The sequence below is a fragment of the Paracoccus aestuariivivens genome (assembly GCF_009711225.1).
GTDB lineage: Bacteria > Pseudomonadota > Alphaproteobacteria > Rhodobacterales > Rhodobacteraceae > Paracoccus > Paracoccus aestuariivivens.
Window position 1 is genome coordinate 615011 of the sequence record NZ_WMIE01000001.1, and the last position, 111149, is coordinate 726159.

The following is a 111149-nucleotide window of genomic DNA, read 5'->3' on the forward strand; positions in this document are numbered from 1 at the left end:
CGCACGATGCATGATCGTCGACAGCGCGTAGGTCAGGTAGCGCTCGCCAATGGCGCGCGAGAGCGGTTCGGACGTGGTCTGATCCTGCGACGGATCGGGAATGTTCGGATCGTCTGACATGACAGGTTGAATATTCCTGCGCGCGGCTTCGGTCCAGCCGGAAATGCGCGTATTGCGCGATCAGCAGCCATGGCGCAGAACCATGCCACACCAAGCGGAGGGCACATGAAGACCGTTCTGATCACCGGCTGCTCCTCGGGCATCGGACTGGATGCCGCGCGGCACATGAAAGCGCGGGGCTGGCGCGTCATCGCGACCTGCCGCAAGGACGAGGATCTGACCGCCCGCCGCGACGAGGGTTTCGACGTCATCCATCTGGAGCTGGGCGATGAGGACAGCGTCGCACGCGCGGCGGAATCGGCTTTGGCCTTGGGGCAGATCAACGCCTTGGTGAACAATGCGGCCTTCGCCATCCCCGGTGCCGCCGAGGATCTGCCACGCGGGGCGCTGCGCGAAATTTTCGAAACCAACCTGTTCGGCACGCATGACCTGACCCGCCGTCTACTGCCGCATTTCCGCGAACATGGCGGGCGAGTGGTGAATATCAGTTCGGTCCTTGGACTGGTCGGCATCCCTTGGCGCGGCGCATATGTCGCAACGAAATTCGCGCTCGAGGGGCTGACCGATGTCCTGCGCGTCGAAATGGCGGACAGCCCGGTCAAATTCGTCCTGATCGAACCCGGTCCCATCGGCACGAAGATCCGCGAGAACTCGATCCCGCATTTTGAGCGCTGGATCGACTGGCAATCCAGCCATCGGGTCGATCAATACCGCCGCACCCTGCTGAAACGCCTGTATGAACCCGCCGCGAAAAAGGACCGGTACGAACTGCCCCCCTCGGCGGTCAGCGCCAAGATCCAGATGGCGCTGGAAAGCCCGAACCCCCGACCACGCTATTACGTTACTACCCCCACGCATATCTCGGGGATCGGGCGTAGACTGTTATCCACACGCGCTCTGGACTGGTTCGCCCGGCGCAGCTAGGCTCCTGCCGCGAAAGGCCAAGTGATGCACGACAAACCGCTTCTTATCCTGCTGGCGATCTGCTGTCTGGCTGTCGTGGCAATCCTTGCAACCGGCATTGGCGGGTTCGCCCGTGGCGGCGAATTCAACCGCAAACACGGCAACCGTCTGATGCGCTGGCGCCTGATCGCACAGGCAATCGCGATTGCTGTCTTCCTGATCTATCTTTGGGCACGAGGCTGATGGTCGTCCTGAACAAAATCTACACCCGCACCGGCGACGGCGGTGAAACCGCCCTGTCGAACGGCGAGCGCGTGCCGAAACACGCCATTCGGGTCGAGGCCTATGGCTCGGTCGATGAACTGAACGCGACATTGGGGCTGGCGCGCCTGCATGCCGAGGGCATGATCGCCAGCCGCATCGCTGTCATCCAGAACGATCTGTTCGACCTGGGCGCCGATCTGTCGCGCCCGCGAATGGAGGAAGACGCCGAGGCGCCCTATCGGGTCCTGCGCATCATCGATTCGCAAGTGGCGCGGCTGGAAACCGAAATCGACGAAATGAATTCCGATCTGTCGCCGCTGCGCAGTTTTATTCTGCCCGGAGGTAGTGCATTGGCCGCCCACCTGCATCTATGCCGAACAGTCGCGCGGCGGGCGGAACGCGCCGCGACTGCCCTTGCGGCAACCGAGAGCGCCAATCCCGCAGCGGTGAAATATCTCAATCGGTTGTCCGATTGGCTGTTCGTCGCGGGCCGGATTGCCAATGAAAACGGCGAACGTGACATCCTGTGGGTGCCCGGTGCCAGCCGCTAGCGACATCGGGACGGGATTGTTGCGTTACGACTAAGAGGTGTCGCTTTTTTCCTGTCATTGCCCCGACCAGCCCGCTAACAAATCCACCGAACAGGTGACGCAACTATAAGGGAGAGAGAACGATGAAAGTTCTCGTGCCAGTGAAACGCGTGATCGACTACAACGTCAAAGCCCGAGTGAAGGCTGACGGAAGTGGTGTTGATCTTGCGAACGTCAAGATGTCGATGAACCCCTTCGACGAGATCGCGGTCGAGGAAGCGATCCGCCTGAAAGAGGCCGGAAAGGTCGAAGAAGTCATCGCCGTCTCGATCGGCGTGAAGCAGGCTCAGGAAACGCTGCGCACCGCGCTGGCCATGGGTGCGGACCGCGCCATTCTGGTCGTCGCCGCCGAGGATGTCTCGACCGATATCGAGCCACTGGCCGTCGCCAAGATCATCGCCGCTGTCGCCAAGGCCGAGGGCACCGAGCTGGTCATCGCCGGCAAGCAGGCGATCGACAATGACATGAACGCGACCGGCCAGATGGTCTCGGCGCTGCTGGGTTGGGGTCAGGCGGCCTTCGCCTCGAAAGTCGAAATCGACGGAGGCAAGGCCAAAGTCACGCGTGAGGTCGATGGCGGTCTGCAGACCATCGAAGTCACGCTACCGGCGGTCATCACCGCAGACCTGCGCCTGAACGAGCCGCGCTATGCGAGCCTCCCGAACATCATGAAGGCCAAGAAAAAGCCGCTGGATGAGAAGACGCCCGCCGAATACGGCGTCGATGTCAGCCCGCGCCTTGAAATCGTCTCGACCCGCGAGCCCGAGGGCCGCAAGGCCGGGATCAAGGTCGGCTCGGTCGATGAGCTTGTGTCGAAACTGAAAGAAGCGGGGGTGATCTGATGGCCGTTCTTCTGCTGGGTGAAGTCACCAATGGCGAACTGAACCGCGACGCGACGGCGAAGGCCGTCAATGCGGTCAAGGCTCTGGGCGATGTGACCGTGCTTTGCGCGGGCGCTTCCGCCAAATCCGCCGCCGAAGCGGCCTCGAAAATCACGGGCGTCGCCAAGGTTCTGGTCGCCGAGAACGCGCTTTACGGCCACCGTCTGGCCGAGCCGACCGCCGCGCTGATCGTCAGCCTTGCGGGCGATTATTCCCACATCGCCGCCCCCGCGACGACAGACGCCAAGAACATCATGCCCCGCGTTGCGGCGCTGTTGGATGTCATGGTGCTGTCTGATGTCTCGGCAGTGATCGATGCCGACACGTTCGAGCGTCCGGTCTATGCAGGCAACGCCATCCAGACCGTGAAATCGCGCGATGCGAAAAAGGTCTTCACCATCCGCACCGCGTCGTTCGATGCGGCGGGCGAAGGTGGCGCGGCCTCGGTCTCGGATGCCGCCGCTGCTACCGATCCGGCTCTGTCGGTCTGGGTCTCGGACGAGGTTGCTGCCAGCGACCGCCCCGAACTCACCTCGGCCAAGCGCGTCGTCTCGGGCGGGCGTGGCGTCGGCTCCAAGGAAAGCTTCGAGATCATCGAGAAACTCGCGGACAAACTCGGTGCCGCCGTTGGTGCCTCGCGCGCAGCGGTGGATTCGGGCTATGCCCCGAACGATTGGCAGGTCGGTCAGACCGGCAAGGTCGTTGCGCCTGAACTATATGTCGCCGTTGGTATCTCGGGCGCGATCCAGCACCTTGCAGGCATGAAGGACTCGAAAGTCATCGTCGCCATCAACAAGGACGAAGAAGCCCCGATCTTCCAGATCGCCGACTTCGGACTTGTGGGCGATCTGTTCAGCACCGTTCCGGAACTAACCGAAAAGCTCTGAGGCAAAACTGTCCCCCGAATATCGCGGGGGCAGCTTGCCGGAAACAGGGGCAGCGCTCCCTGAACATACAAACCGGAAACCGCCCGACATCCGGGCGGTTTTTCAATTGAACCCCGCAGCATCTAGCCCCTATCGTCCAGCAGTCATTCAAAAGGTGGAACATGGCGATTCAATCGGTGGGCGTGATCGGAGCCGGTCAGATGGGGAACGGCATCGCGCATGTCTTTGCGCTTGCCGGATATGATGTAGTGATGACCGACATCTCGGCGGACGCGCTGGAAAAGGCCCTTGCGCTGATTGCCAAGAATCTGGACCGCCAGATCAGCCGCGAGAAGATCACCGTCGCCGACAAGGAAGCGACCCTTGGCCGTATCCGCACCACCAGCCTGTTGTCCGACCTTGGCCTAGCCGATCTGGTCATCGAGGCCGCGACCGAAAAGGAAAGCGTCAAGCACGCGATCTTCGCCGATCTTGTGCCGCATCTGAAACCCGAAACGATCCTAGCCTCGAATACGTCGTCGATCTCGATCACGCGACTGGCCAGCCGCACCGGTCGCCCCGAGCGCTTCATGGGCGTTCACTTCATGAACCCCGTTCCGGTCATGCAACTGGTCGAATTGATCCGCGGGATCGCTACCAGCGAAGAAACCTTCGGCGAACTGGTCGCGGTGGTGGAAAAGATCGGCAAGACCGCCACCCGCGCCGAGGACTTCCCCGCCTTCATCGTCAACCGCATCCTGATCCCGATGATCAACGAGGCGGTCTATACGTTGTACGAGGGCGTCGGCTCGGTCAAATCTATCGACGAATCGATGAAGCTGGGGGCGAACCATCCGATGGGGCCGCTGGAACTGGCCGATTTCATCGGTCTGGATACCTGCCTTGCGATTATGAATGTCCTGCATGACGGTCTGGCCGATACCAAATACCGGCCCTGTCCGCTGCTGGTGAAATATGTCGAGGCAGGCTGGCTGGGTCGCAAGACAGGTCGGGGTTTCTACGACCATGCGGGTCCAGAACCGGTACCGACCCGATAGTTTTGACGCCGGCGACCGCAGCGCTGTCTCGGTCGCCGGAATGTATTGCGCAGCAGGAATATCAGGATTTCTTGCCGATTTTCGGCTCGGTTCCGGCAAGAATCCGGCTGATATTGGCGTGATGCCGGATGAAGATCAGCACAGCCATGAAAGCCGTCACCGCCGCCATGCGCGGCCCATCCAGCGCATACGCGATGACCGGAGTCAGCGCCGCCGCGATCAGCGCGGACAGCGACGAGATCCGCCCGATCAGCGCCGCGACCAGCCAAAGCGCGCAGGCTGCCAGACCAAGCCGCCAGTCCAGCGCGATCAACGTCCCAAGAAAGGTTGCGACGCCTTTTCCGCCCTTGAAACCCAGCCAGACTGGAAAAAGGTGACCCAGAAAAGCCGCAGCACCAGCCAGCATCGCGGCATCGGGTCCGGCCAGCCATCGCGCAAGCAGGACCGCAATCGCGCCTTTGCCGGAATCCAGCAGCAGGGTGGCAAGCGCCGCCGGTTTGTTCCCGGTGCGCAGGACATTCGTCGCACCGATATTGCCCGAGCCGATCTGGCGCAGATCGCCCAGTCCCAAAGCGCGCGTGATCACGATCCCGAAGGGGATTGAGCCAAGAAGATAACCGATGATCGCCCAAAGGATCAGGCTCATGCGGGATCACCGAAAACGCGGCGGCCCGCGACCCATGTGCCCAGAACCCGTCCCTGCATCCGCGCTCCGTCGAACGGCGTGTTCTTGGATTTAGACAGCAGCGTGAAACGGTCCATGATGAACGGCGCGTTGGGATTGAACAGCACCAGATCGGCAGGCGCACCGATGCCAACACGTCCGGCCTCCAGACCAAGACGTTTGGCCGGATTCAGCGACATTGCCCGCCAAAGCTGCGACAGGCTCAGGCCACCCGAATGGTAAAGCCGCATCGCTGCGGGCAGCAGGGTCTGAAGCCCGACCGCCCCCGGTGCCGCCTCGGCAAAGGGCAAACGCTTGGATTCCTCGTCTTGCGGCGTGTGGAAGCTGGCGATCACGTCGATCACACCCTCGGCTACCGCCTCGATGATCGCAAGGCGGTCATCCTCGGACCGTAGTGGCGGGGTGAAGCGGAAGAAGGTCCGGTAATCACCCACATCGAATTCATTCAGCGTCAGATGATGGATCGAGGTTCCGGCAGTCACATCCAGCCCCGCCTCACGCGCGCGCTTCAGCGCGGGCAGGCTGGCGGCAACGGTGATCTGGTCAGCGTGGTAGCGCGAGCCGGTCATTGCGACCAGCGACAGATCGCGGTCCAGCCCCATGACCTCGGCCATGGGCGAAACGGCAGGCAGCCCGTAAAGCGATGCAAACTTGCCGCTGGTCGCCGCAGCGCCTTTGGACAGCAGAGGTTCCTGCGGGTGGCCGACGATCAACGCGTTCAGGCCCCGCGCATAGGTCATGCAGCGCGACATCAGCCGCGTATCCGCAACGACCCGCACCCCATCGGTAAAGGCGACGGCCCCTGCATCCTGCAGGAACGACATTTCGACCATCTCGCGCCCCTCGCGGGCACGGGTCAGCGAGGCCATGTGACGGATGTTCACCGGCGCATCCGCGGCGCGGCGGGTGGCGAATTCCAGCGATTCCGGCGTGTCGATCGGCGGCATCGTATCGGGGCGCGCGATCACGGTCGTGACGCCGCCAGCGGCAGCCGCCAACCCGGCGCTGCGGAAGCTTTCCTTGTGACGCTCGCCCGGCTCGCCGATCTTGACGCCCCAATCGACCAGACCGGGGGCCAGATATTTGCCGTTGCAATCGATCAACTCGGCCCCTTCCGGGGCTTCAGCACCCACCGCGTCAATGCGGCCATCGCGGATCGTCAGGGTCGTTTCTTCGACCGCCTGCGCCTCGGGGTCGATCAGGCGGGCATTCTGGAAGTGCAGGATCATGCCATCATCTCCGAGGCTTTGGCGCCGCGTTCAGCACGCAGATTGCGCGCCAGCAGGTCCATGGCGGCCATGCGCACGGCCACGCCCATCTCGACCTGATCCTGAATGACGCTGCGGTTGATATCGTCGGCGATGGTGCCGTCGATCTCGACGCCGCGATTCATCGGGCCGGGATGCATGACAATCGCATCCGGCGCGGCCAGTGCCAGCTTTTCGGCATCCAAGCCCCAGCGGTGGTAATATTCGCGCTCGGACGGGATAAAGCCGCCATCCATGCGTTCCTTTTGCAGACGCAGCATCATCACGACATCCGCGCCTTTCAGGCCCTCGCGCATGTCCTCATAGACCTCGCAGCCCCAGTCGCGGGCCCCGGCAGGCATCAAGGTTGCCGGACCGACAAGGCGCAGACGGTTCTCCATCTTGCCCAGCAGGAACAGGTTCGAGCGCGCGACGCGGCTATGGGCGATGTCGCCGCAAATCGCCACGGTCAGGCGGTGAAGACGCCCCTTGGCGCGGCGGATGGTCAGACCGTCCAGCAGCGCCTGCGTCGGGTGTTCGTGCCGCCCGTCCCCCGCGTTCAGCACGGCGCAATTCACTTTCTGCGCCAGCAAATCGACCGCGCCCGATTGCGGGTGGCGCACGACCAGAAGGTCCGGGTGCATGGCGTTCAGCGTCATCGCGGTATCGATAAGCGTCTCGCCCTTTTTCACCGAACTGTTCTGCATCGACATGTTCATCACATCGGCCCCAAGCCGCTTGCCCGCCAGCTCGAAGCTGGACTGGGTGCGGGTCGAGTTCTCGAAGAACATGTTGATCTGCGTCATGCCCGCCAAAGCATCGGAATGCTTCACGGTGCGTCGGTTCAGATCGACATAGGTTTCGGCTAGGTCAAGAAGCGTGGTGATCTCGGCCGGGGCGAGAGGCTCGATCCCCAGAAGATGACGGGCTCGGAACATGGATGGGATCCCCAGTGTCGCGGTTGGCCGCTATATGGCAAATGTGCAAGCTTGCGGCAAGCAGACTATAGGTCGCGACTTGCCTCTTGCCTTGATCCGAATTTTGCCGCATCGCGAAATGATGAAAGATCCGAAGGGCATCGTCAGTTTCGTTTCCTCGGGGCCGGGCGACCCCGATCTTTTGACGTTGCGCGCAGTTCGCTGCCTGCAACAGGCCGATATCGTGCTTTTCGACGATCTCGCGTCCGGTCCGGTGCTTGATCAGGCCGGTCCGCAGGCCGTGCGCATCGCCGTCGGCAAACGCGCCGGTCGCCCATCGGCCAAGCAGGAACATGTCAACGCGCTCCTTGTCGAACATGCAAATGCGGGCCGCCGCGTCGTCCGCCTCAAATCCGGCGACTCTGGCGTCTTTGGCCGTCTCGAGGAAGAAATCACCGCCCTTCGCGCCAAGAATATCCCGTTCGAGATCGTTCCGGGCGTTCCCTCGGCCATGGCGGCTGCCGCTGCGGCGGGTCTGCCGCTGACCCGCCGCCTGACCGCGCGCCGCTTGCAATTCGTGACCGGAGCCGATGTGACGGGCGGACTTCCCGGCGATCAGAACTGGGCTGCGCTTGCCGATGCTCACGCCACGACAGTCGTCTTCATGGGCCAGCGGACGTTTCCGGCCATGACCATCCAGCTGATCGCACATGGCCTGCCTGCCGACACCCCTGCTTTGCTGGCCGAAGCGGTCGGCCATCCCCACCAGCGCTTTGTTCGTACAACCGTAACCGGACTGGCCTCTCTGCTGGCATCCGAAGGCCCAAGTTCCCATCCGGCCCTGATCCTGTACGGCCCTTTGGCCGACATGAGCTAAGGCTGTTCCGGTTTTCTGATCTCCCAATGTTGCGCCCGCCGCAGCGGGTACTATTCTGAACGCCTCATTAGGGGGCTCCGATGCTCGGCTTCGTTACCATCGACGGCACAGCCGGTCATGCAGACCGGCTTTTGGCCGAAACAGCGCGCAGTTTGTCTGCGCAGGGCCTGCGGCTGGCGGGAGCGGTTCAGGAAAATCTTGATCACGGCCCGGATTCAGCCTGCGATATGGACCTGCGCATCCTTGGCGACGGCGCTGTCATCCGCATCTCGCAGTCGCTGGGGACGTGCTCTGAGGGCTGCCGCCTGGATACAGGCGCACTTGCGCTTGCGGTGGGACGCGCCGAGGCCGTGCTTGCCAAGGGGGCCGATCTGGTCATCGTCAACAAGTTCGGCAAGCAAGAGGCCTTTGGCCGTGGCTTCCGCGACTTCATCGCGACGGCTCTGGCTCAGAGCATTCCCGTGCTGCTATCCGTCCCGACCGAGCAATTATCCGACTTCCACAGCTTCGCAGGCGACATGGCCGAACCAATTGATCCCCCGTCCCTGTTGTCATGGTGCCAGGCACGGACGACGCCCGCAGCATGACCGAGACAATCGATGCGCGCGGACTGATCTGCCCGTTGCCGGTGCTGCGGCTGCGCAAGCGTCTGATCGCTCTTGAGGCTGGGTCGCAAGTCATCCTGCTGGCCACCGACCGCGCCGCCGTCATTGATGTCCCCCATTTCTGCCATGAGGCCGGACATCGGCTGATCGCCGCGACTGCCCTGCCGGACGGTGCAACCGAATACCTAGTCGAACGCGGACCAGATGCTTGAAATCTTTCTCAAGACCCTGCCCTTTTTCCTGCTGATCGGGACCGGATGGCTGGCCGGTCATACGCGCTTCTTTCCGGAACAGGCGACGGCGTGGCTGACGAAATTCGTCTTCTACTTCGCGCTTTCGGCCATGCTTTTCCGGTTTGCCGCCAGCGTCGATATCCAGCGCCTTTTCGACCCGTCCTTTGTCATGGCCTATCTGACAGGCTCGTTGGCCGTTTGGGCCTTGGCGATAGGCGTCGCGTTCTGGCGTGGCTTGCCACTGGCCGAAGCCGCGATGGAGGCCCACACCGCCATGATCGGCAATACCGGCTTTCTGGGCGTTCCGATGCTGGTGGTCTTGCTGGGCGATAACGCCATCGGTCCGGTCCTGATGGTGCTGACAATTGATCTGGTGGTGTTCTCGACGCTGATCACGTTGCTGGTCACAGGCGCAAGGCAGGGGCGGATCACGGCGGCAACGATAGGGCCGCTGGCGCGGGGCATCGTGGCCAATCCGATGATCGTCTCGATGCTTGCGGGCCTTTTGTGGTCGCGACTGCATCTGCCAATGCCCGCGGCGCTGGACGAATACCTGTCGCTGCTGGGCGCCGCAGCGACCCCCGGCGCGCTTTTCGCTATCGGCGCAAGCCTTGCCGGACGTTCGGCCGAACGGCTTGGTCCCGCGATCTGGCTCAGTTCGGCCAAGCTGGTTCTGCATCCATTGGCCGTCACTATCGCCGCGCTGTTTATTTTCCATGTCGAGCCATTCGCGGCAGGCGTTATGATCGCCGCCGCCAGCCTGCCGGTCGCGGGCAATGTTTATATATTGGCGCAACATTTCGGTGTGGCGGCGCATCGGGTTTCGACGGCTATCCTGATCTCGACAGCGGTCAGCATCGCCACGCTTCCGGTCGTCATTCACTGGATCACGAAAGGCTAGATCATGCTTGGTATTTCGGAATTGCGGCTGACCAATCTGCTGTTCGACATGGACGAGGACGGCATCGCCACCGTCACACTGAACCGACCGACCAAACGCAACGCGCTGAACGCCCAGACCATCGAGGAACTGATCGGCGTGTTCACCGCCCTGCCCTCGACCGGGGCGCGTGCCGTCGTGCTGAAAGCCTCGGGACCGCATTTCTGCGCAGGGCTCGATCTGGTCGAACACGGTCGCGAAGAGCGCAGCCCCGCCGAGTTCATGCGTATCTGCCTGCGCTGGCACGAGGCCTTCAACAAGATCGAATATGCCGGACTGCCGGTCATTGCGGCGCTGAAAGGCGCGGTTGTGGGCGGCGGTCTGGAACTCGCCTCGTCGGTCCATATCCGCGTGATGGACGAAACCACCTATTTCGGGCTGCCCGAGGGCCAACGCGGTCTTTTCACCGGTGGCGGCGCGACTATCCGCGTGCCCGCGTTGATCGGCAAGGCGCGCATGGTGGACATGATGCTGACCGGGCGGTTGTATTCAGGGGATGAGGCGGTGAATGTCGGCCTTGCCCAATACCGTGTCGCCGATAGCGAGGCGAAAGCCTACGAACTTGCCCGCACCGCCGCGCAGAACACGCCCTTGTCGAATTTTGCCGTCTGCTCGGCGATTTCCCACATGCAGAACATGTCTGGTTTCGATGCAGCCTATGCCGAGGCGATGGTCGCTGGCATCGTCAACACGCAAGAAGCGGCGAAGGGACGGCTCAGTTCGTTCGCGCGTGGCACGGCCAACAAGATCAAACCGGACTGATCAATCGACCGGACGGATCAGCTTTTTCTCGAGCACCCGCAGAACGTTCGCCAGATCGTGCCCGCGCTTGAGAATGCGTCCGTCCATCCCGATTACCGAATACTGTCCCTGCGCATTGCGCATCTTCGGACGCTTCTCGATGCTGTAGAGTGGATGTTCTGCGGCGCGGCGAAAGACCGAGAACACCGCGACCTCTCGCAAGAACGACATGCCATAATCCCGCCATTCACCCGCGGCGACCATGCGTCCATAGACGGAAAGGATCAGGCCAAGCTCGCTTCGGTCGAAGGCGACACGGTCATTTGGCTGGGACGTCCCGAAGGCTGCATTCATCATGAAGAAATGGTGACACCGGATCGTTTGGCGATCAACGAAAAACAATCATCGTAGTCAGCCTCGGCGTCGCCCTGCCATCCGCTCGAGCGTGCCATCACGCCACATCGCCTTATGCAGCCCGACCATCACGATATGTCCGGCGATCAACGCCAGCATCAGCCAACCCAATTCGCCATGCAGCGCATCGCCCACCGCGACCATCCACGTGATCGGAGTTTCCCGCGCGGCGAAGATCTCGAACCCGAACGGGGAGAAGGCGCGCTCGGAGCCATAAGACCGCAAGATCGCCGCTGCAGGAACGGTGAACATCACGACATAAAGCGCCAGATGACCCATTCGCGCGCCGAGCCCCAGCACCCCCTCGCCATGTGCAGGACGATTGCCGCGATTGGCAAACGCCCAGATTAGACGCATCACAGTAAGCAGGAACAGCACTGTCCCGACCATCTGATGGGACCCCGTGAAGAACGACACAAGCGGCGTTCGTCCCAAGATTTCACGCAGCACCATACCGATGAACTGCCACAGCAGCAGCGCCGCCATGCCCCAATGCAGAAAGCGCGTGACGCGGCCATACCGGTCTGGCGTATCGCGAAGCGGCAGTGGCGGAACGGCGGGGGAGGACATCGGATACTCCTGAAGGGCAATCGGTTTCGGAATTGGCTGTGCCAGAACTAGGTTCAGCCATCCCGACCCGAAAGCCCCCGATTGTCGCACTCACACGGATGTGCGCTGACTTGCCTGCTTAGTTGGCGCGCTGGCGTGATCGGAACGGCAAAGGGGCAACCGGTATTCCGTCTTCAAGCAATTTGCGGGCGTCTTCCAGTTTCGCCTCGCCATGGATCGCGCGGGTCGGGGCGCTGCCGTCATGCATCGCGCGGGCCTCGGCGGCAAAGGACATACCGACGTAATCCGAGTTTTCCTCGACTTGCCGACGCAGGTCTTCGAGCGCCTTTTCCTGCGGGTTGCGGGGCGTGTGCAGATCGCGCTTGGCCTCGGATGTCGCGACACCGGGGGCCATCAGAGCCTTTTCGACCGAAACCGATCCGCATTGCGTGCAAGTCACCTGCCCCGCCTTCTTCAGGGTGTCGAACCCCTCGGATGAGCGGAACCAGCCATCGAAGTGATGGTCGTTCTCGCAGCGTAGGTTATAGCGGATCATGGCAGGCTCCTTTCCCTGTAGATATCAGGGTTCGCGCCGGCTTATACAAGCCTGCCACGCGCAAGGTCGAGGATGCGTTGCACCAGCGCCGTGGGATCGCCCGCGCGGGCAAGCAGTTGATCCCTAGCCATATTACCCATGGATTTCTGCCGTGCCGGATCGGCCACCAGTGCGGTCAGATCATGCGGCAGGTCGGCGGCCAGACTTTCCGCCGCCGCCCCCGCAGCCCCCAGATCGGCATAGTCGGCAGCGTGATTTTCGACATGCGGGCCATGCAGGATGGCGCAGCGCCAGGCGGCCGGTTCCCACGGGGTATGCCCGCCACGGTCGTTATAGGAACCGCAGGTGACGCATATTCCGGCAGCGGCATACCATTGTGCCATCTCGCCCAAAGTATCGGCCAGCAACACCCCCGCATCCAGCCCTCCACCACGGCTGCGACGGACAAACTCTACCCCGCGGGCGGCCAGAAGATCCGCCACCGCATCACCACGTTCAGGGTGACGCGGAGCAAGGATCAGACGCAAGGCGGGTGCGGATTGGCGCGCGGCCAGATAGGCGTCCAGTACGATCTCGTCCTCACCTTCATGGGTCGAGGCCGCAAGCACGGTCAGCGCGCGGGCAGGGCTGTCGGGAACAGGCTCGACGCGCGACGGCCCGACCAGCTTCAGGTTCAGGCGCGAGCAGACCGCTTCGGGCCGAAGTCCAAGCCGCAAAAGTCGCTCCTCGCTGCCGGTATCCTGCGCCGAAAGGGCGGCAAGCCGCGCCAGCATCGGGCGGATCAGCCCCGGAACCTTGCCCCAACGCGCAGCGGACCGCGCCGAGATCCGCGCACCGACAACGACCTGCGCCACGCCGCGCGCGTCAGCCTGCGCCGAGCGGTTGGGCCACAACTCGTTCTCGACCGTCACCAGAACCGAAGGCTCGATCCTTTGCAGGAACCGTTCGAGCACCTGAGGCACATCCAAAGGCGCAAGCACGGCCGTATAGCCCAATTTGCGCGCCAAGGCCCGTCCGGTGCGGCTGTTCGTGGTCACGGTCAGGGGCAAATCCCCCGCCAGCGCCTCGATCAGGACGCGGGCCGAATTCAGTTCACCGACGCTGGCCGCGTGCAGCCAAATGCCTCCCGGAACGATATCCGGGCCGGTCAACGCCAGACGCTCGCGCAGATCCGCGCCGGAAAACGGCGCAGCAAGGCGCAGGGCGAAGCCCGCAAGGGCTGTCGCGCTACGCCAAATCACGTCCGGTGTTCCTTCCAGCGGGTCAGGATGTCGGCCTCCGTTCAGGACAGGGAAAGCCTAGCCCCCCATCCCGACAGGATCAACGCAGCGCGGACTGTGCCGCAGCGCGAATGGCGCGGATGTTCTCGCCATATGGATTGCTGTTCGAGACAGAGCCGCCCTTGAACACCGCCGAACCGGCGACCAGCACATCAGCCCCCGCCTCGGCGACCAGCGGCGCGGTGGTCGGATCGACACCGCCGTCGATCTCGATATGGACCGGACGGTCACCGATCATGGCGCGCAGGGTGCGAACCTTTTCGACCTGGCTGCGGATGAATTTCTGCCCGCCGAATCCGGGGTTGACGGTCATGATGCAGACAAGATCCACATCGTCCAGCAGACCCTTGGCCGCCTCGACCGGAGTGCCGGGGTTCAGCGCAAGGCCCGCTTTCGCACCGGTAGCGCGGATCGCCTGCAAGGTGCGGTGGATATGCGGACCTGCCTCAAGATGGGCGGTGATGAAATCGGCACCCGATTCCGCGAAGGCGTCGATGTACTGATCCACCGGCGAGATCATCAGGTGGACGTCCATCACGCCCTTGATATGCGGGCGGATCGCCTTGCAGGTCGAGGGACCGAAAGTGATGTTCGGCACGAAATGCCCGTCCATCACATCGACATGGATCCAGTCGGCACCTTCGGCCTCGACGGCTTGGATCTCTTGGCCGAAATTCGCGAAATCAGCGGAGAGGATCGAGGGGGCGATCTTGATGCTGCGGTCGAAGCTCATGGCACGTCCTTCCTGCGGCTGCCGTCAATGTCGAGCCCGCCGGAAAAGACGCGGCTGGCGCGGATGTCGGCCTCCGTTATCGTGGAAAGCGATTTGGCGTCAACCACACCTGCTGCGGAAAACAGCCGGTTTGCCTGACGTAATCGTGCGCGGTCGAGCGCGTTCCGGATGCTGCGGGCATTGGCGAAATGCGGCTGTTCGCGACGCAGGCGGATATATTCCCGCATCGCAGCCCCCCCCGCTTCGTCGAAGCCGTACCCCTGCGCATCCAGCATCGCGCCCGATATGCGCCCCAGTTCCTCGTCTGAGTAATCGGGAAACTCGATGTGATGCGCGATGCGCGAACGGAACCCCGGATTGGCCGAAAAGAAGCGGTCCATCCGGTCGGCATAGCCCGCCATGATCACGACCAGATCGTCGCGGTTATTCTCCATGACCTGCAACAGGATCTCGATCGCCTCCTGCCCGTAGTCACGTTCATTGTCGGGTTTATACAGGTAATAGGCCTCGTCGATGAACAGGACGCCGCCCATCGCCTTCTTCAGCACTTCCTTGGTTTTGGGGGCGGTGTGGCCGATATATTGTCCGACCAGATCGTCCCGGGTGACGCTGACCAGATGCCCCTTGCGGACATAGCCCAGCCGATGCAGCAGACCGGCCATTTTCAACGCGACGGTGGTCTTGCCGGTCCCCGGATTGCCGGTGAAGGACATGTGCAAAGTCGGGGTTTCATGGGCCAGGCCAAGCTGACGCCTTGCCCGATCCACCAGCAGCAGCGCCGCAGTTTCGCGGATACGCTCCTTGACCGGAGCCAGCCCGATCAATTCGCGGTCCAACTCGTCCAGAATCTCGCGCACGCCCGAGGATTCGTATTCCGCCCTCAGATCGACTGTCGTCGCTGCATTCCCGTCCATCGGCCTATTCTCCGTTGCAGACGCCCATTCGGAGCGGCGGGGGCCGGCTGCCCCCGCCTTCGATCAAGGAACCATCTCATGCGTGTAGCGCATCGAGCGGCCATCAACCTCTTGCCGCCACGTCCGGAACGACGGCTCACGCGCGGGGCGGTTCACGATGAAGGACATCATCACCGTTTCCCATCCGCGCGAACTGTCGAAGGCGTTGATTCGGATATAGGCGTCGCCCTGCTCCTTGCGGCAATCATCCAGTTCGATCATCACGCCCTTGGCATCCTTGAGGTCGAACATCGGATGGCCCCACATCTCCCAATAGGTGTTCCGGGGGTGCGGCTCGTCGGTATATTCGATCCCGACCGCCCAGCCCCGCGACAGGATATATTCGACCTGATCGCGGATCTGGTTGTCGTCGAGATCGGGCAGGAACGAAAAACAGCCCTGAGTGATACGCATATTCCCCTCCCTTAGCTGACGGATGCGGTCGGAACGAAGTCCGAGGTGTCGGTGGGCGTGTAGTTGAAGGTGATGTTCCCCCAGGTGTCCAAGGCAGCCTCCAGCGGCTTGCACCATTTCGCGGCCTTGCGCAGTACTTCGAGACCTTCATTCGCGATATCAATGCCCTCGTTGCGGGCCAGAACCATGGCCTCCAGCGCCACGCGGTTCGCGGTCGCCCCGGCCTGAATGCCCATCGGATGCCCGATGGTGCCGCCGCCGAATTGCAGGACCACATCGTCGCCGAACAGGTCGATCAGCTGATGCATCTGCCCGGCATGGATGCCGCCCGAGGCGACCGGCAGCACCCGTTTCAGGTTCGCCCAATCCTGCTCGAAGAAGATGCCGCGCGGCAGATCGACGGGGTTATGCATCTCGCGGCAGACATTGTAATAGCCCTGCACGGTCATCGGGTCGCCCTCCAGCTTGCCGACGGCGGTGCCGCAATGCAGGTGATCGACCCCCGCCATGCGCAGCCATTTCGCGATCACGCGGAAGCTGATGCCGTGGTTCTTCTGGCGCGTATAGGTGCCATGCCCGGCGCGGTGCATATGCAGGATCATGTCATTCTGCCGCGCCCAGTTGGATATGGACTGCGTCGCCGTCCAGCCGATGATCAGATCGACCATGATGATGACCGAGCCAAGTTCTTTGGCGAATTCGGCGCGGCGGTACATCTCCTCCATCGTGCCGGCGGTAACGTTCAGGTAATGGCCTTTGACCTCGCCGGTGACGGCGGTGGCCTTGTTCACCGCCTCCATGCAGTAAAGGAACCGGTCGCGCCAATGCATGAAGGGCTGCGAGTTGATGTTCTCGTCATCCTTCATGAAGTCGAGGCCGCCCTTCAGCCCCTCATAGACGACGCGGCCATAGTTCTTGCCCGAGAGGCCCAGCTTGGGCTTGGTCGTCGCGCCCAGCAGCGGGCGGCCGAACTTGTCCAACCGCTCGCGCTCGACCACGATGCCGGTGGGCGGGCCGGAGAAGGTTTTCAGATAGGCGACGGGGAAGCGCATGTCCTCGAGCCGCGCGGCCTTCAGCGGCTTGAAGCTGAAGACATTGCCGATGATCGAGGCGGTCACATTGGCGATCGAGCCTTCCTCGAACAGGATCAGGTCATAGGCGACGTAGCAGAAATATTGCCCCGGCGTTCCCGGCACCGGCTCGACCTTGTAGGCTTTCGCGCGATATTGGTCGCAGGCGGTCAGCCGATCGGTCCAGACCACCGTCCATGTCGCAGTCGAGCTTTCTCCGGCAACGGCAGCTGCCGCCTCGATGGGGTCCACGCCCTCCTGCGGCGTGATGCGAAAAAGCGCGAGGATATCGGTATCCTTCGGCTCGTAATCGCCGTCCCAATAGCCCATCTGGGCGTATTTCAACACGCCCGCCGCGTAGCGCTTTTTGGCGTCGGTAATCTGGGTCTTGGACATCTCGTTCATCAGACTTCCTCCCTATGCGGCCTTCGAGCCGGTGATGGCCGGGTCCAACGCCCCCGACGCGTAGCGTTTGGCCATCTCGTCCATCGGGATGACCCGGATCTTGCTGGCATGACCCGCGGTGCCGAAGCGTTCGAACCGGTCGCGGCAAAGCGCGGTCAGTTCCTTCATCGCGGGGATCATGAATTTGCGCGGATCGAATTCGTCGGGGCGGTCGCGGGCGACCTTGCGGAAATGCCCGGTCATCGCCATGCGGCAATCGGTGTCGATATTCACCTTGCGAACGCCGTGGCGGATGCCGCGTTCGATTTCCTCGACCGGGACGCCGTAAGTCTGAGGCATCACGCCGCCGGATTGGTTGATCAGGTCCTGCAAATATTGCGGCACGCTGGATGATCCATGCATGACCAGATGCGTGCCGGGTAGGCGCTGATGGATCGCCTCGATCACATGCATCGCGAGGATGTCGCCATCGGGTTTGCGACTGAATTTATAGGCGCCGTGGCTGGTGCCGCAGGCAATCGCCAAGGCGTCGCAACTGGTCCGCAGGACAAAATCCACCGCTTGGTCGGGATCGGTCAGAAGCTGGGAGTGATCAAGCTTCCCCTCCGCCCCCGAGCCGTCCTCGGCAGCGGCCTCGCCGGTTTCCAAGGAACCCAGCACGCCCAGCTCACCTTCGACCGAGGCCCCGACCGCATGGGCGGCCTCGGCGACCTTCGCCGTCACGCCGACATTATAGTCGTAATCGGCGGGGGTCTTCATATCCTCCAACAGCGAGCCGTCCATCATCACCGAGGTGAAGCCGTGCCGGATCGCGGACATGCAGGTAGCAAGATTATTGCCGTGATCCTGATGCAGGCAGATCGGGATGGTCGGGTTCATCTCGGCCAAGGCCTCGACCATGCGGCGCAGCATGATGTCCCCGGCGTAGGACCGCGCTCCGCGCGAGGCTTGCAGAATCACCGGCGCATCGACCTGCGCCGCCGCCTGTAGGATCGCGAGGCCCTGTTCCATATTGTTGATGTTGAAGGCAGGCACGCCGTAGCCATGCTCGGCGGCGTGGTCCAGAAGCTGTCTCAGCGTGATAAGGGCCATCACTTTCCTCCCCGGATCAGTTGATTGGCAAGTTCAGCGGTCGCGTCAGTGGTGATGCCGAAATGGCGGTAAAGCTCGGGGGCGGGGGCGGATGCGCCAAAGCCCGTCATGCCGATGAAGCCGTCGCCGGGGCGCAGGAACAGACCGTCCCAACCCTGCCGGATCAGCGCCTCGATGCCGATGCGGGGGGCTTGGCCAAGGACGGCCTCGCGTTCCTCGGCGGGGCGAGCGGCGAAAAGCTCGAAACAGGGGGCCGAGACGACCGCCGCCCGCAGCCCCTGCCCCGCCAGCATGTCAGAGGCCGCCAGAGCAAGCTCGACCTCGGAGCCCGTCGCGATCAGCGTCACGTCGCGCGGCCCATCCGTGTCGCGGAGGACATAGGCCCCTTGCCTCGTCAGGTTCTCTGGCGCGGCATCCCGCACCGTCGGGAGGTTCTGGCGCGAGAGGCACAGGACCGAAGGCGTTCTGGGCGCGGTCAGGGCGATCTCCCATGCCTCGGCGGTCTCGATAGCGTCGGCGGGGCGAAAAACCAGCACATTGGGAATGGCGCGTAGGGCCGCGACATGCTCGACCGGCTGGTGGGTCGGACCGTCCTCGCCCAGACCGATGCTGTCATGGGTCATCACATGGATGACCGGCACCCCCATCAGCGCCCCCAGCCGGATCGCGGGGCGGGAATAGTCGCTGAAGGCCAGAAAGGTCCCGCCATAGGGGATCAGCCCGCCATGCAACGCGATGCCGTTCATCGCCGCCGCCATGCCGTGCTCGCGGATACCGTAATGGATGTAGCGGCCCGTACGGTCAGCGGCGGTCACCGCTGTCATCCCCTTGGTGCGGGTGTTGTTCGAACCGGTCAGGTCCGCCGAGCCGCCCACGGTATTCGGGAGCACGGCGTTCACCACCTCTAGCGCCATTTCGCTGGATTTGCGGGTAGCGACCTTGGGCCGGTCATTCGCCAGCGTCTGGCAAAAGGCGGCGATAGCCTGACGTAGCTGGATGGCGGCGGGCGCGGTCAGCGAGGCAGTGACATCGGCCTTGAGAGGGGAACGGTTCAGCCGCTCCTGCCAAGCCAACCGCGCCTTTGCCCCCCGCGCAGAGACAGAGCGCCAGGAGTCGAGGATCTCCTGCGGTAGCGCGAAGGGTTCGTATGTCCAGCCCAGATGGGCACGGGCAGCAGCGATCTCGGCAGCACCCAAAGGCGCACCATGCACGTCATGACTGCCCTGCTTGTTCGGTGCGCCATAGCCTATCACGGTGCGGCAGGCGATCAGCGAAGGTCGATCATCCTGGCGGGCAGCGGTAATCGCGGCAGCCACCGCCTCGCGGTCATGACCGTCCACCGCCTGCACATGCCAGCCCGAGGTCGCAAACCGCGCCTGCTGGTCGGTCGAGGTCGAAAGCCCGGTCCCGCCGTCGATGGTGATGCGGTTGTCGTCCCACAGAACGATCAGCCGCCCCAGCCGTTGATGACCGGCGAAGTCGATGGCCTCGTGGCTGATCCCCTCCATCAGGCAGCCATCACCGCATATGACATAGGTCCAGTGATCGACCAGATCATCACCGAAGCGTGCGTTCATCATGCGCTCGGCCAAGGCCATGCCGACGGCGGTAGAGATGCCCTGCCCCAGCGGGCCGGTGGTGGTCTCGATCCCCTTGGCATGGCCGTATTCGGGATGCCCCGCCGTGCGCGAGCCAAGCTGGCGAAAGGCGCGCAGCTGGTCCATGCCCATATCGTCGTAACCCAGCATGTGGTTGATCGCATAGACCAGCATCGAACCATGCCCCGCCGACATCACGAAACGGTCGCGGTCAGGCCATTTGTCATCCGAGGGATCAATCCGCATGAAACGGTTGAACAGGACCGTCGCCACATCGGCCATGCCCATCGGCGCGCCGGGATGGCCGGATTTCGCGGCCTCGACCGCATCCATCGCCAAGACGCGGATCGCGGTCGCCATCGCGGCTTCCTGATCGGAGTGGACGGGTGCCATCTGGTTCATCGCAATTCTCCTTTCACGCGCGTTTCGAGTCGTTGAACATACGCAGGATGATCGGCGTCAGGATCAGCTGCACGGCGAGGTCCAGTCGCGGGCCGGGGATGACGATCGAATTCGCCCGGCTCATCCACGAACCGTGGATCATCGAGGTCAGATAAGGAAAATCGATGCCGCGCGGATTGCGGAACCGGATCACCACAAGGCTTTCGTCATGGGTCGGAATCCAGCGTGCGATGAACGGGTTCGAGGTATCGACGACCGGAACGCGCTGGAAGTTGATGTCGGTCTGGGTGAATTGCGGGCAGATTACATGGACGTAGGCATGCATCCGGCGCAGGATCACATCGGTGACGGCCTCGGTCGAATAGCCCCGACTGGCTTTGTCGCGATGGATCTTCTGGATCCATTCCAGATTGATGACCGGAACGACACCGATTTTCAGATCGGCATATCGGGCGATGTCCAACTCGTCGGTTTTGACCGCTCCGTGCAGGCCTTCGTAGAACAGCAGATCGGAGTTCGGCTGGAAGTCCGACCACTCGCTGAACGTGCCGGGTGGTGTGCCCCAGATTTCGGCCTCGCGGTCGTCATGGACGTAATGACGGGTGCGACCCATGCCGGTTTCGCCATAGGTGCGGAAGACGTCTTCCAGCGTGGCAAGCTCGTTCGCGTCGATGCTGAAATGGCTGAAGGTGTGATCGCCCGCCTCGGTCCGGCGTGCCAGTTCGGCCTTCATTTCCGCACGGTCGTAGCGATGGAACGCGTCGCCCTCGATCGCGACGGATTTGATGCCCTCGCGCCGGAAAATCTGGTCGAAGGTGTTCTTGATCGTCGTTGTCCCTGCGCCAGACGAGCCGGTAACGGATATGATCGGATGCTTCTTGCTCATGGCTCTCTTCCCTCAGGCACGAAATAGACCGCGATTGCCGAACAGGGCCGAAACCTCGGTGTCTGGCAGATCGTGATAGGCGGCGATGCGGGCGACCTTCTCGGTCGAGCCGAACACGAAGGGCGTGCGTTGATGCAGTGTTCCCACGGTTTGCATGAGGATCGGCTCGCAGGCATCGCTGGCCTGACCGCCTGCCTGCTCGATCAGGAAGGCGATGGGGCCGCATTCGTACAGCATCCGCAGCCGCCCGCGTTCGTAGCCTTTGCGGGCATCCGAGGGGTACAGGAATACGCCCCCCCTGATCAGGATGCGATGCGCTTCGGCGACCAGAGACGCGATCCAGCGCATGTTGAAGTTCGTCTCGCGCGGGCCGTCGAGACCTGCAAGGCAATCATCGATATAGGCCCGGATCGGGCGCGACCAATGCCGGTAATTCGAGGCATTGATGGCAAACTCGAACGAGCAGTCAGGCATGACCAGCCGCGTCTCGACCAAGCGGAAGACGCCGGTGTCGGGGTCCAGCGCGTAATGCTGCACGCCGTCGCCAAAGGTGACCATCATTGCGCAGCGCGGGCCGTAGATGATGTAACCCGCCGCGATCTGCTGACGCATCGGGCGCAGGAAGCTGGCCTCGGATGTGGCCTCGTCGGGATAGATGGAAAAGATCGTTCCGATCGAGACATTGGTGTCGATGTTCGACGAACCGTCCAACGGGTCGATCGCGATCGCCAGACGCCCCGAGGGATTCAGCTCGATCGCGCTGTCCTGTTCCTCGGAAGCGAACCAGCGCAGCCCTGCACGCCCCAATGCCGAGCGGAACAGGTCATCCGCCAGAACGTCCAGCGCCTTTTGACCGTCACCATCCGAGTTGGTGCCGACAGGGCGACCCAATTCTCCGCCGCGACGGATCAGAACCGAAAGCTTAGCCCCTGCTTCGGCCAAGGCTTGCATCACCGGACGGAACTCACCCGGAATTTGCGTGGTATCGATGGACATTGCGGTCATCGTCCCCTCCCCAGGCCGGCTACCGTCCCTTGTTGTTGACACGGCCCCGCCTTCAGGAACATTTAATTAACCGGAAGTATCTTTCAGGAATTCCGAATGTCGCGCATCGATGCCATCACGTTACGCCAGCTTCGCGCCTTGCGGGCCGTCGTTGACACCGGATCGCTGACAGCCGCCGCAGCAGACCTTGGTCTTAGCCCGCCAGCCGTTCATGGCCAGTTGCGCGCACTAGAAGACCTGTTGTCGGCCCCCCTTGTGATCCGTGGCGAGCATGGCGCCTTCCGACCAACGGAGGAGGGCCGCGCCATGCTAGAGGCCGATGCGCAAATCGCCGTGGCGTTGGAAAGCGCGGCACGCCGAGTCGCAGCCTTGCAAAGCGGCCATATCGGGGCGGTGTCGCTGGGCGTCGTCTCGACCGGCAAGTACTTTGCGCCGCGCCTTGTGGCCGATCTGCGTCGTGCCATGCCCGATGTCGAGGTCACGTTGCGCATCGGAAACCGCGAGGCCGTGATCGCGTGGCTTGGCGCGCGGGCCGTCGATCTGGCGATCATGGGACGACCGCCGCGCAGTCCGGTCGTGATTGCCGAGCCCGTCGGCCCGCATCCGCACATCATCGTGGCCGCCCCCGACCACCCCTTGGCGAATGCGGACCCTGCGCTGCCGCAAGACCTGCTTGCCGAAACCTTCCTTGGCCGCGAGCGCGGTTCCGGAACGCGCATCCTGATGACGCGGTTTCTGGACCGGATCGGCGACGGCACCCCTTGGCGCATGGTCGAAATGGGCACGAACGAAACGATCAAGCAGGCGGTCATTGCGGGCTTGGGGATCGCGCTGATCTCGCTACATACCGTGACAGAGGAACTGCGCTCGGGGCGGCTGGTTTCGGTAAAGGCCATCGGCCTGCCGATCCAGCGCAGCTGGTTCTTGTTGCGGCGCGAGGATACGGCGCTGTCGCCCGCCGGATTGCGGGTGCATGACCATATCCGCGACCTGAACGGAGCGTTCCTGCCACAGGTCTGATCGCGCCCCCTTGGGCTTTTCCCGCCAAGCCTTATATTGGGGGCAACGCGCGCCGGCATATCGCTGCCCTGCGCATCTTATTCCGAAGGATTCACCATGGCTCAAACGAAGGACATTTCCTGGGACGACAATGTGTTGCCCTTCCAACTGGAGCATTCGGGCGTGCGCGGACGCGCGACCCGCGTCGGCCCGCTGCTTGAACATATCCTGTCACGGCACGATTATCCGCTGGCCGTCAGCGCCATGGTCGCCGAGCTTGTCACGCTGACCGCATTGATCGGCCCGACCATCAAGCTGCGCTGGAAACTGTCCCTGCAGGTGCGGGGCAACGGTGCCATCCGCACCATCGCCTCGGATTATTACGCCCCCGAAACCGAGGGCGGCCCCGCCCGCATCCGCGCATGGGCCAGCTTCGACGCCGACCGCCTGCGAGCCGACCAGAATGCCTTTTCGCAGATCGGCGAAGGCTATTTCGCCGTGCTGATCGATCAGGGCGAGGGCAACACCCCATATCAGGGGCTGACCCCGCTTGCGGGCGGCTCTCTGTCGGCATGTGCGCAGAACTATTTCGAGCAATCCGAGCAGCTGCCGACACGCTTCGAACTGACAGTCGGTCGGTCGCGTCTGGCCGGCCAGGCCGAAGATCACTGGCGCGCTGGCGGCATCATGCTGCAAACCCTGCCCGCGCAGCATCAGGTCGTCACCGAAAGCGGCGAGGCCCTGCAATCCGCCGACATCCTGCAAGGTGCCGAATCCGAGGACTGGAACCGCGCCAACATGCTGCTGACCACGGTCGAGCAAATGGAACTGGTCGATCCCAACCTGCCGCTGCCGAACCTGCTGTTCCGATTGTTCCACGAGGAACAGCCAACCGTCTTCGACCGTCAGGGTCTGCATTTCGGTTGCTCCTGCTCGCCGGATCGGGTGCGCGGAACGCTGTCGATCTATTCGGCCAAAGATATCGGCCACATGACGACCGAAGACGGCATCGTCACCGCCGATTGCCAGTTCTGCGGCGCACATTACGAATTCGACCCGCGTAGCCTTGGTTTCGAAGCAACGCTGGACGAGCATGGCAAACCCCTGCCCCCCGCAGAACAGGCCGCACAGTAACATGCTGACCGCGCCGCAAACCCTGCTGCGCGAACGGCTTTTGAAGGCCCTGTCGGTTCCGGCAGGGCCTTCCTCGGATTACGAACTGAACAGCCACGTTCCCGACAATGGCCATTTGCGTCCGGCCGGAGTGCTGGCTGCCTTCGACCGTCAGGGCCGACTGATCCTGACCAAACGGGCCAGCGGATTGCGTCACCATCCGGGCCAAATCTCGTTGCCCGGCGGCAAGGTCGAGTCCTTCGACACCGACCCTACAGCCGCCGCATTGCGCGAGGCGGATGAGGAAATCGGCCTGAAGCCATCGCAGGTCGAAATCCTTGGCACGCTGCCGCCACACCGCACCGTGACGAATTTCGCCATGACGCCGGTGCTGGGCCTGATCCGCGGCGACTTCACTCCGGTCCCCGAAACAGGCGAGGTCGACGAGGTTTTCGCCGTCCCCTTCGCGCATATCTCGGACCCCGCGAATTACCGCATCGAGCGCCGCCAATGGCGAGGCGACTGGCGCGCCTATTACGTCGCCCCTTACGGGCCCTATTACATCTGGGGCGCGACCGCGCGGGTTCTGCACGCATTGGCGGTCCGGTTGACGGCATGACACGGATTTCCGCTTCTTTCCTGAATGATTCCGGTCTGCGGCAGGTTCTGGCCGCACTGACGGATGCAGGCCATCAGGCTTTGATCGTCGGAGGCGCAGTCCGCAACTCGCTGCTGGACGAGCCGGTTTCGGACATCGACATCGCGACTTCGGCCCTGCCCGACGAAACCCGCCGCCTGACCGAGGCGGCAGGTCTGCGCGCCGTTCCGACCGGTATCGAACATGGCACGATCACCGTCGTCGCAAACGGCCATGGCTATGAGGTCACGACCTTCCGCCGCGATGTCGAAACCGATGGAAGACGCGCGGTCGTGGCTTTCTCGGATTGTATCGACGAGGACGCCCGACGCCGCGACTTCACGATGAACGCGCTTTACGCCGATTGGACGGGAAAAGTTTTTGATCCGGTCGGCGGCCTGCCCGACCTTGCCGCCCGCCGCCTTCGCTTTGTCGGCGAACCCCGCGCCCGCATCACCGAAGATTACCTGCGCATCCTGCGGTTTTACCGGTTCCACGCATGGTATGGCGCAAAAGGCGCCGCCGATCCTGCGGCCTTGGCTGCCTGCGCAGATCTGGCCTCCGGCCTGGACGGGATCTCGGCCGAGCGCATCGGTGCCGAGATGCGCAAACTGCTTGCCGCCCCGGACCCCGCCGAGTCCGTCGCGCTGATGCAGCAGGCAGGCATCCTTGCCCGCATCCTGCCCGGAGCAGACGGGCGCGACCTGCCCGCGCTCATTGCAGCCGAAGCGGCCTGCGGCCAACTGGCTGCATGGCCGTGCCGCTTGGCGCTGCTTGGCGCAGATGATGCCGTGTCCAAACTGCGCCTGTCGCGCGATGAAGCCACGCAGCAAAAGAAACTGGCCGAGGCTTTGGCCCTGCCTTTAGCCGAAGCGGCCTATCGTCACGGCGCGCGCATCGCGGAATCTGCCGCGCTGATCCTGCACGCGCGCGGCATTCCCCTTTGCCCCGATTGGCAGCAACGGATCGAACGGGCCACTGAAGCGCGCTTGCCGCTTACCGCCCGCGACCTGATGCCCGATCTGAACGGTCCCGCCTTGGGCGAGGCTTTGCGTCGGGCCGAAAATGCCTATATCGCAAACGACTTCACCTTGACGCGCGACCAGTTGCTACAGATCGCGCTGGAGACTTCGGCCATCTGAAAGGCTGACATTATGCATAATTATTTCGCCCGAATGATCGACGCCTTCCGTCCGGCGGATGGTCCTCCGCCCCGCACGCTGATGGCATTTTTCCGGTGGTGCCTGTCCGGCGCGTGGTCGGGACTGGCAATCGCGGGCTTTGCTTCGGCGCTCAGCGGTGTCGCGGACGTTCTGTCGGCGGTTTTCCTTGGTCGCGTCATCGACGCCGTGGTCACAACCCCCGTCGAACAGTTCTGGTCCGAGCAGGGCTGGCTGCTGGTGTCGTTCGTATTGTTCTTTCTGGTGGTCCGTCCGGCAATCGTCTGGCTTTCGACGGCCAGCTCCAGCGTCATCATCAACCCGAACGTCATGCCCTTGGTCTTGTCGCGGCTGCACCGCTGGACGATGGGCCATTCCGTGACCTTCTTTGACAACGACTTTGCCGGCCGCATCGCGCAAAAGCAGATGCAGACCGCACGGGCCGTCACCGATGTGGCCTCGGAAATGGTCAACGTCGTAGCTTTCGCGCTGGCCTCGGTGCTGGGCTCGGCGGCATTTCTGGTTTCGGTCGATGGCTGGGGCGCGCTGGCACTGATCGTCTGGCTGGGGTCTTACGTCGTGCTGATCCGGTACTTCATGCCCCGCATCCGCGAACGCTCGGCAGGGCGAGCATCGGCACGCGCGATGGTGACGGGACAGGTCGTCGATACGATCACCAATATCAAGACCGTCAAACTATTCGCCCATGCCGAGCACGAGGACCGCGCCGCGCTTGGCGCCATGGCCGGTTTCCGCGAAAGTGCATTGGATTTTGGCCGCGTCTCGACATGGTTCCGCCTGTCCCTGATGACGATCGCCGGAGCCCTGCCCGTCATCCTTGTCGGCGGCACAATGCTGCTGTGGCGGCAGGGGCTGGCGACTCCGGGCGATATCGCAGCTTCGGGGGCCATCGCGATGCGGCTGGCCCAGATGACCGGCTGGGTCAGCATGGCGCTGATGGGCGTCTGGGGCAGCATCGGCGAGGTCGAGGACGGGATGAAGACCCTGTCTCCGCCGCATAGCCTGACCGACGCGCCCGATGCGCTTGAACTGGGCCGCGTGGCTGGCCGGATCGATTTCGAACAAGTCGATTTCGCTTATGGCAAGGAAGGCGGCGGCATTCGCGAACTGGACCTGCATGTCGCTGCCGGCGAAAAGTTGGGTATCGTCGGTGCATCAGGAGCCGGCAAATCGACGATGGTTTCGCTGCTTCTGCGGCTTTACGATGTCGAGAAGGGTGCGGTCCTGATCGACGGGAATGACCTGCGCAAGGTCACGCAAGAAAGCCTGCGTCGCAATATTGCCATGGTCACGCAAGAGACCGCGATGTTCAACCGCTCGGCCTATGACAATATCCTGTATGGTCGTCCCGACGCGACCAAGGTCCAGATCATCGCCGCAGCAAAAGCCGCCGAGGCGCACGATTTCATCCTGAACCTGCGCGATCACGCGGGTCGCACCGGCTACGACGCCCATCTGGGCGAACGCGGAGTGAAGCTGTCGGGCGGGCAACGGCAGCGCATCGCCTTGGCCCGCGCGCTGTTGAAGGATTCACCCATTCTGGTACTGGACGAAGCCACCAGCGCGCTCGACAGCGAGGTCGAGGCGCAGGTTCAGGACGCGCTGCACCGCGCCATGCGGGGCAAGACTGTTCTGGCCATCGCGCATCGTTTGTCCACCATCGCCGAGCTGGACCGTATCGTCGTGCTTGAATCCGGCCGGATTGTCGAACAAGGCACACATAGCGAATTGCTGGCGCTGAACGGCACTTACGCCCGCTACTGGAACCGCCAATCGGGCGGTTTCCTTGGAACTGATGACGACGAGACGACCGAGGCTGCCGAGTGACCCATTGGACGATCGAGCGACTGGGCCGCAAAGGCGATGGTGTTGCCATCCGCGATGACGCACGCGCATTGGCCGCCCTGACCCTGCCCGGCGAGGTGATCGAAGGCGAGGTTGTGGAGGGTCGCATCGCGGCCCCGCGCATCATCACCCCTTCAGCGGATCGGGTGCGCCCAGCCTGTCAGCACTATCGTGCATGTGGTGGCTGTTCGCTGATGCATGGATCGGACGACTTCGTGAAAACATGGAAGGTCGGCGTCGTCACCGAGGCCTTGCGTGCGCAGGGGCTGACTGCGCCGGTCGCTGGCGTGCATGTCTCGCCACCGCGGTCGCGCAGACGCGCGGTCCTGTCGGGACGGCGCACTAAAAAGGGCGCTCTGCTGGGATTCCATGCCCGCGCCTCGGAAGTGATCGTCGATATCTCCGACTGCCATGTCCTGCGTCCCGCGATCCAGAAGGCACTGCCTTTGCTGCGCGAGATCGTCGTGGTCGGTGCTTCGCGCGCGGGCGAGTTGTCACTGACCGTGACCGAAACCCGCTCGGGTCTGGATGTGACCGTGACCGGCGGCAAGACGATGGAACCCGCCCTGTTCGAGGCACTGGCCGCGCTGGCCGACAAGGGCGATCTGGCTCGTTTGACATGGGGCGATCAGCCGATCACCCGCCGTCCGCCCGCAATCGCGTTTGGTCGGGCGCAGGTCACGCCGCCTCCGGGCAGTTTCCTGCAAGCCACCGCCGAGGGCGAGGCTGCGCTTTTAGCGGTGATCCGCGACATCACGCGTGGTGCGAATCGCATCATCGAGCTGTTCGCGGGTTGCGGCACCTTTACCCTTCCGCTGGCCGAAACCGCCGAGATCCACGCTATCGAGGGCTTGCCCGCCCCACTTCAGGCAATGGACGCCGCGGCGCGCAAAGCAGGCGGATTGCGCCGAATCACGACCGAGATACGCGACCTTGCGCGTCGTCCGCTTCTGATCGACGAACTGGGCTATGACGCGATTGTGATCGACCCGCCGCGGGCCGGTGCAGAGCCACAGGCCCGCGAAATCGCGAAATCCAAGGCAGGGGTTCTGGCATGGGTCAGTTGTGATCCGGTAACTTTCGCCCGCGATGCGCGAATTCTTGCCGAGTCCGGTTGGGAGATTTCCCGCCTTTTCGTAATCGACCAGTTTCGTTGGTCACCTCACGTCGAAACTGTGGCGGAAATTCGCCGACGCTAGCGATATTTTTACCTGTATGGTATTCAACTGCTCAATGAAAACGGTGCGCAAGCACGCAGAGGGCAGTGATGATACGGGCATTTCGCGCATTGATCGCGGTGTTCGCAGTTTCGCTATTGGCAAACTGCGGCGGCGATAGCAGCCAACCGGCAAGCAGCAAGTTCAAAACCTATCACGGGCCTCCGGTCACGCAGGTCGTGGTCAAGAAGTCCGAACGCAAGTTGTATCTCATCAGCGGTCGTTCGGTCCTGAAGGGATACGAGATCGATCTTGGCAACCAGCCTCTTGGTCACAAGCAATACGAAGGCGACGGCAAGACGCCGGAAGGCGTCTACTTCATCGACCGCAAGAACCCGCGAAGTCGGTATCACCTGTCGCTTGGGATTTCCTATCCGTCGACCGAAGATGTTGCCCGGGCAGCGATGATGGGTCTGCGGCCCGGCGGCGATATCATGATCCACGGCCTCGGCCCGGAGGGGCGGGCCATCAACCGACCCGATTGGACCGCCGGTTGCATCGCGGTCACCGATGAAGAGATCGAAGAAATCTTCGCCATGATCAATCCCGGCGTTCCGATCTTTATCTACCCGTGACACCACCCGCAACGACCAGCAAAGAAAAGGCCCCGGAGACGATCCGGGGCCTTCCTTATTCCGTCGGCATCGGCCCGAGCCGGGATCAGAGTCCCGGAGCCGAGGCCACGTTGTAGCCTCCTGCTGCGATCGGGGTCGTCGCGCCGCTACCGGCGGTCAGCAGAACCCACCAGATCTTACCCGAGGGCTCCTGGAACCAGCCGACACCGAATTCGGTCGCGCGCGGGTCCATGATGACGTCGCGGGTGTCACGGTTCTGCATCCACGCGTTCAGGGTGGTGATCTCGTTTTCGTAGGTTTCCGAGATGTTCTCGCCGATCAGGTGGCCCATATAGCCTTGGCGCCGAATCCGGTCGAGCGGCGACGATCCATCCGAACCGAAATGCCACGCGCGGTTCTGCGCAGCCATGTCGCGGGCGTGGGCCTTGGAGGCAACATCCAGCATCGGGTTCTGCATCAACGGAGGCGCGCCGACATTCGCGCGAAGCTGGTTGATCTGCCCGGCGACACGGCCGGGAATCTCGGCCTCTTCGCGCGGCGTGATCTTATAGGCCACGGGAATCGGTTTTCCGTCCGGACCAAGTTGGGGTTGCTGCGACTGGCAGGCCGTCAGCGCCAGCACCGACAGCAGCGCAACGGTGGCAAGTTTCATCATCTGTATCTGTCCCGCAAGATATTTTGCCGCAAGCAATACAAAACCGCGCGCAAGCCTTCAAACCCAAGATTGCGTGAGCGCAACATAGTGCGACCAGGATGCGACAATGACGCGAGTTTGAATTGCAAGCGACCACACCTGCGCGTAATTGCCCTAACCAGGACGACCTCAACAAAAAATTGGGCAGTGACGGCCGCGCAGGCGGTCCATGAAATATTCAGGAGCGTTACATGATTACCCCGAAGAATCCGGTTTCGCGCCGGAATTTTCTGACCACCTCGGTGGCTCTGGGGGCAGCCGGACTTGCCGCGCCGGCGATTGCCCAGTCGATCGACCCCTATACCGGTCTGCCCCTGCAAGGCACCGGCGGTGGCGCGACCCCCGATGCGGGCATGGTCCAGTATGACAATACGCAGGACTCGCGCCGCAATATCTCCAGCTTCCGCATGCAGGACTGGCAGCCCTATTTCAGCAACCTGACCAACGGCGCGATTCTGGTCGATCTGACCTCGCGCGCGCTTCATTACTGGTCCGAGGATCAGTCGGTCTACAAACTGTTCCCGACTTCGGTCCCGGTCAGTGCAGACCTGACCCGCACCGGTCGTACCGAGATCATCAAGAAGGTCAAGGGCCCGACATGGTCGCCCACCCCCGAGATGAAAAAGCGCAACCCGGAATGGCCCGACTTTGTGCCTGCCGGTCCTGACAACCCGTTGGGCACGCATGCATTGTGGCTAAGCTGGCAATATTACCGCATCCACGGCACGCACGACACGCGCAAGATCGGTCGCAAATCCTCGAACGGCTGCATCGGGCTTTACAACGAGCACATCCAGCAGCTTTACGATCTGACCAATGTCGGCACGCAAGTGCTGTTGATCTGACGCCGGATTCCAGAATCAAAAACCCCGGATCGCAGCCCGCGATCCGGGGTTTTTTAACCTTTTCACCTACCCATCGTCGCTATTGCAGCATTCGCCGACCTACGGGATGTCGAAGTCCGCACCTGCCCGCTACCGGACGACAAACTGGAGACCAAATGGTGATCCGTTGAGGCGCCATTGGTCCGAACCCAACGGCGAACGCGCTGAAGTGGCCTCGATCTCGCCAAGAATGATTTCCAGATCCACGCCGCGAACTCGGAGGGACGCGCCATTGTCCGGAAGCGGCCTCCCCGCACGCGCTTCTTGGCGTTCATCTCCGGACTTGCGCCGTGCGTCGTGGCCATGGAAGCCTGCGCCATATGGCATCACTGGGCGCTCTGGGTCACGAGGTCCGACCGATTCCGCCGATTTATGTGCAACCGTTTGTAAAGAGCCAGAGTGAAGCGGAAAAGAAAACGATCCGGTGAATCGTTTTCCCGCTGAACGATGTGGTGGCGATCACGGAGGCCGACGATGCGCACGGTTCCCGTGAGGTCGTCGGAGCAGCAAGCCCTTGCCATGCTGTTCCGGACCCGCAAGTGAGACCCAGCGGATCGCCTCACGGGATCCCGACCGTCAGGCCGCCGAAAGCCACATCCGCTTCAGCGCCCCCGGCACTGCCGAGACCGAGCACGTAGCCTAAGCCCACTTCGGAAAGGAAAATTCCGGCCCGGATTGGACTTCTGCAACAACGCCGATCACAGCCCTCACCTGATCAGAAACAGCCGCTTGCTTCTGCGACGGCCCGATCGATCCGAAGGTTCAGATCCAGCCACCCAGATTCTCCTGAATGATCGTCGTCAGCACATTGATATGGTCGGGTTCGGCATTCAGACAGGGGATATAGGTGAAGTTCTTGCCGCCAGCATGCACGAAGGCCTCGCGGATCTCGCCCTGAATTTCCTCGAGCGTCTCGATACAATCCGCCGAGAAGGCCGGAGAGATCACCGCGATATCGGTAATGCCCTGACGCGCCAATTCGGCGACATGCTTGACTGTGTAGGGTTGAAGCCATTCCTCGCGGCCAAAGACCGATTGGAAGGTCGTGTCGATGACTTCCGGCCCCCAACCCAGCCGTTCTGCCAGCAGACGCGAGGTCTTCTGGCACTGGCAATGGTAAGGGTCGCCCTGCGTCAGATAACGCTTTGGCATGCCATGATAACTTGCCACCAGTTTGCGGGGCGTCGCGCCGCCCAAGGCGCGCTCGACAGAGTTGGCCAGTGCGTCAATGTAATCGGGCCGGTCGAAATAGGGCGCGGTCGTGCGGGCAGCGGGTTGCCAGGTTTGCTGCATCAGCGCCCGGAAGAACTGGTCATTCGCCGTCGCTGACGTCGCTCCGGCATATTGCGGGTAAAGCGGCAGGAACAGGATCTTGTCGCAGCCCGCCTTGACCATGCGATCGACCACGACCTCGGTCGAGGGATTGCCGTAGCGCATGCAGAAATCGACCATGACGCGGTCACCCCACAGGTCTTGCGCACGCGCCTGCAGCGCCGCGACCTGCTGCTTGGTGATCGTCATCAGCGGGCTTTCATTCGCCTCGTTGTTCCAGATCGTCTTGTAATTCGCGCCCGAAGTGAAGGGCCGCTTGGTCAGGATGATGCCCTGCAGGATCGGCTGCCACTTCCAGCTTGGCAGATCGATCACCCGCTTGTCCGAAAGGAACTCGCTCAGATAGCGCCGCATCGACCAGTAATCCGTGCCGTCCGGCGTGCCCAGATTGGCGACCAGCACGCCGATCCGGCGCGCCGTAACTTGCGGGTGATCGGCAGGGATTGTCTGGAGAGGGCTCATTCCGTGGTTTTCCTCATGCTTGCAAGCGCGTCGGCCAACGGCATCTTCGCCGATCCGGGGCGCAACGGTTGCTGCTGACTGGCATCTGGTGCCCATCCGGTCAGGCAGACCAGATCGAACGTGGCCCGTATCCTGTCGGGATTCTGCAGGTCCGGATAGCTTTCCGCGTAAAGCTGGGCGGCGCGCAGCAATACCGCGCTGCGGGTCGGGCGGCGCAGGCGACCGGCCAATGCATTCCCCTCGCCCATGCCGCGCAGATCGCGGGCCAGATGGACCAGATCAAGGTAACTGACATTCTGTGAAATCTGGTCTGCGACCGGCAGTGCCAGACCTGCACGACCCAAAAGCGCGCCAAGATCCCTGATCTCGCCCATCGGCAGGATTCGCGGAGAAAGCCCACCCGTCACCTCGGCTTCGGCGCGGGTAAGGACGTCGCGCAATTCATGCAGGGTTCGCCCTCCGGGACAGGCCGCGAAGAACAGGCCGTCGGGACGCAAGGCACGGGCACTTTGGGCTATCTGACCGACCGGGTCTTCCGCCCAGTGCAGCGACATGGCATGCACGACCAAATCGTAAGCGCCGGGCGCCAGATCCAGTTCGGGGGCGTCCTCGACAATTCTGGCATCGGGCATGGCCTTGGCCCAGAAGTCGGGCATACCGGTGACAACGGCCATGGCCGTAAACGACCTGTTAACCTCTGCCAGCCTATCCTGAAGCTCTTCGGCAACAATGCGATGCAGGAAATCGACACTTCCGATACGGTCTGCTCGGGCCCGATTGCGCATGAGCGCGGCGCGGTCGATCAATTGGGGAACGGGTTTTTGATGGGCATTCATCATGATGGCGCACAATAAGGGGCTTCGGGGCGTGATGAAAGGCGGTTTGCGGCTGATCTTTCCAGCGCAATGCCTGTGTTGCGGTGAACCCGTCGCGGAAGAGGGCGGTCTTTGCGCGAACTGCTGGGCAGAGGCCCGGTTCATCACCGGCTGCTGCTGCTCGCGCTGCGGGCTTCCCCTTCCGGGCGAATTGCTGGGGGACGAGGATGACGAGGGCGGTTTCCTGATTTGCGACGAATGTCTGCACATCGACCGCCCATGGCTGCGCGGGCGCGCGGCCTTGGTCTATGACGGCACGGGCCGCAAGCTGGCCCTGATGCTGAAACACGGCGACAGACCGGACATCGCTCCGGTGCTCGGGGATTGGGTGGCACGCGCCGCCGCGCCCCTGATCCGTCCCGAGATGGTGGTGATTCCGGTTCCGGTCCATATCCGTCGTCTGGTCGGGAGAAAATATAATCAGGCCGAGCTGTTGGCCGAACGTGTCGCCCGTGTCTACGAATTGACCCACTTTGCCCACGCCTTGCGCCGGTTGCGGCACACGCCGATGCAGGATCACGGCACGGTCGATGACCGCTTCGCCAATGTCGAGGACGCGTTCAGCCTGTCCCGCCGCTTTACCCGCGACATCGAGGGACGCTCGGTTCTGCTGGTCGATGACGTGATGGCTTCGGGGGCCACGCTGGCGGCTGCGGCCGATGCGCTGCGCGCGGCGGGCTCGGGCCCGATCTCGGTGGTGGTTCTGGCACGCGCGGTGAAGGATGCCTAAATAGAAGGGATCAGCGAACCACCGAAAGTCGTAAAGATGGCCAAAGTCGAAATCTACACTACCCCGACCTGCCCCTATTGCATCGCAGCCAAAGCGCTTTTGAACCGCAAGGGCATTTCCTTCGAGGAAACCGATGTTGCACGCGATGCCAGCCTGCGCGTCGCTATGACGCAGCGTGCGGGTGGCAGCCGTACCGTTCCGCAGATCTTCATCGATGGTCAGCATGTCGGCGGCTGCGACGACCTGCACGCGCTTGACCGCGAAGGAAAGTTGAACGGCCTGCTCGGTCTTGCCGCATGAGCCCTGCCCCGGTCACGGCCGGTCTGGTGCAGCTTTGCGTCTCGGATGATCCCGAACACAACCTGCCCCGGACCCGCGCCCTGATCCGCGAGGCCGCAGGGCGCGGCGCGAATTTCGTGCTGACGCCCGAGGCGACGAATATCCTGAACGCCGATCGCGCCACGCGAGATCGCGTCCTTTGCATCGAGGATGCGGACCCGACCCTTGCCGCGCTGCGCGAAGATGCACGTGCGCTGGGAATATGGTTGCTGATTGGCTCGTTGTCGTTGAAGACCGGCGACCCGCAGGACACCCGCTATGCCAATCGCAGCTTCCTGATCGCTCCGGACGGCGGGATCAGGGCGCGTTACGACAAGCTGCACATGTTCGACGTCACGGTGTCCGAGCATGAGGCCTATCACGAATCCGCAGCCTTCCGGCCCGGCGATCAGGCTGTGCTGGCCCAAGGGCCGTGGCCCGTCGGGATGTCGGTCTGCTACGATCTGCGCTTTCCCTATTTGTATCGGGATTTGGCCAGATCGGGCGCGCATATCCTGACCGTTCCCGCAGCGTTCAACGACACCACCGGTCTGGCGCATTGGGAAGTCCTGCTGCGGGCGCGGGCGATTGAAACCGGCAGCTATGTCCTGGCTCCTGCTCAGGCAGGTCTGCACCAGAATTTGTTGTGCCAAGATCGGAAGCCGCGACGCAGTTACGGACATTCGCTTGCCGTCGATCCTTGGGGTAAGGTGATAGCCGATGCCGGAACGGAACCCGGAGTGACGCTTGTCACTCTTGACCCCGCAGCGATAGTCGGGGCACGGTCCCGCATTCCATCCTTGACCCACGACCGGGTTTACTCGGGACCATGAGAGAACAATGCCAGGTAAGCCCGTTGAACATCAGCCCTCAGGCCCCGAGGGATCAGCCGATGCTTTGGCGGCGAGCCTGTTTTCCGAGGTTTTCATCGCGGACCAGCTTGCGCGCGATCTGATCGGGAAATCCCTGCCCAAGGGAATGCAGATCTCGCATTTCTCGGTTCTGAATTTGCTCGCCCACCTCGGGGTCGAGCGCAGCCCCGCAGAGTTGGCCGAAGCGTTCCACGTGACCCGTGGTGCAATGACCAATACCTTGTCGCGGTTGGAATGGGCGGGACATATCCACATCCGCCCCGATTGGGACGATGCCCGACGCAAGTTCGTCTCGATCAGCCCTGCGGGACGCGCGGCGCGCGATGCCGCGCTGGCCGCGTTCATGCCACGGATCGGAGATGTCGTGCGCGAGATAGGATCGGATCGGGTCAGGGCCGCCCTGCCCGTCCTGCGATTGCTGCGCCGCCAACTCGAGGAAGCGCTGCGACCGGAAGATCGCTGACCCGGCCACAGCCACAGATCGAGAGATCGGGATCAGGCGTCGCGCAGTGCCGTCATCGCGTAATTCACCGAAAGATCGCGGTGTGACAGGGACCAACTCCACCCCAACGGGTTGAAGACCATGCCGCAGCGATCGACGACCTGCAGGCCCGTCGCCGTCGTCATGTCGGCAAGCTCGTCAGGCGTAATGAAACGGTGCCAGTCATGCGTGCCTTTGGGCAGCCAGCGCATGATCCATTCCGCTCCGACAATCGCCGCGCCAAAGCTGCGCATCGTGCGATTCAAGGTCGATTGGATCAGCATACCGCCCGGCTTCACCAGATCACGGCAAGTGGCGATGAACTCGGCGGGATCGGCGACATGCTCGACGATTTCAAGCGCCATGACGATATCGTAGCTTTTGCCCTCAGCGGCGAGCGCCTCGGAGGTCGTCGCGCGATACTCGATCGGCAGCCCCTGTTCCTGCGCATGCAGCGAGGCGATGGCGATATTGCCCGCAGCCGCATCGGCGCCGGTGACGGTCGCACCCAGTCGCGCCAAAGGTTCGGCCATCAGCCCCCCGCCGCAACCGATATCCAGCACGGTCAGCCCTTCGAACGGCAGCGCGGCATCGCGGTCCCGCCCGAATTGTGCCGCAATCTGGGTCGTGACATAGTCCAGCCGCGTCGGATTGAGCATGTGCAGCGGCTTGAACTTGCCCTGCGGGTCCCACCATTCCTGCGCCATCGCCTGAAATTTGGCGACCTCGGCGGGGTCGATGCTGCTCGTTTGCGGTCTTTCGTTCATCTGGCCGTCCTTCGTATGGCGGGCGCCTGCGGGGCGTTATATAGTCGGAGGATGGACAGATTGGCAGGGCAAATCGGCGGCAATCCGTCGCAGGGCAAGCTGCACCCGATGGTCGAACCCTTCGACCAGCGTCAAATCGACGTTGGCGATGGTCATATCCTTCACGTCGAGCAAAGCGGCAACCCCGAGGGGATACCGGTCATCGTTCTGCATGGTGGGCCGGGCGGTGGATGCAGCCCCTTCATGCGGCGTTTCTTCGATCCGAAATATTATCGCGCCGTGCTGTTCGACCAACGCGGCTGTGGGCGATCGCGTCCCCATGCCGAAGTCGCCGCGAATACAACGCAGCACCTGATTGCCGATATTGAACTGATCCGGCGCCGGTTGGGTCTTGGCCGTGCCATCCTGTTCGGCGGAAGCTGGGGGGCGACGCTGGCTGTCGCCTATGCCGAGGCCCATCCCGAGGCGGTCCTGGCCTTGGTTCTGCGCGGCGTTTTCCTTGGTCGCAGATCCGAGTTGGACTGGTTCTATGGCGGTGGGGTTGCACGCTTTTTCCCCGACCGCTGGGCCGAATTCCAGCGCCCGATCCCCGTGGCCGAGCGCGACGACATGATAATGGCCTATCATCGACGCCTGTTCGGCGGGGATCGAGGCCAAGAGATCCGCTACTCGCTGCCATGGATCATGTGGGAAAATGCGCTGGCCGGTCTGGAGATTTCCGGCTCGGGCCACGCGCCTCCGGATTATGCCCGCGCCTTTGCCCGATTGGAGAACCACTATTTCGCGCATGGCTGCTTCCTTGACGAAGGGCAGCTGCTGCGCGACCGCCACCTGATCGAACATTTGCCGGCCTTCATCGTGCAGGGGCGCTATGACATGGTCTGCCCTCCGCAGACGGCCTGGGAACTGGCCGAGGGATGGGAAAAGGCCGAGTTGCGGATGGTTCCCGCCTCGGGCCATGCGCTCAGCGAGCCGCGAATCGCCACGGAACTAGTTCGGGTGATGGACGGTTTGCGTGATGCGGCGCAAAGGGGTGGCCGCGTCGCCTGAGGACGTATGATGCTTTTCCTGACTTTCCTGATTGCCTGCGGCGCCGCCGCTGCAACAGGATATTTTTTCCAACCCGGAACCTGGTATGACGAGCTGCAAAAGCCGGATGTGACGCCACCGCGCTGGGTCTTTCCGGTGGCTTGGTCGGTGCTTTACGTGCTGATCGCCTGGGCCGCATCGCGCTTGGCGGTAATTCCGGGTTCGGGCACGGTCATGGCGTTATGGTCAGCCCAGATCGCGCTCAACACATTGTGGACTCCGGTCTTTTTCGGAGCGCACAGAACCGATATCGCGCTGGGGATCATCATTCTGCTTTGGCTGATCGTCGCGCTGATGACCTTTCTGTCGGTCTGGCTGGACGCCTGGGCCGCGATGATGTTCCTGCCCTATCTGGCTTGGCTGACGATCGCCGCGGGCCTTAATCACGCAATCTGGCAGGACAACCGTTAAGGATCGCGACCAAGTCGCGCGGCTTTTCCTTGCAATTCGCCGCTAGTGGGGCTATATGAGCCTCAACAGCGGCGCAGGTGTCCAAAACCTGCCCACCGATAAGATGTGCGGGCCGCTTGAGCCCGCTTTTTTCATTTTGGGATAGCGATCATGACCGACCTCATCGCCAAGACGGCTATTGACCGGCGTTTGGCCGAGATTCTCTCTCCGGTCATCGAAGATCTGGGATTTGAGCTTGTCCGCATCCGCCTGCAAGGCGGCAAGACCGCGACGCTGCAGATCATGGCCGACCGCCCCGAAGGCGGCATCAATGTCGACGACTGCGCCGACATCTCGACCGCCGTCAGCGCGTTCCTCGACGTCGAGGACCCGCTGGAAGACGCATACCATCTGGAAGTCAGCAGCCCCGGCATCGACCGCCCGCTGACCCGGATGAAGGATTTCGAGACGTTCGAGGGTTATGAAGCCCGCCTCGAAACCAACCAGCAAATCGACGGCCGCAAGCGCTTCAAGGGTGTTTTGGCGGGCATCGAGGGTGAAGAAGTGCTGCTGAACATCGAAGAAGCCGGTGCGACCCAGACCATCGGGTTGAACTTCGACTGGCTCTCGGATGCGAAGCTTGTTTTGACTGACGAGTTGATCGCCGAAATGCTTCGGCAAAAGAAAGAGGCGGGTGTCCAGATCGAAAACCTGGACGAAACCGCCTTTGACGAGATCGAAACTGAAGCCGGCGAGAGCAACGCCGACGCGAAGGAGTGAGGAATGGCCATCACCTCTGCCAACCAGCTTGAGCTTCTCCAGACTGCCGAGGCAGTCGCACGCGAGAAGATGATCGACCCGGATCTGGTGATCCAGGCGATGGAGGACAGCTTGGCTCGTGCCGCGAAGTCGCGTTACGGCTCGGAAATGGACATCCGCGTCCATATCGACCGGAAAAACGGCAACGCCACCTTCACGCGCGTCCGCACCGTCGTCGAAGATGATGCGGTCGAGAATTACCAAGCCGAGTTGACGGTCGAGCAGGCCCGCCCCTATCTGGACGCTCCGCAGGTCGGCGACGAAATCGTCGATCAGGTTCCGCCGGTCGAACTGGGCCGCATCGCCGCCCAATCGGCCAAGCAGGTCATCCTGCAGCGCGTCCGAGAGGCCGAGCGTGACCGCCAATACGAAGAATTCAAGGACCGCGCCGGCACCATCATCAACGGCGTCGTCAAGCGCGAGGAATACGGCAACATCATCGTCGATGTGGGCCGTGGCGAAGCCATCCTGCGCCGCAACGAAAAGATCGGCCGCGAAAGCTACCGCCCGAACGACCGCATCCGCGCCTATGTCAAGGACGTGCGCCGCGAAAGCCGTGGTCCGCAGATCTTCCTGTCGCGCACCGATCCGCAGTTCATGGCCGAACTGTTCAAGATGGAAGTGCCGGAAATCTATGACGGCGTGATCGAGATCAAAGCCTGCGCCCGTGATCCGGGGTCGCGCGCCAAGATCGCCGTGATCAGCTATGACAACTCGATCGATCCGGTCGGCGCTTGCGTCGGTATGCGCGGTTCGCGCGTTCAGGCCGTCGTCGGCGAACTTCAGGGCGAGAAGATCGACATCATTCCGTGGTCGGATGATCAGGCGACTTTCCTCGTGAACGCGCTGCAACCCGCCGAAGTGGCGAAAGTTGTGTTCGATGAGGACGCATCGCGTATTGAAGTTGTCGTCCCCGATGAACAACTAAGCCTTGCAATCGGTCGTCGTGGCCAGAACGTGCGTCTGGCTTCGCAGCTGACCGGTCTGGACATCGACATCCTGACCGAAGAAGAAGAATCGAAGCGCCGTCAGGCCGAATTCAACGCTCGCACGAAACTGTTCATGGACGTGCTGGATCTGGACGAATTCTTCGCCCAGCTTCTGGTCGCGGAAGGCTTCACCAACCTCGAAGAGGTCGCCTATGTCGATCTGGACGAGCTGACCTCGATCGAGGGCGTCGACGAAGGCACTGCGGAAGAACTGCAGACCCGCGCCCGCGAGCATCTGGAAGCGGCAAACCGTGCTGCTCTGGAAAATGCCCGCGCTCTTGGGGCCGAGGACAGCCTGATCGAATTCGAGGGTCTGACCCCTCAGATGGTCGAGGCTCTGGCCAAGGACGACGTCAAGACGCTGGAAGACTTCGCCACCTGCGCCGACTGGGAACTAGCCGGCGGCTGGACCACGGCGAACGGCCAGCGCGTCAAGGACGAGGGCATCCTCGAACCCTTCGACGTCTCGCTGGAAGAGGCGCAGAAGATGGTGATGACCGCCCGCGTCATGCTGGGCTGGGTCGATCCGACCGAATTGGAACAGGCCGAAGTGGCCGTAGAAACCGAAGATAAGGAGGCCGGGGTGTAACGCCCCGGGAGACAGATGACACGCGGGGGCCAGACAAAGGACCGCGAGACGCCCGAACGTCGCTGCATCGTAACGGGTGAAACCCAGCCCAAGGCTGGGTTGATCCGCTTTGTCGCGGGCCCCGATGCTGAAGTCGTGCCGGATTTGGCCGAAAAGCTGCCGGGGCGCGGCTTTTGGGTTGTCGCGGATAGAAAGGCCTTGGACAAGGCCGCATCCAAGGGCCTGTTTTCACGGGGGGCAAAGGCGCAAGTCTCGGCTCCTCCGGAACTGCTCGAGATGATTGAAAAGGGGCTTGCGAAGCGCGTGACCGATACGCTTTCGCTGGCCCGCAAAGCCGGCAAGGCTGTTGCCGGCTTCGAGAAGGTCAAGGACTGGCTGGCGGGTGGCAAAGCGAAGGTTTTGCTACAGGCAAGTGACGGATCGGACCGTGGCAAAGGCAAGTTGTGGACCCCACCCGGCGGGCGGTGGTTCGGTTGCCTTACCGCATCAGAATTGGGTTTGTCCTTTGGGCGCGATCATGTCATACACAGCGCGCTTGCGCCGGGGCGCCTGACCGACAGTTTGATCAGGGACGCCAGCAGACTGACGGGTCTGCGCGGGCATGACGGCGGCGCATCCGCCGAGAAGGAATGAATAGCGGAATGAGCGATACTGACGGAAAGAAACCCCTTGGCCTTGGTGGCGGCTCCGGTCGTTCGGGTCAAGTGAAACAGAGCTTCAGCCACGGTCGGACCCATAACGTCGCGGTCGAGGTCAAGCGCAAGCGCGTGGTCGTGCCGGGTAAATCCGGCCCGGCTTCGGGTGGCTCACGGTCTCCTTCGGCTATCGGCGGCGATCCTTCGAAGCGCCCAGCCGGTATCTCGGATGCCGAGATGGAACGCCGTATGGCCGCTTTGCGCGCCGCCAAGGCCCGCGAGGTCGAGGAAGCCGCACAGCGTCTCGCCGAGGAAAAGGCCCGCGAAGAAGAACGCGAGCGCCGTCGCCTTGAGTTGGAAGCCAAAGAGCGCGAGGATCGCGAACGCGAGGAAGCCCTGCGCCTGAAGGCCGAAGAGGACGAGCGTCGCGCCCGCGAAGCCGAACTCCGCGCCCAGAAAAAAGCCGAGGTCAGCAAGCCCAAGGCTTCGGAAACGCGTACGCCCCCTGCCGACCGCGCTGCGGCCGAAGCAGCAGCCGCTCGCGCCGAGACCAAAGGCGTCACGACCACCTCTGCTCCGCGCAAAACCGATCGTGACCGCAGCCCTGTGGATGACCGCGACAGCCGCAAGAAGGCGAATGATGACAGCCGCCGTACCGGCAAACTGTCGCTGAGCCAGGCTCTGAACGGCGAAGGTGGACGTCAGCGTTCACTGGCCGCGATGAAGCGCAAGCAGGAAAAAGCGCGGCAGAAAGCAGTTGGCGGCGCAGCGCGTCCCGAAAAGCAGGTGCGCGACGTCCAGCTTCCCGAGACCATTCTGGTGTCGGAACTGGCGAACCGCATGGCCGAGCGTACTCCGGACGTCATCAAGACGCTCATGCGTATGGGCATGATGGTCACGGGCAACCAAGCCATCGACGCCGATACCGCCGAGTTGGTGATCGAGGAATTCGGCCATCGCGTCGTTCGTGTTTCGGATTCGGACGTCGAACAGGTCATCGACCAGGTCGAGGACAAGGCCGATGATCTGAAATCGCGTCCGCCGGTCATCACGATCATGGGTCACGTCGACCACGGCAAGACCTCGCTTCTGGACGCGATCCGCAAAGCAAACGTCGTCTCGGGCGAAGCTGGCGGCATCACGCAGCATATCGGTGCCTATCAGGTGAAAACCGAATCCGGCGCGCTGCTGACCTTCCTCGACACGCCCGGCCACGCGGCCTTCACCTCGATGCGTGCCCGTGGCGCGCAGGTGACGGATATCGTCGTGCTGGTGGTTGCGGCCGACGATCAGGTCATGCCGCAGACCGTCGAAGCGATCAATCACGCCAAGGCAGCCAAGGTGCCGATGATCGTCGCGATCAACAAGATCGACAAGCACGGCGCCGATGCTCAGAAAGTCCGGACGGATCTTTTGCAGCACGAAGTCGTCGTCGAGGCGATGTCGGGCGATGTGCAGGATGTCGAGGTTTCGGCCAAAACCGGTCTGGGTCTGGACAAGCTGCTGGAAGCCATCGCGCTTCAGGCAGAAATTCTGGAACTGAAAGCCAACCCCGAGCGTGCAGCTTCGGGCGCCGTGATCGAAGCCAAGCTGGATGTGGGCCGCGGTCCGGTCGCCACCGTTCTGGTCCAGAACGGCACGCTGAAACGTGGCGACATCTTCGTCGTCGGCGAGCAGTGGGGCAAGGTCCGTGCGCTGATCAACGATCAGGGCGAGCGTGTCGACGAAGCCGGTCCTTCGGTTCCGGTCGAGGTGCTGGGTCTGAACGGTACCCCGCAGGCAGGCGACGTCCTGAATGTCGTCTCGACCGAAGCGCAGGCGCGTGAGATCGCTGACTATCGCGAGAAAGCCGCCAAGGACAAACGCGCTGCCGCCGGTGCCGCGATCACGCTGGACCAGATGCTGGCCAAGGCCAAGGCGGACAAGAATGTCGCCGAACTGCCGGTCGTCATCAAAGCCGACGTGCAAGGTTCCGCCGAAGCCATCGTTCAGGCGCTGGAAAAGGTCGGCAACGACGAGGTTCGCGTTCGTGTCCTGCATTACGGTGTTGGAGCGATCACCGAATCCGACGTTGGTCTGGCCGAAGCCAGCCAAGCCCCCGTCATCGGTTTCAACGTTCGCGCCAATGCTCCGGCACGGAATGCTGCGAACCAGAAGGGTGTCGAGATCCGCTACTACTCGATCATCTATGATCTGATGGACGACATCAAAGCGGCGGCTTCTGGCCTGCTGTCGGCCGAGGTGCGCGAACACTTCATCGGCTATGCCGAGATCAAAGAGGTCTTCCGCGTCACCGGCGTCGGCAACGTTGCTGGCTGTCTGGTCACCGAAGGTGTGGCCCGTCGTTCGGCAGGCGTGCGCTTGCTGCGTGACAACGTGGTTGTCCACGAGGGCACGCTCAAGACGCTCAAGCGCTACAAGGACGAGGTCAAAGAGGTCCAGTCCGGTCAGGAATGCGGTATGGCATTCGAGAACTATGATGACATCCGCAAGGGTGACGTCATCGAGATCTTCGAGCGCGAAGAGGTACAGCGCCAGCTGTGATCCTTTCGGGGACTTATCAACGACACGAAAGGGCGGGTGTTTCGGCACCCGCCCTTTTCGAATCAGCCGGGATCTCAAGCGAATCAGGGCAATTAGACAAAAAAGAACGGAGCCCCAGCCGAGGGGCCCCGTTTTCTTTTGCTTGGTACTGCTATCCCTAGCTGTGGATCAGGCCACAACCACCGGCTTTCCTTCGAAAGTTTTGGAGCCAACCCGGACAATGATGTTTCCGTTCGACACCTGACGTTCGAAGACGCCTTGGACCGAAATGCAGCTACCGATCGTGATGGTGCGAATCATGTCCAGTCTCCCTCATCTCATAATTTCACTTTTGCCACAGATTCGTTAAGAATTAACTAAAAATGTGTAACAGAGCGGCAGATTATGAATTTGAGCAGGGAAACTGTTGTGATCGGACGTCAGATCCAGTCCCGAAGGATCGGAATCAGCGGAATATCGGCAGGCGGCATCGGATAATTGGTCAATTCTCGGGCATATGCCCAAGCCAAGGTCTGCCCTTCCTGCGGAATCGGCACGCCTTCCCAGCGCCGGCAGGCGTAAAGCGGCATCAAAAGATGGAAATTCTCATAGGTGTGGCTGGCGAAGGTCAGCGGCGCGAGACAGGAATCCCACGTCTTGATCCCCAGTTCTTCCTCCAACTCGCGAATCAGCGCGGCCTCCGGCGTCTCGCCGGCCTCGACCTTGCCGCCCGGAAACTCCCACAGGCCCGCGAGGGATTTTCCCTCGGGGCGCTGTGCCAGAAGAACGCGGCCATCTTTGTCTATCAATGCGACGGCCGCGACGAGGACGATCTTCATGAGCGATAGTCGGCGTTGATGTCGATGTAGCGATGGGTCAGGTCACAGGTCCAGACCGTACGCTTGGCCTTGCCCAGCCCAAGATCAACGCTCAGCACCAACTCATCGCGCTTCATATAGGCGCTGGCCGCAGCCTCGTCATAGGACGGCGCCCGCCAACCGTTTTCCGCCAGAACCATATCGCCGAAGCGGATGGTCAGCTTATCGCGGTCGGCCTGCGCTCCGGACTTGCCGACAGCCATCACGACGCGGCCCCAATTGGCATCCTCTCCGGCGATGGCGGTCTTGACCAAGGGCGAATTGGCGATGGCCATCGCAACGCGATGGGCGTCGGCGGCATTTGCGGCTCCGGTGACACGAACCTCGACGAATTTCGTCGCGCCCTCGCCATCCTTCACCACCTGATGGGCAAGATCCATCATCACCTTGCCAAGCGCCTTTTCGAACGCCCGTGCCGAAGCCGAACGCAAATCGGCAATCTCGGCAGCCGAAGACTTGCCGGTTGCCGCCAGAATCAACGCATCCGAGGTCGAGGTATCGCTATCGACCGTGATGGCGTTGAACGTTCCCGCCAACTGCTTGCTCAGCATCCGTTGCAGTAGGTCGGGTGCGATCTTCGCATCGGTAAAGATGTACACCAGCATCGTCGCCATGTCCGGCGCGATCATTCCCGAGCCCTTTGCAATGCCGACGACGTTGATCGTGCCGCCTTCGGCCTTGAAGCTCTCGGCCGAACCTTTGGCAAAGGTGTCGGTTGTCATGATGGCCTGCGCCGCGGCGGCGACGCCATCATCCTTGAGGCCCCGGGCCAGATCACCGATCACGGCGGTGATGCGATCAGCCGGAAGCGGCTCGCCGATCACCCCCGTCGATGACGAGAACACCCTGTCGCGCGGAATCGACAAGGCCGAGGCGACGCCGCCCGTGACCTTGTCCACCGCTTCCTGACCGTTTTTGCCGGTAAATGCGTTGGCATTCCCCGAATTGACGATGATCGCGGCTCCTTGCGTCGCATCCTGTTTCAGGGCCAGCTTGGCCTGACAATCCAGAATGCTGGCCGCGCGGGTCGAGGACTTGGTAAAGGCTCCGGCAATCGCCGTTCCTGGAGCCAGATGCACCAGCATGACGTCGGTGCGACCCTTGTATTTCACACCGGCCGCACCCGAGGCGAACTTCACCCCGGCCACGACTGGTAGATCGGGGAAATGGGCGGGAGCCAGCGGAGAGACCAGCTTCTCTTTTTTCGTCACAGCCGCAGCAGCCGAAAGCGTCACCGCTTCGACGCCGCTGACGACAGGAGCGATGGCCTCGGTTGCGACGGCCTTCAACTTCTTGAGCTTCTTCTTGAGCTGTTTGACCTTGTCAGCATCGGAAGTCTTGGTCTTTTTGCTGGCCTTCGCCATGGCTTACTCTCCCAGCAGGTCGGTCTTTTTCAGCAGATCGGGGCTAAGACCCTCGGTCTTTTCGACCTTGGCTTCCGCAAGGCGCTTCTCGATTTCGGCCTGAACCTTGTCACGGCGGATCTGGATGACAAGCTGGTCCTTGACCTCGTCAAGTTTAGGCGGCGTCACGTCGCGCTGGTCGATCAGCTTGATGACGTGCCAGCCGAACTGGGTCTCGATCGGAGCCGAGATCTCGTCTTTCTTCAGTGCCTTCACCGCATCGGCAAAGGGCTGGACCATCTGCTCGGGCTGGAACCAGCCCAGATCGCCCTTGTTCGGCCCCGAACCCGGATCCGTCGATTTCTCGGCTGCAATCGCGCCGAAATCGCCACCTTCGTTCAGCTGCTTTTCGATCGCTTCGGCTTCTTCCTTGGTTTTCACAAGGATATGTGCGGCGTTATATTCGACCTTGGGGGCCGCTTCGCCACCGAAAACCTGATCATAGGCGGCTTTCAACTCGGCTTCGGTCGGCTCGGCTCCGGCGACCTTCTCAAGAGCGGAACCCGCAAGATAGGCGCGACGCTCGATCTCGAGGCCGATCTCGTCGCGCTTGCTGATGTCTTTGGCGGCAACCTGCGCAACGGCGGTCTGACGGATCATCTGGTCCAGCATCAGATCCCAGACGGCAGTATCGGGCAGGCCCTGAACCGCTTCCTCGTCCAGCCCCTGCCGCATGGCGATCAGCTGGCCCAGCGTGATATCCTCGCCATTGACCTTCGCCACCACGGTATCCGCGTCTTCGGCAAAGGCGGGGAGTGCCGCCCAAGACGCAGACGCAATGGCAGTGGCGGCTAGAAGCGTTTTCAGCATCGTTTTCCCTTTCATGGGACTGGTTCATTTAGAGCACGTCCACGCGGCTGTGAAACCGCGCAAGCGTTGACAGTAAGGCATCTGACGCATACATCCGGCCCAACCGAAAATGCGCGCCCGTCGCCGTTTTTCCGGCCCATGTGATAGGGCATGGCGAATGGTGGCGGCAAGTGGGCGGAACGTCCCGCGCTCCCAGATACGCGATTTTGAAGGCTCACATGCTCGGCATCGGAAACTTGGCTAAACTGGTCTTTGGAACACCCAACGACCGCAAGGTGAAATCTGTGCGCCCTCTGGTGGCACAGGTCAATGCACTGGAAGAACAATTCCGCGCCATGTCCGACGCGGATCTGATCACCAAAACGCGCGAGATGCAGGGTCGGGCTCAAGGTGGCGAGAGTCTGGACAAGCTGCTGCCCGAAGCCTTTGCCAACTGTCGCGAAGGCGCCCGTCGCGCCCTTGGCCTGCGCGCTTTCGACACCCAGTTGATGGGCGGGATCTTCCTTCATCAGGGCAATATCGCCGAGATGAAGACCGGCGAGGGCAAAACGCTGGTCGCGACCTTCCCCGCCTATCTGAACGCGCTTGCCGGCAAGGGCGTACATGTCGTCACCGTGAACGACTATCTTGCCAAGCGCGACGCCGAATGGATGAGCAAGGTTTTCGCCCAGCTTGGCATGACGACCGGCGTCGTCTACCCGTTCCAGCCCGACGACGAGAAGCGGCAGGCCTATAAGGCCGATGTGACCTATGCCACGAACAACGAGCTGGGTTTCGACTATCTGCGCGACAACATGAAGGGCTCGATCGAGCAGATGACCCAGCGCGGTCATTTCTTCGCCATCGTCGACGAGGTCGACTCGATTCTGGTCGACGAAGCCCGCACGCCGCTGATCATCTCGGGGCCAAGCCAGGACCGCAGCGAGCTTTACCTGACTCTGGACAAGTTCATCCCCGAACTGACGGACGAACACTTCAAGCTGGACGAGAAGACCCGCAACGCCACCTTCACCGAAGAGGGCAACGAGTTCCTCGAAAAACGTCTGCAAGCCGCCGGTGTCCTGCCGCAGGACCAGACGCTTTACGATCCGGAATCGACCACCATCGTCCACCACGCCAATCAGGCGATGCGGGCCCACAAACTGTTCCTGCGTGACCAGCATTACATCGTCCGTGATGGCGAAATCGTCCTGATCGACGAATTCACCGGCCGGATGATGAAAGGCCGGCGTCTGTCCGACGGTCTGCACCAGGCCATCGAGGCCAAGGAAGGCGTCCAGATCCAGCCGGAAAACGTGACTCTGGCTTCGGTCACGTTCCAGAACTACTTCCGCCTTTATGCCAAACTGGGCGGCATGACCGGCACAGCCGCGACCGAGGCCGAAGAATTCGCCGAGATCTATAAACTGGGCGTGGTCGAAGTACCGACCAACCGCCCGATCCAGCGCATCGACGAACATGACCGCGTCTATCGCACCGCTGCCGAGAAATACGACGCCGTCATCGAAGCCATCAAAGAGGCCAATGCCAAAGGCCAACCGATGCTGGTCGGCACGACCTCGATCGAGAAATCCGAGATGCTGTCGCAGATGCTGACGCAAGCGGGTATCGGGCATAACGTCCTGAACGCGCGCCAGCACGAGCAGGAAGCCAAGATCGTCGCCGACGCCGGCAAACTGGGCGCAGTGACCATCGCCACCAACATGGCCGGCCGCGGCACGGACATCCAGCTTGGCGGCAATGTCGAGATGAAGGTGATGGAGGCTCTGGCCGCCAATCCCGAAGCCAACCCCGACGATCTGCGCGCCCGCATTGAATCCGAGCACGCCAATGACAAGCAGGCCGTTCTGGACGCAGGCGGGCTGTTCGTTCTGGCCACCGAGCGCCATGAAAGCCGTCGTATCGACAACCAGTTGCGCGGTCGCTCGGGCCGTCAGGGCGACCCCGGTCGTTCGCTGTTCTTCCTGTCTCTGGAAGACGACCTGATGCGCATCTTCGGGTCCGAACGTCTTGACAAGGTCCTCTCGACGCTGGGCATGAAAGACGGCGAAGCGATCGTACACCCTTGGGTCAACAAATCGCTGGAACGCGCGCAAGCCAAGGTCGAGGGACGCAACTTCGACATCCGCAAGCAATTGCTGAAATTCGACGATGTGATGAACGACCAGCGCAAAGCGATCTTCAGCCAGCGCCTTGAAATCATGCACACCGAGGAAGTCGGCGAAGTTGCTGCCGACATGCGCAATCAGGTGATCGACGATCTGGTCGATGAATTCCTGCCGCCGCGCTCATATGCCGAGCAATGGAATACCGAGGGCCTGAAGGCCGCGATCATCGACCGCCTGAACATGGACTTGCCGGTCAAGGAATGGGCAGCGGAAGAAGGCGTCGATCACGACGGTATGCGTGAACGCATCCAGCAATCGGTCGATGCCTATATGGAGCAGAAATCCGAGCAGTTCGGTCCCGACAACATGCGCCAGATCGAAAAGCAGATCCTGCTGCAACAGATCGACGCGAAATGGCGCGAGCATCTGGTCACGCTGGAACATCTGCGCTCGGTCGTCGGTTTCCGCGGCTATGCGCAGCGCGACCCGCTGTCGGAATACAAGACCGAAGGCTTCCAACTGTTCGAATCGATGCTGGATGGTCTACGCTATGACGTGACCCAGCAGCTTGCCCGCATCCGTCCGCTGACCGATGCCGAACGTGAGCAGATGATGCGCGAGTTCCAGCAACAGCAAGCGGACGCCCAATCGCAAATGCATCCCGAGCACGAAGAGGCCGAAGGCGGCGAGGTCTCGGGTCGCGTGGCAGGTTTCGACGATACCGACCCGACGACTTGGGGTAACCCGTCGCGCAACGACCCCTGCCCCTGTGGCTCGGGCAACAAGTTCAAACACTGCCACGGTGCGCTGGCGTGATCCTAAGGGGCCTTCGGGCCCCTTTTTCATAGGATCGCGACCGCGTTGAACCTAGTCCGCGGCGTCGATTGATTGCCCTGCGCCTTGATGCGCTGTCAGTCGGGAACCAGCATGTAACCGGCGCCGCGCACGGTTTGCAGATAGCGCGGCTCTTTCGGATCAGGCTCGATCTTGCGACGCAACCGCGTGATCTGGACGTCGATCGCGCGTTCCGAGTTTTCGCCGCTATCCTCGATCGGCCCGCGCCCCATATCCTCGATCAACTCGGCGCGGCTCACGGCTTGGCGCGGCGTGCCCGCAAGACGTTTGAGCAGCGCATGTTCTGTTCCGGTCAGACGCAAGGGCAACTCGCCCTGCCATAGCTCGCCCTTGTCGGCGTCGTAGCGAAGCGGACCAATGGACAGGAACTTGGGGCCCTTGGCCTCGGCGGCAGGTACCCGACGCAGGATCGCCGCGATGCGCAGCAACAATTCGCGCGGCTCGAAGGGCTTGGCCAGATAGTCGTCGGCCCCGCTTTCCAGCCCCGAGATGCGGTCTTCCGTTTCGCCCTTGGCCGTCAACAGCAGGATCGGAGTCGTTCTGTCCTGACGCAAGGATCGGGTCAGCGAATAGCCGTCCTCGCCCGGCATCATGACATCCAGAACGATCAGGTCGAAATCGAGACCGGCCAAAAGCCTGCGGGCATGCGCGGCATCCCGCGCTGTGGTCACAAGAAAATCGTTGCGCATCAGGAAGCGCTTCAGAAGACTACGGATCCTCTCGTCGTCATCGACGACAAGGATATGGGCCAAAGGCTGGTCCGGATTGGTCATGACGGGTCTGGCAGATCCTTCAGGGATTTGAACTGCCTTAGCGTATCACGGTCCATCATGGCCTCAAGCACCTGTCTGAAACCGCTCACAGCTTGTGGACCTGCCGCGCGATAGGCGCTGCGCATACGGGCGCGCTGGGTCTCGGACAGGCGACGTTCAAGAGCGCCACCCTTCTCGGTCAGGAACAACTGTCTTTCGCGGCGGTCGCGATGCCCGACGCGGCTTTCGACCAGCCCGTCCTCGATCAGGGCGCGCAGCACCCTGTTCAACGACTGTTTCGTCACGCCCAGCACATCCAGCAAGGCCGTCACCGTCAGTCCGGGATCGCGGTGGATGAAGTGCAATGCGCGATGGTGGGCACGTCCGTAATCCATGTCGGCAAGGATCAGGTCAGGATCTGCGGTAAAGGCGCGATAGGCAAAGAACATCGCTTCGATCCCGCGACGAAGCTGATCGTCCGTCAGGAACAGCAGATTTTCGCCTCCGACGGGCGCGATGCCGACCTTGTTCTGCATGGTTCCCCCTATTGCATGGCTCTTATTACGTCAGACTTGTTGACTTTCCAATCACCAATGGATAGCTGAGCGCCTATGTTGCGCAACTTTATATGCGGATACTGACAGACTCGCGCAACAATCCGAAAAAAACTGACCGGCCGGAGGACAAAATGGCAGGCGCTTACGACAATCGTGACGGCAAAATCTGGATGGATGGCAAGCTTGTGGACTGGCGTGACGCCAATGTACACATCCTGACCCACGGCCTGCATTACGCAAGCTCGGTATTCGAGGGCGAGCGCTGCTACAGCGGCAAGATTTTCAAGGGTCACGAACACTCACTTCGGCTGATCGAATCCGCGCGTCTGCTGGACATGCAGTCGCCCTATTCCGCCGAAGAAATCGATGCCGCCAAGGAAGAGGTTCTGAAAGCGAACGGATTCACCGACGCTTATGTGCGCGCCGTGATGTGGCGTGGCTCGGGCGAGGATATGGGCGTCTCGGCTGCACGTAACCCCGTGCGTATGGCGGTCGCCGCTTGGGAATGGGGCAGCTATTACGGCGACGCGAAATGGCAGGGTGCCAAGCTCGACATCGCCAAATGGAAGCGTCCCAGCCCCGAGACCATCCCGACCGCCGCCAAGGCAGCCGGTCTTTACATGATCTGCACCATGTCCAAGCACGCGGCCGAAGCCAAAGGCTGCTCGGACGCACTGTTCATGGACTGGGAGGGCTATGTCGCCGAAGCAACCGGCGCGAACGTCTTCTTCATCAAGGACGGTGAGGTTCACACCCCGCTTGCCGACCGCTTCCTGAACGGCATCACCCGCCAAACCATCGTGCAGATGCTGAAAGACAAGGGCGTGACCGTGCATGAACGTCGCATCAAGCCCGAGGAACTAGACGGCTTCCAGGAGTGCTTCCTGACCGGCACTGCCGCCGAGGTCACGCCTGTCGGCCAGATCGGCGACTGGCACTTCCAGGTCGGTCCGATGACCCGCGACATTGCGGCGGATTACGAGAAACTGGTCCGCAGCTGATCGAACCCGAAAAGCAGAACGGCCGCATCCGATGATGCGGCCGTTTCCATTTCGTCCCGTGATCAGACGCGATGACCGCGATCTATCCGCATAAATTCCGCGACACGGCGGCCGTCTTGAACATCGGTCCGAGTGGGCCGCGCGTGCAGCATCGCGACCGACGGGTGCATCCCCTGTTCGCGTTCCTGCTGCGTGAAATTGCGAATCCGGCCGGAACCGGTTTCATGCGACTTGTCAGCGATATGCTTTGTCATACCCAAACTCCCCCATTTGGTGGCGGGCAATCTAGCACGGATCGGCGAAGATTTCACCCGCTTACGCGGCTTTGATGCCCGGAGCGGCGGAAAGCATCGCATGCAACGCGACCGGATCGTCATTGGCGCGTAGCTTCGCGCGCAGATCCTGATCCCGCAGCGTGCGCGACACCAATGCCAGCGCCTTGAGGTGATCGACACCCGAATTCTTGGGCGCTAGAAGCGCAAAGATCAGGTCCACCGGCTGGCGGTCCACCGCATCGAAATCGAGCGGCTTTTCCAGACGCAGGAACAGGCCGACCACACGGTCCAGCCCATGCAGCCGGGCATGCGGCAGCGCCACGCCATGGCCAACGCCGGTCGGTCCGAGTGATTCCCGTTCCTGCAGCGCATCAAGGGTCTGTGCGGCATCGACGCCATAGACGCTGCGCGCCTGCTCGGCGATTTCCTGGAACAGCCGTTTCTTGCTGGTGCTCTGGGTCATCGTCCGCACGGCGGAGGGTGATAAAATGTCGCTGATCTGCATGGTGCCCGAAATTATCCAAGTCCCGGCCGCGGAAAACGTGACCGGGACAATTCATTCAACCAGACTGCTCTGAGGGGCAGTCTAGCGCAAGTTGCGGGGGTCGATCCAGCCTACGTTGCCATCGTCACGGCGGTAGACCACGTTCACGCCCCCATGTTTCTCATTGCGGAACACCAGCAGGGGGGACCCGCCAAGTTCCATCTGCATCACAGCCTCACCGACAGACACCGTTGGAACACGAGTTTCCATTTCGGCGATGATCATCGGTTGCAGCTCGCCGCCCTGCGATTCCCAATCGTCCTCATCAGCGGCCAGCACATACATGCCCGCCTGTTCGAAGGCAACTGGCTCGACCCGGTCCTTGTGATGGTCTTTCAGGCGACGTTTGTAGCGGCGCAGCTGCTTGTCCATGCGCTCCTTGCACTGGTCGAAAGCGGCGTAGATCTCGGTCGAGGCACCTTTGGCCTGCACAGTCAGGCCGGTCGACAAATGCACCACGGCATCGCTGATGAATTCATGCGCGTTGCGGGAAAAGATGACGGTCGCGTCGGTGGGACGCTGCGAATATTTCTCCATGACCTCGCCCAGCTCGGTCTTCACATGCGTCGAAAGTGCATCTCCGACGTCGATCTGCTTTCCGCTGATTTGGTAGCGCATGGTGGTCCGTCCTTTCGGTTGCCCGGCCTTGCTGCACGCCGCCCTCGCGGCGTGGCCGTCCGGGTGCAGGGGCGGGCTTCCTCGGGCCCGCCTTATATCCATTTGGTGACACGTCCGCGCCTATGTCAACGGGCGCGAGATGTCGCACCCGCCGTCGGCGGATCAGTTCATGCGGAAAGTTTCGCCCAGGTACACGCGCCGCACCTGCGGATCGTCCACGATCTCGGCTGTTGTGCCGGATTTGAGCACATGCCCATCGTGCAAAATGTAGGCGCGGTCCACGATTTCCAGCGTTTCGCGGACATTGTGATCGGTGATCAGCACCCCGATTCCACGGCTTTTCAGGTCATGCACCAGCCCCCGAATCTCGCCGACGGCAATCGGGTCGACGCCCGCAAAGGGCTCGTCCAGCAGCAGGTACGAGGGATTCGCGGCAAGGCAGCGCGCGATCTCGACCCGGCGGCGTTCACCGCCCGACAAGGCCATGGCCGGAGCGTTGCGCAGATGCTCGATCGAAAATTCGCCGAGCAGAGTTTCAAGCCGGTCGCGACGGTGATGCGCGTCGCGGCAAACCAGTTCCAGAACCGAAGCGATGTTCTGCTCGACGCTCAGGCCGCGAAAGATCGACATCTCTTGCGGAAGATAGCCGATTCCCAACTGGGCGCGGCGATACATCGGCAGGGCGGTCGCGTCCTCTCCGTCGATCAGCACCTGTCCGGCATCCGGCGTCACCAGACCCGCGACGCAGTAGAAACAGGTGGTCTTGCCCGAGCCGTTCGGCCCCAACAGCGCGACGACCTCGCCTCGGTTCAAGGTCAACCCGACCTCGCGGATAACGGGGCGATTGCGATAGGATTTGCGCAAAGCCCGGACACGGAGCCCCTGAGCGGTGGATTCGCCTTGTGTCATCAATTCTGTCCAGGCTGAAGAACGCTGCGCACCCGGCCCGAGGCATTGGCCTGTCCGGTCGCTAGGTTGACTGTCACCGTTTCGCCAGCCAGAACGCTTTGCCCCTGCGTCAGCAGAACATCCCCCTTCAGCACGACATTGCCGGAATCGACATTATAATCGGCTGTGTTCGCCTCGGCGGCGTCATCTCCACTGGCAAGGGTGACATTTCCTTCGGCCTTAAGCGCACTGATCCTTTGCTGGTCATCATTGGCATAGGTAACTGTCACGCGGTCGGCGGACAGACGCATCGCACCCTGCCCGATCAGCACATGACCCGAAAACACCGCCTGACCGGTCTTCTGATCGACCTGCAGGTTATCGGCCGTCACCTCGACGGGTTCTTTGATATCCTGAGCATTACCAAAACCAGAGGTCTGTGCGTTAGCCGCAGCGCCAAACGCAAGCGAGACGACAAGGGGCAGCAGGGCAAGGCGGTTCATCAGGATTCCTTTCTGCCGCCGACGGGTTCCGAATATCCGGAACTCGCCTGCAAAAGCCAGTTGGTTCATGCGGGTCACGGTCGGTATATCAACCGGACTCCGCCCTTCAAATCAAGAATATGATCGGGCTGATCGGGTGCTACTGGACGCAATTCCATCTGTCCGGCGGTCAGATCGCCGAACGGCGCGCGAACATTCACTTCACGTTCAGCCACCACGGTGCCCGCCGTCGTCGAGGCGTGGAATTCGGGCGCGGTCACGATCCAGCCATCCGCAGTCGTCATCCGCACGCCGTCTTTCAACGCGATCCGGTCGCCCTCGACCAAGGCCGATCCGGCGCTGACTTCTGCGGCGCGGCCGTCTTTGGCGCGCAAGGTCATGCGGATGCTGCTGACCTGACCTTCGTCCTGCCCCCGTCCGGGCACGGCTTCGGTCCCTGATATGGTCAATTGCGAGCCGTTCGTCGTCACCCCTGTATAGGTCGGATTGGTGATCGCCTGCCGCTCGGCGAGATCCTGCGGATCGACATCGGCATAGGGAATCGAGCTTTCCGGTTCGGGATGACGCCCCAGCAAAAACAGCACCGACAATAACGCCAGTGCTGTCAGGGGCAGCAAAACCCGAAGCCAAGCCACGATCCGCGACCGGAGCATGGTTCAGACCATCCCCGTCCGAAGGAAGTCATGGATATGCAGCAGCCCGACCGGAGCCCCGTCCTTCAGGACGAACAGGCTGGTAATCTTGCGCGCCTGCATTTCCGACAGCGCCTGCTCGGCAAGGCTGTCGGGCGTGATGCTGCGCGGATTCTTGGTCATGACCTCGCTGGCGGTATGACTGAGCAACCCGTCCATGTGACGACGAAGGTCACCGTCGGTTATGATCCCTGCCAACTGCCCCTGCGCATCGGTCACGCCGGTGACGCCGAAGCCTTTCTGGCTGATAACCAGAAGCGCCTCGGACATGGGCGCGCCCTCGGCCACCAGCGGGATGTCGCGATGCATCATGTCGCCCACACGGGATAGCTTCGCCCCCAGCTTGCCGCCGGGATGGAAGGTGCGGAAATGCTCGGGTGTGAACTTGCGATGCTCCATCAGCGCAATTGCCAAAGCATCGCCAAGCGCCATGGTCATCGTCGTCGAGGTCGTCGGAACGATGCCCGAACCGCAGGCTTCAGGTGCCGAAGGCAACACCAGCGCCGCATCGGACTGACGCAGCAGCGTCGAGTCGGCGCGGCTGGCCACCCCGATCAGCGGAATGTTGAAACGTCGGGTATGGGCGATCAGGTCCGCCAGTTCCGGTGTCTCGCCGCTATTGGACAGGACCAGCGCCACATCGCTTTCGGTGACCATGCCCAGATCACCGTGGCTCGCCTCGCCCGGATGGACGAATTGCGCCGGAGTGCCGGTCGAGGCCAGCGTCGCCGCGATCTTGCGCCCGACATGGCCGGATTTTCCCATGCCCGAAACGATGACCCGCCCCTTCGCCGCAAGAATCATCTCGATCGCCCGATCGAAACTGTCGCCCAGACTATCCGAAAGTGCGACCAGACCATCGGCTTCGGTCCGGATTACGCGGCGGGCTGTATCTAGATATGCGCTCATCGCCCTCACCTAATGACGGAAGATATCATTTTCATCCCCCCAGCCCATCAGATCCAGATGGGCACGGGCAGGAAGGAAATCAAAACAGGCCTGCGCCAGACCCATGCGGCCCTCGCGCTCAAGCCGCTTCTCGAGTTCGGCTTTGAGGCGATGCAGGTACAGCACATCCGAGGCAGCATATTCCAATTGCGCATCCGACAGCGTTTCCGCGCCCCAATCGCTGGTCTGCTGCTGCTTCGAGATATCCACGCCGACCATTTCGCTCAGCAGGTATTTCAACCCGTGGCGGTCGGTAAAGGTCCGGATCATCCGCGAGGCGATCTTGGTGCACCAGACCGGAGTCGTGACGACACCGAATGCGGCCTCCAAGGCAGCGATATCGAAGCGACCGAAGTGGAACAGTTTCTGCACCTTGGGATCGGCAAGCAACTTGGTCAGGTTGGGGGCCTTGCGCTGCCCCCTGGCGATCTGGACCAGATGCGCCTTTCCGTCTCCGGATGAAAGTTGCACCAGACATAGCCGGTCACGGCGCATGTCCAGCCCCATCGTCTCGGTGTCGATGGCGACAACCGGACCAAGGTCAAGATCGTCCGGCAGGTCGTTTTGATAAAGATGAATGCTCATCGCGGGTTCCGGCAGTGCGTGAATGTCTTGCCCCGAGCCATAACCCCTTTTTCCCGACTCATGCCAGTCCCTTGCCCCGACATCGGCCCAGTTCTGCTGCCCGAAGTCGCGAAGACACTGCGACAGATTTGCAACAATCCTGACAGTTTTACTTAACATCAGAGAATGATTCCTGAGTGAAATACTTGTGATTCACCGCGCCGTTTGAATATGGTCCGCGCAGTCTGAACTGAACCTAAGGCAAACCTATGAAAATCCGCAGCATTCTATTGCTGGCGGGGGCGTCTTCGCTTGCCCTCGCGACGGCCCTTGCGGCTCAAGAGACGGTCACCGTCGAAACTGCAGCCGCAGAAACCGCCACATCAGGAATTACGCTGCAGCCAATTACGCTGGTTGCTGATGGTCAGGAAAACGTCGAGGCGACCGGTGGTATCACCGTCACGCCGGACGATATCGACATCCTGCAACCCGCCGATGTGTCGGAACTCTTTTCGCGCGATTCCGGGATTACCGTATCGGGCGGAGCCGGCCCCTCGAAGCGCATCCACGTTTTCGGCATGGAGCAATCGAATCTGGCGGTCAGCGTGGACGGCGTTCCGCAGGGCGTGACCAGTTGGCACCACACCGGTTCGAACGTCATCGACCCCGCCTTCCTGAAATCGGTCGAGGTCGAGGCCGGTGCCGCCGCCGCCGATGCCGGTTTCGGAGCAGCCGCGGGTGCGGTGCGCTATGAAACGGTAGGCGCCAAAGATCTTCTGCAGGATGGCCGGACCTCGGGTGGTCGTGTCGGCCTGTCCTACGGCACGAACGGCCGCGGCGTTTCGGGCAGTCTGGCGGGCTTTGGCCTGTACCAAGGCTTCGACTGGTTCGTGATGCTGCACGGCGCCAATGGCGACAATTACGAGAATGGCGACGGCAAGGAGATGCCGGGCACCGAGCCCGCAACCCAAGGCGCGCTGACCAAGCTGGGCTATGAATTCGAAGGCCACCGCGTCGAGTTGGCCTATGAATACAGCAAGGACGATGCCGACCGCGTCATCAAGATGAACATGGACCTTGACCATACGGACGAGGTCTTCCCGCTGAAAGTCAGCCGCAACACGCTGAGCCTGAAATATAGCTCGATCGCGCCGACCGACAGTTGGGACCCCGAGGCGATGCTGTATGTCAGCCGCAACGAATACTGGCGTCCGAACTATGCCACTGGCGAGCGGGCGATCAATGGTGACATGGATCTAGAATCCACCACCATCGGCGGTGTTATGAAAAACACCTATTCGCTGGATCAGGGCAAGATCACGGCCGGCGTCGATTGGGCCTATGACGACTACCGTATCGACAATTACGGCGATCGCGCGCCCGCCGTGCACACGCTGGAAACCATGCAGATCGGCGCATTCGTGCAGGGCCGCTTCGAATTCGAGAACGGCATCGACGTCTCGACCGGTATGCGTCTGGACCATCAGCGCTTCACCGACTGGAACGGCGAACAACTTTCCGACACCGGTGCCAGCGTCAACGCCACGGCATCCTACGAATTCGCCGAGGGCTACGAGGTCTTTGCCGGCGCGTCGCAAACCTGGCTTGGCTACGATATCGGCGAGTATGGTCTGCTGCATGCGCGTGACGAAACCTTCGTCACCGCACCCGGCTACGATCCCGCCGAGGCGACCAACGTCAAACTGGGCCTGAACGCCAACCAAGGCAACTGGACCGGCAACCTGACCTTCTTCGACACCCGCCTGAAGGGTCTGGCCGAATACGACACCGACGTAAACCAGCTGGTCAACGCCGACGACTACCGCAGCAACGGCTTCACCCTGCAAGGGAACTACAGCTGGGGCTCGGGCCGCGTTGGTGCCAGCTTCACCAAAGCTGACGTGACCCAGAACGGCGATGACGTGCTTCCGAACGGCGGGACGGTCGTTCCTGTCGGCCAACTCGCGACGTTGTTCGTCGATCAGGAACTGGCGCAGTACAACATCAAATTCGGCGGCACTCTGGAATGGGCAGGTGACCTTGACGGCGCCTACCTGACCGAAGCCGGATTCGAGAACCACTCATCCTACACCGTCGCCAATATCTACGGCGAATGGCGGCCAGAGAACTACGACAACATCGCAGTGCATCTGAACGTCGACAACCTGTTTGACGAAACCTACTACGAGCGTTCGAGCTACGTTCAATACAGCCCTCGTGACGTCTACCCGCTTTACGCTCCGGGCCGCACGGTCACGCTGGGCGTGAAAATGGACTTCTGAGGCAGGGCCTCAGTCGCAATGATCTGAAGGGGTTCCTTGCGGAGCCCCTTTTCATTTTCAGGTGTGGCTTTCTTTCGAGCGACAGGGCTTCTCCGCCGGATTCACCATGAATGGAAAATCCCGCTCAAATCACCTTGCGGTATCACGAGAACATATGCGAACAATTCGGCACGCCCTCGACGAGCCATGTTTATGAAGCTAGCAGCGTTACTCGCCATTTTGTTCATCCCTCTTTTCCAAACTCCAAGCGCAGCCAATTCCGGTTCAGCCACACCCGTCGAGTTACAGTGCGGTCCTGAAGGGGATGCATCGGAAAATAGGCTGTGCGAGGCGCTGGAATACACGCTTTTGCGTCGCGGCTATAAGATTCAGAATAACAGCCAAACAAAAATAAGACTCGTCAGCAAGAACGGACCTGACGGCTCGATGAGAGCACGTCTGGAAATCTCCCGCGATGGAAGCGTAAGTTACGGAGCGGAAGCCGAACTCTCTGTCATTGACCGAAACTCGATTCCCGAAAGATCAATAAATTCATTCGCCGCCAGCCTGTTGGATAGATCAGGCTTCTAATTTCCACACATAGACGATGCGAGACACATCCGTGCCTAGTTCCGATTTCATGAACGACCCGCAAACCGACCAATCTGTCAGCACTTCGCGTGCGATCCGCACCGAGACATCCGACGCAGATAGCGGCATCAGCACCCGCTACACAATGAATGTCGGCGACACGTTTGTCGGCAACCTTGCGACCTATTCGGACAATGATTGGGTCCGCGTGACATTGACGGCGGGAACCTATGAAATAGATCTTGCGGGATCGGGAAGTTCTCCCGTCCGCGACACTTATCTTCGTATCTACGATGCAACCGGCACATTGGTCACCTATAATGATGACGGCGGCGATGGCTTGAATTCGCATTTGTCGCTTACGGTCACGCAGCCCGGGACATATTATGTAAGCGCGGGCGCTTTTAGTTCTTCCTATACCGGCTCTTATTCGCTCAATGTTTCACGCGGAGCAGAACCGACGGTTTTCACGATCGCCCAGATTGCCGCCCAGTTGACGGACGGATATTGGGACAGCACGGATCGCGGTCGCCGCTCGTTCGATGTCTCCCCGGGCGAAACGATCAATGTCGACCTGTCAGGACTAGACGCAGACGGTCGACGTCTGGCCGTCGCTGCACTGGCGGCCTGGACGGATGTCAGCGGCATCCGGTTCAACTCGGTAAATCCTTACTCGGGTCAAACAGTCCATATCACCTTTGGCGATGACGAAAGCGGCGCTTGGTCCAGCTCGACGACCTCCGGCGGCGAGATCTGGAGCTCTGACGTGAACGTCGGGCGGGATTGGCTTGATACTTATGGCACCGGCTTCGCCACTTACTCCTACCAGACATATATCCACGAGATCGGACATGCTCTGGGGCTGGGCCATGCGGGCAACTACAACGGATCAGCTGTTTACGGGACGGACAACACCTATATCAACGACAGTTGGCAGGCGTCTGTCATGTCCTATTTCAGCCAGGATGATAATACTTTTGTCAACGCAAGCTACGCTTATGTAATGTCCGCCATGGCCGCAGATATTGCGGCAATTCAAGAACTTTATGGCCGTACCACCCTTCGTGCGGGGAATACGGTTTATGGCGAGAACAGCAATGCCGGTGGGAATTACGGTCGCATTTCGTCAATTCTTGCAACCGGCGCCCGTGATGATATCGCATTCACTATCGTCGACAGCCAGGGTGTCGATACCCTGAATTTAAGCGGCGATACAGCAAACCAGCGGATCATTATGACACCTGGTGGCATTTCCAATGCCTACGGAATAACAGGAAACATCATCATAACCTCGGGGACCGTAATCGAGAACCTGCGTGCGGGATCCGGAAACGATTATCTCTCAGGAAACGCGGCCCACAACACGATCTGGGGGAATGCGGGCAACGATATGATTATCGGTGGCCTCGGCAACGACACCCTTTTGGGCGGAGCGGGGCGCGACACCCTGAACGGAGGAAATGGCAACGACATCTATCACGCTGACGGCTTCGACATCATCTCCGAAGGAAGTAATGGCGGTGTTGACACCGTCTATTCCAGCGGAAATTTCGCACTGACACCGAATCTGGAAAACCTTTACCTGACTGGCTCCGCGCAGACCGGAACGGGGAATGTGGCAGCAAACACCATCGTTGGCAACGCTCAGGGGAATACCCTGCGTGGTATGGGCGGAAACGACATCCTGAATGGCGCAGCGGGAAGCGACACCATGCATGGTGGAGCAGGTAATGACACCTATCACATTGACAGCCAAGACCGGCTCGTTGAACTGGCGAACGAAGGCATTGACACTGTCGTTTCAGCGGCAAGTTTCACGCTCGCAGCCAACTTCGAGAACCTGCGGCTGACGGGTTCTGCAGTGTTTGGTACCGGCAACGATGCTGCGAACACGATCGTCGGCAACTCGCTTGGAAACACAATTCGCGGCATGGCAGGAAACGATATTCTGAACGGCGGAGGCGGCAATGATCGCTTGTTCGGAGGGACGCACGCCGACACGTTCGTCTTCGGATCCGGTCAGGATATGGTCATGGATTTCCAGAACAATATCGACACCTTGCGCATTGACGATGCCTTGTGGGGTGGTGGGGCGCGCACAGTCGGTCAGGTGCTGAGCCTCGCCACAGTGATAAACGGAGATACCGTCTTCCTATTCGGGAACGGCAATCGGCTGACCATCGACAACTATACGAACATCAACAGTCTGTCCGACGATCTGGTCATTATCTAAGCCATGTCTCAAATGTCGCCTTCCCCCATTTCGGGGGAAGGCGATTTTGTTAAAGCCAATCCTGGCCAACCGCTACATCTTCGGCCCCTAGCTCGTGCCCAAGGGGCAATTCGAAAGTATCGACCTCGGCCCCCGCACCGCGCAATGCCCGCTCCAACGCCGGAGCCATGCGGGCAAAGGGATCGCGGGCACCGTTCAACATCAGGACTTTAGCACCCGACAATGCGCCTCTGTCCAGCTCAGCCGGATTTTCCAGCGCCTGAACCGCCCGCAACAGGATGGCCTTTCCAATGGACTGCGGGTGTAGCTGCATGACAGCGCCCAGCAGGTTTGCGCCGTTCGAGTAGCCCAGATAGCTCAGCCGCGACAGGTCAAGATCATAGGCGCGCGTCGCCTCAGCGATGAAGGCCACGAAGGCCTCGGCTTCAGCAGCAATGTCCTGTTGATCGTAAGTCACCGCGTCAAAGCGACGGAACCAGCGATTGATCCCCTCTTCGGTCGAACGTCCGCGCACGCCAAGCAATGTGGCCCGCGGCGCGATGCGATGGGCGAGTGGCATCAGATCGGATTCATTACCTCCGGTTCCGTGCAGCAGGATGATGGTGCTGCCGTCAGGGTTCTCGGGCCGATAGAAGCGGTGAACAAAGTGCAAATCCCGCATGGGTATCCTTTCCTCGCCCGGCAGGGCGAATTGCGGCATGATCACCCGCAGATCATCGGCACGATCCGCGTCATGGGGCGGAACGAACAGGGTCTGACCCAGATCTTCGGGCGTTTCGTCCAAGGTGAAACCCGGCGCGTCGGTCGCGTATTCCAGCAGAATGCCAGCCGGATCGCGGACATAAAGCGACAGGAAGTATTTCCGGTCATGCACGTTCGTGACATCGGTTCCTTTCAATGCGAGCCGGAGGGAACGAACATCATCCGTGCTGCCAGCGCGGAATGCGACGTGATCCAGAACTCCGGTGCCGGGAATGCCGGGAAAAAAGCCGGTCGCATCGCGGATATCGACCACATCCGTGTCCGACACCAATCGGTGAACCGTACCCGCCGCCGCATCCGATCGATAACCGAAACGGGACAGAAATTGCCTCGTCTCATCCGGTTTTTCGGTGAACAGGGTGACACTGCGCAGTTTCGTTGGCGCGATTGGGTCGGGTAGCGGCGCGATGGCAGGGAAGTTGTGACCGACCAGCTTGACGGTCACGCCATCCGGATCCTTGAGCCTCAGGACCGTCTCGCCGAATTCCCGCGCGGGGCCCTCGACGGGAATCCGCGCGGTCATGGCACGGGTCAGCCATTCGCCAATGCTCTCTGGCGGAACGGCCAAAGCGATCTCGGCCACCTGTCCGTGACCGACCCGACCGGGCGCACCGTCTTCCCAGACAAGGAATGTGATCAACGAACCCGGAGAACCCAGCGCGTCGCCATAAAACAGGTGCAACTGCTCGGCGTCCTCGAAGCCTCCGGTCCGTTTTACCAGCCGAAGACCCAGAAAACCCGCATAGAAATCGACATTCGCCTGAACCCGACGGGTGATTCCGGTGACGTGATGAATTCCGGTTGGCATCTGCTGCTCCCTTCATAGGCACACCGATCAGGCCAAGCTAGTGGGCCGGATCAGTATGCACCAAGTGACTTGCAGCAGATTTGGTGTTCCGGACCGAACAGGCCAGCCCGAAACGATGAAACGCGATGTTTCCCAGAACAGAACGGCAGATCAGGCCGCGTGCGCACCTTGTGCAAGTGCACCAACGAAATCAATGATTTCAGGCACGGGCCGCCCCTCACCAATCAGCTTGACGATTGCCGAACCGACGACGCAACCATCGGCGACGCCCGCGATGGCCCGCGCCGCCTCGGGGGTCGAGATGCCGAAGCCGACGACGACGGGAAGCTGCGCCGATGCGCGGATGCGAGCCACCTCGGGCGCGACCTCGGCAGCATTCGCCGCGGGACCGCCGGTAATGCCGGTGACCGAGACGTAATAGACGAAGCCCGAGGTGTTCTTGACCACGGCCGGCAGTCGGCGGTCATCGGTGGTCGGGGTCGCAAGACGGATGAAGTTCAGACCAGCCTTGTTCGCGGGAATGCACAGTTCCTCGTCTTCTTCGGGGGGAAGATCGACGACGATCAGGCCATCGACGCCCGCCTCGACCGCCTCGGCTAGAAAACGGTCGACACTGCCTTCGCGCGCATAGATCGGGTTGTAATAGCCCATCAGCACGATGGGGGTCGTGGAATTCTCGGCGCGGAATGCCCGCACCATTTCGAAGACGCGGGACACGCTGCCGCCCGCCTCCAAGGCACGCTGACCGGCGGCCTGGATCGTCGGCCCATCCGCCATCGGATCGGTAAAGGGCATCCCCAACTCGATGATATCGACGCCCGCACCGGGAAGACCGCGCATGATCTCGAGCGATGTATCGAAATCGGGATCGCAGCCCATCATATAAGCGACGAAAGCCTTTCCACCGGTTTCGGCAAGCCGCGCGAAAGTGTCATCAATTCTGCTCATGCGCCCGGTTCCCTGTTCGCCGTTTTCATTCCGCAGCCAAGGGTTATCCTTATGGATGGGGAAAGATCAATCGCCCGCACTGGACTTGGGCAGCATCCGCCCATAAAAGGCAGCAGTTTTCCGGAAAAAGGGGTGCATCATGGGCTTTCGCATGGGGATCGTCGGGTTGCCGAACGTGGGCAAATCGACGCTGTTCAACGCGCTGACGAAGACCGCCGCCGCGCAGGCCGCGAACTTCCCCTTCTGCACCATCGAGCCGAATGTCGGCGAGGTCGCGGTGCCGGATCAACGTCTGGACAAGCTGGCAGCCATCGCGGGCAGCAAGCAGATCATTCCGACCCGCATCACCTTTGTGGATATCGCGGGCCTCGTGAAGGGCGCATCCAAAGGTGAGGGTCTGGGCAACCAGTTCCTTGCCAATATCCGCGAAGTGGACGCCATCGCCCATGTGCTGCGCTGCTTCGAGGACGGCGACGTGACCCATGTCGAAGGCCGCGTCGATCCGATCGAGGATGCCGAAACCATCGAGACCGAACTGATGATCGCCGATCTGGAATCGGTCGAGCGTCGTCTGGCCAACATCGCCCGCAAGCTGAAAGGCGGCGACAAGGAAGCAGCAGCACAGGAGAAGCTTCTGAAAGCTGCGCAGGCCGTGCTGGAGGCAGGCAAGCCCGCCCGCACCGTCAAGGTCGACGAGGAAGATCAGAAGGCATGGAACATGCTCCAGCTTCTGACCGCCAAGCCCGTACTGTTCGTCTGCAACGTCGAAGAGGACAAGGCCGCGACCGGCAACAGCCAGTCCGAGCGCGTGGCCAAGATGGCCACCGAACAGGGCGCGGGCCATGTCGTCATCTCGGCCAAGATCGAGGAAGAGATCAGCCAGCTTCCGGTCGACGAAGCCGCGATGTTCCTTGAGGAAATGGGCCTGCACGAAGCGGGTCTGGATCGCCTGATCCGCGCGGGTTACTCGCTGCTGGGTCTGGACACCTACTTCACCGTTGGCCCGAAAGAGGCCCGCGCCTGGACCATCCACAAGGGTACGCTGGCACCGCAGGCCGCCGGCGTCATCCATGGCGATTTCGAGCGCGGCTTCATCCGCGCCGAGACCGTCGCCTATGAGGATTACATCACCTACAAGGGCGAATCCGGCGCGCGCGAGGCAGGCAAGTTCCGCGTCGAAGGCAAGTCCTACGAGGTCAAGGACGGCGACGTCCTGCACTTCCTGTTCAACGCCTGATCCCGAAGTCGCCGGAACCCCTTTCCGTCGGCCTTATCCCTGTGGCAGATCTTCCGCGCGCGGCGGGCAACAAAGCCCGCCCGCGTCTGGACCAAAGGATCATGCCCATGCCCTCGCCCAACCTGTCGATCGGTGAACGCCTCGAGTATCCCCTGCCCGCCGGTGCCGACGGGCGGGTGCATCGCATCACGGCGTTCCGCTATGGCTCGGCGGGCAAAGGGCCCAAGGCATATCTTCAGGCAGGGCTTCATGCCGACGAGTTTCCGGGCATGTTCGCCCTGCACCTGCTGCGCCCGATGCTTGAGACCGCCGCACGCGAGGGCCGTATCAACGGCGAGATCCTTGTTTTGCCGCAAGCCAATCCGCTGGGGCTGACGCAGCATCCGGACGGATTCCTTTACGGGCGCAAGGAGAGCGGTTCGGGGCAGAATTTCAACCGCGGCTATGCCGATCTGGTAAACCTGCTGCCGCCGCTTTCGCTAGGCCCCGACGCCGCAGCGAATACCGCGCTAATCCGCTTGGCCATGCGCGATGTTCTGGCGGCGCACGCCCCCTCGACACCCCTTGACGCCATGCGGCAGCGGTTGCTGCTGCTGGCCCATGACGCCGACCTGGTTCTTGATCTTCATGCCGACAATCAGGCGTTGCCGCATATCTATGTCGGCACCCCGCTTTGGCCCGACGCGCAGGACATCGCCGCCGAAATCGGCGCGCGGGCCGTCTTGCTGGCCGAGGTCTCGGGGGGCAATCCGTTCGACGAGGCGCTCAGCGGCCCTTGGTGGGAATTGGCGCGCCGCTATCCCGATAGCCCCGTCCCGAATGGCTGTCTGGCCACCACAATCGAGATGGGCAGCAATGATGACGTCGATCCCGTCCTCGCCCGCAATCAGGCCGAGGCACTTTTCCGCATTCTGGCACGTCGCGGCTTCATCACCGGCGAGTCCCTGCCCGACCTGCCGGAATTGCCCTGCGGGGCGACCCAGTTGACGGCGATGTCTCAGATCAGATCCCCCGCGACTGGGCTGATCGTCTATCATGCCGCTTTGGGCGATCACGTGATCGAAGGGCAGGCTATCGCCACGATACTCGATCCCTTGGGTGACGAAGTAACCGTCTGCGCAGAGACCTCGGGCTGCCTGTTCGCGCGTCACAGCCAGCCTTACGGCTGGCCCGACAAGTTCATCGGCAAGATCGCCGGAACGGACGAAATCGAAAGCCGCAAGGGTCTGTTGCTGACCGACTGAGGCTCAGGCGGACCATTTTTCGGTCTCGAACAGATCGCGGTTGTTCTTGATATGGCGCGCCACCAGTTGAGCCACTCGACGTGGTTCAACAATACGTCGGGCCACAGGCGCGACGTAGCTGGGTGACGCGATCTCAGGGAACAGCAGAGCGATTTCCCGACACGCCTCTGGTCCGAGGGTCCGCAGCGCCATGGGGCCGGTCAGCAGCGTTTCAGACCACGCGCCGTTTGCCCGAACAACTTCATGCCGATCCAGAAGAATATGGAAATACTCGACACTGGTCACGACGTCCTGCGTCACACCAGGGAAACCCAGCAGTTTCTTAGCGGAAACGAGAACTTCGTCCGTATCGAACATCTGACGTACAACGCGCGAGGAAATCAGAACGCGGTGCTGTGGCGAGACGACCAGATCCTGCTCGGGGATCGAGGGGCCGAAGGCACCTGCTTTGATCCGAATGGGCAAAAGATTGGTATGCCGTTCCAATGATCTGCCGCCAACCAGACGCGAGCCTTTCCACCGGATCGGCTGAGGACCATGATCCTTGGTCAGAACAAGATCGCCAACTTCGAGATCTTCGATCGCGCGCGGCCCATCAGGCGTGTCGATCAGCGTGCCGCGGACGAAGCAAATGACATCGACATCATCGAGGTTAAGATTGTCGCCGGGAACGATCTGCAGCGGAGTATCAGTGAATCCGTCAGGATCTGTTGTTATGTAAAAGCGGCCCGATGGCGAGTTGACAACAAAGTTATCGGTTCCCGTCTCGTAAACAGCGAAACCACCCTCGAAGAATCCCGCATTGCCGCTGATCTGTTCGTCAAGGCGGATCTGGCTTTCATTTTCGCCATCGGTCGGCCGAATGTCGTAATCCGCTACCCCATCGCCGTCGATATCGACCTGCAAAGTCACCAACGTGTCCGGAGGAATCCCATCCGCATAATCGTCTGCATCACCCGGCAACGACATGAGAATTTGCCCGGGTGGTGCAGTAGAGCCATAAAACTCGATAAGCTCGACGGCAGGATAGGTGGTAGAATCTATTGTTCCATCGGCACCGCCGACGCCCGGCACGTAATCGCCAAACGCTATTGCATTCGCAGGCAGGACATAGGTGACCATCGCGATCTTCCTTAACGGTGAGCCAATCAGGCAGGAGAAGTTTCGGAATATTCACCTTTGATGATAACTCGCACCCTGCACGGAACAATAGTCTAAAAAGCATAAGCCTAGCCGCGACACAACCGCACATGGTTATGCGAGATCGCATTATCTAAACCACTGACGATTAATATGTCCTTCCACTTGTCAGATTTATTAACTGCCATTGCCTCTTGATTATTGCAGGCAATCCTTCGGATCGCATTGATCTAAAATCTGATCGTGATCAGGAATCGAACGAATCACTTCGGCAGGAACAATCAGGGCCATCAGATGACACCAGACAACGCCCGCGTCTTGGTCGATGGCCGATTAGCCCGCCTTCGCCTTGAGCTTGCTGGCTCCCGGCAGTTCGATGTTGATCTCGAGGCTGGACAGCTCGTCGCCGCGTTCGATCTTGACCTCGACCTGCTCGCCGTCGATCTCCATGTGACGGCGGACCACTTCCAGGATGTCGCGCTGCAGAAGCGGCAGGAATTCGGGGCTGGCGCCGCCGGCGCGCTCATGCGCCAGCAGGATCTGCAACCGCTCCTTGGCGGTCGCGGCGGGGCTGGGCTTGCGGGGGCGAAGGGAAAAGCCGAACATGCTCAGGCCGTCCGTTTCAGAAGCCGCTGGAAGAAACCGCGCTTCTCGGCGCTGCCGATCCGCATCTCGATCTGCTCGCCGACCAGACGACCCACCGCGTCCTCATAGGCCTTGCCCGCCGCCGATTTCTCGTCCAGCGTCACCGGCATGCCCACGTTCGAGGCCCGCAGCACCGTCGGGCTTTCCGGAATGATGCCCAACAGCGGAATCGCAAGGATTTCCAGCACGTCCTCGACGCTCATCATCTCGCCATTGCTGGAGCGCTGCTGATCGAAGCGCGTCAGCAGAAGCTGCGCCTTGATCGCGCTGCCATCGCCCTTTTCCGCCAGCGCGGTCTTGCTGTTCAGCAGCCCCAGCACCCGGTCGCTGTCGCGCACCGAGGACACTTCGGGATTGGTCACCACGATGGCCTCGTCGGCGTAATACATCGCCAGATGCGCGCCGCGTTCGATCCCCGCAGGGCTGTCGCAGATGATATAGTCAAATTCCTGCCGCAGCTCGTCCAGCACCGCCTTGACGCCCTCCTGCGTCAGCGCGTCCTTGTCGCGGGTCTGCGAGGTCGGCAGCACGAACAGGTTTTCCAGCCGGCGGTCCTTGATCAGCGCCTGCTTCAGCTTGGCGTCGCCCTGGATCACATTGATGAAATCGAACACGACCCGACGCTCGCAGCCCATGATCATGTCCAGATTGCGCAGGCCGACATCGAAATCGACGACGACCGTCTTGTGCCCGCGCATCGCGAGCCCGGCACTGACCGCGGCCGAGGTCGTGGTCTTGCCCACGCCGCCCTTGCCCGAGGTGACTACGATGACCTTGCTCACGAGCGCTTCCTTTCGATCCTTGGGGTTATTTGAGCGGGGCGACGCATAGCTTCTCGCCCTCGAGATAGACCTGCACGAAGTCGCGCGGGATATCCGGACCCAGCGTCTCGCTGGTGCGGTAAAGTCCGGCAATCGCCAGCAGTTCGGCATCGAGCGCATGGCAGAAGATCCGCGCCGAGGTGTCGCCATTGACCCCCGCCAGCGCCCGCCCGCGCAACCGGCCATAGATATGGATATTGCCGGTGGCGATGACCTCGGCCCCCGAGCCGACCGGCCCGACGATCACCAGATCGCCGCGATCGGCAAAGACTGTCTGTCCCGAGCGCACCGGCTGGGTGATCAGCCGTGTCTGCGGCTCTTTGGCCACGGGTTCGGGCACGGGTTCCGGCGCTGCGGCCCTGCTCCGGCCTGGCCGCGCTGCGGGCTGGGCCGCGCGTTCCAGCGCGACATCGCGCCCTGCGGGCAGCACGATCAGCCCGGCCGCAACCGCCGCCTTGCCCTGATCGGCACGGGCGTTCTGCACGCCAAAGACCGACAGGCGCCGGTTCCGCAAGGCCGTGGTCAGACGCTCCATCTCGGCAGCGGAATCGAGGCCCGCAGCCTCGGCCAGATCGATCACCAGCGGGGCATTCTCGAAGAACAGCGGCGTCTGGCGCAACCGCGCATCCAACGACGCCAGAAACGCATCATCCACGCCTCCGGTCAGATGCAGCGCAACCGCCGTCAGCGACCGGCCGCGGAACTGCAATGGCCTGACACTCGCAACCGGCTCACCCGCGGTCGCATGGGATCCCTCTGCCTGCACGCCAACCTGCCTTTTATCCCGCCCACGATAATCCGCAAAACGGCTTTTGATATTATTCCTAATAGCACTTAATCCCCGCGTCCATCGCGAAGACGGATTGCGCGAAAGATCGCCAAAGAACGCCGGAGAACGGTGCGGAATTCCGCGCATGATCGTTCAAATAAACACGACATCAATATGTTAATTTACACTTCTCCAGAAGTTCGAAGTCTGGCGATCACCCTATCCATCGCCTGCGCGAACAGGCGGCGCTGCGTGGTGTCCGGCTCTCCCGCCCGAACCATCAGCCCGACCGCTCCCTTGGTCGAGGTGGTATCGACGGGCAGCCTTACCAGAAGCCCTTCGGAGATTTCGCGCGCCACCACCCCCGCCGAAATGAACCAGATCGCATCGCTGTCGCGGGTATGGGCGCGACCGAACCCGACCGAGACACTTTCGATCCGATTATGTGGTAAGGGGACCCCCTGCGAGATCAGCAACCTGCGGACAATCGGCCGGATCGCAGCCGATTGCGGCGGATAGATCACCGGCCAGTCAGCAATCCTGCGCAGGTCCGGCTCAGGCAGAATGGGATGCCCCGGCCGCACGACAATCGCGACCTCCTCCATATACAGCTGGGTAAAGCTAAGGCCGCTCATCGCTTCGGGTTCGCCCATCCGGCCGATGACGATATCCAGTTCCTTGTCATTCAGCAGCCGCGTCAGATGATGGTGCGATCCGTCGATGATATTGAGTCGCATCCCCGGTGCAACCGAGGCGATTTCGTCCGCGACATGGGGCAGCAACCGCGCCGCGACCGATGGCAAAGCGCCGACGCGCAGCGGGGCTTCATCCTCTTGCCCGAACGCACGCAAGCCGGACATCCCCTGTTCGAGCGAGGCGAGACTGGCCAAGGTGAAGGTATGCAGCAGTTCGCCGCGTGGTGTCAGAGTCACCCCTGCCCGACCACGGATCAGCAACTCTGCCCCCACGATATCTTCCAGTTCGGAAAGCGCCCGCGAAATCGCGGGTTGGGTCAGATGCAGACTTTCGGCAGCCCTCTTCAGACTGCGGCAGCGCACGATCTCGACAAATGCCTGCAGGTGGCGAAACTTGATCCGACGGTCCATTGCTTACCAGTTTTGATAACTAAACTGTCGATTACCGCATTTTACATTTCATCACCCACATGTAATCCTGATTTTCGGAGGAAGATCAGTGCAGGCCAGCCATATCACTATTGATGACGGGATGTATCCCGGTTGTCGGCAGGGGACATCCGCCGCGACCACGGGGATTTTTTGCCGCGTGATCGCCATGCCTGATGCCGAACAAGGGCGCTGGTCGCCGCGCCTTCGGCCAATGCTATAAGTCGAATCGAAATAGGGGAGGAACAACAATGAAAACGATCCTGATGGTCGGGATTGCCGCCTTGGCAATTGCCGGAACCGCCACCGCGCAAGAGGTCACGCTGCGCGTCCATCACTTCCTGTCGGCGGATGCACCGATGCACAAGGACGTGCTGCAACCGTGGGAAAAGATGGTCGAGGAACAGTCGGGCGGGCGTATCGACGTGCAACTGTTCCCTTCGATGCAATTGGGGGGCAAACCGCCACAGCTTTTCGATCAGGCGCGCGACGGGATCGTTGATGTCTCGTGGACGCTTCTGGGCTATACGCCGGGCCGCTTTCCGGTTTCCGAGGCGTTCGAACTGCCGTTCAACTCGGGCAGCGCCACAGAAACCACCACCGCCTTGCAGCAATTTCAGGCGAAATACATGGGCGATGAGCTGAAAGGCGTCCATCCCCTGCTGATCCACGCCCCTGCGGCCTACAAATTCCACACCAAGGGCAAGCCGATCAAAGCCATGGCCGATCTGGCCGGACTGAAGATCCGCACCCCCTCGCGCATGATGACCGACGGCCTGGCCGCACTTGGCGCCACCCCGATCGGCATGCCGGTTCCCGAGATTGCGCAATCCCTGACCACCGGTGTGATCGACGGCGCAGTGATCCCGTGGGAAGTCTTCGGTTCGCTGCGGATCGAAAGCGTGACCAAGGACCACAGCGAGTTCGGCGTCGAAAATGGCGGGCTGTCGACCTCGGTCATGGCGCTGGTGATGAATCAGGCCAAGTATGACGCCCTGCCCGACGATTTGAAGAAGGTGATCGACGACAATTCCGGTGCTGCCTTGGCCGCTCTGGCAGGTAAGGCTTTTGATGCCGCAGAAACCGCCGAGCGCCAGAAAGCCATCGACGCCGGTGGCGTGATCAATGTCATCCCCGAGGCCGACCTTGCCCAGTGGAAGACCGCGACGCAACCGGTCGTGGATGCTTGGGTCAAGACGATGAACGATAGCGGCAAAGACGGACAGGCCATGCTGGACGATGCCCGCGCGATGCTGACTGCGGCGCAGGCCAAGTGATATGACGAAGGGCGGAATTGTCGAAGCCGAGACTTTGACCGAACACGCGCAGCGCGTCGCGGTGCCCGGCTGGCTTACCGCCCTTTGCCGGTTGTTTGCCGGGATAGGCGGCCTGACCCTTCTCGTAATGATGCTGATGACCGTCACCAGCGTCATCCTGCGCGGCGTGGTCGGCAAGCCAATCCCCGGCGACTTCGAATTGGTCGAGGTTGGCAGCGCAATCGCGATCTTTTGCTTCTTGCCGTGGTGTCAGGTGAATGGCGGCAATGTGCTGGTCGATTTTTTCACCCAGCGCTCCGGACCGCGCCTGAACCACATCCTCGAGGCTTTCGGTGACCTGATCTATCTGCTGATCACTGGCTTGCTGCTATGGCGACTGACCCATGGCGCGTTAGAAATGCGCCAGTATGGCGAACAGACCATGGTTCTACGTTTGCCGATCTGGGCCAGCTTCTTCGTCATCCTGCCCGCGATGGCGCTGCTGGTCGCGACCTGTGCCGCGACCTTCTGGGGCCATATCAAGGGGGTGCTGGCATGACCGGAATTTCTGCCGGTCTGGCCGGATTTGCCGTTTTGCTGGGCCTTATGGCCATCCGCATCCCGATTGGCGTTGCCATGCTGTCGGTGGGGATCGGAGGATATGCGCTTTACACCGGCGTCATGCCGCTGCTCGCCTTTCTCAAGACCTCGACCTATTACCAGTTCTCGACCTATTCGCTATCGGTGATCCCGCTTTTCGTCCTGATGGGTGAATTCGCGACCAAAGCCGGAATGAGCCGCGCGCTTTTCCGCACCGCCGCCGCATTCCTTGGGCATCGCAAGGGCGGATTGGCCATGGCCTCGATCGGGGGATGCGCGGCATTCGGCGCGATTTGCGGCAGCTCGCTCGCGACCGCCGCGACCATGGGTCAGGTCGCCCTGCCCGAGATGCGGCGTTACAACTACTCGGGTGCGCTTTCGACCGGATCGCTGGCTGCGGGCGGAACCTTGGGCATCCTGATCCCGCCCTCGGTCATTCTGGTTCTATATGCCCTGATGGCCGAGCAGAGCATCGCCAAGATGTTCGTTGCCGCGATGATCCCCGGCATTCTGGCCGCGCTTGGCTATATCATGGCCGTCGCGATCTATGTCCGCCGTCACCCCGAGGATGGTCCCGCCGGTCCCCGCATCACATGGCCCGAGCGTATCGCAGCACTCCGCGAGACATGGTCGATCATCCTGATCTTCGCCCTTGTGATCGTCGGCATGTATCGCGGCTGGTTCACCCCGACCGAGGCTGCTGCCGTCGGCGCGTTTGGCGCGGGCGTTCTGGCCATTCTGCATGGCGGAATGCGGCTCGAGGGCCTGATGGCGTGCCTGCGTGGAACAGCCTCGACCTCGGCCATGATCTTTCTGATCATGCTGGGGGCGGAAATGTTCAACGCCTTTCTCGCCCAGACCCAGACTCCGATGCTGGCGGCGCAAGCGATCCAGAATATGGGCCTATCGCCCATGCTGGTATTGCTGGCAATCTTGCTTCTGTACCTTGCGCTGGGTTGCGTCATGGACTCGATGTCCATGCTGTTGCTGACCATCCCGATTTTTTACCCGATCATCGCCGGACTTGATTTCGGCATGAGCCGAGAGGACACGCTGATCTGGTTCGGCATCCTTGCCGTCGTCGTGGTCGAGGTCGGATTAATCACGCCTCCGGTCGGGATGAATGTGTTTGTGATCAACGGCATGGCGCGGGATGTTCCGATGATCGAAAGCTTCCGCGGTATGTTACCCTTCCTGATCAGCGACATGATCCGCATCGTGTTGCTGGTTGCTTTCCCCTTCGTCACATTGGGATTGGTCCGTCTGCTAGGGTAACCGAAACGGTCCGGTCAATCCATGGCCGGATCTTCCGCTACCAGATCCGAAATGGTCTGGCGCAGCCAACGGCTTGCGGGGTCCTGATGCAAGCGACGATGCCAGCTTAGATAGACCTTGAAATTGGGCAGATCGATGGGCGGCATGGCGACGTGCAGGCCGTCGGGTTGGGCTGCGGCCAAACGCTGCGGCACGACAGACACCATCTCGCTGGCCCGAATGATCGAAGGGACCAACAGAAAATTCGGGACGCGTGCCCCGACCTCACGGGCACGTCCCAACTCTCCCAAAGCCCGATCGACTTCGTCCAGAATGCCACCGCCGGGGATCACCGCCACGACATGCCGCAGGCGGCAAAACTGTTCCAGACTGATCGCATCCCGAAGTTCCGGATGGTCCCTGCTCCAGATCGTGCGGAAACTCTCCTCGGCCATCAGCCGCGCCGGAAATGCCTGTGGGGCATTCTCGGCACTGGTGACCGCGAAGTCCAACTCGCCGCGCTCCATGCTGGCGGCAATCCGGTCCAATTCGAGATGCACCGTCTCGATGGTTATTCCCCGCGCCACTCTGGCCAGATAGGGAACGAGTTTCGGCAACAGGACGATCAGGGCCAGATCCGAGCCCGCGATCCTGAAATGGCGGATGTCCTGCGCCGGATCGAAGCCTGCGGGACTGGCGACAAGACTGCGCAGTTCCTCGATCGCAGCACTCAGTGGCTGTCGCATTGCGCTTGCCCTCGGCGTCAATGCCATGCCATGTGCGTTCCCGACCAGCAGGTCATCGTTCAACAGACCACGCAATCGGGCAAGTTGCGCAGACATTGCAGGCTGGCTGATCCCCAACCGACGCGCGGCCAATGTCACGCTACGCTCGCGAAGCAGCACCTCCAGCGAAACCAGCAGTCCCAGATCCCGAGGCTGAAAATCCATTCTGGTTATGCCTAATATATCTTGGATCGATTTGAGTTTTGCGCCGCGCGGGCCCACATGTCCAGTAACTCAATCAGCCCCGGAGAATCGAAATGAAGGCTTTTGCCCTTGCGCTTGCTGTTGCCCTGACCCCATTTGCCGCATCTGCCGGTGAAATCACGTTGGAAACGCCGATGAACGGCATGACCTTGGCGGGCGGCGAAACGGATATGGCCGTATTCTTCACGCCGTCCAAGGATGCCGCTTACCGCGTTCATGCGGCCTATGTCGCCAAGGACAATCAAAGCGAGCCCAAACGCCTGATGATGGACCTGAAAGACGGTGACGCGCTCAGCTTTTCGCTGCCCGGCCACCTGACCGAGATCTATCACTTCTCGCGCAGCGGCAATGCGGTCACCATCAGTTCCGAACCGGCTGCTGCGCGGACCGGATCGGCCAGTTGAAGTCTAGCCGCCAATCGCCCGATCCAGATGGACATAGCCGCCATCAGGATGCAGCCATTGGCCCGTCATGTGGCTCGCGCGATCCGATAGCAGGAAAGCGCAGCAATCCGCGATCTCGCGCGCCGTGGTCATCCGTTGACCAAACGGGATATTGCGGGCGATATCAGCCAGACGCGCATCGGGATCGGGCATGGTGTCCAGCCAGCGGCGGTATAGCGGCGTCATCACCTCGGCCACGACGATGGCATTGACCCGCACGCCGTCGGGCAGGAAGTCGACGGCCCATTCGCGCGTCAAACCAAGCTGCGCCGCCTTGGCCGCGACATAGGCCGAGGTCCCCCCCTGTCCGGTCAACGCGGTCTTCGAGGTGATATTGACAATCGCGCCGCGCGAAGCCCGCAGATCGTCCGCCAGCAGCTGCACCATCAGGTAATAATGGACCAGATTCTGGTTCAGACTGGCGCGAAACGCATCGGGCCCTTTCTCCAGCCCTACCCCATCATTTGCGCCCGCATTGTTGACCAATGCGTGGACGATGCCGTGACGCGACCGGATTGTTGCAACCGCAGCGCAGCAAGCATTGTCGTCGGATAACTCGGCTTGCACAAAATCCGCGCCGGTCTGCGCCAGCCATTCAGGCTCGGGCGGACGGCGCGAGACGATCACGACGTGCGCGCCTTCCTCGCGCAGGACTTCCGTAATGCCCGCGCCGATCCCCGAACCTCCGCCGGTAACGACGACCAGCTTATCTTGCAGATGCAGATCCATCACGCCCCCTTGAAGCGATAGGTTTCAAGGCTTTCCGGCTTCATCTCGATCGAAAAACCCGGCATGGTCGGCGGCATATAGGCCGCGTCGCGGATATTGCAGGGGTAAAGGAAATGCTCGTGCAGGTGGTCGACATATTCGATGACCCGACCCTCGCGCGTACCCGCGATGCACAGAAAGTCGATCATCGACATGTGCTGGACATATTCGCACAGACCGACGCCCCCGGCATGCGGGCAGACCTTGAGGCCATATTTCGCGGCCATCAGCATGACGGCCAGCACCTCGTTCAGCCCGCCCATGCGGCAGCTGTCGATCTGCACCACGTCGATTGCGCCGCGCATGATGAATTGCTTGAACATGATCCGGTTCTGGCACATCTCGCCGGTCGCGACCTGCACGGGGGCGACCCCCTCGCGGATCTTGCGGTGGCCTTCGATATCGTCGGGGCTGGTCGGTTCCTCGATGAACCACGGCTTCACGAAGGCGAGCTTGCCGACCCAGTCGATGGCCTGATCGACCTCCCAGACTTGGTTCGCGTCGATCATCAGGTTGACGTCCGGGCCGACCTCGTCCCGTGCGATGGTCAGGCGGCGGATATCGTCGTCAAGGTCGCGGCCGACCTTCATCTTGATATGGCGGAAACCGGCATCAACCGCCTCGCGGCAGAGGCGGCGCAGTTTGTCGTCGTCATAACCCAGCCAACCCGCGCTGGTCGTGTAGCAGGGATAACCCTCGGCTTTCAGCGTCTCGATGCGGGCGGCTTTGTCCTTGGCCTGCTCGGTCAGGAAATCCAGCGCCCATTCGGGTGTGATGCAATCGGTCAGATAGCGGAAATCGATACAGCGCACGAGTTCGGCGGGCGACATCTCGGCCACGAGTTGCCAGACCGGCTTGCCCTCGGACTTCGCCCACAGGTCCCAGACCGCGTTGACGACCGCGCCCGTCGCCAGATGGATCGCGCCCTTATCCGGGCCGATCCAGCGCAGCTGGCTGTCCGAGGTGATATGCCGCCAGAATCGCCCCATATCCTGCGCGATCCAGCCAAGGTCGAGGCCGGTGACGATCGGCCGCAAAGCCTCGATCGAGGCGACGCAGATTTCATTGCCGCGCCCGATGGTGAAGGTCAGGCCATGGCCCTCATGCGGGCCGTCGGTCTCAAGGATCACATAGGCCGCCGAGTAATCGGGATCGGGGTTCATCGCATCCGAGCCGTCCAGATGCTGGCTGGTCGGGAAACGCACATCGACGGTGCGCAGGCCGGTGATCTTGGTCATGCCTTCACCTCTCGGCCAAGCGGGCCGCTGCTCGGAAGCTTCATCTTGTCCTCATGGAATGGGCCGGGGGCAGGACGCCCCCGGCGAAGGTGATCAGTCGTAAAGGACCGCCGCGATTTCCGGCGCGTCAATGTTCGACTTGTCGTACCAGTAGAAGCCGGTATCGACGTTTTTCTCAAGTTTTTCACCCTTGGCTGCGGCGACGGCGGCTTTCACCGTCTCGTATCCGATGCCAACCGGGTTCTGGGTGATCGCTCCGGCCATGGCGCCGCTGCGGATCGCCTCTTTCTGAACCTTGCCCGAGTCGAAGCCGATCACGACCGCCTTCGCGCCCATCTCGCGCACACCGTTCAGCACACCGATGGCCGAGCCTTCGTTGGTGCCGAAGATGCCCTTGATATCGGGATTGGCGGCGAGGATCGCCTTGGTGATCTCGGTCGATTTCAGCTGGTCGCCATCGCCATATTCCAGCGCGACGATCTCGATATTCGGGTGCTTTTCTTTGATGCCATTGACGAAGCCATCGCGGCGATGGATGCCCGTCAACGAGGTCTGGCTGTGGCCGACGACGGCAATCTTGCCCTCGCCGCCGATCAGCTCGGCCATTTTGTCAGCGGCCAAAGCCGCGGCGGCGGTGTTGTCGGTCGAAGCGGTCGAGAGGGGAATGTCACTTTCCACGCCCGAGTCGAACGCGATGACCGGGATATTCGCGGCTTGCGCCTTTTTCAGCAGCGGGATCACGGCTTGGCTGTCCAGTGCGGCGATGCCCACAGCGGCGGGCTGCTTGGCAAGAGCGGCGGCGAGCATGTCGATCTGCTTGTCGACTTGCGTCTCATTGTCCGGCCCCTCGAAGGTCACGTCGACCCCGAATTCGGCCCCTGCCTTGTCCGCCCCCAGCTTGACCGCTTGCCAGAACTGGTGCTGGAACCCTTTCGAGATCAACGGGATATACACTTTGTCCTGAGCAAATGCGCTTTGGCCTGCCCCCGACATCAATGCCAGCGCCGTTGCCGCGCCGATCAGTCTGCGTCTTGTGAACATGTTTTCCTCCCTGATGTTCACGGTGGTATCAGTCAGCAGTCCGCCGACGTAGCTGGTCGGCATAAACCGCAACGATGATGATGAAGCCGGTGACGACGGTCTGCCACTCGGGCGCGACCGATAGAACGCGCAGACCGTTCGTCAGGACCGACATGATAAGCGCGCCGATCAATGTGCCGGTGATCGTGCCGCGCCCGCCAGACAATGACGTGCCCCCGATAACCACCGCCGCGATGGCTTCCAGTTCATAGCCCAGACCCAAGGCGGGCTGAGCAGAGTTCAGGCGCGAGGACATCAGGATGCCCGCAATGCCGCAGATCGCACCCGCCAGCGCATAGATCGACATTTTCCAGCGGTCGGTGTTGACGCCGGACAGGCGAACGGCTTCCTCGTTCGAGCCAAGAGCGAAGGTGTAGCGTCCCAGCACCGTGCGCCCCAACACCCAAGCGATGACCCCCGCGACAATGAACAGGATCAACACGCCGTTGGGCAGCGGAAATTGCGGGATCAGTTTACCGACAAGTGAGCCCTGCGAAATCTCGGTATAGCCCTCGGTATCGTTGAAGTAGATCGGCTTTGTGCCGGTCACGATCAGCGAAAGCCCTTTGAGGATCAGCATCATCCCCAATGTGGCAATGAACGGAGGGATCTTGGCCTTGGCAACCAACGTCCCCGAGATCAGCCCGCAAAGCGCCCCTGTCGCCATTCCGGTCGCCACGCCAAGCAGCAAAGGCATCCCCAGCCACGTCAGGACGACGCCGGTCATCACCGCGCAAAACGTCATCAGCGTGCCAATCGACAGATCGATCCCGCCGGTGATGATGATCATTGTCACGCCGACCGCCAGCACGCCGTTGACCGAGGTCGCCTGCAGGATCGACATGATGTTGTCGACCTGAAAGAACCGGGGACTGGCCAGCGAAAAGCCGATGACCAGAACGATCAGACTGGCAAAGGCCAGAAGTTTTTGTTGCGCACCGCCGCGAAGGGCCTGCTTCTCGGTCATGGTCTCTCTCCCTCGGGCGTCATTCGGCGGCAAGCCCCTCACGCTTGGTCGCCAACGCCATAATGTCTTCCTGCGACGCCCCTCCGGGCAGGATGCCGGTCAACCGCCCTTCGCACATGACCGCGATACGATGCGACAGACGCAACACTTCAGGCAACTCGCTCGAAATAACGATGATTGCCTTTCCAGATGCCGCCAGTTCGCCCATCAGACGGTAGATTTCAGCCTTGGCGCCGACGTCTATGCCGCGCGTCGGTTCGTCGAAAATCAGAATATCGCAATCGCGCAGCAGCCATTTCGCGATGACGACCTTCTGCTGGTTGCCGCCCGACAGCAGGCGCAGTTCCTGCCGGTCACCCGGCGTGCGTATGGTCAGCGTTTCGATATAGCGGCGGGCAATCCGCCCCAGTTCCGGCTCATCGATACGGCCGATCCGGTCAGCATAGCGCGGCAGGCTGGCCATGGCGATATTCGCGCGGACGTCCATACCAAGCGCAAGGCCGAACTGCTTACGATCCTCGGACAAGTAGCCGATACCGGCATCGACCGCATCCGACGGGCTGCGTATCTGCACGGGCTTGCCGTGAACGCGAATTTCGCCCTGATCGGCAGGTTCTGCTCCGAAAATGGCCCGCGCGAGTTCGGTACGCCCCGCGCCCATCAGGCCTGCAAAACCCAGAATCTCGCCGCATTTCACCGAAAAGCTGATGTCGCGCAACTCGTGCCCGCGTGACAGGTGATCGACCTCCAACGCCGTCTCGGCGGCAGACAGGTCTGGGACCGAGGCGATCTCGTCGCTCAGTTCGCGCCCGACCATCATTGAGATGATTTTTGAAATCGGTGTGTCGGCGGCTTCGACGGTGCCGACATAGGCCCCGTCCCGCATCACGGTCACGCGGTCCGAGATGCGTTTGATCTCGTCCATCTTGTGGCTGATATAGATGATACCGACGCCCTCGGCCTTCAGCTTGCGGATGATGGCGAAAAGTTCCGCAATCTCGGCATCGTTCAGCGCGGCGGTCGGTTCGTCCATGATCAGCACGCGCGAGCGATAGGACAAAGCCTTCGCGATCTCGACCATCTGCTGGCGCGCGATGGTCATGCCGCCAACCGTGGCGCGGGGGTCCATGCGGATATGCATGGCCTCGAAGATCGCGGCGGCATCGGTGTTCAACTTGGCCTCGTCGAGACGACCAAATGACAGTCTGGGCTCGCGTCCGATCCAAATATTCTGCGCGACTGTCAGATCGCGCATCAACGCAAGCTCTTGGTGGATAATGCCAATTCCAAGGTCCTGAGCGGCCTTGGGTGTGGGCAACGCCACTTCGGCCCCGTCGATCAGGACGCGCCCCTCATCCGCGTGATAGACGCCCGAGAGGATCTTCATCAGCGTGGATTTTCCCGCGCCGTTTTCCCCCATCAGGGCGTGAACCTCGCCCGCGCGCAGGTCAAAATCAACGGATTTCAGGGCATGCACACCGGGGAAGCGCTTGTCGATTCCCTCCATCCGCACCAGTTCGGTCATGGCTTCACCCCGTAAAACCGCTTGGCGTTTCCGCCCATGACTGCGGCCCGCTCATCAGGCGACAATCCGGCCAGCAATTCATCGGTCAGGTCGCGCCAACCGGCATAGCTGCCCGCCAGATTCAGCACGGGCCAATCGCTGCCCCAGATCAGCCGATCCGGCCCGAACCAATCGAGCAGTTCCGCAACAACCGGACGCAAGGCCAACAACGGATCACGTAGTTCATCAGCGGAAAGTTCTGTCAGCAGGCCCGAGAGTTTGCAGTGATGCCCTTGCGCTGACAGCCGCTGCATTCCGAGTGACCAATTCTTGCGGTCCGCAGGCTTGGGCTTGGCGGCGTGATCTATGACAACGGGAATGTCGGGGTTTGAATCGGCAAACTGCGCAAGGACCGGCAAATGCCTTTCCGTCACCAGCGCATCGAAGGTCAGACCCAGTTCGACCAGCGTGTCCAATGCCTCGGGGCGCGGTGCATTCAATAGCCAGTCGGTGTCCGGAATATCCTGCAACATCGGGCGGATACCCAGAAACCTTGCATTCTGGGCCCGCTGCTGCAGATCATGGACGGCCTGCGCGGATCTCAGATCAACCCAACCGACCACACCGACAATTCGCGGATCAGTCAGAGACAGCAGGTAATCCGTTTCGGCCAGACTCGGGGCGGCCTGAACTGCAATGACAGGGCCTTCGCCCGGATGCTGCTGCGGAGTAAAGTCGCGACGTATCGCCTGTAGCGGACCGCCTTTGCCGTCAAGCCAGCCATAATCCCCGCGGTCCAGCCGCCAGAAGTGGCAATGTGCGTCGAGAACCTGCATCGCTACCCCTCCCCTGGTCGCGAAACGGAAGGATCAGATCGTCACGCCTCCATCGACCAGCATCGCCTGACCCGAGACGAAGCGGCTTTCATCCGACAGCAGGTAGACCACCATCGGCGCGATATCCGCGACCGTGGCGAGCCGCCCCATGGGCTGGCGGGCAATGAAATCCTTTTCGGCCTGCACCGGATCGGCAGAGGCCGCGATGCGTCCACGCAGACTGGGCGTGTCCACCGTGCCGGGGCACAATGCGTTGCAGCGGATGCCTTGCTTGACGTAATCGGCGGCAATCGCCTTGGTCAGGCCAAGTACCGCCGCTTTCGACGCGCCGTAAGCGGTCCGGTTGGCAAAGCCTTTGATCGAGCTTGCCATGGACGACATGTTCAGGATCGAGGCCGTGCCCGTCTGCGACGCACGTTCCAGCATTCCCGGCATCACGGCGCGGCATAGCCGCATCATGGCGGTCACGTTCAGGCTGAACGCGAAATCCCAATCCTTGTCGTCGATATCCAGCAGCGTGCCGTTGTGGACGACGCCCGCGCAATTGAACAGCCCGTCCAGCGGGCCGACTTTGGCAGCGATTGCATTGATCGCCTGTGCATCGGTCACGTCCAGTACCTCGGTCGAGATCCCGTCCAGTCCCTGAAGCAAGTCGCCGTTCAGATCGGTTGCGATGACTTTCGCACCTTCGGCGGCCAGTGCCAGCGCGCTTGCCCGACCGATTCCCTGCCCCGCGGCGGTCACCAGAATGACCTTGTCCTTCAGCCGCATCAGACCCTCCCTGCCCTCAGCCTCTGTTCTTATATGAATATGCTATCCACATATGAATAATTGTGGCAAGCAATTTCTTGGGTAGGGAGGACTGCCGATGACCGAGGACATGCAAGACGCCGCAGTGGATCGCTATCGCGCCCCGGCGCTGGATAAGGGCTTGGACATTCTCGAGGTTCTGGCCGATCAGGCACGCGGTTTGACCCGCGCGGAAATCGTCAAGGAGTTGGGGCTAAGTCCATCGCAGATCTACAGAATGCTGGAAAGGCTTGTCGCGCGTGGCTATGTGACCCGAATCGAGGGCGGCGACCGCTATGCCTTGACCATGAAGTTGTTCCTGTTGGCGACACGTCACCCGCCGCTGCGTCGGATGGTGGCGCAGGCCCAGCCCTTGATGGACGAATTCGCGCGCGAGCTACGTCAGTCCTGCCATCTCGTCCTGCCGGAACAGGGCACGGGAATCGTGGTTGCCCAAGCCAGTCCGACTGGACATTGGGAGTTCCGCGCAAGGCTTGGCGCACAGATGGATCTGTTCAGGACCGGCTCGGGGCTGACTTTGCTGGCCTTCCAAAATCCGGACCAAATCATCGAAACCTTGGGGCATTGGGGGGTGTCCGACGCTATATCTCGGCTAGAGCAGGTAGCGACGCAGCTTCCCGACGTCTTGGCGCAAGGCTATCGGATGCAGCCGTCGGGCCAGTTGGTCGGGGTCACGGATATCAGCGTGCCGGTGCTTGATCCGGGCTCGGAAGCTATCGCGGTTCTGACCTGCGCATACATCCAGCATCCGGACGAAGTATCCGCCTTGAACACCGATCGCGCATTGCAGGCATTGAGACAGGTTGCGGCCGCATTATCGGCACGCGACTAAGCGCCGCAGCAGGGGGTGCTATATGTCTCAAATGCGCAATACTTTTGAAAAAAAAGCGATTTGGCGGAGCCGTGCGAACGAGTAAAGTCATTTACCTTAGGTGAAGTGCCTTGCTAGCTTAGGCCGAGAACTTCTGGAACAAGGACGCGCCAATGCCCTTTGTCTCTCTTCGCCAAGTTCCTGCCTTTATTCTTGCAAGCTCGTTTCTTGTAGTCCAGCTAGGTGACTTCGCTGCATATGCACAAGACGCCAAACCCGCGATGACGGTGTTGGTGCAAACTGCCGAACGACGGGAAATCCATCCCGAGTTCAATCACCCCGCGGTGATCGAAGCGGAACAAAAGGCAACGATTCGCCCAGTCGTGACGGGCCAGGTGATTGCCAGCTATGTGACGCCCGGTGCGATCGTCAAAAAAGGCGATTTGCTGTTCGAGCTGGACGACCGCGATCTTCGCTTTGCCTTGGCCGGCGCCCAAGCGGCAGTCGCCCTAGCCAAAGCCAACGCAGGTGAGGCACAACTTGAGTATAATCGCAAGCGAACGCTAGTCAGTAGGCAGACTGCATCGCAGTCCGAACTGGACGTGGCGACCGCGCAACTGGATGCCGCAAAGGCGCAGGTACAGTCGGCGGAAGCCGCCGTTGACCGCGCCACGAAGGCAGTCGCGGATACCAAGATCGTCGCCCCGTTCGAGGGCCGGATCAGCGCCGCCAATGTATCGGTCGGAGACTATGTCATGCCAAACAATCCGGCCCAGCCCCTGCCCTTAGCCGAGATTGTCGGGCTCGATCCGATTTTCGCGACCGGTTTTGTTAGCCAGCAGGCCTATGATGTCTTCGTTCAGCGCCGCAACAAGATGCGTGACGCCGGAACCGAGATTCCGAAGCTTGTGCTTAACCTGATCATGCCCAGCGGGCAGATCTATCCGCAGACGGGCTCGTTCGTCAGTTGGGATTTCCAGGCAGCAGCTACCCGTGGCTCGATTGCGGCACGCGCGGAATTCCCCAATCCCGACGGGGTACTGCTGCCGGGAATGAACGTGACACTGCGAGGCAACACGGTCGAGGGGATCGACGCGGTAACCATACCGCAACGGGCCGTGGGTCAGGACCAGCAGGGCCATTATGTGATGACCGTCGACGCCGAGGGCAAGGTCGCCCGCCAGAACGTTGAGGTCGGCATCCGAGACGGTGCGGATTGGACCATCATAGATGGGTTGGAGGAGAAGGCGACAGTGATCGTCGAAGGGCTTCAGAAGGTCCGCGAAGGCGACATTGTCAAAACCGAACCATTCCAGAAATGACCTGGCGTCACGGGGGCTGATCCGACATGGGACCGCAATTTTTTATCCGCCGGCCACGCTTTGCCTTCGTCATTTCGATTGTCATCACCCTGATGGGTCTGCTGACACTGGTCGTCATGCCGATCGACCAGTATCCGGACATTTCGGCACCCAAAGTTGTGGTGAACGCGAACTATCCGGGTGCCAGTGCCGATACGGTCAAGGACTCTATCGCCTCGCCGATCGAGTCTCAGGTGAACGGCGCCGAGGGCATGGTCTACATGTCCTCGAAATCGGCGAGTGACGGCAGCTACACGCTGACCATCACTTTCGAGGTCGGGACCGACGCCGATCTGGCGCAGGTGGACGTACAAAACCGCGTCAAACTGGCCGAGGCGCAACTTCCCGAAGAGGTCCGCCGCCGCGGCGTCAAGGTGCGCAAGCGCAACCCCGACATCCTGATGGTGGTAAACCTGTTGTCTCCGGATAACCGGTTCGATCGCGTGTTCCTGTCGAACTATGCCAGCCTGAACATCGAGGCCGAGCTTGGCCGCCTACCGGGCGTTAGCGAAGCCAGCATCATCGGTGCGCTCGATTACGGCATGCGGGCATGGCTTGACCCCGTGAAGCTCGCCAATCAAGGGATCACCGTCAAAGAGGTGATCGGTGCGATCCGCGACCAGAACGTTCAGGCGGCGGTTGGGCAACTTGGTGCAGCACCAAGTCCGGATTCGACCGAATTCCAATATGTTCTGACCACACAAGGTCGCCTGAAGAATACCGAAGAATTCGGCAACATCGTGCTTCGCGCAGATGCCAGCGGCTCGATCCTGCGCCTCAAGGACGTCGCGCGGATCGAATTGGGGGCCGAGGTCTATAAAGGCTACGGTGAGTTCAACAACTCTCCCGGCGTGCTGATGGCCATCTACAAGCTGTCCGACGCGAACTCGCTTGATGTCGCCAAAGGCGTCCGCGCCAAGATGGACGAGCTTTCGCAAAGCTTCCCCGAAGGCATTGAATACGCAGTTGGTCACGACACCACGCTATTCATCGCCTCGTCGCTGGAAGAAACCGCGATGACCCTGATCTTCACCGTTCTTCTGGTGATCGCGGTGACATATGTGTTTCTTGGCAGCTTAAGGGCGACGCTTATTCCGGCAATAGCCGTACCTGTCTCGATCATCGGTACTTTGGCCGTGCTTTACGGGCTGGGTCTGACGATCAATACGGTGACGCTGTTCGCGCTGATCCTTGCCATCGGGGTGGTGGTGGATGACGCCATCATCGTCGTCGAGAACGTCGAACGATTAATGCACCACGATGGCCTGTCTGCCCGCGAGGCGACGCAAAAGGCCATGCAGGAAGTGGCGGGCCCAATTGTCGCGACCTCGCTGGTGCTGGCAGCCGTGTTCGGTCCTGCGACGCTTCTGCCCGGCATCACCGGCCGGATGTTCGCGAACTTCGGCACGACGCTGGTCGTCGCGGTTCTGATCTCGATGGTCAATGCCATGACACTCAGCCCCGCGCTTGCCGCAACGCTGATGAAACATGGTGGAGAGCCGAACTTCTTTATCCGTGGCTTCAACCGCATCTTCGAGAAGGTCACCAACGGCTATGTCGCCATCGTCGACTTTCTTGCGCGCCACATGCTGATCAGCCTTGTGCTGATCATGACCCTGCTGGCTTCGCTTGGGATCCTGTTTGTCCGTACACCGACAAGCTTTATCCCGAACGAGGATAAGGGCTTCTTCATCGTCGACATCCAATTGCCGCAAGCCGCGTCACTGGCGCGGACGGAACTGGTGATGGATAAGATCTCGGAAGCGCTGAAAAAGGATGAGTCGGTCGAAAACGTCGTCTCGGTGAACGGCTATTCGATCCTGAACACCGCGTTGCAGTCGAATACCGGCATGATCATCGCCAAGCTGAAACCTTGGGATGAGCGTAAGGCACCCGAGCAATCACAGGTCGCATTGCAGGCCAAGTATCAGGCAATGTTCGGCCAGATGCCCGAGGCTGTGGCGACCGTATTTGGCGCACCGGCCATTCCCGGTCTGGGGACCGTCGCAGGCTTCTCCTATGTGCTGGAAGATACCCAAAGCCGCAGCCCCGAAGAACTTGCCACTGCTTTGCATGCTCTGATCGCAGGGGCCAATGCCCGTCCCGAGATTGCCCGCGCCTTCAGTACCTTCAATGCCGGCGCACCTCAGCTTGAAATTGTCGTTGACCGGATCCGCGCTCAAACGCTGGGCGTTCCGATCAGCGACATCTTCCTGACGCTGCAAACCGAACTGGGTGGCGCTTACGTCAACGACTTCAACCTGTACGGTGAAACCTACCGCGTCATGGTGCAGGCCGATGCCGAGTTCCGCCAGAACGAAAACGATCTGCAGGACTTCTACGTCCGCAACAATACCGGAAATCTGGTCCCGCTCAGCACGCTGGTCACGATCAAACCCAGCCGTGGCGCGGATGTTCTGTATCGCTACAACACCTACGACTCGGCGACGATCACCGGCATCCCGAATGGCCCGGGCGGGTTCAGTACCGGCGATGCGATGAACGCGATGGAGCAGGTGACTGCTGATGCCGCGCCTCCGGGTTACCGCTATGAATGGACGGACTCGAGCTTCGAGGAACGCAAATCGGGCAATGCCGTGCCGATCGCGCTGGGATTGTCGCTGGTCTTCACCTTCCTGTTCCTCGCAGCGCTGTACGAATCGTTCATGACGCCCTTTGCGATCATCCTTTCGGTGCCGATCGCACTGGTCGGGGCATTGATCGGGACGGGATTGGCAGGGCAACCGCTTAGCCTTTACGGCCAGATCGGTTTGCTGTTGTTGATCGGGCTTGCGGCCAAGACGGCCATTCTGATCGTCGAATTCGGCAAAACCCTGCGCGAAGTCGAAGGAATGGACCTGCACGAGGCCACATTGACCGCCGCAAGACTGCGTTTCCGTCCTGTGATGATGACCAGTCTGGCCTTTATCGCAGGCGTGTTCCCGCTGGTCATTGCCACGGGCGCAGGTGCAGCCAGCCGGGTTTCGCTGGGGGTCGCAGTGTTCGGTGGTACGATCATGTCGGCCATTGCCGGTTCGATCTTCGTGCCGGTCTACTTCAAGATGATCCAGTGGCTGCGCGAGAAAGTGCATGGGGGCAAAACCAAGGCCCCCGAATAAACCACCTCAAACGATCTAGGCGATCAAACAACGAACCAATGGATGGTCTGGCTCAGCCAGGCCATCTATTACATTGTAGTGATGGCGGTCGGCTTCTTCGACCAACGCGGTCGACGCGCCCAATCCGCACCAGATATTGGCCAGAAGCGAGGATTGGCGGCGAAACTCGGAAGTCTCCATCGCACCGACCCAGCAGGTCAGCCGAGTCCCGTCTAACGGTGATTGCAGCGCCGGACTTTCGTTGACGACCTCATCGCCAATCAAGCCTAGCGGTTCGCACCGGAAGGTCTGACACAGCGGCCGCAAGTCGTGCAGTCCCGAGATGGAAACGATGTGCGCAAGCCGGCTGCGCAGATCGAGGTCAAGCGGAGAATCCTGACAAGCCATGCGACTGACCAGATGTCCGCCTGCGGAATGACCGACAAGCACGACAGCACCGGCGACCTGACCTGCGGCGGCGGTAATGGCTGCGCCAATCTCGCGGGTGATCCCGGATATCCGGCTTTCCGGACAAAGCGTATATTGCGGCATGGCCACGGCAAAGCCATGCGCCAATGGTCCCGCTGCCAGATGAGACCAATAGCTGCGATCAAGCCCCATCCAGAAGCCGCCATGCACATAGACGACCAACCCTTTGGACGCTCCCTCGGGCAAGAAAAGATCGTAAAGGTTTCGGGGTTTGGGTCCGTAGCTCAGCCCCAGTCGGGCACGACCCGCTGCCTGTAGCCGGTTGCGGAACGCCTCGGCGGGTTCGACCCAACGGGCAGGCCATGAACCACCATCGGGAATATTCGCCGTGTTGTTATAGGCCAGATCCCAATCCGTGACCGCGTGTAGCATCTCAAACCTTCCATCGCCCTGTTTCGTCAAGCCAATCCGGCAGGGTGGCACCTTGAACCGCGCCTCCGCGACCGGCAAGAGAACAAGCGATGACACCGGAAATTAACATGCTGTTACTCTCTTTCGAGAATGGGTATTTGCAGTTAACCGTCCAATCGTGGATTTTCAGTACAGCGACCTGAGGGGACGGGTCACAGCAGATTTTTGGGAGGATCCTATGTTGAAATCGTTACTTGGCGCAGCCGCCGTCATGGGGCTTGCGGCACTGCCCGCGCTGGCCGATTTCCCTGAAAAAGACATTCAGGGCATCATTCAATGGGGTGCTGGCGGCTCGACCGACACGGTCGCGCGTTCGGTCACGCCCCATGCCGAAGAGGTTCTGGGTGGTAAGGTCATCTTGCAGAACGTCACGGGTGGCGTTGGCGCCATTGGGTTGAACCAGGTCGAACGCGCGGATGCCGATGGTTACACGGTTCTGTTCGGAGCCGAAAACCCGCTGCTCTATAAGGTCATGCAGCTTGGCCAGAAAGATTACTCGGACTTCGTTCCGGTGAACGTGCTTGCGCGCGGCGTGCCGATTCTTGTCGCCCGCCCCGATGCGCCGTTCGACACCTATCCCGAGATGATCGAATACATCAAGGCAAACCCCAAAACGGTCAAGTTCGGCTCGACCGGTCCGGGCGGGTTGCCTTCGGTCGTATCCTCGATGATCCAGTCGAAGGCACCGATCGAGGTCACCTTCGTCCCCTATGACGGCGACGGCCCTGCCCTGACCGCCCTGCAAGGCGGCGCAATCGACGTGATGCCTGCCGTTCTGGGTGCGGCCATCGAGTCGATCAAGGGTGGCAAGATGAAGGCAATCGCGATTTTCGATACCGAAGCCGCGCCGCAGCTTCCCGAAACCAAGACCGTCGTCGAAACCAACCCGGAATTCGGCGATATCCTGCCTTGGGGTCCGTTCTTCGGTGTGTTCGTCAAGAAAGGCACTCCGGATGACGCGGTGGCCAAGCTGACCGAAGCCTACAAGGCCGGCGCAGCGCATCCCGACTTCGTCAAGCTGATGGAAGGCCGCGGCTACAAGATGCTGTCGCTGACCGGCGAGGAAGCCCAGACCTACTTGAACGATTGGCAGTCCAAAACCTCGTGGCTGATCTGGGAAGGCGGCATCGCCAAGAAGTCACCCGAGGAATTCGGTATCCCGAAGCCCTGATCCCGGCTTATAGACACTGAAAGCGCCGTCCCGGATCTCGCATGATGCGGGGCGGTGCCGTCATTCCAGACCATGGGAGGTCCCGCGATGCAAAGCTCGCGCAACCGACGCCCCGGAGAACTGGGTTTCAACCTGTTCCTGTTCGGGGTGAGCCTGTTCCTGTTCTATTCAGCCTACGGCATTTCCGGCTTCGAGGCGCTGTCCGCGCCCGGCGTTGTGCCTATGGCCACGACTGCGGTCATGTTCCTATCGGCCGGACGCATCCTGTGGGACGTCCTTCGCAGACCTGCCTCGGATACCGAGACACTGGCACGCGACATCATCCCGCTGCCGATCATCGTCACCATCGTGATGATCGCGCTTTATGCGGTCTTGTTGCGTCCGCTGGGTTTCATCCCGACCTCGGTCCTGTTCCTCTTTGTGATGATCCGCTACCTCTCGGGGCACAGCCTTGGCTTCTGCCTTGGCACCGCAGCCGGCACGGTCGCGTTGATCTATCTTATCTTCCGCCTGATCTTCAGCGTGCTCATGCCACAGGGCATCGTCCCCGAGGGCGAGATCATCGCCTGGATCAGCTCGATTTTCTGATCGGAAACGCAAATGGACATTTTGTCGAACCTGCTTATGCCGGTCGTGGACCTGAAGCTGCTCGGGCTGATTGCGGTCGGCACCTTCGCGGGCATCTATGTCGGCGCCATACCGGGTCTGTCGGTCACCATGGCCGTCTCGATCCTGATCTCGTTCACCTTCTCATGGGATGTCTATCCGGCGCTGGCGCTCATGATCGGCATCTATATGGGAGGCGTGTATGGCGGCTCTCGTACCGCGATCCTGCTGAACATTCCCGGCGCGCCTTCGGCCATTGCCACCGCCATGGACGGCTTCCCGCTGGCCCAGCAGGGCCGCGCCGGCGAGGCCATCGGAATCGTCACCGTCGTGTCGTTCATCGGCGGCTTTATCGGCATCCTTGCGCTGGCTTTGTTCGCGCCGTCCCTGTCGGATTTCGCCATCCGCTTCCAGCCGCGTGACTTCATGCTGCTTGCGGTCATGGGCATCCTTCTGGTCGGCTCGCTTTCGGGTGAAAGTCTGGTCAAGGGCGTATTCTCGGGCGCGCTTGGCATTGCCATCGGAGCGGTCGGAATGGACCCACTGACGGTGCAGGACCGCTTCGTCTTCGGCATCGACGAATTGCGCGGTGGTGTGTCCTTTGTCGCCGTGATGATCGGGATGTTCGGTGTCGCCGAGGCCCTGTCGCAGCTGCATTCGGTCAACACCCCTGCGGTCAAGCAGAAGATTTCGCGCATCATTCCGGCTTGGCCGATGGTACGGAAACATCTGCCGCTGGGACTGCAAACCTCGACCATCGGCACCATCGTCGGCGCGTTGCCGGGCACTGGCGGCGACATTGCGGCGCTGATGGCTTATGATTACGCCAAACGCACCACCCGCAATCCGGAAACGCCTTTCGGCAAAGGCGCGGTCGAGGGGCTGGTCGCGCCCGAGACGGCAAATAACGCGGCCGTCGGCGGTGCGTTCATTCCGATGATGACTTTGGGCATTCCGGGCGATGCGGTGACCGCAATCATGATCGGCGCACTTTTCATCCACGGGCTGAACCCTGGACCGATGCTGATGGTCGAACAACCACATATGTTCTGGTTCATCGTCGGCTCGCTGATGCTGGCCAACTGCTTCATGCTGCTGTTCGGCCTGACCGGCATCAAGCTGTTCGTGAAAATCGTCGAGCTGCCGCGAACCGTGCTGATCCCGGTGATCCTCGTGCTGTCCATCGTCGGGGCCTATGCCGTCAACAACAGCGTGACGGATGTCTACTGGATGCTGGGCTTCGGGGTTTTCGGCTATTTCATGAAGGAATACGGCTACCCGTTGGGTCCGATCATTCTTGGTGTGATCCTTAGCCGACTGCTGGACGACAACTGGCGGCGGGCGATCATCTCGGAACAGGAAAGCTTTGGCGGCCTGATGCGCGGCATCGTCTCCAGTCCGCTGTCGCTGTGCCTGTTCACGGTGGTGGTGCTGATCATCCTTTCCAGCACACCGGCATGGAAAATGTTGCGCCGCAAACGCACCGCCTAAGGCGCAAGCAAGGAATTGCCGAAGGGGTCATCCCCTTCGGTATCCCACATTGCGAAGCACAGCATGTTCAGTCACGAAGGCCGTACTGTAACCCTTCTGTCCGAACGAGACATCATGCCAATTCGCCGCATTATCGGCTCTGCCTTTCTGATCTTCACCATCGCCGCGACCGCAGTTCAGGCTGATCCCCGCCATGGCCGTCATGGCGACCACGATCATAAACACGACTACCGACACGACGACTGGCGTGATCATCGTGATAGCCGCGACTACCGCGAGCGCTATGCCCGCGAACAGCGCAAGTTCCGCTGTCCGCAGGGGTTGGTCGCGGTCAAGGGCGAGTGCCTGCGTCCGGGTCACGCACGTCGTGACAGGCAGCTGCGCGTTGGCGAACGCTTTCAGGCAAACAACTATCGCCGCGTAACCAATCCGGGCCTTTACAACCTGCAGCAATATAGCGGCTCGCAGTATTACAGCGACAATAACAGCATCTATCAGGTCGACAGCAAGACCCAGAAGATCATGGCCGTGATGAGCCTGATGCAGATGATGCAGGGCATGCGCTGATGCCCTTGGGCGACGCCTTAATGGGCGTCGCCTCCGCCTCCGGAAGCACCGGGTTTGTCGACGAACAGCAGCAACGTCCCAAGCCCCAGGAACAGTACCACCAACAGCAGGAACACGTCGGTCAGCGACATGATGATCGCTTGGAGTTGCGTCATGCTGGTCATGGTCGCTATCGCTGCGCTTTCCGCCGCATCCCCAAGGCTGGAATAGGCATGTTCAAGCATTTCGGTCGCTTGCCGCGCGGCATCGCTGGTGAGGTTGACCGCCTCGGACAGGCGCGCGAAATGGAATGCTTCGCGGTTGGTCAGGACCGTGTTGATCATCGCAAGCCCGACCGCACCACCAAGGTTCCGCGTCAGGTTGAACAGCCCCGAGGCATTCTTGACCTTTTCCGGCGGCAACATTCCCAGCGCGATGTTCGACACCGGGACCATGCACAGCATCAGCGAGACGCCGCGCAGGATCTGCGGCACGAAGATCTCCCAATAGTCCCAGTCTTCGGTCAGACCGGTCATCATCCAGCAACTGCTGGCGAACATTACAAAACCGATGCCCATGATGATGCGCGGATCGACCGAGCGCGAAAGCCGTCCCGCAATCGGAGCCGTCAGGAACATCGAAGCCCCCGACACGATCATCGCTTCGCCGATCTGCAACGAGTTATAGCCCCGCACGGACGACAGATAGACCGGGAAGATATAGATCAGACCGTAAAGCCCGATCCCCATCCCAAAGGAAAACAACGAACCCATGACGAAGTTGCGGTCGGCAAAGGCATCGAGCCGGACAATGGGCTCCTCGGCGGTGAAGGCGCGCCAGAAGAACAGGAAGGCCCCCGTCACTGTCACAGCGGTCATGATGACGATCATATGATCGTTGAACCAGTCGTCGCCCGCACCTTCCTCAAGCACATATTCCAACGCGCCAAGGAACAATGCCAGACCAAGGAAGCCCCACCAATCGAACTTGTTGAACAGGCTCAGGTCGGGCTTGTCGAAGTCGATCAGCGTAAAGGCCGCAACCGTGACGATGATGCCGGGGATGATGTTGATGAAAAACAGCCAGTGCCAGCTGAGATACTCGGTCAGATAGCCTCCCAAAGTGGGTCCGACCGTCGGCGCCAGAGTGGCAACCAACCCGATCATCGGCGAAACGATATGCATCTTCGAGCGCGGGAAGATCGTGTAGGCACAGGCAAATACCGTCGGGATCATCGCACCGCCGACAAAGCCCTGCAACGCGCGCCACAGGATCATCTCGTCGATCGAACTCGAAAGCCCGCACATCAGGCTCATCACGGTGAAGCCGCCCGCCGAGATCGTAAAGACCCAACGCGTCGACAACATCCGCGACAGATAGCCTGACAGCGGGATCATAATGACTTCGGCGATCAGATAGGCGGTCTGGATCCACGGAACCTCGTCCCCCGAAGCGGCGAGACCGGCCTGAATCTCGGGCAGCGATGCCGAGACGATCTGGATGTCCAGAATCGCCATGAACATCCCCAGTACCATCAGAAGGAAAGTGACCAACCGGCGGGGGTCGATACTATCCTGAGCCGGCGGGGCAACCGGTGCCGCGCCCGCCCCTGCCGAGGCTACAGCGGCCATGGCTTAGCCTCCGGTCCGGGCGACCTTCTGGGTCGAAAGATGTTGGCTCTCGCTGATGGTCGCGCCTTGCGGTTCGGTGGGCGAGTCGGATTCCGGCTTATATGCCGGAACCAGCGGCGTCGCCTCGCCCGTGCGGGTATCGACCGAAGAAATCACGGACATGCCGGGGCGAAGCGGCAGACGCTCTCGGTCGGCATCCGAGATTTCGATGCGGACGGGAACGCGCTGTACAACCTTGGTGAAGTTGCCCGTGGCATTCGATGCCGGAAGCAGGCTGAAAACCTGCCCGGTTCCCGCCGTCATGCTGACGACCGTGCCATGCAGCACTTCTTTCGGCCACGCATCGACACGGACCGAAACTTCGGCCCCGGGATGGATCGACGCAATCTGCGTTTCCTTGAAGTTGGCCTCGACATAGACCTTGTTGACCGGAACGAGCGTCCCGATCCGGCTACCGGTCGTCACGAACGAGCCGGTCTCGACCTGCCGCTCGGTCAGAACGCCGTCGAATGCGGCGCGGATCTCGGTGAAACCCAGATCACGCTGGGCTTGGCGGACCGCAGTCTCGGCCGAACGGGTTTCGATCGCCGCGCTATCGACCTTGGCATTCAGAACGGTCAATTCGGCCTGGGACTGGGCAAAAGCAGCCTTTGCGCTTTGCACCTGAGCCGCAGTGGATTTCGCGGTCGCTTCGGCGGCGTCCAATGCGGCCTGAGTCCCCGCCGAAGATGATTTCAGTTCGTTCGCACGCCGGAACGATTTCTGCGCACCGTCATTCGTCGCCTCGGCGGCGGCAACCGATGCCTCAGCCTGCGCGATCGAGGCATGCGCAGCCGTGATCTGGGCCTGAAGCTGGTTCTCGGCGCTTTTGGCTGTCGCCAGACTGTTGCGGGCCCGCTCCAATGCCAGTTGGTAATCTTCGGGGTCGATGCGGGCAATGACCTGCCCCTTGGCTACCGGAGCGTTGGGTTCGACCATAATCTCGGACACATAGCCCGTCACCCGCGCCTGCAATTGGATCAGATCGGCCTGTAGATAGGCATCGTCGGTTTCCTGATGGAAGCGGCCAAAGCTGTACCAGTGCCAACCCTCATAGCCCGCCACGGACAAGACAAGAATCCCAAGGATCGACAGGACGCGTTTCGCCTTGCCACCGCTGCCTTTTGACGCAGGCTTTTGGTCGGGAGTGCTTTTATCGTCAGAAACTGCCATGATCCGGCCTTCTTTCATGCAGGAGCCGTATGTCGGCGCGTCGGTGAGGGGGCCAACCGTGATTCAATGCGGTTGTAGCGTCTGGAAATACATTGACCGAACCGTTCGGTCAATGTAGCAAATGGGGACAGCCATCCCCAATTTGAAGGGCAAATGCTTCCACAATCTGGAATTGGACGAATATGACCGAGATTGCCGAAACCGCCACACCGACCGACGACAGCCCCAAACGCCAGCAAATTCTGGATGGGGCAAGGCGGATGTTTCTGACCAAAGGGTTCGAGGCGGCCTCGATGCAGGACGTGGCGAAAAGCGCCGGCGTATCGAAAGGGACGCTTTACGTCTATTTCGACAGCAAAGAGACGATGTTCGAGGCGCTGGTCCTGTGCGAATGCGGACGGATGCAGGAAATCATGCGCCAGATCGGATCGGGCGGCGGCTCGGTCGAGGAACAGTTGCGCGAGATTGCGCGGCAGATGGTGAACCGCCTGCTGCAATCCGAAGTCCTCAGCGCCATGCGCATGGTCATCGGCACGGGCGAGAAATTCCCCGATCTTGCACGCAAGGTCTATGAGGCAGGGCCGATGCGCTCGGCCCATACTCTTGCCGGTTATCTCGCACAGCGGGTCGAACGCGGCGATCTTCGCATCGAGGATTGCGGGGCGGCCAGCGCGGAATTCATCGATCTGGTCATCTCGGGTCAGCAACGCCGCGCGCTGCTGATGATGCCGCCGATGTCGAGCGAGGATCTGGAACGCTATATCGACCGTCGGGTCGCATTGTTCCTGACGGCCTATGCCGCCTGAGCCTTGCCCGCGACCGATGCGACGCGGGCAAGTTCCGTTCCTTTATTCCGGCAGGATGCGGACCGCGCCCTTGTCAGCCGAGGACGCAAATGCCGCATAGGCTTTCAGCGCGGTGGTGACATTGCGTTTGCGCACCTCGGCCGGTTTCCAGCCCAGCTTGTCCTGTTCGTCACGGCGGGTCGCCAGCTCGGCCTCGTCCACCAGCAGGTTGATGGTGCGGTTCGGAATGTCGATGGCGATCATGTCGCCATTCTTCACCAGACCGATCGTTCCGCCCTGCGCGGCCTCGGGCGAGGCATGGCCGATCGACAGGCCCGAAGTCCCGCCCGAGAAGCGCCCGTCAGTGATCAGCGCACAGGCTTTGCCCAGACCCTTCGATTTCAGGTAGCTGGTCGGATACAGCATTTCCTGCATGCCCGGACCGCCCTTCGGCCCTTCGTAGCGAATGACGACCACATCGCCCGCCTTGACCTTGCCGGTCAGGATGCCGCTGACCGCCGCGTCCTGACTTTCATAAACAACGGCGGGGCCGGTGAATTTCAGGATCGACTCGTCCACGCCTGCGGTTTTCACGATGCAGCCATCCAGCGCGATATTGCCTTTCAGCACTGCAAGGCCACCGTCCGCCGTGAAGGGAGAGTTGACCGAGCGGATCACGCCGTTCTGGCGGTCAAGGTCCAGCGTTTCCCAACGCGCTTCTTGGCTGAAGGCCACTTGGGTCGGAATCCCGCCCGGCGCGGCGCTGAAGAATTTATGGACCGTTTCGCTGTCGGTGCGCGAGATGTCCCAGCGATCAATCGCATCGCCCAAAGTCGGCGCATGGACGGTCGGCGTGTCGCGATGGACCAGACCGCCGCGCTCCAGCTGCCCGAGGATCGCCATGATGCCTCCAGCGCGGTGAACGTCCTCCATGTGGACGTCCTGCTTGGCCGGGGCGACCTTCGACAGGCACGGCACCTTGCGCGACAGCCGGTCGATATCGCTCATGTCGAAATCGATTCCGCCCTCATGCGCGGCGGCAAGGATGTGCAGAACGGTATTGGTCGAGCCGCCCATCGCAATGTCCAGCGACATGGCGTTCTCAAACGCCTTCTTGTTCGCGACATTTCGCGGCAGGATTGAGTAATCCTCTTGCTCGTAATGACGGCGGGCAAGGTCGACGATCAGGTGGCCAGCCTCGACGAACAGGCGCTTGCGGTCGGCATGGGTCGCCAGCGTCGAGCCATTGCCCGGCAGCGACAGACCCAGCGCCTCGGTCAGGCAGTTCATCGAGTTCGCGGTGAACATGCCCGAGCAGGAGCCGCAGGTCGGGCAAGCCGAGCGCTCGATAACCTGCACATCCTCATCCGAGACGGAATCATCTGCAGCGGCGACCATGGCATCGACCAGATCCAGCGCATGGGTCTTGCCGTGCAGGACGACCTTGCCAGCCTCCATCGGGCCGCCCGAGACGAAGACGGCGGGGATGTTCAGGCGCATCGCCGCATTCAGCATGCCGGGGGTGATCTTGTCGCAGTTCGAGATGCAGACCATCGCATCTGCGCAATGGGCGTTGACCATGTATTCGACGCTGTCGGCGATGATCTCGCGCGAGGGCAGCGAATAAAGCATCCCGTCATGGCCCATGGCGATGCCGTCATCGACCGCGATGGTGTTGAATTCCTTGGCGACGCCGCCCGCAGCCTCGATCTCGCGCGCGACGAGTTGGCCCAAGTCTTTCAAGTGGACGTGGCCGGGCACGAATTGGGTGAAGCTGTTGACGACGGCAATGATGGGCTTGCCGAAGTCCCCGTCCTTCATACCCGTGGCCCGCCAGAGGCCGCGCGCCCCTGCCATGTTGCGGCCATGAGTAGTCGTGCGAGAGCGATAGGCTGGCATTTTCGAAATTCCCGTATGGATCCGGACCGCTCGCGGTCCTGTCTGCCGCAGGGTTACCATCTTTGACCGACCAGTTGCCAGTGCCTCGAATCGCTTTTTGCGTCGTTATCAGCCCATTCAACGAAATTTTATGTCTCGAATTGACCGAAAACGTTCGACTTCGAGCAAAGTAGACTCATTGTATACTTTATGTATTTTTTAATTGATTTTCATGTCGACCGGGAGGATACAATTTGTGGAATCGGTCAGAAAGACCGGAACATCAACACGGGAGTTGAAAAGACATGAAGACCAAGGTTCTCGCTCTTGCGGCCCTGACGACCGCGCTTGCTGGCCCCGCGCTTGCCGACAAGCTTGACGACATCATCTCGTCGGGCACGCTGCGCTGCGCCGTCGTGCTGGACTTCCCGCCGATGGGCTCGCGCGATGCGAACAACACTCCGGTCGGGTTCGACGTCGATTACTGCAACGATTTGGCCGCCGCGCTTGGCGTCACCGCCGAAATCGTCGAAACTCCGTTCCCCGAACGTATTCCCGCGCTGATGTCGGGCCGCGTCGATGTCGGCGTTGCCTCGACCTCGGACACGCTAGAGCGTGCCAAGACCGTCGGCATGTCCGTCCCCTATTTTGCCTTCGAAATGGCCGTGACCTCGAATGACAAGGCCGGCATCACCTCGTTCGAGGGGATGAAGGGCAAAACCGTCGGTGCGACCGCTGGCACTTTCGAGGCGATCGCATTGGAAAAGCAGGTCAAGGAATGGGGTGAGGGCGAATTCCGTCCCTACCAGACGCAGGCTGACGTCTTCCTTGCGCTGAGCCAGGGCCAGATCGACGCCACCGTTTCGACCTCGACCGTGGCACAGGCCAACGTCAAGACCGGAAACTTCCCCGGCATCTCCGTGGTCGGTAAGGCACCCTTCGACACCGATTATGTCGCGCTGTTCACCAACCGCGAGGAATACGGCCTGATCAACTACCTGAACCTGTTCGTGAACCAACAGGTCCGGACCGGCCGCTACGCCGAGCTTTACGAAAAATGGGTTGGCGGCGACCTGCCCGACCTGACTGTTTCGGGCGTTTATCGCTGATTTGACGGCCCGGTGACCGGCATGGGACGATCCGTGCCGGTTGCCCGCGATCAGGGGCGAAACGCCGATGTTCAATTATACTTTCCACTGGAATCAGGCGCTAAAGGCCCTGCCCCAGATGCTGGATGGTGCGCTGGTCACCCTTAAGATCGCGCTGCTGTCCATGGCCATCGGGCTGGCTTTCGCCCTGTTGCTGACCCTTTTCCGGCTGTCGGGAAGCCGCATCCTGTCAGGCTTTGCCCGGACCTGGATCGAGATCGCCCGTAACACCCCCGCGCTGTTCCAGATCTATATGGCGCATTTCGGGCTGGGCAGCTTCGGCATCCACCTTAGCCCCTTCACTGCCCTTCTGGCGGGCATCGCCTTTAACAACGCAGGCTATCTGGCCGAGAACTTTCGCGGCGCGCTGAAGGCCATTCCGGACACCCAGACCCGTGCAGGCCGCTCGCTGGGCATGTCCGCGATTCAAGCGTTCCGGCTGATCGTGCTGCCGCAAATGCTGCGCGTGGCGTTTCTGCCAATCACCAACCAGATGGTTTGGGCGATCCTGATGACCTCGCTTGGGGTCACTGTCGGGATGAATACCGACCTTGCCGGAGTCACGCAGGAGTTGAACGCGCGTTCGTTCCGGACCTTCGAATTCTTCGCAATCGCTGCCGTGATCTATTACGCCATCGCCAAGGTCGTCACCCTTGCCGCGCGTCTGATCGCCTGGCGCATGTTCCGCTACTAAGGAGGCCCGCATGTTCGATACCGCAATGACCGCGAACGATCTGCTGTTCCTGCTCAAGGGCGCGGGCATGACACTGGCCGTCACCGGAGTCTCGGTCGCGGCAGGGACGCTGATGGGTGTCATCTTCGGCGTCATCCGGGTGCAGATCGGGCCGTGGTGGGCCGCTCCACTGACCTTCCTGCTGGACATCTTCCGCTCGGTGCCGCTGCTGATCCAGCTTGTGCTGGGCAATGCATTCCAGTCCATCGCGAAACTGGGCTGGGCGCCATTCACCACCTCTTGCGTGATCCTGTCGCTTTACACCGCCGCCTATTGCACCGAGATCGTGCGCGGCGCCATCGACTCGGTCCCGCCGACGACCCGCCGTGCGGCACGATCGCTTGGCATGACATGGGCGCAGGATATGCGTTTCATCGTCGCTCCGCTGGCAACGCGGATCGCGCTGCCGTCATGGATCGGCCTGACACTCGGCGTGATGAAGGACTCATCGCTTGTCCTTTGGCTTGGTCTGATCGAATTGCTGCGCGCTTCGCAGGTGCTTGTCACCCGTCTTCAAGAACCGCTGTTCATCCTGTCGATCTGCGGCCTGATCTATTTCCTTCTCAGCTTCCCTATCGCCCGGCTTGGCGGGTACCTGGAAAAACGGTGGTCCCCCAATGATTGAGATCCAGAACGTCCGCAAATCCTTCGGCTCGCTCGAAGTCCTCAAGGGCATCGACCTGACCGTGCAGAAAGGCGAGGTCGTGACCGTGATCGGTGGCTCCGGCTCGGGTAAATCGACGCTGCTGACCTGTATCAACGGGTTGGAACCCATCGACTCGGGGCGCATCCTTGTCGACGGGACCGAGGTTCACGCCAAAGCCACCAACCTGAACAAACTGCGGCAAAAGATCGGCATCGTTTTTCAGCAATGGAACGCCTTCCCGCATTTGACCGTGCTGGAAAACGTCATGCTCGCACCGCGCAAGGTGCTTGGCATGGCCAAATCCGAGGCCGAGGCGATGGCCGTCAAGCAACTCACCCATGTCGGCCTTGCAGACAAACTCAAGACCTATCCTTCGCGCATGTCGGGGGGACAGCAGCAACGTATGGCCATCGCCCGCGCGCTTGCGATGTCACCCGATTACATGCTTTTCGACGAGGTGACTTCGGCGCTTGACCCGCAACTGGTGGGTGAGGTGCTGGACACCCTTCGCATGCTCGCCTCGGAAGGCATGACGATGATCTGTGTCACCCACGAGATGAAATTTGCCCGTGAAGTCTCTGATCGTGTGGCATTTTTCCACAAAGGCGTCATGGCCGAGATTGCGGCTCCTGCGGAATTGTTCGGCGCACCCAAAGACCCCGAACTGCAAAAATTCCTTGCTGCGACCCACTGAGCCGGAATGCCTTCGACCATGAACCCGCCGTCCTCGTCTGACCGATATCCCGAAATGCGCGGCAAAGCTTCGCCGCAAAGCGATGTCATCGTGATCGGTGCGGGTGTCATCGGCCTGTCTGCTGCCTTGGCGCTTCAAGCGCGAGGGCTGTCCGTCACCGTCCTCGACCGCGAAGGCCCCGCCGCAGGGGCGTCGGCGGGCAATGCGGGGGCCTTTGCCTTCACCGATATCCTTCCGCTTGCCTCGCCCGGTCTGCTCAGGAAAGCTCCGAAATGGCTGCTAGACCCGCTCGGGCCGCTTTCGGTGCCGCCGTCCTACGCGCTGAAGATCGCGCCATGGATGTACCGTTTCTGGCGCGCTTGCTCACCCGCACAGGTCGCGCGTTCAACGACGGCACAGACGGCATTGATGGACCTGTCGAAGGCCGAACTCGCACCCTTCCTTGCGGCGTCGAACACGCTGGGAATGTTGCGCAAGGACGGCAATCTGCAGGTCTATGAAAGCGACGCAGAATTCCAGGCATCGCTGGCAGGATGGCAAGCAAAGGAGCGTCACGGGATCGAATTCCGGCATCTCGATGCCGAAGCCATGGCCGAGTTGCAGCCGGGGCTGGATCCGCGCTTCATCAAGGGCACCTTCACCCCCGGCTGGTTTTCCATTGCGGACCCCAAGCTGTACACGCTGGCCTTGGCCGAGCGTTTCCTTGCTGCTGGTGGCGTGATCGAACAAAGCGCAGCCACAATGCTACGGCCAGTCGAAGACGGGGTCGTTATCGACGGCGTTCGCACCTCGGGGCATGTCGTGGTTGCCGCGGGGGCCCATTCGCACCATATCGCGCGCAGTCTTGGCGAGAAAATCCCGCTCGAAACCGAGCGCGGCTATAACACCACCCTTCCCCCCGAGGCGCTGGATCTGCGGATGCAGATCACCTTTGGCGGTCATGGTTTTGTCGTTTCGCGCCTTTCGACCGGCATCCGCGTCGGCGGGGCGGTCGAGCTTGGCGGACTGGATCTGCCGCCGAACTTCAAACGTTCCGAGATGATGCTGGCCAAGGCAAAATCCTTCCTGCCCGATCTCGACACGACAGGCGGCAAGCAATGGATGGGCTTCCGCCCTTCGACACCGGACAGCTTGCCCGTCATCGGCCATTCCCGCGCGACGTCGCGCGTCATCTATGCCTTTGGCCACGGACATCTTGGTTTGACCCAATCCGCCGGAACGGCCCGTCTGGTGGCCGATCTGGTCACCGCTCGGGCTCCGGCCATCAATCTGACTCCTTTCTCGCCGCAAAGGTTCTAATTCCATGACGACCCATACATTCTCGTGCATCGACGGGCATACCTGCGGGAACCCTGTGCGCCTCGTTTCGGGGGGCGGGCCCCGTCTGGACGGCGCGAACATGCTTGAGAAACGCGCCCATTTCCTGCGTGAATTCGACTGGGTCCGGACCGGCCTGATGTTCGAGCCGCGTGGCCACGACATGATGTCGGGCTCGATCCTGTATCCGCCCACCCGGCCAGATTGCGACGTTGCCGTGCTGTTCATCGAGACCTCGGGCTGCCTGCCCATGTGCGGCCACGGCACCATCGGCACGATCACCATGGCGATCGAGAACGGCCTGATCCAGCCGCGCGAACCGGGAAAACTGTCGATCGACGCCCCTGCCGGCAAAGTCGATATCACCTACCGCCAAGAGGGCCGCTTCGTCGAGGAAGTCCGCCTGACCAACGTCCCCGGCTTCCTGCATTCGCAAGAACTGACTGCCGAGGTCGAAGGACTGGGCGAAGTCGTCGTGGACGTGGCCTATGGCGGCAATTTCTACGCCATTGTCGAGCCGCAAAAGAATTTCCGCGATATGGCCGACCACACGGCAGGCGAGTTGATCGGCTGGTCACCCAAACTGCGCGCTGCGCTGAACGCGAAATACGAATTCATCCACCCCGAACATCCCGAGATCAACGGGTTGTCCCACATCCAATGGACCGGCGCGCCGACTGTCGAAGGTGCCCATGCCCGCAACGCGGTCTTTTATGGCGACAAGGCCATCGACCGCTCGCCATGCGGAACGGGAACCTCGGCGCGGATGGCGCAACTCGCCGCCAAAGGCAAATTGAAGGCAGGCGATGAGTTCGTTCATGAATCGATCATCGGCAGCCTGTTCAAGGGCCGCGTCGAGGCCGAAACGACTGTCGCGGGTCGCCCCGCGATCATCCCCTCTATCGCAGGCTGGGCGCGGATGACGGGCTATAACACCATCTTCATCGACGACCGCGATCCCTTCGCCCATGGCTTCGTGGTGAAATGAGCAACGCACCCGCCCTTCGTATCCTTGCAGGTCAGGCCGAAGGTCCGGTCCTTGCGCTGGCCGAGGGGCTAAGCTTCTGGGGTGGCGTCGATCCGGCAACGGCGCGGATCATAGATGCCCGCCACCCCAATCATGGCGCGGCAATCGCGGGAACTGTCCTGCTGATGCCGACAAGTCGGGGGTCCTGCACCGGCTCCGGCGTGATCCTTGACATGGTGCTGAATGGAAAGGCTCCGGCAGCCCTGATCTTTTCCGAGCCCGAAGACGTCGCGACATTGGGCGCAATGATCGCGGTCGAGATGTTTGATCGCGCACTTCCGGTGCTGCGTGTAACTCGGGACGAGTTGGACCAGCTTTCGCGCCAGCCGCGACTGCGGATCGAGGCCGAAGCCATCATCGCCGGAGAACTGCGCGTCGATATCGCGCCGGATGCCCATTCGGGACTGCACCTGACCGAAGACGATCTCGCCATTGCGGATGGTCGCGATGGTGCCGCCGCCGCGCTGGCCATGCGGATCATTTGCGGCATGGCCGTGCAGCAAGGCGCGACCGAGCTGACAGATATCTCGCGCGGGCATGTCGATGGCTGCATCTATGCCAGTCCCGCCAATCTGATCTTCGCCGAGAAGATGGAGGAATTGGGAGCCAAGGTCCGCGTTCCGACCACGATGAACGCGATCTCGGTCGACCGGAAGAACTGGCGCGACCAAGGCGTGCCCCCTGTTTTCGGCGATCCCGCCTCGAGGCTGGCCGACGCCTATGTTCGTATGGGGTGCAGACCCAGTTTCACCTGCGCGCCCTATCTGCTGGATGCCCCGCCCGAACAGGGTGAAAGCATCGCTTGGGCGGAATCGAATGCCGTCATCTATGCCAATAGCGTGCTGGGCGCGCGGAGTCCGAAACATCCGGATTTCCTTGAATTCTGCATGGCGGTGACGGGTCGCGCCCCCTTGGCAGGTGTCTATCTGGATGCGGCCCGCAAGGCAGCCGTGGCGCTGGACTTCGATCTTCCGCCCGAAGCCGATGACGCCATCTGGCCGCTGATCGGCTACATCGCGGGAAAAGCTGCGCCGGACCGGATCCCCCTGCTTTGCGGCTTGGCCGAAAGCCACCCACAACCCGACGATCTGAAAGCGATCTGCGCAGCATTCGGCACCACCTCCGCCGCCCCTATGCTGCATATCGAAGGCATCACTCCCGAGGCTGCATGTGCCGCAGCCTCCGATATTCCACGCATCAGGATCGGCATCGACGATCTGGCCCAAGGCTGGGCGCTGCTCAATCAAGGCCCCGAGGACATCGACCTGATCGCGATAGGAAGTCCACATGCCTCGTTGAACGAATGCCGCAAACTGGCCGACGCGTTGGCAGGACAAAAAGTGCGGATTCCGGTCATCGTAACCGCCGGACGCGCGGTGATCACGGATGCCAAGGCGGACGGGACATTCGACGCCCTGGTCGGTAGCGGCGTGCAGATTGTGCCTGACCTGTGCTGGTGCTCGATCACCGAGCCGGTCTTTCCACCAAGCGCCCGCACGGTCATGACCAATTCCGGCAAATACGCCCATTACGGGCCGGGTCTGTCAGGACGTGCATTGCGGTTGGGCAGCATCGCGGATTGCGTTGCCGCGGCGCTGTCCGGACGCGCGCCCTCTCGCCTTCCCACGTGGCTGAAACACCAGAACTGAACGAGGAAACGATGCGCAGCAGCAAAACCGTCCATGTGATCTCGGCACATGCCGAAGGGGAAGTCGGCGACGTGATCGTGGGTGGCGTCCTGCCTCCACCCGGCGAAACGGTCTGGGAGCAAAGCCGCTGGATCGCCAAGGACAACGCGCTGCGCAACTTCGTCCTGAACGAACCCCGCGGCGGGGTCTTCCGCCACGTGAACCTGCTGGTCCCGCCAAAGCACCCCGAGGCCGACGCCGCTTTCATCATCATGGAGCCCGAAGATACGCCGCCGATGTCAGGATCGAATTCGATCTGCGTCGCGACGGTTCTGCTGGATGGCGGATTGGTCCCGATGCAGGAACCCGTCACGCAAATGGTGCTTGAGGCTCCGGGGGGGCTTGTTCGCGTTCGCGCCGATTGCCGGAATGGCAAGGCCGAACGCATCTATGTCCAGAACCTGCCAAGCTTTGCAGGCGAACTCGACGCGCAACTCGAGGTCGAGGGACTGGGCACATTGACGGTCGATACCGCATTCGGAGGCGACAGTTTCGTCATTGTGGACGCAGCGGCGATGGGCTTCCGGCTGGAGGCCGACGAGGCCCATGACATCGCACGTCTTGGCGTCAGGATCACCGACGCCGCGAACAAGCAATTGGCCTTTCACCATCCGACCCTGCCGGACTGGAAGCACTTCTCGTTCTGTCTGTTTGCCGGACCGGTCGAGCGCGGCCCCGATGGTCTGCGCGCCAAGGCAGCCGTTGCCATTCAACCGGGCAAGGTTGACCGCTCTCCGACGGGGACGGCGCTTTCGGCGCGGATGGCCGTGCTTCATGCCCGCGGCCAGATGGGGCTGGATGACACGCTGACTGCCGTCTCGGTGATCGGCTCGACCTTTCAGGGCCGCATCCTTGGTGCCACAAAAGTCGGCGACGTCCCTGCGATCTTCCCCGAGATTTCGGGACGTGGGTGGATCACCGGCATTCATCAACACTTGCTCGACCCCTCTGACCCTTGGCCGCAGGGCTACAGGCTGGCAGATAGCTGGGGCGCACGCTAATTCCAGCATGAGAACCCCAGCGACAGGAAACGTGTCCATGACCAAGAAAACCCCGGCCCCGACAACCGAGCGAAAGCGTGGCGAAGGGGTAAAATTCGTCTACGAGATCCTGCGCGACGATATTATCGATCTGGTGCTGCCTCCGGGCAGCCCGATCGACGAAATCCAGCTGGCCGAACGCCTGTCGATGTCGCGCACTCCGATCCGCGAGGCCTTGGTCCGGCTGGCTGGCGAAGGGTTAGTGACGACCTTGCCGAACCGCTCGACCGTGGTGTCGAATATCGACTTCCTGAACCTGCACACGTTCTTTGACGCCTTGACGCTGATGTATCGCGTGACCGGTCGCCTAGCTGCCGAATACCGGACCGAGGCCGATCTGACGATCATCCGCGCCCATCAGGCCGAATTCGCCCGTGCCGTCGCCGATCAGGATGCACTGGCCATGATCGCCACCAACCGCGAGTTTCACGCAGCCATAGCCGAGGCTGGCCGCAACCCCTATTATACAGGCCTGTTCAACCGGCTTCTGGACGAAGGGCGACGGATGTTGCGCCTTTATTATTCGTCCTTCGATGATCGCCTGCCCCAGCAATATGTCGACGAGCACGAGGACATCATCGCCGCGATCGAGGCCCACGACATCGACACGGCCGATCGCCTGTCCAGCCAGCATGCCGACCAGATCGTCCAGCAGATCCGGCAGATGATCTCGCGCGACCGCCGTCAGCAAATCGCGCTGTGAACCCGTAGCACGGCTGATCCGGACGATCAGTATCTCAATATTTTATATAAATTTCAATTTGTTAATCTAATTACTTATACGATACCCTTGGATTCCCGCATTTCCTATTCGGAGACGAAGTTGTTTAACTTTCACCTATTCACCCGCGCCACGTACAAGGCACTTTTCCTCGCTATACTTACCATTTGCGGCATTTGGTCGGCCCATACTGCGACAGCTGAAGGCAAAGGCCGTATCGTTAAGTGCAAACTCGTTATCGACGCCGAGGAATACATCAACGCGCCCTGTAAATTCGATCCGCGAGGCAACGACGGATCTTTCAATATCATGGCGCGAAACGGGATGTATTTTGCCGCAGTCCGTATCGAAACGCCCGGTCGGGCTTTGGGCTACTGGAACGAAGAACCGTATGCAGGGCACGCACACACAAATCTGGGCGAGTTGAAACAAGACGGGGCTTGCTGGGTCAACGACCGAGCCTCGGTTTGCGCTTGGTGAACTAACCCCGCCCCGTCATTGACCAGACACTTCCATGCACTTGGCCCGCCACGCAAACGCGCTGGCGGGCTTTTCAATTCATCGCTCAAATCTTGTCGACAAATAAAATACAACGTATATTGTTGTCGAGAATACTACCCGAATCGCGTGTTTGCGCGGCCTTTGCAAATGCTGACAGGAGACCCTGAATGAACGCCCAGATCTTTTCCGGCTGCATGCCGGCGTTGATGACCCCGTGCAAAGAAGATCGCACTCCTGATTTCGATGCTCTGGTCCGGAAGGGCAAAGAACTGATCGCGGCAGGCATGGCGGCTGTGGTCTATTGCGGATCAATGGGCGACTGGCCGCTGATCTCGGATGAAGAGCGGATGGAAGGCGTCGAGCGTCTGGTCAAAGCCGGTGTTCCGGTGATCGTCGGAACCGGCGCGATCAATACGGCCAAAGCGGTGGCTCTGGCGGCTCACGCCCAGAAGGTCGGCGCGCAGGGCCTGATGGTCATTCCGCGTGTACTGTCGCGCGGCCCCTCGGTCGCGGCGCAGCGCAGCCACTTCAAGGCGGTTCTTGCCGCTGCTCCGGACCTTCCGGCGGTTATCTATAACAGCCCCTATTACGGATTTGCGACGCGCGCCGATCTGTTCTTCGCGCTCCGCGCCGAGCATCCGAACCTTGTGGGCTTCAAGGAGTTCGGCGGGCCGGATGATCTGCGTTACGCCGCAGAAAACATCACCAGCCGCGATGACGAGGTCACGCTGATGATCGGCGTCGATACCTGCGTGTTCCACGGCTTTGTCAATTGCGGCGCTACCGGCGCAATCACGGGCATTGGCTGCGTCCTGCCCAAGGAAGTGCTGCATCTGGTCGCGCTGTCGCAAGCCGCGGCGCGTGGCGACGTCGAGGCCCGCCAGCGTGCGCTGGAACTGGAAGCCGCGCTCGCCGTCCTGTCGTCGTTCGACGAAGGTCCGGATCTGGTGCTTTTCTTCAAGCATATGATGGTGCTCAAAGGAAACCCGGAATACACCCTTCACTTCAACGAAACCGACGCTCTGTCGGACAGCCAGCGCGGCTATGCCGAAGTGCAGTTAGGTCTTTTCGACGCATGGTATGCCGACTGGTCGCGCCAACCCGGAGCGGTCCAGAAATACGCCGCCTGACAGGGAAATCCCCGACGCAGCGCATAAGCCGACGGCAAGCGGATACCCGCTTCTCCGGCTGAAGTGACGCCATAAAAATGACCGACCTCTGCCCTTCCCGCAGAGGTCGGTCGATTTGTTCATGATCGATGTTGATCAAAGCGACACGCCATCCTGCAACCGGCCCTAGAATTACCACGGGCATCCGAAATCAGACATAACGATTGAAAACCTCCTTGCGTGAATCCGTCCCGACATGCTTCCCTTCTCCGCGAAGGCTGAACCATCTTATCAGACGGGTATCATGTCACTTATTTCCTATCTCACCGATCCTGTAGCCGCGCTTTTCATATGCCTGGGCCTTGGACATCTGGTCGGTCGCTTGCGGATTGGCCCTGTCGCGATTGGCGGGGTGTGCGGCACACTTTTCGTGGCGCTGGCCTTTGGCCAGTTCGGCGTCCGTATCCCGAACGAACTGAAAAACGTGGCCTTCGCGCTGTTCATTTACGCGCTAGGTTTCACCGCCGGACCGCAATTCTTTTCAAACATCAGGGGTGGCGCGCGCTATGCCGTGTTTCCCCTGATCGAAGTCATCGTCGCGCTTAGCCTGACGCTTGCTGCGGTGGCGTTTTTCCAATTGGATGCCGGAACGGCAGCAGGGCTTTTCGCAGGCTCGGCAACGGAATCTGCGGTGCTGGGAACGGCGTCCGAGGCGATCTCGAAACTGGATCTTCCTGCCGTCCAATCCGAGGAAATGCTGGCCAATATCGCGACGGCCTACAGCCTGACCTATTTGTTCGGCCTGATTTCCATCGTGATTTTTGTCACCAATATCGCGCCTGCCTTGCTGGGCCGCAATCTCAAGGTCGAAGCCGAGGCACTGGCTGCCACATTGAGCGGCGATGAGGAAGGCGGCGACATCGGGGCCTTGCCCGTCATCGTCGAACGCGCCTTCGAAGCAGGTGAACTGGCTGGACAGACCCCGCGACACTTCGAGGAAACCCGTCACTG

At 61.2% G+C, this 111149-nt stretch carries 112 protein-coding genes and 1 pseudogene (2 of these 113 running past the window's edge); 60 read left to right on the plus strand and 53 right to left on the minus strand.

The genetic code is table 11. The features are described from left to right. Window positions 1-120: the 5' portion of a DNA topoisomerase IV subunit A gene (gene parC, locus GL286_RS03125; RefSeq protein WP_155094067.1), read on the minus strand. Its footprint begins 2109 nt before the window's first position; the window shows 120 of its 2229 coding nt (coding positions 1-120); it begins with the start codon at window positions 118-120; its stop codon lies beyond the left edge, outside the window. Window positions 121-225: 105 nt separating this feature from the next. Between parC and GL286_RS03130 the strand changes: the two genes are divergently transcribed. The 6 genes from GL286_RS03130 to GL286_RS03155 all read left to right on the plus strand — a co-directional run bounded on the left by GL286_RS03130 (window position 226) and on the right by GL286_RS03155 (window position 4682). Further along, the gene (locus GL286_RS03130) at window positions 226-1044 is read left to right on the plus strand and encodes an SDR family NAD(P)-dependent oxidoreductase (RefSeq protein WP_155094068.1); all 819 of its coding nucleotides are present in this window, start codon (window positions 226-228) and stop codon (window positions 1042-1044) included. Window positions 1045-1068: 24 nt separating this feature from the next. Continuing rightward, window positions 1069-1266, plus strand: a complete 198-nt coding sequence (locus GL286_RS03135; protein WP_155094069.1) for a twin transmembrane helix small protein — start codon at window positions 1069-1071, stop codon at window positions 1264-1266. Next, a complete protein-coding gene (locus tag GL286_RS03140) occupies window positions 1266-1838 on the plus strand; it encodes a cob(I)yrinic acid a,c-diamide adenosyltransferase (protein WP_155094070.1) in 573 nt (190 codons plus the stop codon). Before GL286_RS03135 ends, GL286_RS03140 begins: the two co-directional genes overlap by 1 nt. A gap of 122 nt (window positions 1839-1960) precedes the next feature. Next, window positions 1961-2719 (plus strand): electron transfer flavoprotein subunit beta/FixA family protein, encoded by a 759-nt coding sequence (locus GL286_RS03145; RefSeq protein ID WP_155094071.1) that lies wholly within the window; start codon window positions 1961-1963, stop codon window positions 2717-2719. Beyond that, the gene (locus GL286_RS03150; RefSeq protein WP_155094072.1) at window positions 2719-3645 is read left to right on the plus strand and encodes an electron transfer flavoprotein subunit alpha/FixB family protein; all 927 of its coding nucleotides are present in this window, start codon (window positions 2719-2721) and stop codon (window positions 3643-3645) included. The genes GL286_RS03145 and GL286_RS03150 overlap by 1 nt, the downstream gene beginning before the upstream one ends. A 161-nt stretch (window positions 3646-3806) precedes the next feature. Beyond that, entirely contained in the window at window positions 3807-4682 is an 876-nt protein-coding gene (locus tag GL286_RS03155) for a 3-hydroxybutyryl-CoA dehydrogenase (protein WP_155094073.1), read from the plus strand. A 61-nt stretch (window positions 4683-4743) separates the two neighbouring features. Here GL286_RS03155 and plsY read toward each other — a convergent pair whose 3' ends face one another. From plsY to GL286_RS03170, 3 genes are read right to left on the minus strand one after another with little or no spacing between them, the layout of a single operon-like run. Further along, window positions 4744-5328 carry a glycerol-3-phosphate 1-O-acyltransferase PlsY gene (gene plsY / locus GL286_RS03160; protein ID WP_155094074.1) on the minus strand — a complete coding sequence of 195 codons (585 nt, stop codon included), beginning with the start codon at window positions 5326-5328 and terminating at the stop codon, window positions 4744-4746. Then, window positions 5325-6596 carry a dihydroorotase gene (gene pyrC, locus GL286_RS03165; protein WP_155094075.1) on the minus strand — a complete coding sequence of 424 codons (1272 nt, stop codon included), beginning with the start codon at window positions 6594-6596 and terminating at the stop codon, window positions 5325-5327. The genes plsY and pyrC overlap by 4 nt, the downstream gene beginning before the upstream one ends. After that, a complete protein-coding gene (locus GL286_RS03170) occupies window positions 6593-7552 on the minus strand; it encodes an aspartate carbamoyltransferase catalytic subunit (protein WP_134678561.1) in 960 nt (319 codons plus the stop codon). The genes pyrC and GL286_RS03170 overlap by 4 nt, the downstream gene beginning before the upstream one ends. 118 nt (window positions 7553-7670) lie before the next feature. On the opposite strand from GL286_RS03170, the gene cobA reads away from it, so the two are divergent. The 5 genes from cobA to GL286_RS03195 all read left to right on the plus strand — a co-directional run bounded on the left by cobA (window position 7671) and on the right by GL286_RS03195 (window position 10948). After that, a complete protein-coding gene (gene cobA, locus GL286_RS03175; RefSeq protein WP_425496078.1) occupies window positions 7671-8408 on the plus strand; it encodes a uroporphyrinogen-III C-methyltransferase in 738 nt (245 codons plus the stop codon). An 80-nt stretch (window positions 8409-8488) separates the two neighbouring features. Beyond that, the gene (locus GL286_RS03180) at window positions 8489-8995 is read left to right on the plus strand and encodes a DUF2478 domain-containing protein (protein ID WP_155094076.1); all 507 of its coding nucleotides are present in this window, start codon (window positions 8489-8491) and stop codon (window positions 8993-8995) included. Beyond that, on the plus strand, window positions 8992-9225 hold the full coding sequence (locus tag GL286_RS03185) for a sulfurtransferase TusA family protein (protein WP_155094077.1): 234 nt from the start codon (window positions 8992-8994) through the stop codon (window positions 9223-9225). Before GL286_RS03180 ends, GL286_RS03185 begins: the two co-directional genes overlap by 4 nt. Then, window positions 9218-10147 carry an AEC family transporter gene (locus tag GL286_RS03190; protein ID WP_155094078.1) on the plus strand — a complete coding sequence of 310 codons (930 nt, stop codon included), beginning with the start codon at window positions 9218-9220 and terminating at the stop codon, window positions 10145-10147. The genes GL286_RS03185 and GL286_RS03190 overlap by 8 nt, the downstream gene beginning before the upstream one ends. Window positions 10148-10150: 3 nt before the next feature. Further along, window positions 10151-10948, plus strand: coding sequence for a crotonase/enoyl-CoA hydratase family protein (locus GL286_RS03195; RefSeq protein ID WP_155094079.1), 798 nt, complete (start codon window positions 10151-10153; stop codon window positions 10946-10948). Here GL286_RS03195 and GL286_RS03200 read toward each other — a convergent pair whose 3' ends face one another. The 12 genes from GL286_RS03200 to GL286_RS03255 all read right to left on the minus strand — a co-directional run bounded on the left by GL286_RS03200 (window position 10949) and on the right by GL286_RS03255 (window position 22284). Continuing rightward, window positions 10949-11284 (minus strand): DUF2794 domain-containing protein, encoded by a 336-nt coding sequence (locus tag GL286_RS03200; RefSeq protein ID WP_425496079.1) that lies wholly within the window; start codon window positions 11282-11284, stop codon window positions 10949-10951. 54 nt (window positions 11285-11338) lie between these two features. Beyond that, on the minus strand, window positions 11339-11911 hold the full coding sequence (locus GL286_RS03205; protein WP_155094080.1) for a cytochrome b: 573 nt from the start codon (window positions 11909-11911) through the stop codon (window positions 11339-11341). A gap of 118 nt (window positions 11912-12029) precedes the next feature. After that, on the minus strand, window positions 12030-12446 hold the full coding sequence (locus GL286_RS03210; RefSeq protein WP_155094081.1) for a DUF1178 family protein: 417 nt from the start codon (window positions 12444-12446) through the stop codon (window positions 12030-12032). A gap of 41 nt (window positions 12447-12487) precedes the next feature. Then, window positions 12488-13687, minus strand: a complete 1200-nt coding sequence (locus GL286_RS03215; protein ID WP_170295024.1) for a glycosyltransferase N-terminal domain-containing protein — start codon at window positions 13685-13687, stop codon at window positions 12488-12490. Between the two features lie 79 nt (window positions 13688-13766). After that, a complete protein-coding gene (rpe, locus tag GL286_RS03220; RefSeq protein WP_155094083.1) occupies window positions 13767-14459 on the minus strand; it encodes a ribulose-phosphate 3-epimerase in 693 nt (230 codons plus the stop codon). Then, window positions 14456-15373 (minus strand): CbbX protein, encoded by a 918-nt coding sequence (gene cbbX / locus GL286_RS03225; RefSeq protein WP_155094084.1) that lies wholly within the window; start codon window positions 15371-15373, stop codon window positions 14456-14458. Before cbbX ends, rpe begins: the two co-directional genes overlap by 4 nt. Window positions 15374-15436: 63 nt before the next feature. Then, window positions 15437-15826, minus strand: a complete 390-nt coding sequence (locus tag GL286_RS03230) for a ribulose bisphosphate carboxylase small subunit (RefSeq protein ID WP_155094085.1) — start codon at window positions 15824-15826, stop codon at window positions 15437-15439. Between the two features lie 11 nt (window positions 15827-15837). Continuing rightward, window positions 15838-17292: a form I ribulose bisphosphate carboxylase large subunit gene (locus GL286_RS03235; RefSeq protein WP_425496084.1), complete on the minus strand. Its 1455-nt coding sequence runs from the start codon at window positions 17290-17292 to the stop codon at window positions 15838-15840. 21 nt (window positions 17293-17313) lie between these two features. Further along, on the minus strand, window positions 17314-18393 hold the full coding sequence (gene fba, locus GL286_RS03240) for a class II fructose-bisphosphate aldolase (RefSeq protein WP_155094087.1): 1080 nt from the start codon (window positions 18391-18393) through the stop codon (window positions 17314-17316). Continuing rightward, window positions 18393-20393, minus strand: coding sequence for a transketolase (tkt, locus tag GL286_RS03245; protein ID WP_425496080.1), 2001 nt, complete (start codon window positions 20391-20393; stop codon window positions 18393-18395). Before tkt ends, fba begins: the two co-directional genes overlap by 1 nt. A gap of 13 nt (window positions 20394-20406) precedes the next feature. Next, window positions 20407-21279, minus strand: coding sequence for a phosphoribulokinase (locus GL286_RS03250; protein WP_155094088.1), 873 nt, complete (start codon window positions 21277-21279; stop codon window positions 20407-20409). Window positions 21280-21291: 12 nt separating this feature from the next. Next, window positions 21292-22284, minus strand: a complete 993-nt coding sequence (locus GL286_RS03255) for a class 1 fructose-bisphosphatase (RefSeq protein ID WP_155094089.1) — start codon at window positions 22282-22284, stop codon at window positions 21292-21294. A 96-nt stretch (window positions 22285-22380) separates the two neighbouring features. Between GL286_RS03255 and cbbR the strand changes: the two genes are divergently transcribed. The 7 genes from cbbR to GL286_RS03290 all read left to right on the plus strand — a co-directional run bounded on the left by cbbR (window position 22381) and on the right by GL286_RS03290 (window position 29851). Next, window positions 22381-23304 (plus strand): LysR family regulator CbbR, encoded by a 924-nt coding sequence (gene cbbR, locus GL286_RS03260; RefSeq protein WP_155094090.1) that lies wholly within the window; start codon window positions 22381-22383, stop codon window positions 23302-23304. Between the two features lie 96 nt (window positions 23305-23400). Beyond that, window positions 23401-24417, plus strand: a complete 1017-nt coding sequence (gene hslO, locus GL286_RS03265) for an Hsp33 family molecular chaperone HslO (RefSeq protein WP_155094091.1) — start codon at window positions 23401-23403, stop codon at window positions 24415-24417. A 1-nt stretch (window position 24418) separates the two neighbouring features. After that, the gene (locus GL286_RS03270; protein ID WP_155094092.1) at window positions 24419-25015 is read left to right on the plus strand and encodes an NUDIX hydrolase; all 597 of its coding nucleotides are present in this window, start codon (window positions 24419-24421) and stop codon (window positions 25013-25015) included. After that, the gene (locus GL286_RS03275; RefSeq protein ID WP_155094093.1) at window positions 25012-26175 is read left to right on the plus strand and encodes a CCA tRNA nucleotidyltransferase; all 1164 of its coding nucleotides are present in this window, start codon (window positions 25012-25014) and stop codon (window positions 26173-26175) included. Before GL286_RS03270 ends, GL286_RS03275 begins: the two co-directional genes overlap by 4 nt. A 12-nt stretch (window positions 26176-26187) precedes the next feature. After that, window positions 26188-28041, plus strand: a complete 1854-nt coding sequence (locus GL286_RS03280; protein ID WP_155094094.1) for an ABC transporter ATP-binding protein — start codon at window positions 26188-26190, stop codon at window positions 28039-28041. Next, complete coding sequence (locus GL286_RS03285) at window positions 28038-29258, plus strand: class I SAM-dependent RNA methyltransferase (RefSeq protein ID WP_170295025.1); 1221 nt, start codon at window positions 28038-28040, stop codon at window positions 29256-29258. Before GL286_RS03280 ends, GL286_RS03285 begins: the two co-directional genes overlap by 4 nt. A gap of 68 nt (window positions 29259-29326) precedes the next feature. Next, the gene (locus tag GL286_RS03290) at window positions 29327-29851 is read left to right on the plus strand and encodes a L,D-transpeptidase family protein (RefSeq protein WP_155094095.1); all 525 of its coding nucleotides are present in this window, start codon (window positions 29327-29329) and stop codon (window positions 29849-29851) included. Window positions 29852-29936: 85 nt separating this feature from the next. Here the strand turns inward: GL286_RS03290 and dalA are convergent, their stop codons facing one another. Next, entirely contained in the window at window positions 29937-30506 is a 570-nt protein-coding gene (gene dalA, locus GL286_RS03295) for a divisome-associated lipoprotein DalA (protein WP_155094096.1), read from the minus strand. Window positions 30507-30736: 230 nt separating this feature from the next. Between dalA and GL286_RS03300 the strand changes: the two genes are divergently transcribed. Together GL286_RS03300 and GL286_RS03305 are read left to right on the plus strand one after the other, a co-directional pair. Continuing rightward, window positions 30737-31390 (plus strand): L,D-transpeptidase, encoded by a 654-nt coding sequence (locus GL286_RS03300; RefSeq protein WP_155094097.1) that lies wholly within the window; start codon window positions 30737-30739, stop codon window positions 31388-31390. Between the two features lie 586 nt (window positions 31391-31976). Then, window positions 31977-32072, plus strand: a pseudogene (locus tag GL286_RS03305) (IS5/IS1182 family transposase); the annotation flags it as partial. A gap of 119 nt (window positions 32073-32191) precedes the next feature. Here the strand turns inward: GL286_RS03305 and hemH are convergent. Continuing rightward, a complete protein-coding gene (gene hemH, locus GL286_RS03310) occupies window positions 32192-33223 on the minus strand; it encodes a ferrochelatase (protein WP_155094098.1) in 1032 nt (343 codons plus the stop codon). Continuing rightward, on the minus strand, window positions 33220-34059 hold the full coding sequence (locus tag GL286_RS03315; protein WP_425496085.1) for a methyltransferase domain-containing protein: 840 nt from the start codon (window positions 34057-34059) through the stop codon (window positions 33220-33222). Before GL286_RS03315 ends, hemH begins: the two co-directional genes overlap by 4 nt. Before the next feature lies 1 nt (window position 34060). On the opposite strand from GL286_RS03315, the gene GL286_RS03320 reads away from it, so the two are divergent. From GL286_RS03320 to GL286_RS03335, 4 genes are read left to right on the plus strand one after another with little or no spacing between them, the layout of a single operon-like run. Further along, window positions 34061-34828 carry a double zinc ribbon domain-containing protein gene (locus tag GL286_RS03320; protein ID WP_246184807.1) on the plus strand — a complete coding sequence of 256 codons (768 nt, stop codon included), beginning with the start codon at window positions 34061-34063 and terminating at the stop codon, window positions 34826-34828. 36 nt (window positions 34829-34864) lie between these two features. Then, on the plus strand, window positions 34865-35128 hold the full coding sequence (gene grxC, locus GL286_RS03325; protein WP_155094100.1) for a glutaredoxin 3: 264 nt from the start codon (window positions 34865-34867) through the stop codon (window positions 35126-35128). Continuing rightward, entirely contained in the window at window positions 35125-35979 is an 855-nt protein-coding gene (locus tag GL286_RS03330) for a carbon-nitrogen hydrolase family protein (protein ID WP_155094101.1), read from the plus strand. The genes grxC and GL286_RS03330 overlap by 4 nt, the downstream gene beginning before the upstream one ends. A gap of 7 nt (window positions 35980-35986) precedes the next feature. Beyond that, entirely contained in the window at window positions 35987-36481 is a 495-nt protein-coding gene (locus tag GL286_RS03335) for a MarR family winged helix-turn-helix transcriptional regulator (RefSeq protein WP_155094102.1), read from the plus strand. Between the two features lie 32 nt (window positions 36482-36513). Here GL286_RS03335 and ubiG read toward each other — a convergent pair whose 3' ends face one another. Beyond that, window positions 36514-37266 carry a bifunctional 2-polyprenyl-6-hydroxyphenol methylase/3-demethylubiquinol 3-O-methyltransferase UbiG gene (gene ubiG / locus GL286_RS03340; protein ID WP_155094103.1) on the minus strand — a complete coding sequence of 251 codons (753 nt, stop codon included), beginning with the start codon at window positions 37264-37266 and terminating at the stop codon, window positions 36514-36516. Window positions 37267-37317: 51 nt separating this feature from the next. Between ubiG and pip the strand changes: the two genes are divergently transcribed. From pip to infB, 6 genes are all read left to right on the plus strand, one after another. Then, window positions 37318-38316, plus strand: coding sequence for a prolyl aminopeptidase (gene pip / locus GL286_RS03345; RefSeq protein WP_155094104.1), 999 nt, complete (start codon window positions 37318-37320; stop codon window positions 38314-38316). A 9-nt stretch (window positions 38317-38325) separates the two neighbouring features. Then, window positions 38326-38766, plus strand: coding sequence for a tryptophan-rich sensory protein TspO (gene tspO, locus GL286_RS03350; RefSeq protein ID WP_155094105.1), 441 nt, complete (start codon window positions 38326-38328; stop codon window positions 38764-38766). Between the two features lie 150 nt (window positions 38767-38916). Further along, window positions 38917-39525, plus strand: a complete 609-nt coding sequence (gene rimP, locus GL286_RS03355) for a ribosome maturation factor RimP (protein ID WP_155094106.1) — start codon at window positions 38917-38919, stop codon at window positions 39523-39525. Between the two features lie 3 nt (window positions 39526-39528). Beyond that, the gene (gene nusA / locus GL286_RS03360) at window positions 39529-41142 is read left to right on the plus strand and encodes a transcription termination factor NusA (protein WP_155094107.1); all 1614 of its coding nucleotides are present in this window, start codon (window positions 39529-39531) and stop codon (window positions 41140-41142) included. Window positions 41143-41157: 15 nt separating this feature from the next. Further along, complete coding sequence (locus tag GL286_RS03365; protein ID WP_155094108.1) at window positions 41158-41775, plus strand: RNA-binding protein; 618 nt, start codon at window positions 41158-41160, stop codon at window positions 41773-41775. An 8-nt stretch (window positions 41776-41783) separates the two neighbouring features. Further along, window positions 41784-44321 carry a translation initiation factor IF-2 gene (infB, locus tag GL286_RS03370; RefSeq protein ID WP_155094109.1) on the plus strand — a complete coding sequence of 846 codons (2538 nt, stop codon included), beginning with the start codon at window positions 41784-41786 and terminating at the stop codon, window positions 44319-44321. Window positions 44322-44489: 168 nt separating this feature from the next. Here infB and GL286_RS22770 read toward each other — a convergent pair whose 3' ends face one another. The 4 genes from GL286_RS22770 to GL286_RS03385 all read right to left on the minus strand — a co-directional run bounded on the left by GL286_RS22770 (window position 44490) and on the right by GL286_RS03385 (window position 47391). After that, window positions 44490-44621 carry a hypothetical protein gene (locus GL286_RS22770; RefSeq protein ID WP_281352073.1) on the minus strand — a complete coding sequence of 44 codons (132 nt, stop codon included), beginning with the start codon at window positions 44619-44621 and terminating at the stop codon, window positions 44490-44492. Between the two features lie 119 nt (window positions 44622-44740). Further along, window positions 44741-45139, minus strand: coding sequence for an 8-oxo-dGTP diphosphatase MutT (gene mutT, locus GL286_RS03375; RefSeq protein WP_155094110.1), 399 nt, complete (start codon window positions 45137-45139; stop codon window positions 44741-44743). After that, the gene (gene argJ / locus GL286_RS03380) at window positions 45136-46542 is read right to left on the minus strand and encodes a bifunctional glutamate N-acetyltransferase/amino-acid acetyltransferase ArgJ (protein ID WP_155094111.1); all 1407 of its coding nucleotides are present in this window, start codon (window positions 46540-46542) and stop codon (window positions 45136-45138) included. The genes mutT and argJ overlap by 4 nt, the downstream gene beginning before the upstream one ends. A gap of 3 nt (window positions 46543-46545) precedes the next feature. After that, window positions 46546-47391 carry a peptidylprolyl isomerase gene (locus tag GL286_RS03385; RefSeq protein ID WP_155094522.1) on the minus strand — a complete coding sequence of 282 codons (846 nt, stop codon included), beginning with the start codon at window positions 47389-47391 and terminating at the stop codon, window positions 46546-46548. Window positions 47392-47609: 218 nt separating this feature from the next. Between GL286_RS03385 and secA the strand changes: the two genes are divergently transcribed. Further along, window positions 47610-50315, plus strand: a complete 2706-nt coding sequence (gene secA / locus GL286_RS03390) for a preprotein translocase subunit SecA (protein ID WP_155094112.1) — start codon at window positions 47610-47612, stop codon at window positions 50313-50315. 95 nt (window positions 50316-50410) lie between these two features. Here the strand turns inward: secA and GL286_RS03395 are convergent, their stop codons facing one another. Both GL286_RS03395 and GL286_RS03400 read right to left on the minus strand, forming a co-directional pair. Next, window positions 50411-51127, minus strand: a complete 717-nt coding sequence (locus GL286_RS03395) for a response regulator (RefSeq protein ID WP_155094113.1) — start codon at window positions 51125-51127, stop codon at window positions 50411-50413. Beyond that, on the minus strand, window positions 51124-51642 hold the full coding sequence (locus tag GL286_RS03400) for a MarR family winged helix-turn-helix transcriptional regulator (protein ID WP_155094114.1): 519 nt from the start codon (window positions 51640-51642) through the stop codon (window positions 51124-51126). Before GL286_RS03400 ends, GL286_RS03395 begins: the two co-directional genes overlap by 4 nt. 152 nt (window positions 51643-51794) lie before the next feature. Between GL286_RS03400 and GL286_RS03405 the strand changes: the two genes are divergently transcribed. Further along, a complete protein-coding gene (locus tag GL286_RS03405; protein WP_155094115.1) occupies window positions 51795-52664 on the plus strand; it encodes a branched-chain amino acid aminotransferase in 870 nt (289 codons plus the stop codon). Window positions 52665-52726: 62 nt separating this feature from the next. Here the strand turns inward: GL286_RS03405 and GL286_RS03410 are convergent, their stop codons facing one another. From GL286_RS03410 to GL286_RS03445, 8 genes are all read right to left on the minus strand, one after another. Then, complete coding sequence (locus GL286_RS03410) at window positions 52727-52918, minus strand: hypothetical protein (protein WP_155094116.1); 192 nt, start codon at window positions 52916-52918, stop codon at window positions 52727-52729. Between the two features lie 61 nt (window positions 52919-52979). Further along, the gene (locus GL286_RS03415) at window positions 52980-53444 is read right to left on the minus strand and encodes a PTS sugar transporter subunit IIA (protein WP_155094117.1); all 465 of its coding nucleotides are present in this window, start codon (window positions 53442-53444) and stop codon (window positions 52980-52982) included. 81 nt (window positions 53445-53525) lie between these two features. Beyond that, window positions 53526-54101: a ribosome hibernation-promoting factor, HPF/YfiA family gene (gene hpf / locus GL286_RS03420; protein ID WP_155094118.1), complete on the minus strand. Its 576-nt coding sequence runs from the start codon at window positions 54099-54101 to the stop codon at window positions 53526-53528. Between the two features lie 162 nt (window positions 54102-54263). After that, window positions 54264-55010, minus strand: coding sequence for an LPS export ABC transporter ATP-binding protein (gene lptB, locus GL286_RS03425; protein WP_155094119.1), 747 nt, complete (start codon window positions 55008-55010; stop codon window positions 54264-54266). Then, a complete protein-coding gene (lptA, locus tag GL286_RS03430) occupies window positions 55010-55492 on the minus strand; it encodes a lipopolysaccharide transport periplasmic protein LptA (RefSeq protein WP_155094120.1) in 483 nt (160 codons plus the stop codon). Before lptA ends, lptB begins: the two co-directional genes overlap by 1 nt. Before the next feature lie 74 nt (window positions 55493-55566). After that, window positions 55567-56145 (minus strand): LPS export ABC transporter periplasmic protein LptC, encoded by a 579-nt coding sequence (gene lptC / locus GL286_RS03435; protein ID WP_155094121.1) that lies wholly within the window; start codon window positions 56143-56145, stop codon window positions 55567-55569. A 3-nt stretch (window positions 56146-56148) separates the two neighbouring features. Next, a complete protein-coding gene (locus tag GL286_RS03440) occupies window positions 56149-57093 on the minus strand; it encodes a KpsF/GutQ family sugar-phosphate isomerase (RefSeq protein ID WP_155094122.1) in 945 nt (314 codons plus the stop codon). 9 nt (window positions 57094-57102) lie between these two features. Next, window positions 57103-57717, minus strand: coding sequence for a ribonuclease D (locus tag GL286_RS03445; protein ID WP_155094123.1), 615 nt, complete (start codon window positions 57715-57717; stop codon window positions 57103-57105). A 248-nt stretch (window positions 57718-57965) separates the two neighbouring features. Between GL286_RS03445 and GL286_RS03450 the strand changes: the two genes are divergently transcribed. The 3 genes from GL286_RS03450 to GL286_RS03460 all read left to right on the plus strand — a co-directional run bounded on the left by GL286_RS03450 (window position 57966) and on the right by GL286_RS03460 (window position 62781). Further along, on the plus strand, window positions 57966-59978 hold the full coding sequence (locus GL286_RS03450) for a TonB-dependent receptor domain-containing protein (RefSeq protein WP_155094124.1): 2013 nt from the start codon (window positions 57966-57968) through the stop codon (window positions 59976-59978). A 192-nt stretch (window positions 59979-60170) separates the two neighbouring features. Next, window positions 60171-60548, plus strand: a complete 378-nt coding sequence (locus GL286_RS03455; RefSeq protein WP_155094125.1) for a hypothetical protein — start codon at window positions 60171-60173, stop codon at window positions 60546-60548. A 49-nt stretch (window positions 60549-60597) separates the two neighbouring features. After that, complete coding sequence (locus GL286_RS03460; RefSeq protein WP_246184808.1) at window positions 60598-62781, plus strand: M10 family metallopeptidase C-terminal domain-containing protein; 2184 nt, start codon at window positions 60598-60600, stop codon at window positions 62779-62781. A 49-nt stretch (window positions 62782-62830) separates the two neighbouring features. Here the strand turns inward: GL286_RS03460 and GL286_RS03465 are convergent, their stop codons facing one another. Further along, on the minus strand, window positions 62831-64351 hold the full coding sequence (locus GL286_RS03465; RefSeq protein WP_155094127.1) for a VOC family protein: 1521 nt from the start codon (window positions 64349-64351) through the stop codon (window positions 62831-62833). 150 nt (window positions 64352-64501) lie between these two features. Beyond that, window positions 64502-65299, minus strand: a complete 798-nt coding sequence (gene trpA, locus GL286_RS03470) for a tryptophan synthase subunit alpha (RefSeq protein WP_155094128.1) — start codon at window positions 65297-65299, stop codon at window positions 64502-64504. 139 nt (window positions 65300-65438) lie between these two features. On the opposite strand from trpA, the gene ychF reads away from it, so the two are divergent. After that, the gene (gene ychF, locus GL286_RS03475; protein WP_155094129.1) at window positions 65439-66536 is read left to right on the plus strand and encodes a redox-regulated ATPase YchF; all 1098 of its coding nucleotides are present in this window, start codon (window positions 65439-65441) and stop codon (window positions 66534-66536) included. 107 nt (window positions 66537-66643) lie between these two features. Continuing rightward, window positions 66644-67780 carry a succinylglutamate desuccinylase/aspartoacylase family protein gene (locus GL286_RS03480; protein WP_155094130.1) on the plus strand — a complete coding sequence of 379 codons (1137 nt, stop codon included), beginning with the start codon at window positions 66644-66646 and terminating at the stop codon, window positions 67778-67780. Window positions 67781-67783: 3 nt separating this feature from the next. Here the strand turns inward: GL286_RS03480 and GL286_RS03485 are convergent, their stop codons facing one another. From GL286_RS03485 to pcaQ, 5 genes are all read right to left on the minus strand, one after another. Then, window positions 67784-68902 (minus strand): Hint domain-containing protein, encoded by a 1119-nt coding sequence (locus tag GL286_RS03485; protein WP_246184809.1) that lies wholly within the window; start codon window positions 68900-68902, stop codon window positions 67784-67786. A 351-nt stretch (window positions 68903-69253) separates the two neighbouring features. Further along, complete coding sequence (gene minE / locus GL286_RS03490; RefSeq protein WP_155094131.1) at window positions 69254-69526, minus strand: cell division topological specificity factor MinE; 273 nt, start codon at window positions 69524-69526, stop codon at window positions 69254-69256. Between the two features lie 2 nt (window positions 69527-69528). Next, on the minus strand, window positions 69529-70347 hold the full coding sequence (gene minD / locus GL286_RS03495) for a septum site-determining protein MinD (RefSeq protein ID WP_170295026.1): 819 nt from the start codon (window positions 70345-70347) through the stop codon (window positions 69529-69531). 25 nt (window positions 70348-70372) lie between these two features. Further along, window positions 70373-71152, minus strand: a complete 780-nt coding sequence (minC, locus tag GL286_RS03500; protein WP_170295044.1) for a septum site-determining protein MinC — start codon at window positions 71150-71152, stop codon at window positions 70373-70375. 185 nt (window positions 71153-71337) lie between these two features. Then, complete coding sequence (pcaQ, locus tag GL286_RS03505) at window positions 71338-72261, minus strand: pca operon transcription factor PcaQ (protein ID WP_155094133.1); 924 nt, start codon at window positions 72259-72261, stop codon at window positions 71338-71340. Window positions 72262-72530: 269 nt separating this feature from the next. Here pcaQ and GL286_RS03510 point away from each other — a divergent pair, with 269 nt between their 5' ends. The 3 genes from GL286_RS03510 to GL286_RS03520 are packed head-to-tail and all read left to right on the plus strand — an operon-like array spanning window position 72531 to window position 75410. Next, window positions 72531-73556 carry a TRAP transporter substrate-binding protein gene (locus GL286_RS03510; RefSeq protein ID WP_155094134.1) on the plus strand — a complete coding sequence of 342 codons (1026 nt, stop codon included), beginning with the start codon at window positions 72531-72533 and terminating at the stop codon, window positions 73554-73556. Window position 73557: 1 nt separating this feature from the next. Beyond that, entirely contained in the window at window positions 73558-74094 is a 537-nt protein-coding gene (locus GL286_RS03515) for a TRAP transporter small permease (RefSeq protein WP_155094135.1), read from the plus strand. Then, window positions 74091-75410 (plus strand): TRAP transporter large permease, encoded by a 1320-nt coding sequence (locus tag GL286_RS03520; protein WP_155094136.1) that lies wholly within the window; start codon window positions 74091-74093, stop codon window positions 75408-75410. Before GL286_RS03515 ends, GL286_RS03520 begins: the two co-directional genes overlap by 4 nt. Window positions 75411-75424: 14 nt before the next feature. Here GL286_RS03520 and GL286_RS03525 read toward each other — a convergent pair whose 3' ends face one another. Then, window positions 75425-76339, minus strand: coding sequence for a LysR family transcriptional regulator (locus GL286_RS03525; protein ID WP_155094137.1), 915 nt, complete (start codon window positions 76337-76339; stop codon window positions 75425-75427). A 92-nt stretch (window positions 76340-76431) separates the two neighbouring features. Between GL286_RS03525 and GL286_RS03530 the strand changes: the two genes are divergently transcribed. Continuing rightward, window positions 76432-76782, plus strand: a complete 351-nt coding sequence (locus tag GL286_RS03530) for a hypothetical protein (protein ID WP_155094138.1) — start codon at window positions 76432-76434, stop codon at window positions 76780-76782. Window positions 76783-76785: 3 nt separating this feature from the next. Here the strand turns inward: GL286_RS03530 and GL286_RS03535 are convergent, their stop codons facing one another. The 7 genes from GL286_RS03535 to GL286_RS03565 form a co-directional block, all read right to left on the minus strand. Further along, window positions 76786-77550: an L-fucose dehydrogenase gene (locus GL286_RS03535; RefSeq protein WP_155094139.1), complete on the minus strand. Its 765-nt coding sequence runs from the start codon at window positions 77548-77550 to the stop codon at window positions 76786-76788. After that, window positions 77550-78827 carry an L-fuconate dehydratase gene (locus tag GL286_RS03540; protein WP_155094140.1) on the minus strand — a complete coding sequence of 426 codons (1278 nt, stop codon included), beginning with the start codon at window positions 78825-78827 and terminating at the stop codon, window positions 77550-77552. The genes GL286_RS03535 and GL286_RS03540 overlap by 1 nt, the downstream gene beginning before the upstream one ends. Before the next feature lie 93 nt (window positions 78828-78920). Further along, complete coding sequence (locus GL286_RS03545; RefSeq protein WP_155094141.1) at window positions 78921-79868, minus strand: ABC transporter substrate-binding protein; 948 nt, start codon at window positions 79866-79868, stop codon at window positions 78921-78923. A gap of 28 nt (window positions 79869-79896) precedes the next feature. Next, the gene (locus GL286_RS03550; protein WP_155094142.1) at window positions 79897-80874 is read right to left on the minus strand and encodes an ABC transporter permease; all 978 of its coding nucleotides are present in this window, start codon (window positions 80872-80874) and stop codon (window positions 79897-79899) included. 19 nt (window positions 80875-80893) lie between these two features. Next, entirely contained in the window at window positions 80894-82399 is a 1506-nt protein-coding gene (locus GL286_RS03555; protein WP_155094143.1) for a sugar ABC transporter ATP-binding protein, read from the minus strand. Then, window positions 82396-83214, minus strand: coding sequence for an amidohydrolase family protein (locus GL286_RS03560; RefSeq protein ID WP_155094144.1), 819 nt, complete (start codon window positions 83212-83214; stop codon window positions 82396-82398). Before GL286_RS03560 ends, GL286_RS03555 begins: the two co-directional genes overlap by 4 nt. A 33-nt stretch (window positions 83215-83247) precedes the next feature. Then, entirely contained in the window at window positions 83248-83985 is a 738-nt protein-coding gene (locus GL286_RS03565; RefSeq protein WP_155094145.1) for an SDR family oxidoreductase, read from the minus strand. Window positions 83986-84082: 97 nt separating this feature from the next. On the opposite strand from GL286_RS03565, the gene GL286_RS03570 reads away from it, so the two are divergent. The 3 genes from GL286_RS03570 to GL286_RS03580 all read left to right on the plus strand — a co-directional run bounded on the left by GL286_RS03570 (window position 84083) and on the right by GL286_RS03580 (window position 89315). Continuing rightward, window positions 84083-84856 carry an IclR family transcriptional regulator gene (locus GL286_RS03570; RefSeq protein ID WP_246184810.1) on the plus strand — a complete coding sequence of 258 codons (774 nt, stop codon included), beginning with the start codon at window positions 84083-84085 and terminating at the stop codon, window positions 84854-84856. Window positions 84857-85128: 272 nt separating this feature from the next. Further along, complete coding sequence (locus GL286_RS03575) at window positions 85129-86157, plus strand: efflux RND transporter periplasmic adaptor subunit (RefSeq protein WP_170295027.1); 1029 nt, start codon at window positions 85129-85131, stop codon at window positions 86155-86157. A 26-nt stretch (window positions 86158-86183) separates the two neighbouring features. Further along, window positions 86184-89315 carry an efflux RND transporter permease subunit gene (locus GL286_RS03580; protein WP_155094147.1) on the plus strand — a complete coding sequence of 1044 codons (3132 nt, stop codon included), beginning with the start codon at window positions 86184-86186 and terminating at the stop codon, window positions 89313-89315. Between the two features lie 15 nt (window positions 89316-89330). Here GL286_RS03580 and GL286_RS03585 read toward each other — a convergent pair whose 3' ends face one another. After that, a complete protein-coding gene (locus tag GL286_RS03585; RefSeq protein WP_155094148.1) occupies window positions 89331-90155 on the minus strand; it encodes an alpha/beta hydrolase in 825 nt (274 codons plus the stop codon). Between the two features lie 217 nt (window positions 90156-90372). Here GL286_RS03585 and GL286_RS03590 point away from each other — a divergent pair, with 217 nt between their 5' ends. From GL286_RS03590 to GL286_RS03605, 4 genes are all read left to right on the plus strand, one after another. Next, the gene (locus tag GL286_RS03590) at window positions 90373-91365 is read left to right on the plus strand and encodes a Bug family tripartite tricarboxylate transporter substrate binding protein (RefSeq protein WP_155094149.1); all 993 of its coding nucleotides are present in this window, start codon (window positions 90373-90375) and stop codon (window positions 91363-91365) included. A gap of 87 nt (window positions 91366-91452) precedes the next feature. Beyond that, window positions 91453-91953 (plus strand): tripartite tricarboxylate transporter TctB family protein, encoded by a 501-nt coding sequence (locus GL286_RS03595; protein WP_155094150.1) that lies wholly within the window; start codon window positions 91453-91455, stop codon window positions 91951-91953. Window positions 91954-91965: 12 nt separating this feature from the next. Then, complete coding sequence (locus tag GL286_RS03600) at window positions 91966-93462, plus strand: tripartite tricarboxylate transporter permease (protein WP_155094151.1); 1497 nt, start codon at window positions 91966-91968, stop codon at window positions 93460-93462. Between the two features lie 114 nt (window positions 93463-93576). Further along, complete coding sequence (locus tag GL286_RS03605; protein WP_155094152.1) at window positions 93577-94029, plus strand: hypothetical protein; 453 nt, start codon at window positions 93577-93579, stop codon at window positions 94027-94029. 17 nt (window positions 94030-94046) lie between these two features. Here the strand turns inward: GL286_RS03605 and GL286_RS03610 are convergent, their stop codons facing one another. Together GL286_RS03610 and GL286_RS03615 are read right to left on the minus strand one after the other, a co-directional pair. Continuing rightward, window positions 94047-95639 (minus strand): DHA2 family efflux MFS transporter permease subunit, encoded by a 1593-nt coding sequence (locus GL286_RS03610; RefSeq protein ID WP_155094153.1) that lies wholly within the window; start codon window positions 95637-95639, stop codon window positions 94047-94049. A 3-nt stretch (window positions 95640-95642) separates the two neighbouring features. After that, window positions 95643-96851 (minus strand): HlyD family secretion protein, encoded by a 1209-nt coding sequence (locus GL286_RS03615; RefSeq protein ID WP_155094154.1) that lies wholly within the window; start codon window positions 96849-96851, stop codon window positions 95643-95645. Between the two features lie 182 nt (window positions 96852-97033). Here GL286_RS03615 and GL286_RS03620 point away from each other — a divergent pair, with 182 nt between their 5' ends. After that, window positions 97034-97657, plus strand: a complete 624-nt coding sequence (locus tag GL286_RS03620; RefSeq protein WP_155094155.1) for a TetR/AcrR family transcriptional regulator — start codon at window positions 97034-97036, stop codon at window positions 97655-97657. Window positions 97658-97699: 42 nt separating this feature from the next. On the opposite strand, the gene ilvD is transcribed toward GL286_RS03620, so the two are convergent. Then, the gene (gene ilvD / locus GL286_RS03625) at window positions 97700-99535 is read right to left on the minus strand and encodes a dihydroxy-acid dehydratase (protein ID WP_155094156.1); all 1836 of its coding nucleotides are present in this window, start codon (window positions 99533-99535) and stop codon (window positions 97700-97702) included. Window positions 99536-99819: 284 nt separating this feature from the next. Between ilvD and GL286_RS03630 the strand changes: the two genes are divergently transcribed. The 11 genes from GL286_RS03630 to aspT form a co-directional block, all read left to right on the plus strand. Continuing rightward, on the plus strand, window positions 99820-100623 hold the full coding sequence (locus GL286_RS03630; RefSeq protein ID WP_155094157.1) for an ABC transporter substrate-binding protein: 804 nt from the start codon (window positions 99820-99822) through the stop codon (window positions 100621-100623). A 67-nt stretch (window positions 100624-100690) separates the two neighbouring features. Beyond that, on the plus strand, window positions 100691-101356 hold the full coding sequence (locus GL286_RS03635) for an amino acid ABC transporter permease (RefSeq protein ID WP_155094158.1): 666 nt from the start codon (window positions 100691-100693) through the stop codon (window positions 101354-101356). Window positions 101357-101366: 10 nt separating this feature from the next. Then, window positions 101367-102020: an amino acid ABC transporter permease gene (locus GL286_RS03640; RefSeq protein ID WP_155094159.1), complete on the plus strand. Its 654-nt coding sequence runs from the start codon at window positions 101367-101369 to the stop codon at window positions 102018-102020. Further along, window positions 102013-102735: an amino acid ABC transporter ATP-binding protein gene (locus GL286_RS03645; protein ID WP_155094160.1), complete on the plus strand. Its 723-nt coding sequence runs from the start codon at window positions 102013-102015 to the stop codon at window positions 102733-102735. The genes GL286_RS03640 and GL286_RS03645 overlap by 8 nt, the downstream gene beginning before the upstream one ends. Before the next feature lie 54 nt (window positions 102736-102789). After that, window positions 102790-104034 carry an NAD(P)/FAD-dependent oxidoreductase gene (locus GL286_RS03650; RefSeq protein ID WP_155094525.1) on the plus strand — a complete coding sequence of 415 codons (1245 nt, stop codon included), beginning with the start codon at window positions 102790-102792 and terminating at the stop codon, window positions 104032-104034. A gap of 4 nt (window positions 104035-104038) precedes the next feature. Then, window positions 104039-105040, plus strand: a complete 1002-nt coding sequence (locus GL286_RS03655) for a 4-hydroxyproline epimerase (RefSeq protein WP_155094161.1) — start codon at window positions 104039-104041, stop codon at window positions 105038-105040. Then, window positions 105037-106728 (plus strand): cis-3-hydroxy-L-proline dehydratase, encoded by a 1692-nt coding sequence (gene lhpI, locus GL286_RS03660; RefSeq protein ID WP_155094162.1) that lies wholly within the window; start codon window positions 105037-105039, stop codon window positions 106726-106728. Before GL286_RS03655 ends, lhpI begins: the two co-directional genes overlap by 4 nt. A gap of 11 nt (window positions 106729-106739) precedes the next feature. Beyond that, complete coding sequence (locus GL286_RS03665; RefSeq protein WP_155094163.1) at window positions 106740-107768, plus strand: trans-3-hydroxy-L-proline dehydratase; 1029 nt, start codon at window positions 106740-106742, stop codon at window positions 107766-107768. A 37-nt stretch (window positions 107769-107805) separates the two neighbouring features. Beyond that, window positions 107806-108510, plus strand: a complete 705-nt coding sequence (locus tag GL286_RS03670) for a GntR family transcriptional regulator (RefSeq protein WP_155094164.1) — start codon at window positions 107806-107808, stop codon at window positions 108508-108510. A 686-nt stretch (window positions 108511-109196) separates the two neighbouring features. Then, on the plus strand, window positions 109197-110159 hold the full coding sequence (locus GL286_RS03675; RefSeq protein WP_155094165.1) for a dihydrodipicolinate synthase family protein: 963 nt from the start codon (window positions 109197-109199) through the stop codon (window positions 110157-110159). A gap of 283 nt (window positions 110160-110442) precedes the next feature. Beyond that, window positions 110443-111149 carry the start of an aspartate-alanine antiporter gene (gene aspT, locus GL286_RS03680; protein WP_155094166.1) on the plus strand. The gene runs 973 nt beyond the window's last position, so 707 of the gene's 1680 nt are visible here — the first part of the coding sequence; the start codon lies at window positions 110443-110445; the stop codon falls past the right edge of the window.

What these genes read in the sequence shown, in the direction of transcription:
- GL286_RS03545 (WP_155094141.1), bottom strand. Translation starts at nt 79,868, where the DNA reads ATGTTCACAAGACGCAGACTGATCGGCGCGGCAACGGCGCTGGCATTG.
- GL286_RS03440 (WP_155094122.1), bottom strand. Translation starts at nt 57,093, where the DNA reads ATGAGCGCATATCTAGATACAGCCCGCCGCGTAATCCGGACCGAAGCC.
- cbbR (WP_155094090.1), top strand. Translation starts at nt 22,381, where the DNA reads ATGTCGCGCATCGATGCCATCACGTTACGCCAGCTTCGCGCCTTGCGG.
- GL286_RS03205 (WP_155094080.1), bottom strand. Translation starts at nt 11,911, where the DNA reads ATGTCCTCCCCCGCCGTTCCGCCACTGCCGCTTCGCGATACGCCAGAC.
- GL286_RS03455 (WP_155094125.1), top strand. Translation starts at nt 60,171, where the DNA reads ATGAAGCTAGCAGCGTTACTCGCCATTTTGTTCATCCCTCTTTTCCAA.
- lptB (WP_155094119.1), bottom strand. Translation starts at nt 55,010, where the DNA reads ATGACACAAGGCGAATCCACCGCTCAGGGGCTCCGTGTCCGGGCTTTG.
- rpe (WP_155094083.1), bottom strand. Translation starts at nt 14,459, where the DNA reads ATGAGCTTCGACCGCAGCATCAAGATCGCCCCCTCGATCCTCTCCGCT.
- GL286_RS03250 (WP_155094088.1), bottom strand. Translation starts at nt 21,279, where the DNA reads ATGAGCAAGAAGCATCCGATCATATCCGTTACCGGCTCGTCTGGCGCA.
- hslO (WP_155094091.1), top strand. Translation starts at nt 23,401, where the DNA reads ATGGCTCAAACGAAGGACATTTCCTGGGACGACAATGTGTTGCCCTTC.
- GL286_RS03555 (WP_155094143.1), bottom strand. Translation starts at nt 82,399, where the DNA reads ATGACCGAACTGGTGCGGATGGAGGGAATCGACAAGCGCTTCCCCGGT.
- GL286_RS03465 (WP_155094127.1), bottom strand. Translation starts at nt 64,351, where the DNA reads ATGCCAACCGGAATTCATCACGTCACCGGAATCACCCGTCGGGTTCAG.
- ubiG (WP_155094103.1), bottom strand. Translation starts at nt 37,266, where the DNA reads ATGAACGAAAGACCGCAAACGAGCAGCATCGACCCCGCCGAGGTCGCC.
- GL286_RS03515 (WP_155094135.1), top strand. Translation starts at nt 73,558, where the DNA reads ATGACGAAGGGCGGAATTGTCGAAGCCGAGACTTTGACCGAACACGCG.
- GL286_RS03270 (WP_155094092.1), top strand. Translation starts at nt 24,419, where the DNA reads ATGCTGACCGCGCCGCAAACCCTGCTGCGCGAACGGCTTTTGAAGGCC.
- GL286_RS03195 (WP_155094079.1), top strand. Translation starts at nt 10,151, where the DNA reads ATGCTTGGTATTTCGGAATTGCGGCTGACCAATCTGCTGTTCGACATG.
- GL286_RS03385 (WP_155094522.1), bottom strand. Translation starts at nt 47,391, where the DNA reads ATGCTGAAAACGCTTCTAGCCGCCACTGCCATTGCGTCTGCGTCTTGG.
- GL286_RS03450 (WP_155094124.1), top strand. Translation starts at nt 57,966, where the DNA reads ATGAAAATCCGCAGCATTCTATTGCTGGCGGGGGCGTCTTCGCTTGCC.
- pip (WP_155094104.1), top strand. Translation starts at nt 37,318, where the DNA reads ATGGACAGATTGGCAGGGCAAATCGGCGGCAATCCGTCGCAGGGCAAG.
- GL286_RS03230 (WP_155094085.1), bottom strand. Translation starts at nt 15,826, where the DNA reads ATGCGTATCACTCAGGGCTGTTTTTCGTTCCTGCCCGATCTCGACGAC.
- infB (WP_155094109.1), top strand. Translation starts at nt 41,784, where the DNA reads ATGAGCGATACTGACGGAAAGAAACCCCTTGGCCTTGGTGGCGGCTCC.
- GL286_RS03145 (WP_155094071.1), top strand. Translation starts at nt 1,961, where the DNA reads ATGAAAGTTCTCGTGCCAGTGAAACGCGTGATCGACTACAACGTCAAA.
- GL286_RS03605 (WP_155094152.1), top strand. Translation starts at nt 93,577, where the DNA reads ATGCCAATTCGCCGCATTATCGGCTCTGCCTTTCTGATCTTCACCATC.
- GL286_RS03520 (WP_155094136.1), top strand. Translation starts at nt 74,091, where the DNA reads ATGACCGGAATTTCTGCCGGTCTGGCCGGATTTGCCGTTTTGCTGGGC.
- GL286_RS03510 (WP_155094134.1), top strand. Translation starts at nt 72,531, where the DNA reads ATGAAAACGATCCTGATGGTCGGGATTGCCGCCTTGGCAATTGCCGGA.
- GL286_RS03280 (WP_155094094.1), top strand. Translation starts at nt 26,188, where the DNA reads ATGCATAATTATTTCGCCCGAATGATCGACGCCTTCCGTCCGGCGGAT.
- GL286_RS03550 (WP_155094142.1), bottom strand. Translation starts at nt 80,874, where the DNA reads ATGACCGAGAAGCAGGCCCTTCGCGGCGGTGCGCAACAAAAACTTCTG.
- GL286_RS03130 (WP_155094068.1), top strand. Translation starts at nt 226, where the DNA reads ATGAAGACCGTTCTGATCACCGGCTGCTCCTCGGGCATCGGACTGGAT.
- GL286_RS03335 (WP_155094102.1), top strand. Translation starts at nt 35,987, where the DNA reads ATGCCAGGTAAGCCCGTTGAACATCAGCCCTCAGGCCCCGAGGGATCA.
- GL286_RS03405 (WP_155094115.1), top strand. Translation starts at nt 51,795, where the DNA reads ATGGCAGGCGCTTACGACAATCGTGACGGCAAAATCTGGATGGATGGC.
- secA (WP_155094112.1), top strand. Translation starts at nt 47,610, where the DNA reads ATGCTCGGCATCGGAAACTTGGCTAAACTGGTCTTTGGAACACCCAAC.
- GL286_RS03210 (WP_155094081.1), bottom strand. Translation starts at nt 12,446, where the DNA reads ATGATCCGCTATAACCTACGCTGCGAGAACGACCATCACTTCGATGGC.
- plsY (WP_155094074.1), bottom strand. Translation starts at nt 5,328, where the DNA reads ATGAGCCTGATCCTTTGGGCGATCATCGGTTATCTTCTTGGCTCAATC.
- GL286_RS03190 (WP_155094078.1), top strand. Translation starts at nt 9,218, where the DNA reads ATGCTTGAAATCTTTCTCAAGACCCTGCCCTTTTTCCTGCTGATCGGG.
- cobA (WP_425496078.1), top strand. Translation starts at nt 7,671, where the DNA reads ATGATGAAAGATCCGAAGGGCATCGTCAGTTTCGTTTCCTCGGGGCCG.
- GL286_RS03610 (WP_155094153.1), bottom strand. Translation starts at nt 95,639, where the DNA reads ATGGCCGCTGTAGCCTCGGCAGGGGCGGGCGCGGCACCGGTTGCCCCG.
- GL286_RS03395 (WP_155094113.1), bottom strand. Translation starts at nt 51,127, where the DNA reads ATGACCAATCCGGACCAGCCTTTGGCCCATATCCTTGTCGTCGATGAC.
- GL286_RS03140 (WP_155094070.1), top strand. Translation starts at nt 1,266, where the DNA reads ATGGTCGTCCTGAACAAAATCTACACCCGCACCGGCGACGGCGGTGAA.
- GL286_RS03445 (WP_155094123.1), bottom strand. Translation starts at nt 57,717, where the DNA reads ATGAGCATTCATCTTTATCAAAACGACCTGCCGGACGATCTTGACCTT.
- tspO (WP_155094105.1), top strand. Translation starts at nt 38,326, where the DNA reads ATGCTTTTCCTGACTTTCCTGATTGCCTGCGGCGCCGCCGCTGCAACA.
- GL286_RS03460 (WP_246184808.1), top strand. Translation starts at nt 60,598, where the DNA reads ATGAACGACCCGCAAACCGACCAATCTGTCAGCACTTCGCGTGCGATC.
- GL286_RS03665 (WP_155094163.1), top strand. Translation starts at nt 106,740, where the DNA reads ATGCGCAGCAGCAAAACCGTCCATGTGATCTCGGCACATGCCGAAGGG.
- GL286_RS03585 (WP_155094148.1), bottom strand. Translation starts at nt 90,155, where the DNA reads ATGCTACACGCGGTCACGGATTGGGATCTGGCCTATAACAACACGGCG.
- fba (WP_155094087.1), bottom strand. Translation starts at nt 18,393, where the DNA reads ATGGCCCTTATCACGCTGAGACAGCTTCTGGACCACGCCGCCGAGCAT.
- GL286_RS03135 (WP_155094069.1), top strand. Translation starts at nt 1,069, where the DNA reads ATGCACGACAAACCGCTTCTTATCCTGCTGGCGATCTGCTGTCTGGCT.
- GL286_RS03290 (WP_155094095.1), top strand. Translation starts at nt 29,327, where the DNA reads ATGATACGGGCATTTCGCGCATTGATCGCGGTGTTCGCAGTTTCGCTA.
- GL286_RS03540 (WP_155094140.1), bottom strand. Translation starts at nt 78,827, where the DNA reads ATGACCAAGATCACCGGCCTGCGCACCGTCGATGTGCGTTTCCCGACC.
- GL286_RS03170 (WP_134678561.1), bottom strand. Translation starts at nt 7,552, where the DNA reads ATGTTCCGAGCCCGTCATCTTCTGGGGATCGAGCCTCTCGCCCCGGCC.
- GL286_RS03255 (WP_155094089.1), bottom strand. Translation starts at nt 22,284, where the DNA reads ATGACCGCAATGTCCATCGATACCACGCAAATTCCGGGTGAGTTCCGT.
- GL286_RS03615 (WP_155094154.1), bottom strand. Translation starts at nt 96,851, where the DNA reads ATGGCAGTTTCTGACGATAAAAGCACTCCCGACCAAAAGCCTGCGTCA.
- GL286_RS03675 (WP_155094165.1), top strand. Translation starts at nt 109,197, where the DNA reads ATGAACGCCCAGATCTTTTCCGGCTGCATGCCGGCGTTGATGACCCCG.
- GL286_RS03320 (WP_246184807.1), top strand. Translation starts at nt 34,061, where the DNA reads ATGATGGCGCACAATAAGGGGCTTCGGGGCGTGATGAAAGGCGGTTTG.
- tkt (WP_425496080.1), bottom strand. Translation starts at nt 20,393, where the DNA reads ATGAACCAGATGGCACCCGTCCACTCCGATCAGGAAGCCGCGATGGCG.
- GL286_RS03180 (WP_155094076.1), top strand. Translation starts at nt 8,489, where the DNA reads ATGCTCGGCTTCGTTACCATCGACGGCACAGCCGGTCATGCAGACCGG.
- GL286_RS03535 (WP_155094139.1), bottom strand. Translation starts at nt 77,550, where the DNA reads ATGGATCTGCATCTGCAAGATAAGCTGGTCGTCGTTACCGGCGGAGGT.
- GL286_RS03590 (WP_155094149.1), top strand. Translation starts at nt 90,373, where the DNA reads ATGTTGAAATCGTTACTTGGCGCAGCCGCCGTCATGGGGCTTGCGGCA.
- GL286_RS03235 (WP_425496084.1), bottom strand. Translation starts at nt 17,292, where the DNA reads ATGTCCAAGACCCAGATTACCGACGCCAAAAAGCGCTACGCGGCGGGC.
- lhpI (WP_155094162.1), top strand. Translation starts at nt 105,037, where the DNA reads ATGAGCAACGCACCCGCCCTTCGTATCCTTGCAGGTCAGGCCGAAGGT.
- trpA (WP_155094128.1), bottom strand. Translation starts at nt 65,299, where the DNA reads ATGAGCAGAATTGATGACACTTTCGCGCGGCTTGCCGAAACCGGTGGA.
- minE (WP_155094131.1), bottom strand. Translation starts at nt 69,526, where the DNA reads ATGTTCGGCTTTTCCCTTCGCCCCCGCAAGCCCAGCCCCGCCGCGACC.
- GL286_RS03410 (WP_155094116.1), bottom strand. Translation starts at nt 52,918, where the DNA reads ATGACAAAGCATATCGCTGACAAGTCGCATGAAACCGGTTCCGGCCGG.
- GL286_RS03155 (WP_155094073.1), top strand. Translation starts at nt 3,807, where the DNA reads ATGGCGATTCAATCGGTGGGCGTGATCGGAGCCGGTCAGATGGGGAAC.
- GL286_RS03560 (WP_155094144.1), bottom strand. Translation starts at nt 83,214, where the DNA reads ATGCAGGTTCTCGACGCACATTGCCACTTCTGGCGGCTGGACCGCGGG.
- GL286_RS22770 (WP_281352073.1), bottom strand. Translation starts at nt 44,621, where the DNA reads ATGATTCGCACCATCACGATCGGTAGCTGCATTTCGGTCCAAGGCGTC.
- ilvD (WP_155094156.1), bottom strand. Translation starts at nt 99,535, where the DNA reads ATGCCAGCCTATCGCTCTCGCACGACTACTCATGGCCGCAACATGGCA.
- GL286_RS03530 (WP_155094138.1), top strand. Translation starts at nt 76,432, where the DNA reads ATGAAGGCTTTTGCCCTTGCGCTTGCTGTTGCCCTGACCCCATTTGCC.
- mutT (WP_155094110.1), bottom strand. Translation starts at nt 45,139, where the DNA reads ATGAAGATCGTCCTCGTCGCGGCCGTCGCATTGATAGACAAAGATGGC.
- GL286_RS03580 (WP_155094147.1), top strand. Translation starts at nt 86,184, where the DNA reads ATGGGACCGCAATTTTTTATCCGCCGGCCACGCTTTGCCTTCGTCATT.
- pcaQ (WP_155094133.1), bottom strand. Translation starts at nt 72,261, where the DNA reads ATGGACCGTCGGATCAAGTTTCGCCACCTGCAGGCATTTGTCGAGATC.
- GL286_RS03650 (WP_155094525.1), top strand. Translation starts at nt 102,790, where the DNA reads ATGCGCGGCAAAGCTTCGCCGCAAAGCGATGTCATCGTGATCGGTGCG.
- GL286_RS03200 (WP_425496079.1), bottom strand. Translation starts at nt 11,284, where the DNA reads ATGATGAATGCAGCCTTCGGGACGTCCCAGCCAAATGACCGTGTCGCC.
- cbbX (WP_155094084.1), bottom strand. Translation starts at nt 15,373, where the DNA reads ATGGACGGGAATGCAGCGACGACAGTCGATCTGAGGGCGGAATACGAA.
- GL286_RS03275 (WP_155094093.1), top strand. Translation starts at nt 25,012, where the DNA reads ATGACACGGATTTCCGCTTCTTTCCTGAATGATTCCGGTCTGCGGCAG.
- GL286_RS03620 (WP_155094155.1), top strand. Translation starts at nt 97,034, where the DNA reads ATGACCGAGATTGCCGAAACCGCCACACCGACCGACGACAGCCCCAAA.
- lptC (WP_155094121.1), bottom strand. Translation starts at nt 56,145, where the DNA reads ATGCTCCGGTCGCGGATCGTGGCTTGGCTTCGGGTTTTGCTGCCCCTG.
- GL286_RS03365 (WP_155094108.1), top strand. Translation starts at nt 41,158, where the DNA reads ATGACACGCGGGGGCCAGACAAAGGACCGCGAGACGCCCGAACGTCGC.
- GL286_RS03655 (WP_155094161.1), top strand. Translation starts at nt 104,039, where the DNA reads ATGACGACCCATACATTCTCGTGCATCGACGGGCATACCTGCGGGAAC.
- GL286_RS03600 (WP_155094151.1), top strand. Translation starts at nt 91,966, where the DNA reads ATGGACATTTTGTCGAACCTGCTTATGCCGGTCGTGGACCTGAAGCTG.
- GL286_RS03640 (WP_155094159.1), top strand. Translation starts at nt 101,367, where the DNA reads ATGTTCGATACCGCAATGACCGCGAACGATCTGCTGTTCCTGCTCAAG.
- GL286_RS03635 (WP_155094158.1), top strand. Translation starts at nt 100,691, where the DNA reads ATGTTCAATTATACTTTCCACTGGAATCAGGCGCTAAAGGCCCTGCCC.
- GL286_RS03150 (WP_155094072.1), top strand. Translation starts at nt 2,719, where the DNA reads ATGGCCGTTCTTCTGCTGGGTGAAGTCACCAATGGCGAACTGAACCGC.
- GL286_RS03595 (WP_155094150.1), top strand. Translation starts at nt 91,453, where the DNA reads ATGCAAAGCTCGCGCAACCGACGCCCCGGAGAACTGGGTTTCAACCTG.
- pyrC (WP_155094075.1), bottom strand. Translation starts at nt 6,596, where the DNA reads ATGATCCTGCACTTCCAGAATGCCCGCCTGATCGACCCCGAGGCGCAG.
- GL286_RS03630 (WP_155094157.1), top strand. Translation starts at nt 99,820, where the DNA reads ATGAAGACCAAGGTTCTCGCTCTTGCGGCCCTGACGACCGCGCTTGCT.
- GL286_RS03565 (WP_155094145.1), bottom strand. Translation starts at nt 83,985, where the DNA reads ATGCGGCTGAAGGACAAGGTCATTCTGGTGACCGCCGCGGGGCAGGGA.
- hemH (WP_155094098.1), bottom strand. Translation starts at nt 33,223, where the DNA reads ATGAGCCCTCTCCAGACAATCCCTGCCGATCACCCGCAAGTTACGGCG.
- hpf (WP_155094118.1), bottom strand. Translation starts at nt 54,101, where the DNA reads ATGCGCTACCAAATCAGCGGAAAGCAGATCGACGTCGGAGATGCACTT.
- grxC (WP_155094100.1), top strand. Translation starts at nt 34,865, where the DNA reads ATGGCCAAAGTCGAAATCTACACTACCCCGACCTGCCCCTATTGCATC.
- GL286_RS03315 (WP_425496085.1), bottom strand. Translation starts at nt 34,059, where the DNA reads ATGAATGCCCATCAAAAACCCGTTCCCCAATTGATCGACCGCGCCGCG.
- GL286_RS03300 (WP_155094097.1), top strand. Translation starts at nt 30,737, where the DNA reads ATGATTACCCCGAAGAATCCGGTTTCGCGCCGGAATTTTCTGACCACC.
- GL286_RS03480 (WP_155094130.1), top strand. Translation starts at nt 66,644, where the DNA reads ATGCCCTCGCCCAACCTGTCGATCGGTGAACGCCTCGAGTATCCCCTG.
- GL286_RS03570 (WP_246184810.1), top strand. Translation starts at nt 84,083, where the DNA reads ATGACCGAGGACATGCAAGACGCCGCAGTGGATCGCTATCGCGCCCCG.
- GL286_RS03670 (WP_155094164.1), top strand. Translation starts at nt 107,806, where the DNA reads ATGACCAAGAAAACCCCGGCCCCGACAACCGAGCGAAAGCGTGGCGAA.
- GL286_RS03415 (WP_155094117.1), bottom strand. Translation starts at nt 53,444, where the DNA reads ATGCAGATCAGCGACATTTTATCACCCTCCGCCGTGCGGACGATGACC.
- GL286_RS03400 (WP_155094114.1), bottom strand. Translation starts at nt 51,642, where the DNA reads ATGCAGAACAAGGTCGGCATCGCGCCCGTCGGAGGCGAAAATCTGCTG.
- GL286_RS03330 (WP_155094101.1), top strand. Translation starts at nt 35,125, where the DNA reads ATGAGCCCTGCCCCGGTCACGGCCGGTCTGGTGCAGCTTTGCGTCTCG.
- ychF (WP_155094129.1), top strand. Translation starts at nt 65,439, where the DNA reads ATGGGCTTTCGCATGGGGATCGTCGGGTTGCCGAACGTGGGCAAATCG.
- argJ (WP_155094111.1), bottom strand. Translation starts at nt 46,542, where the DNA reads ATGGCGAAGGCCAGCAAAAAGACCAAGACTTCCGATGCTGACAAGGTC.
- GL286_RS03485 (WP_246184809.1), bottom strand. Translation starts at nt 68,902, where the DNA reads ATGGTCACCTATGTCCTGCCTGCGAATGCAATAGCGTTTGGCGATTAC.
- GL286_RS03645 (WP_155094160.1), top strand. Translation starts at nt 102,013, where the DNA reads ATGATTGAGATCCAGAACGTCCGCAAATCCTTCGGCTCGCTCGAAGTC.
- GL286_RS03525 (WP_155094137.1), bottom strand. Translation starts at nt 76,339, where the DNA reads ATGGATTTTCAGCCTCGGGATCTGGGACTGCTGGTTTCGCTGGAGGTG.
- nusA (WP_155094107.1), top strand. Translation starts at nt 39,529, where the DNA reads ATGGCCATCACCTCTGCCAACCAGCTTGAGCTTCTCCAGACTGCCGAG.
- GL286_RS03185 (WP_155094077.1), top strand. Translation starts at nt 8,992, where the DNA reads ATGACCGAGACAATCGATGCGCGCGGACTGATCTGCCCGTTGCCGGTG.
- lptA (WP_155094120.1), bottom strand. Translation starts at nt 55,492, where the DNA reads ATGAACCGCCTTGCCCTGCTGCCCCTTGTCGTCTCGCTTGCGTTTGGC.
- rimP (WP_155094106.1), top strand. Translation starts at nt 38,917, where the DNA reads ATGACCGACCTCATCGCCAAGACGGCTATTGACCGGCGTTTGGCCGAG.
- dalA (WP_155094096.1), bottom strand. Translation starts at nt 30,506, where the DNA reads ATGATGAAACTTGCCACCGTTGCGCTGCTGTCGGTGCTGGCGCTGACG.